The sequence below is a fragment of the Paenibacillus physcomitrellae genome, from assembly GCF_002240225.1.
Lineage (GTDB): Bacteria > Bacillota > Bacilli > Paenibacillales > Paenibacillaceae > Fontibacillus > Fontibacillus physcomitrellae.
This window is the reverse complement of the sequence record NZ_CP022584.1, coordinates 692,057-807,399: the sequence shown is the minus strand read 5'-3', so window position 1 is coordinate 807,399 and position 115,343 is coordinate 692,057. Positions and strand designations below refer to the sequence as shown.

101 protein-coding genes, 2 pseudogenes and 1 other annotated feature (2 of these 104 running past the window's edge) are annotated in these 115,343 nt (G+C 48.1%); of the genes and pseudogenes, 20 read left to right on the top strand and 83 right to left on the bottom strand.

All coding sequences use genetic code 11. The features are described 5' to 3' along the window. Positions 1-437, top strand: the 3' portion of a protein-coding gene (locus tag CBE73_RS03645; RefSeq protein ID WP_094093041.1) for a metal ABC transporter substrate-binding protein. The gene continues 580 nt to the left of window position 1, outside the view; only the last 437 of its 1,017 coding nucleotides appear in the window; its start codon lies off the left edge, out of view; its stop codon occupies positions 435-437. A gap of 107 nt (positions 438-544) precedes the next feature. On the opposite strand, the gene CBE73_RS03640 is transcribed toward CBE73_RS03645, so the two are convergent. Both CBE73_RS03640 and CBE73_RS03635 read right to left on the bottom strand, forming a co-directional pair. Beyond that, positions 545-1,393 carry a manganese catalase gene (locus CBE73_RS03640; RefSeq protein ID WP_094093040.1) on the bottom strand — a complete coding sequence of 283 codons (849 nt, stop codon included), beginning with the start codon at positions 1,391-1,393 and terminating at the stop codon, positions 545-547. A 144-nt stretch (positions 1,394-1,537) separates the two neighbouring features. Beyond that, positions 1,538-2,206, bottom strand: coding sequence for a GntR family transcriptional regulator (locus CBE73_RS03635; protein ID WP_174704655.1), 669 nt, complete (start codon positions 2,204-2,206; stop codon positions 1,538-1,540). Between the two features lie 235 nt (positions 2,207-2,441). Between CBE73_RS03635 and uxuA the strand changes: the two genes are divergently transcribed. The 4 genes from uxuA to CBE73_RS03615 all read left to right on the top strand — a co-directional run bounded on the left by uxuA (position 2,442) and on the right by CBE73_RS03615 (position 7,269). Next, positions 2,442-3,518 (top strand): mannonate dehydratase, encoded by a 1,077-nt coding sequence (uxuA, locus tag CBE73_RS03630; RefSeq protein ID WP_094093039.1) that lies wholly within the window; start codon positions 2,442-2,444, stop codon positions 3,516-3,518. Beyond that, positions 3,519-5,147 (top strand): mannitol dehydrogenase family protein, encoded by a 1,629-nt coding sequence (locus tag CBE73_RS03625; RefSeq protein ID WP_094093038.1) that lies wholly within the window; start codon positions 3,519-3,521, stop codon positions 5,145-5,147. Then, positions 5,144-6,604 carry a glucuronate isomerase gene (uxaC, locus tag CBE73_RS03620; protein ID WP_094093037.1) on the top strand — a complete coding sequence of 487 codons (1,461 nt, stop codon included), beginning with the start codon at positions 5,144-5,146 and terminating at the stop codon, positions 6,602-6,604. The genes CBE73_RS03625 and uxaC overlap by 4 nt, the downstream gene beginning before the upstream one ends. Before the next feature lie 185 nt (positions 6,605-6,789). Further along, on the top strand, positions 6,790-7,269 hold the full coding sequence (locus CBE73_RS03615) for a DinB family protein (protein ID WP_094093036.1): 480 nt from the start codon (positions 6,790-6,792) through the stop codon (positions 7,267-7,269). 38 nt (positions 7,270-7,307) lie between these two features. Here the strand turns inward: CBE73_RS03615 and CBE73_RS03610 are convergent, their stop codons facing one another. Continuing rightward, on the bottom strand, positions 7,308-8,303 hold the full coding sequence (locus tag CBE73_RS03610; protein WP_094093035.1) for an SDR family NAD(P)-dependent oxidoreductase: 996 nt from the start codon (positions 8,301-8,303) through the stop codon (positions 7,308-7,310). Between the two features lie 326 nt (positions 8,304-8,629). Here CBE73_RS03610 and CBE73_RS03605 point away from each other — a divergent pair, with 326 nt between their 5' ends. Beyond that, a complete protein-coding gene (locus CBE73_RS03605) occupies positions 8,630-9,523 on the top strand; it encodes an AraC family transcriptional regulator (RefSeq protein WP_244905523.1) in 894 nt (297 codons plus the stop codon). Positions 9,524-9,528: 5 nt separating this feature from the next. On the opposite strand, the gene CBE73_RS03600 is transcribed toward CBE73_RS03605, so the two are convergent. Continuing rightward, positions 9,529-10,032, bottom strand: a complete 504-nt coding sequence (locus CBE73_RS03600; RefSeq protein ID WP_094093033.1) for a hypothetical protein — start codon at positions 10,030-10,032, stop codon at positions 9,529-9,531. 216 nt (positions 10,033-10,248) lie between these two features. On the opposite strand from CBE73_RS03600, the gene CBE73_RS03595 reads away from it, so the two are divergent. The 3 genes and pseudogenes from CBE73_RS03595 to CBE73_RS03585 all read left to right on the top strand — a co-directional run. After that, positions 10,249-10,614 (top strand): ArsR/SmtB family transcription factor, encoded by a 366-nt coding sequence (locus tag CBE73_RS03595; protein WP_229752523.1) that lies wholly within the window; start codon positions 10,249-10,251, stop codon positions 10,612-10,614. 35 nt (positions 10,615-10,649) lie between these two features. Continuing rightward, positions 10,650-11,885, top strand: a complete 1,236-nt coding sequence (locus CBE73_RS03590) for an NADH:flavin oxidoreductase/NADH oxidase family protein (RefSeq protein ID WP_229752505.1) — start codon at positions 10,650-10,652, stop codon at positions 11,883-11,885. Positions 11,886-11,925: 40 nt separating this feature from the next. Beyond that, positions 11,926-12,444: pseudogene (locus CBE73_RS03585) on the top strand (FecCD family ABC transporter permease); the annotation flags it as partial. Between the two features lie 939 nt (positions 12,445-13,383). Here CBE73_RS03585 and CBE73_RS03580 read toward each other — a convergent pair. The 9 genes from CBE73_RS03580 to CBE73_RS03540 all read right to left on the bottom strand — a co-directional run bounded on the left by CBE73_RS03580 (position 13,384) and on the right by CBE73_RS03540 (position 21,417). Further along, a complete protein-coding gene (locus CBE73_RS03580) occupies positions 13,384-13,713 on the bottom strand; it encodes an antibiotic biosynthesis monooxygenase family protein (RefSeq protein ID WP_217349725.1) in 330 nt (109 codons plus the stop codon). 130 nt (positions 13,714-13,843) lie between these two features. Next, a complete protein-coding gene (locus CBE73_RS03575; RefSeq protein WP_094093030.1) occupies positions 13,844-14,407 on the bottom strand; it encodes a TetR/AcrR family transcriptional regulator in 564 nt (187 codons plus the stop codon). 218 nt (positions 14,408-14,625) lie between these two features. Further along, positions 14,626-15,351, bottom strand: coding sequence for a cation:proton antiporter domain-containing protein (locus CBE73_RS03570; protein ID WP_094093029.1), 726 nt, complete (start codon positions 15,349-15,351; stop codon positions 14,626-14,628). Beyond that, on the bottom strand, positions 15,251-15,706 hold the full coding sequence (locus CBE73_RS22635; protein ID WP_425320416.1) for a cation:proton antiporter domain-containing protein: 456 nt from the start codon (positions 15,704-15,706) through the stop codon (positions 15,251-15,253). Before CBE73_RS22635 ends, CBE73_RS03570 begins: the two co-directional genes overlap by 101 nt. A 294-nt stretch (positions 15,707-16,000) precedes the next feature. Continuing rightward, positions 16,001-17,431, bottom strand: a complete 1,431-nt coding sequence (locus tag CBE73_RS03560) for an aldehyde dehydrogenase family protein (RefSeq protein ID WP_094093027.1) — start codon at positions 17,429-17,431, stop codon at positions 16,001-16,003. A gap of 22 nt (positions 17,432-17,453) precedes the next feature. After that, entirely contained in the window at positions 17,454-18,557 is a 1,104-nt protein-coding gene (locus tag CBE73_RS03555; protein ID WP_229752524.1) for an MFS transporter, read from the bottom strand. A 165-nt stretch (positions 18,558-18,722) separates the two neighbouring features. Next, the gene (locus CBE73_RS22080; RefSeq protein ID WP_174704654.1) at positions 18,723-18,893 is read right to left on the bottom strand and encodes a hypothetical protein; all 171 of its coding nucleotides are present in this window, start codon (positions 18,891-18,893) and stop codon (positions 18,723-18,725) included. Positions 18,894-18,938: 45 nt separating this feature from the next. Further along, positions 18,939-19,394, bottom strand: coding sequence for an SDR family NAD(P)-dependent oxidoreductase (locus CBE73_RS03550; RefSeq protein WP_157739388.1), 456 nt, complete (start codon positions 19,392-19,394; stop codon positions 18,939-18,941). A 595-nt stretch (positions 19,395-19,989) separates the two neighbouring features. Continuing rightward, positions 19,990-21,417 carry an aldehyde dehydrogenase gene (locus tag CBE73_RS03540; protein WP_094093024.1) on the bottom strand — a complete coding sequence of 476 codons (1,428 nt, stop codon included), beginning with the start codon at positions 21,415-21,417 and terminating at the stop codon, positions 19,990-19,992. A 487-nt stretch (positions 21,418-21,904) separates the two neighbouring features. Here CBE73_RS03540 and CBE73_RS03535 point away from each other — a divergent pair. After that, a pseudogene (locus CBE73_RS03535) lies at positions 21,905-22,317 on the top strand (DUF1348 family protein). Positions 22,318-23,123: 806 nt separating this feature from the next. On the opposite strand, the gene CBE73_RS03530 reads toward CBE73_RS03535, so the two are convergent. The 3 genes from CBE73_RS03530 to CBE73_RS03515 all read right to left on the bottom strand — a co-directional run bounded on the left by CBE73_RS03530 (position 23,124) and on the right by CBE73_RS03515 (position 32,982). Continuing rightward, positions 23,124-23,552 carry a DinB family protein gene (locus tag CBE73_RS03530; RefSeq protein ID WP_229752506.1) on the bottom strand — a complete coding sequence of 143 codons (429 nt, stop codon included), beginning with the start codon at positions 23,550-23,552 and terminating at the stop codon, positions 23,124-23,126. A gap of 2,191 nt (positions 23,553-25,743) precedes the next feature. Next, positions 25,744-31,344: a sugar-binding protein gene (locus tag CBE73_RS21845; RefSeq protein ID WP_157739386.1), complete on the bottom strand. Its 5,601-nt coding sequence runs from the start codon at positions 31,342-31,344 to the stop codon at positions 25,744-25,746. A 783-nt stretch (positions 31,345-32,127) separates the two neighbouring features. Next, positions 32,128-32,982: a patatin-like phospholipase family protein gene (locus CBE73_RS03515; RefSeq protein ID WP_094093023.1), complete on the bottom strand. Its 855-nt coding sequence runs from the start codon at positions 32,980-32,982 to the stop codon at positions 32,128-32,130. A 117-nt stretch (positions 32,983-33,099) separates the two neighbouring features. Between CBE73_RS03515 and CBE73_RS03510 the strand changes: the two genes are divergently transcribed. Beyond that, complete coding sequence (locus tag CBE73_RS03510) at positions 33,100-33,492, top strand: MerR family transcriptional regulator (RefSeq protein ID WP_094093022.1); 393 nt, start codon at positions 33,100-33,102, stop codon at positions 33,490-33,492. A 367-nt stretch (positions 33,493-33,859) separates the two neighbouring features. Here CBE73_RS03510 and CBE73_RS03505 read toward each other — a convergent pair whose 3' ends face one another. Then, positions 33,860-34,612: an SDR family oxidoreductase gene (locus CBE73_RS03505; protein ID WP_094093021.1), complete on the bottom strand. Its 753-nt coding sequence runs from the start codon at positions 34,610-34,612 to the stop codon at positions 33,860-33,862. 195 nt (positions 34,613-34,807) lie between these two features. Here CBE73_RS03505 and CBE73_RS03500 point away from each other — a divergent pair, with 195 nt between their 5' ends. Then, positions 34,808-35,656, top strand: a complete 849-nt coding sequence (locus tag CBE73_RS03500; protein ID WP_244905522.1) for an AraC family transcriptional regulator — start codon at positions 34,808-34,810, stop codon at positions 35,654-35,656. A gap of 458 nt (positions 35,657-36,114) precedes the next feature. On the opposite strand, the gene CBE73_RS22345 is transcribed toward CBE73_RS03500, so the two are convergent. Next, positions 36,115-36,756, bottom strand: a complete 642-nt coding sequence (locus CBE73_RS22345) for a hypothetical protein (protein WP_244905521.1) — start codon at positions 36,754-36,756, stop codon at positions 36,115-36,117. Between the two features lie 95 nt (positions 36,757-36,851). After that, entirely contained in the window at positions 36,852-37,697 is an 846-nt protein-coding gene (locus CBE73_RS03490) for an SDR family oxidoreductase (protein WP_094096115.1), read from the bottom strand. A 94-nt stretch (positions 37,698-37,791) separates the two neighbouring features. On the opposite strand from CBE73_RS03490, the gene CBE73_RS03485 reads away from it, so the two are divergent. Together CBE73_RS03485 and CBE73_RS03480 are read left to right on the top strand one after the other, a co-directional pair. Continuing rightward, the gene (locus CBE73_RS03485) at positions 37,792-38,211 is read left to right on the top strand and encodes a MerR family transcriptional regulator (RefSeq protein ID WP_094093019.1); all 420 of its coding nucleotides are present in this window, start codon (positions 37,792-37,794) and stop codon (positions 38,209-38,211) included. Positions 38,212-38,369: 158 nt separating this feature from the next. Beyond that, positions 38,370-38,777 carry a DUF998 domain-containing protein gene (locus tag CBE73_RS03480; protein WP_174704653.1) on the top strand — a complete coding sequence of 136 codons (408 nt, stop codon included), beginning with the start codon at positions 38,370-38,372 and terminating at the stop codon, positions 38,775-38,777. 158 nt (positions 38,778-38,935) lie between these two features. Here CBE73_RS03480 and CBE73_RS03475 read toward each other — a convergent pair whose 3' ends face one another. The 7 genes from CBE73_RS03475 to CBE73_RS03445 form a co-directional block, all read right to left on the bottom strand. After that, on the bottom strand, positions 38,936-39,676 hold the full coding sequence (locus tag CBE73_RS03475) for a phosphotransferase family protein (protein WP_094093017.1): 741 nt from the start codon (positions 39,674-39,676) through the stop codon (positions 38,936-38,938). A 147-nt stretch (positions 39,677-39,823) separates the two neighbouring features. Then, positions 39,824-40,947 (bottom strand): IS3 family transposase gene (locus tag CBE73_RS03470; RefSeq protein ID WP_094093016.1). Its coding sequence is split into 2 segments (ribosomal slippage): positions 39,824-40,701 and positions 40,701-40,947, totalling 1,125 coding nucleotides; the frame shifts between segments, so codons are not numbered across the junction. Between the two features lie 326 nt (positions 40,948-41,273). Continuing rightward, a complete protein-coding gene (locus CBE73_RS03465; protein ID WP_244905520.1) occupies positions 41,274-41,474 on the bottom strand; it encodes an aldo/keto reductase in 201 nt (66 codons plus the stop codon). Between the two features lie 245 nt (positions 41,475-41,719). Further along, positions 41,720-43,147: a protoporphyrinogen oxidase gene (gene hemG / locus CBE73_RS03460; RefSeq protein WP_094093015.1), complete on the bottom strand. Its 1,428-nt coding sequence runs from the start codon at positions 43,145-43,147 to the stop codon at positions 41,720-41,722. A 186-nt stretch (positions 43,148-43,333) separates the two neighbouring features. Further along, positions 43,334-43,465, bottom strand: a complete 132-nt coding sequence (locus CBE73_RS22630) for a stalk domain-containing protein (protein WP_094096114.1) — start codon at positions 43,463-43,465, stop codon at positions 43,334-43,336. A gap of 1,360 nt (positions 43,466-44,825) precedes the next feature. Next, entirely contained in the window at positions 44,826-46,394 is a 1,569-nt protein-coding gene (locus CBE73_RS03450; protein WP_094096113.1) for an amidase, read from the bottom strand. Between the two features lie 384 nt (positions 46,395-46,778). Further along, entirely contained in the window at positions 46,779-47,558 is a 780-nt protein-coding gene (locus tag CBE73_RS03445) for a nuclear transport factor 2 family protein (protein WP_094093014.1), read from the bottom strand. A gap of 190 nt (positions 47,559-47,748) precedes the next feature. Here CBE73_RS03445 and CBE73_RS03440 point away from each other — a divergent pair, with 190 nt between their 5' ends. Further along, the gene (locus tag CBE73_RS03440) at positions 47,749-48,354 is read left to right on the top strand and encodes a TetR/AcrR family transcriptional regulator (RefSeq protein WP_094093013.1); all 606 of its coding nucleotides are present in this window, start codon (positions 47,749-47,751) and stop codon (positions 48,352-48,354) included. A gap of 51 nt (positions 48,355-48,405) precedes the next feature. Here the strand turns inward: CBE73_RS03440 and CBE73_RS03435 are convergent, their stop codons facing one another. Next, positions 48,406-49,638 carry a MalY/PatB family protein gene (locus CBE73_RS03435; protein ID WP_094093012.1) on the bottom strand — a complete coding sequence of 411 codons (1,233 nt, stop codon included), beginning with the start codon at positions 49,636-49,638 and terminating at the stop codon, positions 48,406-48,408. Positions 49,639-49,874: 236 nt separating this feature from the next. Between CBE73_RS03435 and CBE73_RS03430 the strand changes: the two genes are divergently transcribed. Then, positions 49,875-50,585, top strand: a complete 711-nt coding sequence (locus CBE73_RS03430) for a helix-turn-helix domain-containing protein (protein WP_094093011.1) — start codon at positions 49,875-49,877, stop codon at positions 50,583-50,585. A 773-nt stretch (positions 50,586-51,358) separates the two neighbouring features. Here the strand turns inward: CBE73_RS03430 and CBE73_RS03425 are convergent. From CBE73_RS03425 to CBE73_RS03400, 6 genes are all read right to left on the bottom strand, one after another. After that, positions 51,359-51,637, bottom strand: coding sequence for a hypothetical protein (locus tag CBE73_RS03425; protein ID WP_094093010.1), 279 nt, complete (start codon positions 51,635-51,637; stop codon positions 51,359-51,361). 112 nt (positions 51,638-51,749) lie between these two features. Next, positions 51,750-52,769, bottom strand: a complete 1,020-nt coding sequence (locus CBE73_RS03420; protein WP_094093009.1) for a zinc-binding alcohol dehydrogenase family protein — start codon at positions 52,767-52,769, stop codon at positions 51,750-51,752. Beyond that, positions 52,766-53,734, bottom strand: coding sequence for an aldo/keto reductase (locus CBE73_RS03415; RefSeq protein ID WP_094093008.1), 969 nt, complete (start codon positions 53,732-53,734; stop codon positions 52,766-52,768). The genes CBE73_RS03420 and CBE73_RS03415 overlap by 4 nt, the downstream gene beginning before the upstream one ends. Continuing rightward, positions 53,734-55,227, bottom strand: a complete 1,494-nt coding sequence (locus tag CBE73_RS03410) for a UxaA family hydrolase (RefSeq protein ID WP_094093007.1) — start codon at positions 55,225-55,227, stop codon at positions 53,734-53,736. The genes CBE73_RS03415 and CBE73_RS03410 overlap by 1 nt, the downstream gene beginning before the upstream one ends. Next, positions 55,224-56,717 (bottom strand): tagaturonate reductase, encoded by a 1,494-nt coding sequence (locus CBE73_RS03405; RefSeq protein WP_229752549.1) that lies wholly within the window; start codon positions 56,715-56,717, stop codon positions 55,224-55,226. The genes CBE73_RS03410 and CBE73_RS03405 overlap by 4 nt, the downstream gene beginning before the upstream one ends. Next, positions 56,714-57,544, bottom strand: coding sequence for an amidohydrolase family protein (locus CBE73_RS03400; protein WP_094093006.1), 831 nt, complete (start codon positions 57,542-57,544; stop codon positions 56,714-56,716). Before CBE73_RS03400 ends, CBE73_RS03405 begins: the two co-directional genes overlap by 4 nt. A 281-nt stretch (positions 57,545-57,825) precedes the next feature. Here CBE73_RS03400 and CBE73_RS03395 point away from each other — a divergent pair, with 281 nt between their 5' ends. Further along, complete coding sequence (locus CBE73_RS03395) at positions 57,826-58,716, top strand: AraC family transcriptional regulator (RefSeq protein WP_094093005.1); 891 nt, start codon at positions 57,826-57,828, stop codon at positions 58,714-58,716. A gap of 57 nt (positions 58,717-58,773) precedes the next feature. Here the strand turns inward: CBE73_RS03395 and CBE73_RS03390 are convergent, their stop codons facing one another. The 15 genes from CBE73_RS03390 to CBE73_RS03320 all read right to left on the bottom strand — a co-directional run bounded on the left by CBE73_RS03390 (position 58,774) and on the right by CBE73_RS03320 (position 79,162). Next, the gene (locus CBE73_RS03390) at positions 58,774-61,041 is read right to left on the bottom strand and encodes a glycoside hydrolase family 95 protein (protein WP_094093004.1); all 2,268 of its coding nucleotides are present in this window, start codon (positions 61,039-61,041) and stop codon (positions 58,774-58,776) included. Positions 61,042-61,056: 15 nt separating this feature from the next. Continuing rightward, on the bottom strand, positions 61,057-63,156 hold the full coding sequence (locus tag CBE73_RS03385) for a glycoside hydrolase family 36 protein (protein ID WP_094093003.1): 2,100 nt from the start codon (positions 63,154-63,156) through the stop codon (positions 61,057-61,059). Positions 63,157-63,181: 25 nt separating this feature from the next. Continuing rightward, positions 63,182-63,889: a response regulator transcription factor gene (locus tag CBE73_RS03380; protein WP_094093002.1), complete on the bottom strand. Its 708-nt coding sequence runs from the start codon at positions 63,887-63,889 to the stop codon at positions 63,182-63,184. A 106-nt stretch (positions 63,890-63,995) separates the two neighbouring features. Further along, positions 63,996-65,576 carry an extracellular solute-binding protein gene (locus tag CBE73_RS03375; protein ID WP_094093001.1) on the bottom strand — a complete coding sequence of 527 codons (1,581 nt, stop codon included), beginning with the start codon at positions 65,574-65,576 and terminating at the stop codon, positions 63,996-63,998. 222 nt (positions 65,577-65,798) lie between these two features. Then, positions 65,799-67,559 (bottom strand): sensor histidine kinase, encoded by a 1,761-nt coding sequence (locus tag CBE73_RS03370; protein WP_094093000.1) that lies wholly within the window; start codon positions 67,557-67,559, stop codon positions 65,799-65,801. Between the two features lie 75 nt (positions 67,560-67,634). Beyond that, a complete protein-coding gene (locus CBE73_RS03365; protein ID WP_068695253.1) occupies positions 67,635-68,516 on the bottom strand; it encodes a carbohydrate ABC transporter permease in 882 nt (293 codons plus the stop codon). Between the two features lie 15 nt (positions 68,517-68,531). Continuing rightward, positions 68,532-69,518 (bottom strand): ABC transporter permease, encoded by a 987-nt coding sequence (locus CBE73_RS03360; RefSeq protein ID WP_094092999.1) that lies wholly within the window; start codon positions 69,516-69,518, stop codon positions 68,532-68,534. A 188-nt stretch (positions 69,519-69,706) separates the two neighbouring features. Continuing rightward, complete coding sequence (locus CBE73_RS03355) at positions 69,707-71,131, bottom strand: family 43 glycosylhydrolase (RefSeq protein ID WP_094092998.1); 1,425 nt, start codon at positions 71,129-71,131, stop codon at positions 69,707-69,709. A gap of 70 nt (positions 71,132-71,201) precedes the next feature. Continuing rightward, positions 71,202-73,643 (bottom strand): glycoside hydrolase family 31 protein, encoded by a 2,442-nt coding sequence (locus CBE73_RS03350; protein ID WP_094092997.1) that lies wholly within the window; start codon positions 73,641-73,643, stop codon positions 71,202-71,204. A 376-nt stretch (positions 73,644-74,019) separates the two neighbouring features. After that, a complete protein-coding gene (locus CBE73_RS03345; protein WP_157739382.1) occupies positions 74,020-74,244 on the bottom strand; it encodes a helix-turn-helix domain-containing protein in 225 nt (74 codons plus the stop codon). Beyond that, complete coding sequence (locus tag CBE73_RS21835; RefSeq protein ID WP_157739379.1) at positions 74,241-74,528, bottom strand: hypothetical protein; 288 nt, start codon at positions 74,526-74,528, stop codon at positions 74,241-74,243. Before CBE73_RS21835 ends, CBE73_RS03345 begins: the two co-directional genes overlap by 4 nt. Positions 74,529-74,682: 154 nt before the next feature. Then, a complete protein-coding gene (locus tag CBE73_RS03335) occupies positions 74,683-75,108 on the bottom strand; it encodes a hypothetical protein (RefSeq protein WP_229752550.1) in 426 nt (141 codons plus the stop codon). A 197-nt stretch (positions 75,109-75,305) separates the two neighbouring features. After that, positions 75,306-75,608 carry a putative quinol monooxygenase gene (locus tag CBE73_RS03330; protein WP_068695241.1) on the bottom strand — a complete coding sequence of 101 codons (303 nt, stop codon included), beginning with the start codon at positions 75,606-75,608 and terminating at the stop codon, positions 75,306-75,308. A gap of 231 nt (positions 75,609-75,839) precedes the next feature. Beyond that, positions 75,840-78,143 carry a thiamine pyrophosphate-dependent enzyme gene (locus tag CBE73_RS03325; RefSeq protein ID WP_094092994.1) on the bottom strand — a complete coding sequence of 768 codons (2,304 nt, stop codon included), beginning with the start codon at positions 78,141-78,143 and terminating at the stop codon, positions 75,840-75,842. Continuing rightward, complete coding sequence (locus tag CBE73_RS03320; protein ID WP_094092993.1) at positions 78,140-79,162, bottom strand: 2-oxoacid:acceptor oxidoreductase family protein; 1,023 nt, start codon at positions 79,160-79,162, stop codon at positions 78,140-78,142. The genes CBE73_RS03325 and CBE73_RS03320 overlap by 4 nt, the downstream gene beginning before the upstream one ends. A gap of 178 nt (positions 79,163-79,340) precedes the next feature. Between CBE73_RS03320 and hcp the strand changes: the two genes are divergently transcribed. Continuing rightward, a complete protein-coding gene (gene hcp / locus CBE73_RS03315) occupies positions 79,341-81,029 on the top strand; it encodes a hydroxylamine reductase (RefSeq protein ID WP_229752569.1) in 1,689 nt (562 codons plus the stop codon). A 129-nt stretch (positions 81,030-81,158) separates the two neighbouring features. On the opposite strand, the gene CBE73_RS03310 is transcribed toward hcp, so the two are convergent. Both CBE73_RS03310 and CBE73_RS03305 read right to left on the bottom strand, forming a co-directional pair. Then, positions 81,159-81,944: a glucose-1-dehydrogenase gene (locus CBE73_RS03310; protein ID WP_094092992.1), complete on the bottom strand. Its 786-nt coding sequence runs from the start codon at positions 81,942-81,944 to the stop codon at positions 81,159-81,161. A 200-nt stretch (positions 81,945-82,144) separates the two neighbouring features. Next, positions 82,145-82,906, bottom strand: coding sequence for an SDR family NAD(P)-dependent oxidoreductase (locus CBE73_RS03305; protein ID WP_094092991.1), 762 nt, complete (start codon positions 82,904-82,906; stop codon positions 82,145-82,147). 465 nt (positions 82,907-83,371) lie between these two features. Here CBE73_RS03305 and CBE73_RS22340 point away from each other — a divergent pair, with 465 nt between their 5' ends. Together CBE73_RS22340 and CBE73_RS22335 are read left to right on the top strand one after the other, a co-directional pair. Then, positions 83,372-83,764 carry a MarR family winged helix-turn-helix transcriptional regulator gene (locus tag CBE73_RS22340; RefSeq protein ID WP_280523006.1) on the top strand — a complete coding sequence of 131 codons (393 nt, stop codon included), beginning with the start codon at positions 83,372-83,374 and terminating at the stop codon, positions 83,762-83,764. A gap of 113 nt (positions 83,765-83,877) precedes the next feature. Further along, the gene (locus CBE73_RS22335) at positions 83,878-84,069 is read left to right on the top strand and encodes a hypothetical protein (RefSeq protein ID WP_229752551.1); all 192 of its coding nucleotides are present in this window, start codon (positions 83,878-83,880) and stop codon (positions 84,067-84,069) included. A 2-nt stretch (positions 84,070-84,071) separates the two neighbouring features. Here the strand turns inward: CBE73_RS22335 and gltX are convergent, their stop codons facing one another. The 33 genes from gltX to CBE73_RS03135 all read right to left on the bottom strand — a co-directional run. Continuing rightward, positions 84,072-85,730 (bottom strand): glutamate--tRNA ligase, encoded by a 1,659-nt coding sequence (gene gltX, locus CBE73_RS03295; RefSeq protein WP_094092990.1) that lies wholly within the window; start codon positions 85,728-85,730, stop codon positions 84,072-84,074. Positions 85,731-85,773: 43 nt separating this feature from the next. Beyond that, positions 85,774-86,020: a binding site (T-box leader), on the bottom strand. A gap of 75 nt (positions 86,021-86,095) precedes the next feature. Beyond that, positions 86,096-87,184 carry a glycoside hydrolase family 88 protein gene (locus tag CBE73_RS03290; RefSeq protein ID WP_229752570.1) on the bottom strand — a complete coding sequence of 363 codons (1,089 nt, stop codon included), beginning with the start codon at positions 87,182-87,184 and terminating at the stop codon, positions 86,096-86,098. Between the two features lie 85 nt (positions 87,185-87,269). Next, complete coding sequence (locus CBE73_RS03285; protein ID WP_244905518.1) at positions 87,270-88,811, bottom strand: extracellular solute-binding protein; 1,542 nt, start codon at positions 88,809-88,811, stop codon at positions 87,270-87,272. 145 nt (positions 88,812-88,956) lie between these two features. Beyond that, entirely contained in the window at positions 88,957-89,826 is an 870-nt protein-coding gene (locus CBE73_RS03280; RefSeq protein WP_094092989.1) for a carbohydrate ABC transporter permease, read from the bottom strand. Positions 89,827-89,839: 13 nt separating this feature from the next. After that, the gene (locus tag CBE73_RS03275) at positions 89,840-90,802 is read right to left on the bottom strand and encodes an ABC transporter permease (protein WP_094092988.1); all 963 of its coding nucleotides are present in this window, start codon (positions 90,800-90,802) and stop codon (positions 89,840-89,842) included. 52 nt (positions 90,803-90,854) lie between these two features. Next, positions 90,855-92,705 (bottom strand): sensor histidine kinase, encoded by a 1,851-nt coding sequence (locus CBE73_RS03270; RefSeq protein WP_229752553.1) that lies wholly within the window; start codon positions 92,703-92,705, stop codon positions 90,855-90,857. Continuing rightward, entirely contained in the window at positions 92,706-93,722 is a 1,017-nt protein-coding gene (locus tag CBE73_RS03265; RefSeq protein ID WP_174704651.1) for a response regulator transcription factor, read from the bottom strand. A gap of 108 nt (positions 93,723-93,830) precedes the next feature. Continuing rightward, on the bottom strand, positions 93,831-94,847 hold the full coding sequence (locus CBE73_RS03260; protein ID WP_094092986.1) for an SDR family oxidoreductase: 1,017 nt from the start codon (positions 94,845-94,847) through the stop codon (positions 93,831-93,833). A gap of 92 nt (positions 94,848-94,939) precedes the next feature. Beyond that, on the bottom strand, positions 94,940-96,037 hold the full coding sequence (locus CBE73_RS03255; RefSeq protein ID WP_094092985.1) for a mandelate racemase/muconate lactonizing enzyme family protein: 1,098 nt from the start codon (positions 96,035-96,037) through the stop codon (positions 94,940-94,942). A gap of 139 nt (positions 96,038-96,176) precedes the next feature. Next, positions 96,177-96,947, bottom strand: a complete 771-nt coding sequence (locus CBE73_RS03250) for an SDR family NAD(P)-dependent oxidoreductase (RefSeq protein ID WP_094092984.1) — start codon at positions 96,945-96,947, stop codon at positions 96,177-96,179. A 3-nt stretch (positions 96,948-96,950) separates the two neighbouring features. Next, positions 96,951-97,628, bottom strand: coding sequence for a GntR family transcriptional regulator (locus CBE73_RS03245; RefSeq protein ID WP_174704650.1), 678 nt, complete (start codon positions 97,626-97,628; stop codon positions 96,951-96,953). Between the two features lie 33 nt (positions 97,629-97,661). Next, positions 97,662-98,510 (bottom strand): amidohydrolase family protein, encoded by an 849-nt coding sequence (locus tag CBE73_RS03240; RefSeq protein WP_094092982.1) that lies wholly within the window; start codon positions 98,508-98,510, stop codon positions 97,662-97,664. After that, on the bottom strand, positions 98,500-98,949 hold the full coding sequence (gene fucU, locus CBE73_RS03235; protein WP_094092981.1) for an L-fucose mutarotase: 450 nt from the start codon (positions 98,947-98,949) through the stop codon (positions 98,500-98,502). The genes CBE73_RS03240 and fucU overlap by 11 nt, the downstream gene beginning before the upstream one ends. A 50-nt stretch (positions 98,950-98,999) precedes the next feature. Next, the gene (locus CBE73_RS03230; RefSeq protein ID WP_094096107.1) at positions 99,000-99,782 is read right to left on the bottom strand and encodes a LutC/YkgG family protein; all 783 of its coding nucleotides are present in this window, start codon (positions 99,780-99,782) and stop codon (positions 99,000-99,002) included. Positions 99,783-99,882: 100 nt separating this feature from the next. After that, positions 99,883-101,406, bottom strand: coding sequence for a LutB/LldF family L-lactate oxidation iron-sulfur protein (locus tag CBE73_RS03225; RefSeq protein ID WP_094092980.1), 1,524 nt, complete (start codon positions 101,404-101,406; stop codon positions 99,883-99,885). Further along, positions 101,403-102,131 carry a (Fe-S)-binding protein gene (locus CBE73_RS03220; RefSeq protein ID WP_094092979.1) on the bottom strand — a complete coding sequence of 243 codons (729 nt, stop codon included), beginning with the start codon at positions 102,129-102,131 and terminating at the stop codon, positions 101,403-101,405. The genes CBE73_RS03225 and CBE73_RS03220 overlap by 4 nt, the downstream gene beginning before the upstream one ends. A 25-nt stretch (positions 102,132-102,156) precedes the next feature. After that, the gene (locus CBE73_RS03215; protein WP_094092978.1) at positions 102,157-102,951 is read right to left on the bottom strand and encodes an SDR family NAD(P)-dependent oxidoreductase; all 795 of its coding nucleotides are present in this window, start codon (positions 102,949-102,951) and stop codon (positions 102,157-102,159) included. Between the two features lie 50 nt (positions 102,952-103,001). After that, complete coding sequence (locus tag CBE73_RS03210; RefSeq protein WP_094092977.1) at positions 103,002-104,162, bottom strand: UxaA family hydrolase; 1,161 nt, start codon at positions 104,160-104,162, stop codon at positions 103,002-103,004. Beyond that, positions 104,162-104,494 (bottom strand): UxaA family hydrolase, encoded by a 333-nt coding sequence (locus CBE73_RS03205; RefSeq protein WP_094092976.1) that lies wholly within the window; start codon positions 104,492-104,494, stop codon positions 104,162-104,164. Before CBE73_RS03205 ends, CBE73_RS03210 begins: the two co-directional genes overlap by 1 nt. A gap of 27 nt (positions 104,495-104,521) precedes the next feature. Then, positions 104,522-105,430 (bottom strand): fumarylacetoacetate hydrolase family protein, encoded by a 909-nt coding sequence (locus CBE73_RS03200; protein WP_094092975.1) that lies wholly within the window; start codon positions 105,428-105,430, stop codon positions 104,522-104,524. Between the two features lie 34 nt (positions 105,431-105,464). After that, positions 105,465-106,238 (bottom strand): SDR family NAD(P)-dependent oxidoreductase, encoded by a 774-nt coding sequence (locus CBE73_RS03195; protein ID WP_094092974.1) that lies wholly within the window; start codon positions 106,236-106,238, stop codon positions 105,465-105,467. Between the two features lie 50 nt (positions 106,239-106,288). Then, entirely contained in the window at positions 106,289-107,038 is a 750-nt protein-coding gene (locus CBE73_RS03190) for an IclR family transcriptional regulator (protein ID WP_094092973.1), read from the bottom strand. Positions 107,039-107,461: 423 nt separating this feature from the next. Then, on the bottom strand, positions 107,462-107,653 hold the full coding sequence (locus tag CBE73_RS22070; RefSeq protein WP_174704649.1) for a hypothetical protein: 192 nt from the start codon (positions 107,651-107,653) through the stop codon (positions 107,462-107,464). Positions 107,654-108,110: 457 nt separating this feature from the next. After that, a complete protein-coding gene (locus CBE73_RS03180; protein ID WP_094092971.1) occupies positions 108,111-109,190 on the bottom strand; it encodes a GerAB/ArcD/ProY family transporter in 1,080 nt (359 codons plus the stop codon). A gap of 30 nt (positions 109,191-109,220) precedes the next feature. Beyond that, positions 109,221-110,384, bottom strand: coding sequence for a Ger(x)C family spore germination protein (locus CBE73_RS03175; RefSeq protein ID WP_094092970.1), 1,164 nt, complete (start codon positions 110,382-110,384; stop codon positions 109,221-109,223). A 1-nt stretch (position 110,385) separates the two neighbouring features. Continuing rightward, on the bottom strand, positions 110,386-111,807 hold the full coding sequence (locus CBE73_RS03170) for a spore germination protein (protein WP_094092969.1): 1,422 nt from the start codon (positions 111,805-111,807) through the stop codon (positions 110,386-110,388). Positions 111,808-111,953: 146 nt separating this feature from the next. After that, positions 111,954-112,247 carry a spore coat protein gene (locus CBE73_RS03165; RefSeq protein ID WP_094092968.1) on the bottom strand — a complete coding sequence of 98 codons (294 nt, stop codon included), beginning with the start codon at positions 112,245-112,247 and terminating at the stop codon, positions 111,954-111,956. A gap of 18 nt (positions 112,248-112,265) precedes the next feature. Next, on the bottom strand, positions 112,266-112,466 hold the full coding sequence (locus CBE73_RS03160; RefSeq protein ID WP_094092967.1) for a hypothetical protein: 201 nt from the start codon (positions 112,464-112,466) through the stop codon (positions 112,266-112,268). Between the two features lie 23 nt (positions 112,467-112,489). Then, positions 112,490-113,629 carry a zinc-dependent alcohol dehydrogenase gene (locus tag CBE73_RS03155; RefSeq protein ID WP_094092966.1) on the bottom strand — a complete coding sequence of 380 codons (1,140 nt, stop codon included), beginning with the start codon at positions 113,627-113,629 and terminating at the stop codon, positions 112,490-112,492. Then, entirely contained in the window at positions 113,626-114,012 is a 387-nt protein-coding gene (locus CBE73_RS03150) for a spore coat protein (RefSeq protein WP_094092965.1), read from the bottom strand. Before CBE73_RS03150 ends, CBE73_RS03155 begins: the two co-directional genes overlap by 4 nt. Before the next feature lie 12 nt (positions 114,013-114,024). Further along, complete coding sequence (locus CBE73_RS03145; RefSeq protein WP_094092964.1) at positions 114,025-114,270, bottom strand: spore gernimation protein GerQ; 246 nt, start codon at positions 114,268-114,270, stop codon at positions 114,025-114,027. 181 nt (positions 114,271-114,451) lie between these two features. Then, complete coding sequence (locus CBE73_RS03140; protein WP_094092963.1) at positions 114,452-115,003, bottom strand: NAD(P)H-dependent oxidoreductase; 552 nt, start codon at positions 115,001-115,003, stop codon at positions 114,452-114,454. A 73-nt stretch (positions 115,004-115,076) separates the two neighbouring features. Beyond that, a protein-coding gene (locus tag CBE73_RS03135) for a MarR family winged helix-turn-helix transcriptional regulator (RefSeq protein WP_094092962.1) crosses the window boundary here: on the bottom strand, positions 115,077-115,343 show its 3' portion. 168 nt of this gene lie beyond the right edge of the window; 267 of the gene's 435 nt are visible here — the last part of the coding sequence; the start codon falls outside the window, past its right edge; it ends in the stop codon at positions 115,077-115,079.

Here is a 115,343-nt window from a genome sequence, read left to right as displayed (position 1 = left end):
ATCATGCCGATACTTACAAAGCGAACGCAGACGCTTATGTGGCTCAATTGCAGCAGCTCGATCAGGACTTTAAAGACGGTCTGAAAGACGTCAAACGGAAAGATTTCATTACCCAGCATGCTGCCTTTGGATACCTCGCCAAGGAATATGGCCTGACTCAAGTGCCGATTGCCGGATTGTCTCCGGAACAGGAGCCGTCCGCTGCCAAAATGGCGGAAATTGTAGACTTCGCCAAAGAACATAATGTGAAGACGATTTTCTTTGAGACTTTGGTGTCTTCCAGTGTTGCGGATACGATCTCCAAGGAGATCGGAGCGAAATCGGCTGTTCTGAATCCGATTGAAGGTTTGACCGCCGAAGATCAAGCTAACGGTTTGGACTATATCGGCATTATGCGTCAGAATCTGGAAGCTTTGAAGACGGCGCTTAACGAATAGATTGCTTTACATTAAGTTTTCTTTCAGAAAGACTAAGAAGAGAGACGCCGAAAGCAGCGTCTCTCTTTATTTTAATGCGGTTAATTATTTAAGTTTATTGTGCGGATTCATGATTTCCCTGGATTGGCTACATAGGGTTTGACACCAGGGGCGCTGTGCTGATGGTCCGGAGCAGGACCGAGAATCGGAATCTGACCTTCTGGCTGAGGTTTGACCACATATTCGAAGTTCCCTGTGCCATCCGGCAAAGGTCCGCTGGCCCAGCGTCCCTGACGGCTTTCTTCGCCTTCCGAGAAGTTCAGGAACTGCCGCGTAGCTTCTTCCACCGCACGTTCTCTAGGGAAGGAAGCCGGAACGATAGGTCCGTCCATCTGTTCGATTTCTTCAATCGCGGCCAGCCACTGATTCTGGTGCATGATGTCACGGGCAATCATAAAGGACAACATGTCGCGGATCCCGGGGTCTGTCGTCTGCTCGTACAAACGAACTACCTGTAGAAGCCCTTGAGATTCGGCATTCAGATTGGCGCGGAAATCGGCCAGCAGGTTGCCGCACGAAACGATATATTTACTGTTCCAAGGGTAACCGTTGCTGTCGGTAGGCGCCGCGCCTAATCCGGTTACGATCGCATGCTGCGGATTCATCCCGCCGAGCGCTGCGGCAATGATCGGATCTTTGGCCGCTTCCTCCGCCTGATCAGCGGGAGCGCCGTCCAGCAGCTGGGCAATCATGGTGCTCAGCATTTCGACGTGGCCGATTTCTTCGGTTCCGATATCCAGAAGCATATCGCGGTATTTTTGCTCGGCACGGCAGTTAAAACCCTGGAACAGATACTGCATCATTACGGACATTTCACCGTATTGCCCGCCCAGCACTTCCTGCAGCTTTCTGGCATAGACCGGATCGGGTTTCTCCGGCTTCGCCCGAAATTGGAGTTCTTTGATGTGATAAAACATTCGAGTTCCTCCTTATGGTGTGTGGATTGCAGCTACGTTAATGTTTATAACCGGGAATATTGGAGGCCAAACAGGCTGCAATAACAACGGCGGAGGAACAGGAAACCAAAGAATAAGAAGAGCAAGCGGGAAGCAGGTTTTCATTCACATCTTAATATAGTCCGAGAAATTCTCCTGCAGATATCGGGAGTTAATATCCTCTCTCAAATGATGCTGGATTAATTCGTCGAGCAGGTCCGTTTCCTGATGGATCAGATAATCAAGCATCTGCCGATGCTCGGCGTGTATGTCCTCCAGCTTCTCTTTCTTAAGCATATGCAGCCTGCGGTACCTGGCATAATGCACGTTAAACTGCTGGATGAGATTCCACAGAAACTCACGGCCGGCCAGCCGGAACAGGGCGTGGTGGAAAGCGTCATCCAGGTGAAGGAATTTTTCCGCAGCATCATCTTGTTGAATAGCCCCCTGCTGCCGGTTCAGAATCTCTTTCAATTCGTGTACACCTGCAAGCGGGAGGTGAGCGGTACATAGATGGTTCATAATCTCTTTCTCCAGGACGCTTCGCAAATAGATCATCTGCTCAACCGACTCCAGATCAATAAAAGAAACCATATTCCCTTTCTTGGGATAAACGTCTATGTAGGATTCCAGGCTGAGCTGCTTCAGGACATCGCGAAGCGGCGTTCTGGAGATTTGATAACGTTCGGACAATGCGGTTTCGCTCAGAATACTTCCGGGTTTCAGCTTTAAAGTGATAATTTCTTGTTTGAGCGCGTTCATGATTTCGTTTTTGATTTCATTTTTGGTGGACATATGAACTCCTAAGGGGATCGGATTTTAAACTAGTATACAACGAATATACAATAAATCTGCTAGGAATAAAAGAAATCTTTAGCAGCATCAATCGTATAAGATTGAGCAGTATTCATGGATTTTTGAGCTTTATTAAGGTGTTTGCAAAGTTCTATTGACAGCGGTTTCTTTGTATTTTATGATTCAGGTGAAATCTTGTATACAAGACTTTGATCGATGGGGGAGGATTTGGCCAATGAAGATGACGTGGAGATGGTACGGCGAAGGGAACGATAATATTACTCTGGACCACATCAGGCAAATACCGGGTGTAAGGGGCATCGTCTGGTCCCTGCACGATAAAGTGGCCGGAGAGGTTTGGGAGATGGAGCGGATTCAAGCAGCCGCCGATCAGATTACAAGTAAAGGCTTCAGCACGGCTGTGGTGGAGAGCGTAAACGTGCATGACGATATCAAAATCGGACGGCCGAGCCGGGATCATTATATCGACATTTATATCGATACGATCCGCAAGCTGGCCCAAGTAGGCGTGAAGGTGATCTGTTACAACTTTATGCCGGTGTTCGACTGGACACGGACCGAGCTGTATAAGCAGCTGCCGGACGGATCAAACGCGCTGTTCTATGAAAAGGCTGCCATTACTGACAACCCGCGTGAAATGGTTGACCGGATCCTGCAGGGCGCAGGCAAGTTCACCATGCCGGGCTGGGAGCCGGAACGGCTGGAAAAGCTCGATGAATTGTTTGCGTCTTATGTGGATGTGACCGAGGAGCGTCTCTTCGAGAATCTGCAATATTTCCTGGAGCGGATCATCCCGGTCTGCGAAGAAGTCGATATTAAAATGGCGATTCATCCGGATGATCCCGCCTGGCCGATCTTTGGACTTCCGCGCATCATTCGCAGCCGGGATTCGATCCGCCGATTGCTGGACGCCGTGGATAGTCCTTATAATGGCCTTACGTTCTGTACGGGTTCACTGGGAACCAATCCGGTGAATGATCTGCCGGCGATGATTCGTGAATTTGCGGACCGAATTCATTTTGCGCATATCCGGAATGTGAAAGTGTTCGAGAACGGTGATTTCATTGAGGTGTCTCACCGCGGCCGCGATGGCAGCGTCGATGTGCCCGAGGTTGTTAAGGCTCTTTATGAAAACGGATACACCGGTTATGTCCGGCCGGACCACGGCCGTCATTTGTGGGGGGAAGAGGCCAACTGCCGCCCGGGTTATGGTCTGTATGACCGAGCGCTGGGCGTCATGTACCTGCTTGGCGTCTGGGACAGTCTGGAAAACGCAGGGAAGGTGAATTAAATGCTTCACTTATCTTTGAGCGGCCTTGCTGATGAATCAGGCTGGCAGTCCGCGGGCGTGGAGCTTCCCCAGTTTGACATCGGGCAGATGGTGAGGAACACGGAAGAGAATCCGCAGTGGATTCATTTTGGCTTGGGTCAGATTTTTCGGGCTTTTGTGGCGAACTGCCAGCAGAAGCTGCTGGACACTGGCAAAGCGGATACGGGCATCGTGGCCGTTGTCCCCCATGATATGGAGAGCATTGATAAAATCTACAAACCGCATGATCAGCTGACCCTGCTGGTGCAGATGAATGCTAACGGCGATTTCCAGAAGAAAGTGGTTGCCAGCATTGCCGAAGTGCTCGGGGCTGATCCGCAGCGGGAGCAGGACGACCGGCGGCTGGCGGAAATTTTTGAACATCCGGGTCTGCAAATGGTCAGCTTCACGATTACGGAGAAAGGTTATTCTCTGACGGGCGCGGACGGCGAATATTTGGACAGCGTTCGCAAAGATATGGCTAACGGGCCGGAGCGGCCGGAACATTTGATGAGCAAAATCGCTTCGCTAGCCTACCGCCGTTATCTGGCAGGAGCGTATCCGCTGACGTTCGTCAGCATGGATAACTGCTCCCATAACGGGGATAAGCTGATGAGCAGCATTGTGACGATTGCCAAGGAATGGGCTGAAAAAGGGTGGGTCGAGCCGAATTTTCTCACCTATCTGGAGGATGAAAGCCGGGTAGCGTTCCCGCTGACGATGATCGATAAAATCACGCCGCGCCCTTCGGAGAAGATTAAGCATCAGCTGGAGCAGCTGGGGATCGCGGGTATGGATATGATCGGAGGCGGCGGTCGTTCGTTTAACGCCCCTTTCGTGAACGCCGAGAGCAGCGGATATCTGGTGATAGAAGACAAGTTTGCGGGCGGGCGCCCTCCGCTTGAAGAAGCCGGCGTCATCTTCACAGACCGGGATACGGTGATCAAGGTCGAGACGATGAAGGTGACCACCTGCCTCAATCCGCTGCATACCGCGCTGGCCGTCACTGGCTGTCTGCTGGGCTACAGCTTGATAGCGGACGAAATGAAGGATGATACGCTGCGCCGCTTGGTCGAAAAGATCGGTTATGACGAAGGGCTGCCGGTCGTCGTAGACCCGGGCATCCTGAATCCAAGAGCGTTTCTGGATACGGTGCTGCAGGAACGCTTCCCTAACCCGTTTATTCCGGATACGCCGCAGCGGATCGCTGCCGACACCTCGCAGAAGGTTGGCATCCGGTTCGGGGAGACGATTAAATCTTACAGGGACCGCAAAGACCTGGATCCGGCTGAGCTGACGGGCATTCCGCTGGCGATTGCCGCCTGGTGCCGGTATTTGCTGGGGGTGGACGATGAAGGCAAGCCAATGCGGATCAGTCCGGACCCGCTGCTGGAGATGCTGCAGAAGCACTTAAGCGGGACGACGCTGGGCGCCAAGACATCTTCGGTGCGCGGTATTTTGGAGGAGGAACGCCTCTTTGGCGTGCGGCTGTATGAAGTCGGACTGGGCGAGAAGATCGAGGGCCTGTTCCACGAAATGCTGGAAGGCCCGGGCGCCGTACGGAGAACCTTGGAGAAGTATTTGAAAAAAGGAGTGAATCCGGTACAATGAAACCTTTTATTCATGAGGATTTTCTGCTGCAATCGGAGGAAGCGCGTATTCTCTATCACGAATATGCCAAAGCTCTGCCGATTATCGACTATCATTGTCATTTGGATCCTAAGCTGATCGCGGATAACAAACCGTTTAGCAGCATCACGGATGTTTGGCTGGGCGGAGACCATTACAAATGGCGGGCCTTAAGAACATTTGGCGTAGAGGAACGATATATTACCGGCAGCGCTTCGGATGAAGAGAAATTTGCCAAATGGAGCGAAGTACTTCCCTACACGATCGGTAATCCGCTTTACCATTGGTCGGCGCTGGAGCTCAAAACGTATTTTGGCGTGGAAGAGCAGCTTCAGCCGGGCAATTGGCGGGACATTTACGATCACTGCAACCGGCTGCTGGCTCAAGATGAATTCAAGCCGCAGGGGCTGATCACACGCTCCAAGGTCAAATGGGTCTGCACCACCGATGATCCGGCGGATGATCTGGCCCATCATGCCCGGATTGCCGAAAGCCAAAAGCAGGCTGGTCAGGGTCAGGAACAGGGCGGCCAAGGGGATGCGGTTTTTGCCACCCGGGTGACGCCAACGTTCCGGCCGGATAAAGCGCTGCAGATCGGGGCGGACTCTTTTCCGGATTATGTTAAGCAACTGGAGCAGGCTGCCGGGTTTACAATCACGTCTTACGCCCTTATGGAACGTGCTTTGCTCGAGCGGGCCGACTTTTTCAATCAGCAGGGCTGCCTGATCTCCGACCACGGCTTCTCACATCTGCCTTATGCGGAGGCTGCGCCGACCGAACTGGAGGATATTTTTAACAGACGGATGAACGGACAAACGTTAACTAGCCTGGAATGCGATCAATATACGACGGCATTATTCCTTGCGCTCGGACGCAAATATGCAGAGCTTGGCTGGACCATGCAGCTGCATATCGGAGCGATTCGCAATCCGAATTCGCGCAAGTTTCACGAGCTGGGTCCGGATACGGGTTATGATACGATCGGAGATAACACTTATGCAGACCGTTTATACAAGCTGCTAGATGGTTTGGAACGTACGAATGAGCTGCCGAAGACGATCCTGTACAACCTGAACAGTTCGCAAAACGATGTGCTGGCCGCGATGGTCGGCTCCTTCCAGGGAGAGGGCATCAAAGGGAAGGTGCAATTCGGCTCTGGCTGGTGGTATAACGACCAGAAGGACGGCATGCTCAAGCAGCTCACGTCACTGTCTAATCTCGGCCTGCTGAGCTGTTTTGTGGGCATGCTGACGGATTCCAGATCGTTCCTGTCGTACACGCGCCACGAGTATTTCCGCCGGGTGCTGTGCAATTTGATCGGGGGCTGGGCAGCGAACGGCGAAGCGCCGAGAGATCTTCCTTTCCTTGGACAGATGGTCCAGGATATTTGTTATTATAATGCGGACCGGTATTTTCAAATGAATTTGGCCTCGTCATAAGAGTAAAAAGCATAGAAGTAACGGAGCTTTAGCATGAAAAAAGACAACAGACCTCTTAGTCACGAAGAGGTCTGTTTGGGTTGTTTTCTCGGCCAATTTGTAGCGTACTTGACGAACATCATTTAAAAACAGAACATAAGTTCTTGTTTGTGGAATACCTATTTTTAAATCCGGAGGCGGCCCGTATGATTCTTTTAGGGGAAGAAACACTAATTCAATATAAAACATTTGTAAAGTGGACGGATACGTTACGTGATTTGGATGATCACCTGTGGTCCAGTCCTATTGCGGAAGGAAAAGCATCCCCGGCGGATATCATTTCGCATCTTCAGAATTGGGATCATTATCTCATCCACAAGGTTATTCCGGCTGTGCGGAAGGGAGAAGGCATGGTGTTCCCAGATTTCGACTCATTTAATAAACAAGCATATGAATATGCTCGTTCCGGAGTTTCTAAGACCCGTCTGCTGGACGAATTTAAGCAAACCCGCCTTCAATTGGTTGACTTGCTGCTTGCCGAGCCAGATGTCGCGGCTAAACCTGTGCCGGCCAATGGCTTAGCATATTGCCCTCACACAAACACACCCTATTCCTTGCTCTATATCATCCACGAATTTAGGGAACACGACATCCACCACAAGCATCAAATTTTATCAGTTATTTAACGACCTCAGGTCAACTGGATTAAGACCCTGATGCCTAATCAACGGCCGAACACAAGCCGCTGGCTCAGCTCCCATAAACGATCTGCTTCCTCTGGATCTACCGCATAGGGCATTACCCCTGGAAGCCGAGTCGATTGGATGTCTTCGGTGTCGTTATCGCCGTCAAGTGAAATCAAAGGCGCTACCTCAACGTTTTCACAATAGACCCCGCCCAAATCGACCAGCTCGGGATTGGTTGCGCACCATACTTGAGTCGCGGCTCCTTGTTCAACGGTTTTGTATTGCTTCTCCGGATCAATAACCGGATGACCTTGTTCATCGAGGACACCAAAGGATTGCATTTGTTCCCGTGTGAAATTTCGTCCCAGATTGGTGATAATGCTGCCTGGATGCAGGGAGAAGGCGCGTATTCCGTTATGTTTCTCACGGGCGTCGAGTCCTGCGGCAAACAGAATGTTGGCCGTCTTGGACTGGGCATATCCCAGCATCGGACGGTATTCCCGCTGCTTGAAATGAATATCATCAAACACCACTCGGGACAATTGATGCGCCCGCGCCGAGACGGAAACGACACGCGCTCCGTTTGCCTGACGCAAAGCAGGAAGCAGCCCTGAGGTCAGCTGAAAGTGCCCCAAATGATTGGTGGCAAAATGAGCTTCGAAGCCGCGATCATCCAGTGTAAGCTCGGGAACGGCCATAATGCCTGCGCTGTTCACCAGGATGTGGAGCGCGCGGCCGGAAGACATGAATTTATCGGCAAAGGCGTCAATCGAAGCGGGATCAAGCAGATCCATGTATTCTATTTCGATGTTATCAAGTGCGTTAAGTGCACGTGCTGCCGACTCTTTGTTCCTGGTGGGCACAATCACATTAGCACCGCCAGCCTGAAATGCCCGCACTGTTTCCAGTCCCAAACCGGAGTAACCTCCCGTGACAATAGCTGTTTTGCCAGTAAGATCTATACCGGACATCACATCAGATGTAGTTGAGGCTGCGCCGAACCCTGATCCAATCGGTTTCTGATTCGTTAACATGATAAATTCCTCCTGTTTGCTCTTCGTATTTCCATAACTTATTATCAAGCACTATCCAGCCAAGAACTAGATCTTATCCTGCATAATAATTGCATAATCCTGCAACAATACGATCAGATGACCTGTTGAGTTTCTTGGGGGTTACAGCTAGAATAAAGGAACAAGAGAGGGACGAACGCGAGTTAGAGTTTACTAAGGTAGGGGGAGAAGTGGAAATGCATAGGCAGCAATCCGAAGGAAATCAATGTGATGCGACAGGGAAGGCTATAAATATGAGGGAAAGAGGAAAAGAAGACATACCGCCGGAATTAGTGTCTTTAAGACTTATGGCTGGTAAGCTGGCCAAAGCAGAGGGAGAGAATAAAGTGCATATTCCTTTCCTCTCGATTTATAAACACAGCCTCCCCAGTGCCTTGGCGTCTGGGGTTATCACCCCTTCATATTGCCTGATCCTGCAAGGCGCTAAGACAGTTCATTTAGGCAAGGAGATTCTGTCCTATCAGGCCGGTGATTTCCTTGCCTCTGTTATTGATGTCCCGGCAACAGGGCAAATTACAGGAGCGGTTCCGGAGGCCCCTTATTTAGGGTTGAAGGTAGATTTTACGATAGAAGAAATAACGGCGGTGATGCTTGAGTCCGGATTCAACAAGCATTTCGGAAACAGGCAAGCTCAGCCAGGTCCAGCAGCTTTTGTCGGCAAGTCAAATGCAGATATCATCGAGATCATGACCCGGCTTCTGAAGCTGCTGGACAAGCCTGATTCGTTAGTAGCTTATCTGGCGAATCTTCTGAAGAAGGAACTGATCTTTACTTTACTGGCAGGAGAACACGGACATCTCTTCTTCCAGCGGACTCTTATGGATCAGGAAGGGACGGGAATCGGCAAAGCGATCGGATGGATCAAGGACAATTTGTCCACCGCGTTTGCCATAGAAGATTTAGCTGACATGTGCAGCATGAGTGTATCCAGTTTTCATCACAAATTTAAAGCGGCGACAACAATGGGGCCGCTGCAGTATCAGAAGCATTTGCGGCTTCAGGAGGCGAGACGCCTGCTTCTTAACGGAGTGATGAACGCCGGAGCGGCCGCCTTGCATGTAGGTTATGAAAGCCCCTCGCAATTCAACCGCGAATATCGGCGGCTGTTTGGCCGGCCTCCTGCCCAGGATGCCAAAGTGATGCGTAGCCAACTGGATGCGGCAGGGAGCTTGTCCATCTAGTTTCCCTAGATTGAAGTACTCTCATTGAAGTTTGACTTGAATTTCCTTGTAATGTCGCGGGCGAAACCAAGCGTCTCTTCATCCGTATGGGACTGAACAAAATGGGACATAGCCGCAAACGTGCCTATTACACGTAACCATAGGGGAAGCAGGAGTTCAACGTTACAGGTAAAACGGGAGCTCCCGTCCGTTTCGGAGGTAACGTTCATGGTCCAGCGGACTCCTATTTTCAGGGGAAGGATATGAGTGAGATACAGGCACGTTTCCGGTGAGAACATCACAACCTCCGAAGCGCTGCTTCGTTCCTCCATATAGTGTTGAATAAGAAAATGACCTCCAATGGACTCCACATTAATCATGCCTCGTCTTCCCTTCTGGCTAAAGGTTCCCATTGCACGGTGCCCTTTGGCCGATTCCTGATAATCTTTGTCAGACATCTGGAATAACCACTCGTCGAGATTGATTTGCTGGGCCGGGATCGGGAGGATTGTGGACTGTTTAAACTTCATAGAAATCAACCCCTTGTTTGGATTTACCGATTCATTTTGGCGCATTTTTCATTTGTTTATTTATTGATTAATAAAGTAATCCGTTTCTCATTCTTTCGTCAATACAACACGGCTATTTCAATCGTCTCGAATTTCTTTCCCAATCTTATTTCGTGGAATCTTTATGCTATGATCTAGTCGTTCGAAAGATTAAACCAAAGAACAGGAGGGAGCCTTATCGATAGTCACGAAAGTTCCCGGCAGTTAGCGCTGAAATTCAAACAGTGTCAAAACGTATTAACCGCTATCGGTGATGAAACCAGACAATCCATCATGATTGCATTAATGAATGCCGGTTGTGAAGGGATGCGGGTTAATGAAATCACTTTGCAAACGAATCTATCCCGTCCAGCGGTCTCCCATCATCTGAAAATTTTGAAAAATGCCCAAATCGTCAGTATGAATCGCCGGGGAACGATGAACTTTTATTATCTGGATCCTGCTACAAGCACAATCGGACTGCTAAAGACACTTACAGAACATATTGAAGGACATATGATGGAATATGGTTTTCTTCTTCCGGATCCAGCAGAACAAGATTAAGCAGTTCTCATAAATGAATGAAGGAGAGATCAAATGTGGCACATTCTATCTTATTTAATCCATTAGAACTTCCAAACGGAGTCATCATCAAAAATCGTTTGTTTAAGTCAGCTATCAGTGAAACTTTGGCGACGGCAAGCGGTAGTCCTAACCCTCGGTTTATGACGTTATATGAAACATGGGCTAAAGGAGGTGCGGGGATTGTCATGACAGGGAACGTTATGATTGACAGGCGGGCGCTTGGAGAACCTGGTAATGTGGCCATTGAAGACGAACGCGATATGAACCTGCTGATGAGGTGGGCAAAAGCAGGAACACAAAATGGAACTCACCTCTGGATGCAGTTAAATCATCCCGGCAAGCAGTCTCCTAAAAATTTGAGCCGAGAGCCTGTAGCTCCGAGTGAAATCCCGCTCTCCGGCGGGGTTGGCAATTATTTTAATCCTCCTCGAGCCCTAACGGCAGTAGAAATTCGAGATCTGATTAATCGTTTCGGGAATGCGGCAAGGATCGCTAAAAAAGCCGGTTTTACAGGCGTTCAAATCCATGGTGCACATGGTTATCTGATCAATCAATTTTTATCCCCTCATCATAATCAGCGGACCGATGAATGGGGCGGGAGCCTAGCTAACCGGATGAAATTTCTGCTGGAAGTATATTACGAAATCCGAAAGCAGGTAGGCGGTCATTATCCTGTTGGACTCAAACTAAACTCAGCAGATTTCCAAAGAGGCGGTTTTACGGAAGAGGAATCTATGGTCGTTCTCAAGCAAATGGCCGAGGCGGGAGTAGATTTAATCGAAATATCCGGCGGAAACTATGAAAACCCCAAGATGATGGGAAACAATGTGAAAAGAAGCACAAAAGAACGAGAGGCTTATTTTTTGGAATATGCTCAAAAAGCAAGAAAGCTAGTCTCTACTCCTTTAGTCGTTACGGGCGGTTTTCGCTCTGAAGCAGGAATGACCGAAGCAATCTCCGGCGGAGACGTCGATATGGTTGGCATGGCCAAGCCGTTTGCTCTCGTTCCCGACCTACCGAATCGTATATATGAAGGACGGTATGAAACGGTTAAAATCTCACCCATTCAGACAGGCGTGGGTTGGGTAGACAAACAGTTGTCTTCGCTGCTCGAATTGGGCTGGTACGAATATCAATTAGCACGGATAAGCAGGGCAAAGCCGCCTGTCCCAGGTTATAACGTCTGGTTATCTATCCTTCGAAGCTTTTATAAGAATGGTAGAGGAGCCTTCGGAAAGCGGCGAGCTTAATGGAGGCTTTTACAGGTAAATAACGGAATCATCTCCCCCGATTACTCCAGTAATGATCGTCATCACGCTGCGGATCAGTCCAGAACAATATCAATTTGTCGCCACCTGGATGGCAGGCAGCATCTGGGGCACCAATTGGAAATTCGTGCTGGCCTTGCTGCCGTTTATTATAATCCTGCTTCCGTTTGTCTTCTATAAAGCGAGAACGATGAACGTGCTTAACCTGGGCGAAATGACGGCGACCGGCCTTGGAGCCAAGGTCTCCAGAGAGCAAGTCGTACTGCTGGCGGCCGCAGTCGGCCTGGCCGGGTCCTGTGTAGCGGTCAGCGGAGGCATCGGATTCGTTGGGCTGATCGGGCCCCATGCAGCAAGAAGGCTGGTTGGCGTCAAACATCAAATGCTGCTTCCGGCTTCCGCGTTTATGGGCTCACTGATGGTCATTGTTGCCGACATGCTGGGCCGATTGATTCTTCAGCCTTCAGAGATTCCGGCGGGGATCATCGTCGCCATCATCGGTGCGCCGTATTTTCTGTATTTGCTGGCCCGTTCCAGGGCTTAAATAGGAGGAGGCGTCTCTCAATACAAGGTGTTATTGCCATTGTCAATACAAGTGCTGGTGCTGATCAAAAGCGCAGGGAGACAGGAAAGGAGGCGGATTTTTATTCTGTTACAGAGCAGGGGATCACGAGCAGCAGAAACACCAGGATCTGGTGGTAGGCTTCCGTTGTTCCGTTGTAGGGAGCAAGCTTCATCAGGTCAATTCGGCAATTCGGTTCTGAGGGATCATGGATTGAATGTGATTGGAATGGGCCAGGCTGGATTTGATAGGAACAGTTTTAGTAAACGTTTTCATTAAATGTGGGAGCAGATTACAACAATGCAAGAATGCAAGAAATCAAAATGCAAAAAATAAATTCAAGGATGAAGAACGCTTTAAAGTTCACGGAACAGTTCTAAATTGAAAGTCGCTGTGAATCGAACCAAACAACCTGATTCCAAAGCAATAATCAAGGGGTTTGTTAATAAGATCAACAAAGCCAATTGGATTCAAAACAATTATTCGATTATTAATAATGTAATGATGTGTGGATTGCGTGATTATTATGAACGATAATTGCACAGATTTAAAAAGAATTGCACAGATTTAAAAAGTTCAAAACAGTGGTTATAACCAGGAATAAATGCTTGAAGTTATCTGAGTTATTTGGAGTTATAAGAATAAGGTGCAAAAGTACGAATTTGGCCAGTTTGAAGCTTTGGCCTTTCTTATCCGGTACTACTTTTTCACAAAACTCGTATTTTGTACATATGTTAGTTGTCTAGATTTGGATGAGCGACAATAACGAGCGATTTCCTCATAAGAAGTTAATCTACCTCCTTTCTATATAATTTCTAAACCTTTAACTAATTTTAACGTGTTTTACAGATAAAAAATAAAAGATAGTGCTGTTGATGGTGGAGCATTAACGGAATACGTTACTACTCAGACAGGTTACTATTATGCTTCTGTATATTCGAACGTTTTCACAACCTCATACATGCCTGAATCGAATGTTGCTATTGTCAAAGCTTCTTTGAAGAATGGCAATGGCCTTGGATCGTCACGCATCGCTTGGTAATGATCCAAATCTTTCCATTGTGCGTACATCGTTACTTTAGTTCCATCAGTGCTTTTGTGTAAAGCACAAGAAATAAATCCAGGAGCGTATTTAACAGAACTATCTGTTGCCTCAGTCAGCAATTCGACGACACGCTGTTGGTTTTCTGGTTCTACTTTAAATACATTAATAAATGTCAGAATCGATTCATTTGCATTAATTTTTGTCACGATTTTCACTCCTCAATTGAAAAAGATAATATAGGTTGATCCCAAATAACTCAAAACATTCATGGAAAAGTTTATAACTACCACTGAAGTCGAAAAAGAATGTGCACGAATACGCACAACAGTCTCCTCATTAAACCAATATTGCTTTCCATGATGCTTCGATTATTTGTTGAATTTGCAATTCGTTTAAAGGGTATTTATTTACAAAGTAACCTTTCAAAATCGAAGAAATGATACCGTGAAGCAACTGGTGGCAAAGATGTGAATCCATCTCTTTGATTATCCCATTCCTTTGGCCATCAATGATCAAATCCTGAACAATTTTACTGGAATTATATTCATCATCCAGATTACGCAGCTCAGGAGATATATATGGCGAAAAAGAATAACTGTCGATAAATAAAAATTTTTTCGGAAAATGCATGCCGAATTCCAACCGATTCATCTGAAGGCACTTAAATCGTTCGTACAAGCTTGCATTCGCGTCGTAACCTTGTATAAGGTACTCCCCCATTTTTGAGCGCGAATCTCTGTATACCTCATTCACTAAATCCTCTTTGTTTGAGAAGTAGTTATAGATCGTGCCTGATCCGACATTCGCACGCTTGAATAATTTGGAAAATGTAACAGACTGCAGGCCCTCTTCGTGAATTAAGTCAAGTGTGGCCGTCATAATGTCTTGTTTTTTACTCATATATCCCCCACCTCTTAAACTTTATTGTAAACTTAACTCCTCGATTTCGTACAGTGTCGATTCACGATTACGGATCATTCTTCGTAAAAAAAGACGATATTCGCGGTTAATTTCCCCTTTTTCATATAACGTTTGAACGGCTTCACGTTCGGCTTGCACAGCAATCCAGTGAGGCTCCCTTCTATGTTGGACAAAGTTCTCGTCTTTTCGTTGTATACCTAGTGCAAAAACATTTTGAATTGCTGAAGCAACTGCTTACATATCAATACTAGCCATTTAACAAATGACGTTTGAGTGGTTAACGTGCGTTCCAAATTGTCGAGCATTCTATAATAAATATTAGCTTGTTCTTTCGTGATCGCTCCGACTTCCATTCGGGCGAGAATATGATTGCGCTCAATGTTTAGAGCTTGAATTCGAACTTTGATTTCTTCTCCTTGTGTAGAAAATGCTCCAGCGAGAGTAACGGCACTGTCCGCCCCTGATATCGTTGACAAAGCGAGCGTGCGAAAGCTAGGCAACCCTTTAGCCAGCCATTTCCTTACTAGGGAATATGCTAACGACCATACAAATCTCAGTAAAAGAAGAACACCGTAAATAATTATAGCGCTTGCGATGGTAAAAAAACTTTGAAATGAAGAGTAGTAAAACATAAGGACGGACCACGTGGGGTCAGAAGCTCTTTTCAAGCCTGGCATCGATATGGCAATTCGTTCTTTCTCTATTGCATGAACAAGTCCACCTGCAACTGCCGCGAGAATGCCTGATACGCCTAGATGCTCGGCAATCAGATAAATAATAAAAGGTGTTAAGATTTGCAGCAACATATGCAGTGTCTCATCCTCAAGCCCGCTCTGGCGAAGCATCTGCCGAACACCTGTAATTAATAATGCGATAGCCGCGCCAACTAAAAATCCACCAATAGAAATGACAAAAAAGCTCACACTTGCTTTGCGCCAAAGAGAAATAGCCAGTTACCATCGCTACCATGGAATATTTAAAAGCGACGAGACTGGAAGCATCATTCATCAACGCCTCCCCTTCAAGTACGTTTTTTAGGCTGTTTGGTAAATTAATACGTCTAGATAATGAGGTCACCGCTAATGTATCAGTTGGCGACAAGATAGCGGCCAACCCGAATGCTACGGCGAGTGGAATTGATGGAATAAGCCAATTAACGGTATAACCTACGATAAAGACAGTGAAGAATACGAGGCCGATTGCGATTTGTATTAATGGCACAGGTAGAACCGGAACGAACCGATGTACGACGTTTGAAACGCCAATTAAGATTAACAACAGCAAGATTAAGATGGCAATGTCTAAAGCGGCTTCCCAACTTTCGATTTTGTATGTTGTATAAAATCATTTTATTATGAGTCAGGTTCTTCTTCTTTATGATAAAAACTCAAATCTTATCCTGTTCTTAACTTACGAATTGACATCTCATCTCGCCTCGACCTTTCTTTTTAAGCCATTAGCCATAAAAACATCCCCTCCAAGACTCACTCGAACCCCATCGTAACAGGATAGTTTGGTTGAGTTTATTCTTGAAGGGGATCATCATAGCAAGTGCCAATTAGCTAATTGATATTACATCGGTAAGTCAAATCCAGTTATTGTCTTTGTCTCTAGGCAATCTTTCATGCCGTGTACGCCATATTCACGACCGATACCTGAATGCTTGAAGCCGCCGAATGGAGCTTTCATTTCGAAGCCCGCGCCGTTAATGAGCACCGAACCAGCTTGAATCAAGGATGCAAGCTCGTTCGCTTTCTCAAGGTTACCAGAGCTAATATAAGCACCCAAGCCATAATCCGTGTTGTTGGCCATTTCAACGGCTTCTTCCACAGTTTTGAACGTCAGAATTGAAAGAACAGGTCCGAAAATTTCTTCATTTGCGATCGTCATGTCTTCCGTAACGCTAGCGAATACCGTCGGTTTTACGAAGTTTCCTTGCTCAAGTCCCTCTGGATGGCCGACACCACCAATAACGAGTTCTGCTCCTTCTTGGATGCCGACATTAATATAGTGTTGAACTTGATTATATTGCTTCTCCGATACAATCGGTCCAAGCACAGTATCCGCTTCAGTCGGCAAGCCAACTTTCATCGATTCGACCGTTGCGCGTGCCAGCTGTTTCACTTCTTCCAAGCGATGTTCGGGAACGAACAATCTTGTGCCGGCTACGCAAGCCTGACCGTTATTCGAATAGCATGATTTTACCGCCGCGGGAATCGCTTTGGAGAAATCTGCGTCGTCGAGCACGATATACGGCGATTTGCCGCCAAGTTCCAACGTCACTCTTTTCATCGAATCTACCGTAGCTCTGCGGATTTCTTTGCCGACTCGTGTTGAGCCTGTGAAGTTGATCATCGCAATATCCTTATTGCTAGTCAGCTCCGCTCCAACTGTTGCACCAAGTCCATTAACGACGTTAATGACTCCGGCTGGAATGCCAGCTGCATCGAAGCATTCAGTCAGCAATTGTGTTTGCAAGCCGCTCATCTCGCTCGGTTTAATAACGACGGTGCATCCTGCAGCAATGGCGGCTCCCAGCTTAGCCGTAATTTGCGAATAGGTTGCGTTCCAAGGCGTGATGATCCCCATAACGCCAACTGGCTCGGAAACGACTTTGGCTTTCCCGATATAATGAACGAATTCGAATTCTTTGAGTGCCTCTTTACTGATCATCAAATTCATCGCAGCCAATTGCACGCGCGGAACGGAAAGCATTCTAGGGGCACCATATTCGAGGATGTTAGCTTCAGCAAGTTCGTCAATTCTAGCCAAAATCGCATCGTTCAAACGTTGTAGCATATCTGCTCTTTCTTGTACCGACGTCTTCGAGAAAGCCGGAAACGCCGCTTTCGCCGCCGCGATCGCAATCTTAGCATCTTCCTCGTTACCAAGCGCCAAAGATCCGAAAACCTCTCTAGTCGTTGGGTTCACCAATTCCTGACGTTCCGTTCCGCGAGGGGTTACAAATTCACCGTTAATATAAATTTTGTCAATGTTTCTCATAATTAGCACCGCCTAATAGTTTTTATGATACGTATGAGGTTGTTGCTCTTTTCTTGTTTCGGGAAAAAAGCAGGAACCCGACGGCTACCACGGCCAATCCAACGACTACAGCCGTGAATACGTCGCGGGTGGAATCCGAATGAAGCAGCGCTTCGACTCCTTGTACGAACAGCGGGCTTAGAAACTGGCAAATGTAGACACAGGCAAGTAACAAGGAGATCCCTGTTGTCAAAATCATTTTCGGCACAACTTCCGACGTTTTAATGAAAGAAAGCGGGAATAGCGCACCTTCGGACAAGCCAATCATGAATACCGCCAAGGCGACTGTCCATACCGCATGCGCCGAAGAGATAATCAGGAAACCACCAGCCATTAATCCCAGTTCAAGCGGAACGAGACTTTTCTTCAATACTTTTGTTAACCGCGTTATAGATAATCCACCAATAAATACTCCGACTAATGAGAATGCTATCAAGTAGCCGGATGACGAGACACTACCGATACCGTTATCAGCAATAAATAACGAAAGGTTCGTTGGAAGCAGTGCAAACATCATCGTATGCAATCCGCCTGCTATCGCTACAGCGTAGAAAAATTTCGGTAGCTTAGTGGAAGACTTAACGGATTGCTCCACCTGAAGTGGCGGGAATTTAGGAAGGAATGCAATGACCAAGATTAATAGGATGACCGCATAGAAATATGTCATGAAGACGTCTCTCCATCCAAGAGCCGCAATGAATCCGCCTATAGACAGGAAGATAGCCCCACCTATCCCATTGATGGACGTTTGAATGCCGTTCATGCGAGAACGCGCTTCTCCTTGAAAATTCTCCGCGATCAAAGAATTGAATGTCGGCGATATCAAACCTATACTAAGGCCCAAGAGCGCCCTACACGCCAATATAAATGAGAATGAGTTCATGAATGCTGGTCCGACGCCGCCGATTAAGTACAAGATAAGACCCACAATCAAGATTGATTTTCGATTAAACTTTCTGTTAAGCGAACCTGACAAAAGTAATGTCGGTAAAATGAATAAGGAAGATATCGTAACGACCCACTGTATTAATAGCGCGTCTATATTAGGAAATGCCACGGCAAGTGGTTTTAAAGCCGGTGCGGCCATCATTGTTCCGAAGGTAGTCGTTACAACCATTGATAATAATGCGATTCTAGCACTTGCTTTCAATTTAACCCCTACTTTCTTAATATGCACGACTGTTCGGAGAGCGGCATGGATAGCCACCTCCGAGAGCCGATACAATCCATCAATTTTTAGACGTAATTCAAATTAGAAATCTGTCGAGCGACTAAGTTTTTCCCAACGCTTCGATTCTTCTAATTTACCGTTGTCCATCGCGTTTGCGAGCAAAACTGCATCGCTTCCGAGCAGCAAGCGAAGCGGCGGAGTTTGTTCATTGGCGATGGTGAGGATTGCTTGTGCAGCCTGAAACCAGAACAATAAAGTGCCGGTTTGAAAACAATGGATGTTGGATTTTAGTTTGAGTTAAATCAAAAAACCTCCATCGACAACTACATGCGCTCCTGTCATGTAAGAAGCATCGTCGGAAAGCAACATAGCTATTACTTTAGCCACTTCCTCTGGCTTACCCATTCTTCCAAGGGGGATAGACCTCGCGATGTGTACAGCTTCCTCACCGCCAGCATCAACCATTGGTGTTTCAATAACACCTGGTGCTAGTACATTTATGCGTATATTTTGATCTGCATAATCATGAGCCGCTGTTTTTGAAAGTCCGATTACTCCGTGCTTGCTTGCCGTATAGGCGGCACGCTGAGGAAGCGCCTTAGACGAGAAGACCGAAGCCACGTTGACAATCGCGCCTCCACCGGCGCGTAAAATAGCCTGAATTTCGTATTTCATACTAAAGAATACAGAATTTAAATTTATATTCATCACATTGTTCACATTGTTCATTAATTCCTGCTTCAGCTTGTTCAAGTTTATTCACATCTAATGTTACGAGGCGAACTTGGTCTCCATAACGGTCCGCCAAATTAGCAAGCTGTTCTGTATTACGAGCCGTTGCAATGAGACGATCTCCATTAGCAAGTACCGCTTACGCAAGACTTCGGCCAAACCCTCGGGAACTACCTGTAATCAGCTAGGCTTTATACATATTAAATGTCTCCTTCACGATGCAGGTTTGTGTTCGTTTGGAATATTTATTCCATAAATAGTGTAGCTCTTTGCTCTAGATTGGTCAAGGAGTTTCGGAATGAATATTCCGAGAATCCAACCTATAAGTAGCAAAACCCACCCTGATAGACACCATGAAATGAAAAATACTTCTATATCATTAATTCTATTTAAAAATAGCATACAATCAGATGGAATATATATTCTAAATAATTAGAATGTATTTCTTAAAAACACCTTGTCTTTTATCCTTCGACAATCAATGACAGTACAATATGACCTTATGTCTTCTCTCTTCCCATACTCACCACATCTCTATATACAATGTTACTGCCCTTCATCACCTAATAGTAAAATGATTAAGGACAGTAAAAGGGTTCAATTGATCAGGAAAATATTAGATATTGATTGATTTATGCTCAACATAAGCACCAAGACCGACAACGCCAAATTCACGACCGACGCCGCTCGCTTTATACCCGCCAAACGGTCCTTCGTAGGATGCCGCTGCACCGTTTACAACGAAGACGCCCGTACGGATTTGACGTGCGATTTCGAGACCGTGTTCTTGTGTACCAGACCAAACCCCTCCACCTAAACCGAAAGGCGAGTCGTTTGCAATGCGTACGGCATCAGCTTCGTCTTCATATGGAATAACAACGAGTACCGGTCCAAATATCTCTTCCTGAGCAATACGCATGCTGTTGTCGACATCAGCGAAAATTGTAGGTTTTACATAAAAGCCGCTTTCTAATCCTTCAGGAACATCCGTTCCGCCTGTAACGAGACGTGCGCCTTCTTGGATACCCAATTCGATATAGGATTTTACGCGTTTTTGTTGGTCTTCTCTTACCATAGGACCGATGAAAGTTGCCGGATCTGCAGGGTTACCTACCACGAGACTTTCAGTCATGGTTTTAATTAACGAAATCGCTTCTTCATAACGTTTATTGGAAACAAGGACTCGAGTATGTGCAATACAGCTTTCCCCATTGTTTACGAAGGACGTATATTTCAAGCCTTGTACCGCAGCTTCTAGATTCGCATCATCTAAAATGATTGTTGCGGATTTGCCTCCGAGCTCCAAGCTTACGCGCTTAAGTTGTTCCCCTGCAATCGAAGCGATGCGGCGACCTGCACCAGTCGAACCGGTAAATGCGATTTTGTCAACACCAGGATGCGAAACGAGATATTCGCTTGTTTCGCGTCCAGCTGGCACGATGCTAACGACACCTTCAGGAAATCCTACTTCAGCGAAAATTTCCCCCATTAGCAAGGCGTTAAGAGACGTTTCAGGCGATGCTTTCAGGATAACCGGATTACCTGCAAGCAATGCAGGAATCATTTTTGCAAGAGCGGATTGGTGCGGTGCGTTCCAAGGAATAATTGCAGCGACAACGCCAACTGCTTCTCGGCGAATAATAGGTCCTTTGCCATTGTTCAATGTTTCTTCCCAGCCATACGATTTTGCTGCACGAAGGTAAGCATTCGTTTGCTCAGCTAAAGAATGTTGCAAACCGTTCGTGAACCAATAAGGTGTGCCATTTTCAGAAGAAATTAGGGCAGCAATCTCATCTGCACGCGCGGCATGTAATTCATTGAAGTGAGCGACATAATCTTGACGTTCGCTTGGTGTCATTTTAGGCCAAGGACCGTTATCGAATGCGTTTCGAGCTGCGGCAACAGCCAAATCGATATCTGCCGGTGAAGCTTGTGCTGCTTTACCAACTAAGGATTGGTCGTGTGGGGAACGAATTTCAATTACTTCTTGGTTAACTGGAGCTTTCCATTGTCCACCGATAAAGAGCTTGTCATATATTTTCATTTTAGTTTCTCCTTTTTGATTGTAATTAATTTATATTTGGGTCTATTCCACAATGATATTCATTCATATACTTGGTTTTAGACGATTAGCCTCCTTTTTATAAATTGGAATAATTGTTCCACGCAACATATAATACTCCTCGAGATAGAGAGAAGTCAACATTTTTCGGAATTATTATTCCAAACAAATTTTGTTAAATGACAAAAAAGGGTATTAAAAATAAAGAAATTCCCGATCATTTTGATCATGTCTCATGTTTTTACACACAGGGATTGGAATGAAAATTCCTATCCATAGGCATTTGCATCAGCAATAAACCACGATGTTACAAGGTGAATGATTATGTGATCTCCGACAAAGTTGTATTAGTCTAGACAATTACTACACTTGGGTAAATCTCATACAATAATGTACTAATCCAAACACAGAATAACGATTGTTATGAATAGTCTAAGAATCGTGTGTCTGAGATACGAAGGAGATTTGTATGCGAATAATATTGAGAGCTTTTACTTTACAAACAGCTAGAGCAAAAGTAAGGAAAGCCGAGGATGATTGGAATACGCGCGATCCTAAATTAATGGCAATGGACTACTCTGAAGATTGCTCCTGGCGTAACGTGTTGAATTCCCAGTGGGCAGAGTAGAAGTTATAGCGTTTCTAACAAGAAAGTGGAGAAAAGAACTGGATTACAGACTAATAAAAGAACTGTGGTCTTTTAACGACAACCGCATCGCTGTACGTTTCGCTTATGAATGGCATGATGATAGCGGACAATGGTTTCGCTCATATGGGAATGAAAACTGGGAATTTAACGAGAAGGGATTGAATAAGCGCCGATACGCATCCATTAATGATATGTCGATCCCCGAATCTGATCGAAAGTTTTCTGGACCTTAGGCCGGCGTCCCGATGAGCATCCGAGTCTCTCTGAGCTCGGTTTATGAGGATGATTTATCTCAACGTAACAATGCACGGATTGAAGGTTCTCTGGGAGAAAGCAGATTTTATTAAGATTGCTTAAGTTTTGTGAAATCTTGAACATTCTGCACCACTCGCTTGTAGGCGAGCCTGAGGTTATCTCCAAGAAGCCCTTAAAAAAGTTGTCTGATTTTCTGTTGACAATCCAATAGTGTAAATCTCCAATTAAAAGGGTACATTTGTGTCAATATGTCAATTTACATATATGATGTGCCCATTATATAGGTTTGTTATGAGTTGTTCTCCTCGCTTGAAATACTAAGTTGTTTTTCTTATGAAGTTTATCCCGGTCTTTGTTGCATTCAAGGATTCTTCTTTCTTTCCCTAGACGTATAACAATGAGCAAGATCTCCGTGGATCTTGCTCATCGATTGTTATGTTTGGACGAAGCATCTTCATCGTATGGTTCATCAAACCACCGATCTGAGCGTCATGCATCTTCGCACCTGCCCAAGTAACCTTGAACGGATCGAACAAATTTTCCTTCTGAAAATGCCGAATAATAGAGTGGCAGTGGGCTGAATGAGGTTAATGTTTACAAATTGCACGAAACTGTTGAAGACTGATTCCACATCTACTCGCTTGCCAAAGATATTGGTATCCGTTACACCGTGCTGGAAGTTTATTTTCGTTAATGTCAACTCGAAACGCGGCTGCTCTAACGATAACAAAGGCTAAGAAACCTTCCTCTCATCTAAAAGGCATCTTGGCTTTTGTCATTACTGTTATGCGTTACGCCATACCCCTAGCTGCTTCCGAATCAGAACGATCTGGCCTGCATGATACGCATCGTGCATGATCCAATTGAGCAGTTCTTGCCCGAGCGTAAGTCCGGTTCTGACATATGGCGCATCCAGTTGCTCTTCCGTCAAACGGCCGAGCGCATCGCGCAGCTTCGACGCCACGTGCTTCGCTCGATTCACTAGCGCCTGCCATTCAGCCTCATCTTCTGGATCCACGTTGCCTTGGAACGTCTCCTCATCGGAGATGGTTGGCGGCCCGAGCTCAACCCCATTCAGCCGAAGCAACCTGCGTTCATTATGAAAATTCATATGTAAAAGCGTCCTCCAGATCGAGTTGCCTCCCCCTTGGGGTTCCATGCTGCCGCTGTTGCTGGTATCCCCTCCAACACGGTAGACACTGGAACGATCCATTCTTCCTTCTCCCAAATATGATCCCATTGCCAGACCAAACTCTCTACCCGGTTTTGACTCATACACAATCATCCTCCATGCAAAATATGTAATTTGAATCATTGAACTATCGTTCTCCGTAAGCTCAATTATCTTTTTCTTTTTTAGCCCCTTGGGATTCTCTAAATGAACCGAAAATGCCTGTATTAGGCCCAATTAACCCAAAAGAAAATCCATATCCAGAGGAACCTTCAAAAGCCAACAAAACAGTGACTCCGAACAATATAAAAAACTACGCATCATGATCTCCTCTAGATCCAAACATATGCTTTCGACCACACCATCTCCTAAGGAATCATCTTAAAGTATATTCACCTAAATTAACTTTTTTCCTACATATTACCTCTACCACGCAAACCAGCCTGTTAGCTTAACGCCGCCGCGCCAGTATAGAACTTTAATTTCATAAGACACGTGATGCGTACAGTTTACTGGTGCTTTTCAAGTGCGATGTATTGCTCTGATTGGATTATATTGCTCTGATTGGATTAACAACTCCACAATTTCTGACTTTGAAAGCTTCATATACCTCCTTCTAACACAATTGTTGGAGAATCGGATTCCTGGTTCATCCGTGCAATAAGAACCGTAAAATCACATTTACTGAAAACTCGTTTATGTGCTGATTCTGATACTGAAAGATGTACTTCTTATTCTGCGACATCAGGTGCTTTCGATTATTCACTCTAAATTCAACATCAGGCAGCATATCTGACTTATAGAAATCCTTCTAGGTCTTCGATATACTACCTTTGTTCATTGCAGCTAATTCATGGATATCGCTTCTCTTCCTACAATCGCCTACAGTTAAGTCCATAATTTCAGATATCCTAGCTCCTGTCTCAAATAAAAATCGGGCCGCAGCTAAGAACAGGTTCACCGTCTTAGAACTTTTGCTTGTCAGGCAGATTCCTTCATAACCGTCTCGCCCTCGAACTTTACATTCCATCTTCAAAGTTAAGTAATCTCTAACGGCTATTTGGACTGCAGCAGCTTCATCCTTCCATTGAACTAATCTTCCCTGATATTGACTCTTATGCTTTAGCCAGGAGAAAAAAGGCTCCAAAGCATTTAAATACGTAATAACAGAACACTCACCAATCCTAGTAATTTGATGATGATAATATTCGGTGAGAGGTATAAATGGTTTCTTCTCATCATCGAATACGATGAGTCTGTACCTACTAACTGTCCCCTCCGGACAGTATTGATGAAATTAGCTCCCCATATTTCCCCCTTAACAACTGTTCACAGGCAATGAAAAAGGCCACTCCCGATAACAAAAACGGGATGCGCCAATATCATGTGACACATTATATGAGAATACAGTTCTAGCATAGCTTCGTCTATCAATCTTATAACTATAGAATATATAGTATTTTGTACATATGTATGTCAATCTGAAAAAACTTGCATACAGCCGCCCCCTTATGTCGGTTGTTGTAAAATGACACAATCCCCCCCATAAATAAATGAAACCTTATAAAATAAGGATTTCTTAAAAGGGTGCTTTTGTTTCAATCTACAAATGATCATAAATTCGTGCATAAACCATTGGCATCTCAGATGTGACATTAGTAATCAATTGATGGATTTGACCCATATTCAAGCCAGCTTTCATCAACTTCATACCATATCGATGTTTAAACCCATTGGTTGTGAAAGGGAATTTTTCCCGGATTAGACTTTTATATTTGCTTTTTTGACAAATCTATCTAGATTCCTAAAAAAACAATTGTAAAATTTGCCGACCGAAACCTTCCTTTCCTTCATATCTTATAAAAAATAATTTGTCAGGATTTTTTTCTCCAGGAAATACTCTTCGACTTTACTAATATAAGTATTTATCAAATCAGAAGTTCTTTTGATGACCTATATTACTGATACTTCGTTGATCCTTATTTGAGTATTCCAGTTGTTCCAAAATTCATCTGAAATCAACTAATTTGAATCCGAGGAATTAATGAAGGTATCAGACTGTCATTGATAGCACATGCATCGACAGCGGCACCCCGCAGTCATAGACTAAGGTCCTTTTCTACTGTCGTGTGTTTAGCACATCCTACTGGGGATTTTCTTAGTAAAATAAAAGGAGACCCTTGCAGCTGGATATTGCCCAGCCGCAAGGGTCCGTATTTTTCTGTTTATGCTTTTACTTAGCCAGATATTCGATGAACTTTATAAAGATCGTAGCAACTTCAGCGCGTGTGGCGGTGGCTTGGGGGTCAAAGAAGTTGTTCGGCTTGCCTGATACAATGCCGATGCCCCGCTGTGCCTGAACAGCCTCCAACGCCCATGAACTGATCTCACTCTCGTCCGCGAAGGGCTTAGATTGGCTTTCAGGTAGCTCATAGCCCTTGTACTTCATGTAGTTGTACAGCATCACCAGCATCTGCTCGCGCGTTATCGGTGAATTGGGATCAAACAGGTCTGCGTTTTTACCGTTGACTATGCCGCTTTCGGCCGCCCACTCGACTGCCGCCGTATACCACTGCCCCTCCGTCACGTCGCTAAAACGGGAACTCGTATAGCCGGAGCGGTTTACGTTCTCAAGATTGGCCAGTACCTGCACGTACATCGCACGCGTCATTGGGTTGCCCGGTGAGAACGTCGTGGACGTCGTGCCGTTGAAAAGAACGTATGTGTAGGCGGAGTTTACGTAGCTGTAGAACCAGTCGTCCATGTTGACATCCCTGAAAGGATTGCCCGACATCACGAGGAAGCCAAACGGGGTGTCGTCATCGAACACAAACTCCGTACCCCCATGGATGTTCAGCGACAAGCCGTAGTCTAAGCCGACACTCGCGCCGCCGTGTAGTGTCACTTCGGCGCTCTTGCCCGCCGGAATGGTCACCTTACCGTTTGAGTCTATAGTCGTGCCTTCGGGTACCTCAATCTTCGTCCCGCCCTTGGTCGCAATCTCGCCGCCGCCGGGCAGGATGGTGTTGCCGTTCTTGTCCGTAACCGCCGGCTTATCCTTCGGTGTATTCACTGTGTAGGTCGGCTTCGACGATCCAGTGTCTGTCCCGGTGCCCGTATTGCCGGTATTGCCCGTATTGCCGGTGTTGCCCGAATTTCCGTCAGAAGGATTGGGCACATCGGAAGTCGTCGGCGTCGCCGTCGCACTTATCTCCGCACTGTCGCCCTTCGCGCTCACCGCAACGATCTTGAAGGTGTAGCTTTGGTCATTTTTCAGGCTCTTGAAGGTATATTGGGTGGCCTTCGCATCTAGTGTGACCGGCGTCACGCTGCCATACCAGACCTTGTAACCCAATATCGCGCTGCCCCCATCATCAGCCGGAGCAGTCCAACTCAATGTGACCTGTCCGTCGCCGGCCGCCGCCTTGAAGCTGCCCGGAGCACCGGGTACGTCCGCTTTTCTCTGCGCAAACATCCATTCAAAGACGTCAGTGTAGTCATTGTTCCAAGCCGGCAAGTTAGAGGACTGCGCCGTAGGTTTAAGGCTCCACTCCTTGTCGGAACCTACATTGGACAACGTATCCGTGTAGCCTGAAATATTGTTCCAAAGAACTGAAGCTTCCATTTCATGGCCAGTAGGAATCCAATTGGTTCCATTAATAGGCGCTTCTGCCTTTGTCCATTGGTCATAAGGCCAAACGAATATTTCATTTCTGTCGATGAACGTGTGCCTAGCGTTTTCCAATAAGGGCATTATATTCGTTATAAAAGTTTCCGCCCCTGTTTTTATAGATGGAGAATCAGTTGTGTTAACGAATGACCAGTATGCAAAGTTTTTAAGAGTATCGGCTTGTTTCGCGTTGATTGAAGGTGGGTAAGACATAGGCGCCGCGGCTGCGAGCACGTCGGGATATGTCGTCAAGAAAGTATTAGTATAAGCGGCTCCCATAGAGAAGCCTGCCATGTAAATACGATTGGGGTCAACAAGTCCCTTGCTTACCAGATCATCGATATAAGCCTTTAAGGTAGCGGCCGTTGCCTGAACGTTGTTTTGAGCGCGCAAAGCGATTATATGACTAGCATATTTGGAGTTCGTCTCCATTTTTTTCATAAGCGCGATGGCTCCGTTGGCGGATCTGATGGGCGCGAAGGTATCCCCGTCCTGTGTACCGCCGCGGGTAGAACCGTGAGCGTAGATGTAAAGGGGAAGCCCTTTTACCGGGACACCGTTGCTGTCTTTATGAATATAGAGTCCATACTGCATCGCTTCTGCGTTGTCAATTTTGGGACCAACTTCAAATTTATCTATGATTTCATTGACAACTCCAGACTGTGCGAAAGTCGACTTGCCAATGGCAGCCTTTCCATCAAGCTTGATATCGCCACTATATACAATGTTGTAATTCTGGACGGTGGAGTTGGATGCCTCCAAAGTGGACTGTCCGCCGGTTAATGTCCAAAATTCCAATTCTACAACGATGTAGCGACCTTTAGTAAGTCCAGCTTGATAATCAGGGGAGTCCTTGTTCACACCCTTATACCCTCTCGGTCTAGGTTCGTCATTGACGTATACTCTATTGACGGTGCGTGTGCCTTGATAGGCCAGGTTGCCGTTCAGCAGAGTATTCCTCGCCGATACTGTAAACAGGTTTGAATTAAGGTCGGCACCCACAGCTTCATTTCCTGCGCCCAGATCGATGATAACGGCTGTGGTAAATTCTCCGGTGGCAAAGTTATCGTTGTATACGATAAAGTTAAACAACGTTGCAGCCGGATCGGGTTTGAATGTAACATGGATTACCTTGTCATCGGTGTTCACGTTTTCCAAGGTATAGGTATTGTTTGCAATCTCTACAGACGCACCATTTACAGTTACGGTATCCACGACATAACCGCCGATAGGAGTGAATGTAAAGGTTTGGCTTCCGCCGTCAGCTACCCGGATCAAGCCGGATGGCGAGATTGTGCCGTTTAACCCTGCCGTGGCGGTAACGGGGTGTCTGGACACCGTGGAGCCCCCAAACAGCAGCAAGCTATTCTTGAAGCTGTCAGAACTGCCATAACCCGCGTCGGGTTGGCCTAAACCGGATACAACCTCATAACGATCATTGCCGGCACTAGTTGAGTTATTGATGTACACATCAAACGTAATCGGGGAATTGTTCGTGAATTCAATGGTTCTTCTAGGTATCTTCACTTCCACAATATACCCGGTGTCAGTTCGTACAACCGAACCGTCGCGGCCCGGAGCGGCTTGACCTGAAAAAATACCGCTTGCGCCAATACGCCACTGGTTTGAGCCTCTGCTTCCTTCACCGACATAAAATTCCACACTGTCGGTCATGTGCTCAGTGCCAGGCGTGTTACCAACGCACACATTCGGGTCGGTAACCACAACGCGTGCATAAAGGAAGTCTTCGTCCCAAAACACTTTGGCTTTGCCGGTGGCCTTGGGGCCTATCTTCTGGTCGGGTGCGCTACTGTTGTTTATGTCAAACTCCGCAGCTTGCTCCCACAGTTTGTCGTTTGTGCCGAGTACAGGTGAACCATATCCGGCAACAGGCCGATTGTTCGCTTTGGTCTGCGCGAACATCCAATCAAAGACGTCGGTGTAGTCATTGTTCCAAGCCGGCAAGTTAGAGGATTGCGCTGTTGGCGCGATGCTCCAAGTCCCCATCGTTATCTCGTTGTAAAGAACCGCCGCTTCAACTTCGTGCGCCACTGCATCACTCAGGACAGGTGAGTTGTTCGGATTCGGTCTCTGATTCGGCTGATCAAATTGATTGTAAGGCCATACAAGAGCCTCATTGCTCTCAAAGCGCGAAGCTCTCGCGTTGATCATTTTCGGCATATTGGTGCTTATAAAGTTATCGAGGTTAGTCTGGTAACCTCCAACGTTATACTGATTGATAAACATCCAATAGGCCAGGTTGGTGTGAACGTAGTTGGCATTCGCGTTCGGTGAGCCGCTTACCGGAGACATTGGTGCGGCGGACGCGAAGAAGCCGGGATAAGCGTTAACTAAGCTGTTCGTATACTGACCGCCCCATGAGAAGCCCGCCGCGTATATACGGTTAGGATCTACTGCGCCGCTGGCAACCAGGTCGTCTATAACCTTCTTTACATTGGCTGTGGAGGGAGTACTCGTGCCATTATAGGAAATATTCAGGATATGGCTGGCGTATTTTTCGGGATCTTGTTCCATTTTCTTCATCAGAGCGACCGCGCCGTTAGCGGATTTCATGGCCGCTTTCTGGTCAGTCGCAGCGTTTGTGCCGCCGCGTCCCCTGCCGTGAGTATAGACATACAGCGGCAATCCTTGCGACACCTCACCGTTTTCATCCTTGTGAAGGTAGAGCGCGCGATTGACCGAATTGCCCGTAGGTGTTGTAAACTGGTCAAGGATCGGATTCACAACTTTTTCCTGTTCAAAAACCACGTAGTTAAGCGGATCCCCTTCTGTCAGTACGAGATCGCCGTTTTGGACGATGCTGTAAACTTGTTTTGTTGAGTTCATGCTGCCATCCAGTGTTATATTGCCGCCGCTCTCTGAATAAAACTCAAACTCAACTACGATGTAACGGCCGCGTTCCAGTCCGTCCTGATAATCTGGTGAACGGCTTACCGTCCCCAGATAGCCGCGTACCTTCGGTTCGTCATTGGCGTATACCCTTGTGATCTTGCGCGTCCCTTCAAAGGTTACCGAGTCGCCGTTCAGGGTCGTGTTCCTAGCCGAGACGGTAAACAAGTCCGGATTAAGCTTGGAGCCTTCCGCCGCCCTCCCCTCGCCTAAGTCAATGATGACAGCCGTCGTGTACTCGCCACGGGCGAAGTTGTCATTCCAAACGATAAAGGGGAGTGACACCGCGGTCGAATCATTTTTGAATGTCACTTGAATGCTATGGTTAGCGACAACATTTGAAAAGGTATAAGTACCTTCATCGGATAGAGTTGCGTCCTCTCCGTCTACCTTTACGGTATCTACGATTTTGCCGTGATCGGGGGTAACCGTAAAGGTTTCGTCTGAGCCGCTAGCTATTCTCAGAACATCGCCGGGTACGTTCGGCGTTATTCGGCCGCCCGATCCCGCCGTGGCGGTGATTGAGAATCTGTCGTCCGCTCCACTAGCGGCAATGAGATTCAGGCTGTTTGTATAAGAAGCAGCGCTGTTATAAGCCGCGTCCGGAGTTCCGAAACAGGAAACGACTTCATAGCGGTCACCGCCCTTTTCCGTCGAGTTATTGATATAAACTTCAAAGGTAAACGGGCCTGCCTGCAAGTTCAAGGTTCTTTTAGGTATTCTCATCTCCACGATATATCCTGTGTCCGTGATCTCAGTCCACGCAGCTCTGCCTGGAGCGCTCTGCCCTGAAAACACGCCCGTCGCGCTGATACGCCACTGATTTGCGCCTTGGGTTCCAGCGCCGACATAAAACTCCAGGCTGTCGTACTGGTAATCATTGCCGGGTCCCTGATATAGATTGCTGTCCTCCACAACTACGCGGGCATACATATAGTCGTTGTCCCAAAGGATCCTGGCTGTGCCCGTGGCATGGGGTCTGGGGTCGCCGGGAACAGTGCTTTTGTTGATAAGATGCTCCATTGTCTGAGCCCATAACGGGTCGTCTGATCCGAGTTCGGGAGTTCCAAAAATGGCGGTCGGCGTTTCATTTGCCTGCAAGCTTGTAAGAGTTGTAGAACTGCTGTCGCCATTAAGTGCTTCTGTATACTCGTTGTTGTCAGTGGCGGCGGCAAAGCTGGTAGGCATTAGTGACGTCACCATTACCAAGCAACAGAGGAACGCGAGCATTCTGCCAAATCGTTTTGACCTCATTGAAAATCCTCCTTTTTTTCGATCCGGTGGCCCACGGCTTACCCAGATCGTAATCGGACACATTGTCAATTTGATAAACGCCCAACGTTATGATGTGGCATATTTACCTGGTTTTTAACCTGTCAAAGTATAGAATCTGTGGAACTGCAGATATACCCGACTGCATACCGGGACCATTCGTAAACACCAAGGCTCAAACAGCTTACATCATCGTAGCGGGCCGTAACAGCGCTTTCATAATTTTCCTCCTCCGTAAATTTGTTTTTATTGCACTCCCAATTTTAGGGAAAAACCTGCTTTACTCCATTCAAAATTCGTGCATCCGCTTTCAAAATTCGAACATAAGACAGAATCGGGAAACATCCAGGCCGGTATTTCCAAGTTTCACATACTTCATTAATTTAACTCCTTGCATTTTCTCTAGTTATTGTCTATTCTCTCAATACCTCCTTCTTATTCTAAATATAGTATAATGACGAAGAGGCGACAGCATGTTGTCACCATTTAAAATAATAGATATAAAGAAGGAGCTATCCTACCCGTTAGTTGAACAAAAGCAGCCGATTACATTGATCAGCTGCTTTCTTAGTTAGTTTTTATAACGCCTATCGTTTCCCGTTAGTTTAATGAAACGTTCGTATGACCTCAGCCAATCGCTCCTGAGTATCCACGTATTTTCCCCTTGTCTTCTGTTCTTCTTGCGGCTTCACATCACTGTCCAAAACGAAGACGCCTTCCAATGCTTGGCCCCAATGCCGTTGTTAGGAAAGAAACGGCTTCTTCTTACCATATAGTCAGAACAGCTTCAGCGATAGAGCATCCCTGCTCCCGCCCGGTGATCGCTGTTATGCTGCGGCGGGCCGCGTCGTATGGATTTGGGCCGATGGCCACAACGCTGCGCTCATCGGGAGTTATGAGATAAACGTCCGCGCTTGTACGCAGTCTTACCGCATCTTCCGCTGCTCCCGGGATGGAGCCATAACCATTGGGCATCGGGGAGAGAATCACGATCCGTTCGTAGCCTTCAGCCAGCCTTGAATTGGTCGTGGACACCATCCCTCCGTCGGTCCAGAAGCGGTCACCGATCGAAACAAGCGGCCAAATTCCCGGAACGGCTCCGCTGGCCGACACGGCATCGAGCAAAGAAACTCCCGATTGATGATCGAAAGTATGAAGTTGCCCGGTATCGGCATCGATGGCGGTCACTTTAAGATTCGCCGGCCATATTCTGGTCACAAGGCGACTCTCGACCACGGCGCGCCGCTGTTCAGGCGATACGGGGGAGGTATTATTTTTGGCGATAAGGCCAAATTCTGCACCGACTTTTCGCGGATCGCTTCCTCCCGTGGCAAATGCGCGATACCACGCTTGCATCAATTCTTTAGACGCTGCGACCGGTATCTCGGCCGAGTTCGTCTCCGACTGGGCGGTAAATAGTTTATTCATGTCGTACCCACTGGCCAGGGCTGCTCCGACAAATGCACCGGCGGACGTGCCGATGATCACGTCAGCTCGATGGAGGTCTACTCCGGATTCGAGCAGTCCCGCTAAGACGCCAACCTCCCATGCGATCCCTGTCACGCCACCGCCCCCCAAAACTACAGCTCTGGTCGGTGAATTCCTTTTCTGAGCGTTCATTCACAGCTCCTCCTTCTGATCGACTATTATGCCAATAGGTTTGACAAGGTTCCATTAGACCTCTAAAGTATAAACTGTAAAGTATACTTGAAGGTCAAGCCTTACGCGGGAGGAAGTATGAAAATTCATGTGCTGGCACAGAAGACCGGGTTAAATCCGCCGACCATTCGTTATTACGAGAAGGAAGGATTGCTGGATAGACGCCACGTTGAGCGCAGGGACAATAATTATCGTGAATATACCGAGGAAGCGGTCGAACACCTTTTACTAATCAAAAGGTTTCAGGCTGCGGGTTTTACGATAAGGGAAATCAAAGTTATTTTGAAGGAAGAAGACGGGAACAAACTTGAGCTCTCCCGGGCCGTTGAATTTTTGCAGAAGAAGATGAAGGAAATGGACCGTAGAAAAAGAGAACTAGAACAATCGCAGTCTCTTCTTGCCCGGATGCTAAACAACAAATTGGCGCTGCTGGCGAAGAAGGGAACCGAAGATGGGAACAGCAGTAAATAAACCGTTGCCGTAACTCGTTTTGACGCTAAAAACTACATATGTGAGGAGAATTGTGTCACAAAATTATGATCATTCTCCCCTTCTTAAAGCTACAACAAGAACTTGACCCTTTTGCCGAGAAGTTCTATAAATAAAACAAAATCCCACCGTTTATTATTGATGGGATTTAATAATTATAGTATTAGTCTGGCATACATCATTAACATTAGCTTACCTCTACTCGCTTACTGGCGTCAGAGTCGTCGCTTCGCTTTCAAGAATATCGGTAAGTGTCAGGGGCATTTATCGATTTACTTCAATACAAGACAAGCGTGAACGGATCAAAGTCTCACTACATAAGATCCCTTGTGGAGTCCTGCAATTCTCGTTATCCTTGCGCTGTGGGGCGAACCACTATTTCACTGACATCCACGTCATTGGGCTGCTCAATTGCGAACGCAATGGCTTTAGCGATAGAGCTGGGAGATAACCCAATGTTCTGATAAGCTTCGAGTTTGGCTTTCATCTCTAGGTCCTTTATGGCTTCCAGGGCATCCGAATGTGTGGATCCAAGCGTGTTTGTGAACCCGGGTGAAACAATCGTTACGCGAAGTTTATGGCCGGCTTCTTGACGCAGACCCTCTGAAATCGCACGAACGGCAAGCTTTGTCCCTGCATAAACCGACATATTAGGCAGAATACGATAGGCTGCTGTGGAAGCAATGTTAATAAAATGTCCTGAGCCCTGATTCCGAAAGGTGGGTAGTGCCGCTGCTATCCCATATAGAACTCCTTTAATGTTGATGTCGATCATCTCTTCCCAGTCCTTAACCCGCAGATCGTCAAAGGGAGACATGGGCATAAATCCTGCATTGTTGATAAGAACATCAAGCTTACCAAATTTCTCGTGTGCCAATTGGACAAGGTTCGAAAGGTCTTCGGAACGCTTCACGTCTGTAACTAGATAAGCTGCCTTACCGCCAGACTTCTCAATGCGGTTAGCAATAGCTTCAAGCTGATCCAATCGGCGCGCGCCAAGGACAACTTGAGCCCCTTTCTCGGCAAGCAGCATTGCAGTTGCTTCACCGATCCCGCCACTTGCCCCTGTAATTACGATTACTTTATCTTTTATTCCGGGCATAATCACCACTTCTTTCTTCTACAATATATTTTTCTTACACCTTTCATTTTAAGAAAAGCAGGGGTTCAACCGGTAGACAATTCATGCCCTTGCCTTGCCTAATCCCGCCAGATAAGTATAATGGGTTTAACTGATTTGAATAAAAGAGGTTGGTGCACAAACTTGAAAGAGCTTATTTCTGAGTTAGCCCGGTACATGGATCGTCATACACCGATGGATGGCGTACACAGCATGGCAATTCCTGAACTTTATTTCAGGCGTCAATCTCATCAGTCAGGGCCAGTGTACAGCAACAGCCATCCTTCCGTATACATCATTGTCCAAGGAGCAAAAACAGTTGAATTAGCCGAGGAAAGATATCATGTTGATCCAGGGAGCTATTTGGTCTCTCCGGTTCATCTGCCTGTTATCGGACAAATTACCAAAGCATCGCAAAGCCATCCGTACTTAAGTTTGCAGTTGACCTTGCATCCGGAAATCCTTCTCGATGTATCCAAAACATCCAGTCCTCCGAAGAAGGTAACGAGTGAACGAGGAATCCTGCTAAATCCGTCTACCCCTGAATTGCTCAAAGCAGTTTTGCGCCTTGTAGAACTTCTGGAGACTCCCTCTGATATTGAGGTGCTGGCTCCCTTGATTATTAAGGAGATATTTTATAGGGTCCTTCAAGGCGAAAATGGAGAACTGCTGAGGCAATTTGCCATAATCGGAAGCTATTCCCACTGTATTTCGAAAGCTATTGAATGGATCAACCATCATTATGCCGAGCCTTTGATCATTGAAGATTTGGCTAAGACGGTTAAGATGAGTCCGCGGACCTTGCATAGACATTTCAAGAAAGTGACGGCCATGAGTCCGATTCAATATCAAAAGACGATTCGCTTGCAAACAGCAAGACGACTGCTGCTCACGGAAAATCTGGATGCGGCTAACGCCGGATTTCATGTTGGGTATGAAAGTCCTTCGCAATTTAATCGTGAATACGCCCGCTTATTTGGACGTCCCCCGATAAGAGACATTAATGATCTGCGTAATTTTTCCTAAAAAAATCCTTCTTCCTCTAGTTCCCATCGAATATTGAAAAAGCCCACTAACCTTAACATAGGTTGGTGGGCGTTAGGAAAGGAAGCTAATTTCTGTTTTACTACCCTTTATAATTCTTCAGCGTGAGCCTGAATAAGTCTAACCAAACAGATGGAATTAAAAGAGCTATCACCTCCCTCCTTTATAGTTACTTCTCGATCGCGCCTTAACAAAGAAGTAATTTAACACACCCAGCTAGTAGAAAACCGCCTTCCTATGAAGGCGGTTCTTTTCGTTAGCTTATCCTTAGTTATTCTTGGCCTGTTTCATCCCAAAACTTTCTTTCAACCGGTACGGCCAACACAGCCTATCCAGGAGCGAAGCTGCTTTTTCATATAAGCGCTCTGCTTATTTTGACCCTGCTATCTTAGCTTTCTTATACTTTTGAGTCCTTTCATCCTCAATCGGTCCGTCCCAATTCATCCCATAAGGGAAGTCGTAGGCATGGCCTGCTGTATCCTTATAACACTGTATATCGTGTGCCACATCTTCGAATTGCTGCTCCACCGTCCGCATATTGGCCGGCATTTGGAAAGGGAGTAATCCGGCAGGTTCTGCTTTCCCGCTAATGATATCCAGCAGGGCTTGATCCTGTATACCCCAAGGTTTACAAGAAGACCCTCCATCTGGCTTTCAAACTCTGCAACAACGACAGGGTTAGACAAGAGCAGGGACACGATAACTGGTTTATCTTTCATGAGTTCCTTTGTATCCAAAATCAAATCCAAGTCGCATTCGTTAGTTGTCCTAACTGTCTTTCCCTTATAAGAGCGATCGCCTGCTATACTTTGTTCTCTTGCAAACTCAGCTTGATAAGGACGATATTGCAGGCTAATTGGGACAAAGCCATTTTCTCCGCTCGCCGCATCCTCATGACTGTATCCAATGCCAGAGTCCGGCCCGGATACAAAAATAAGAACACAATCGGATTCTTCCGGATTTTCAGTAACATGGTAATATTTCTTGACAAGATCCATATTTACTGGATAGTCCAGACGCGCAGGGATTACGCTGCCAAACCAATCTTTTTTTTCCGGATAAAGCCGTTTAGGGACATACACCGTTGTTTGCGGTTTTATAGGCAGTACTTGAGAATGTAATTATATGGAGGTATCCCAACCCGCCATTTAAGGACGTGGGTACACCCTCCATTTTTTTATGCAAAATAATGCCCTTCTTCGAGATCGGCGATCAGCCCGGACTGCATCGGTTTCCAGCCCAGAAGCTCCCGTGTTTCCAGACTCGCTTGCTTAGCGTTGTACAAACTTGTGATATCAAATGCCGCTATGGTGCCAAGAAAGCCGAAATGGGCGGCCGCTTCTTCAGGCGTGATGCCGACCGTTGGTACTTTCAATTGACGCCCAATGACCGCAGCGATCTCATGGAACGGAATGCCTTCATCGCCGGCGCCTAGCAGCCTCGAGCCCGCCGGGGCGGATTCCAGCGCCAAACGGTACAGAACCGCCGCATCCAGACGGTGAACTGCCGGCCAGCGATTCATTCCGTCGCCGATGTAGGCTGCGAAGCCCTTCGCCCGGGCGATGCTGATCATCATAGGCACAAAGCCCTTATCGCCTTCGCCGTGCACGGACGGCGCAAGCGAGACGATTGATGCCCTAACGCCCTGCTCTGCCTTTGCAAGCACTGCTTGATCCACGGTATGTCCATTTGCGTGAGCCGTCGTAATAAACGGCTTCCCGGAGCCTTCCAGCGCTGCTCCCATGACTTCAACAGCCCGCAAATCTAGATCCAGCGCACCTTCAAAGTTGGAAAAATCGTTGGTGAACGCCAAATGAATCACGCCATCCGCAGCCGCGGCGGCTCTACCCAGCGTATCGAGATCGTCCAGCGTACCGTACACGGCTTCGGCTCCCGCAGCCTTTAGTCCCGCGGCTTTCTCTTCTGAACGGCAGAGACCCGATACGGTATGTCCCGCGCCGATCAATTCCCGGACGACAGCAGACCCGACGTACCCTGTTGCTCCTGTTACAAAAACCTTCATCATGATTATCCTCCTTCATGTGTTGACTGCTTGAACATGCTAAGCATAAACTATGAAGTGAACTCTATAGCAAGCTGTCCAAGGAGAAATGAGTATGAAAATTCAGGAATTGGCGGACAAGATGGGATTAACGATCCATACGATCCGTTATTACGAAAAGGAAGGTTTGCTGGATGATCGGCATGTCCGGCGGGAAAGCAACAATTATCGTAACTATTCGGAAGAGGCTCTCGAGCGGTTAAAGCTCATTAAGAAGTTCCAGTCTATCGGCTGTTCGCTTGCTGAACTGAAGGAAGTTTTAAGGGATCACGATGCCAACACCCAAACGAACCGTCAGATTATCGATTGGATTCGCAACAAGAAGAAGGAGATCGAGAGCAAAAAGGAAGAGTACGACCAAATGCTGGGCACCCTTAACAAGATGCTGGAATATCGGACTTTGCTTATGGACGATCCCAATCAAGCACAAGAGATGCTAAAGTCTTGGCATGCCGACTCATCCAAAACACCTTGACTCTGCCCTATAGTTCAGGCTTTAAGATAACCTGGTACTACAGAAACACATTAATGTATCGGGGGGAATGACAATGAACCAATTGAATCAGATAAAGCTGAATACAGGGGCCTTCCTCTTCATGATACCGCACAATTCATTCACCACTATCCCCTACCATGAATTTCGCATTTATTTCCCACGGGGTTTTGTTCGTTTTGGCGTATAGTATGATCAGGTCTTTACTGTCGGCGAACAAACACCGAATAGGGATGACTTTAGCAGTTGTTCATGGTTTGGGAATTTTGTTAGTGGGTCTTTTCCATGGATATGAATACTCAGGGGCAGCCTATCATGCACTAGGTGCTGTAATGGCAATAATCGGCTGTAATCTGGTCTTGATTGTGACAGGGGCATTAGCCCGAAAGAACTTTTCGCCGGATTGGCTTACTGCCTACAGCATGCTCTTTGGAAATATCGGGATAATAAGCGCCTTCTTAACGCTGTTTTACAATTTTGATTATCCGGCAGTAGTTGAACGAATCCCGATTACTCAGCAGGCTGCGCAAATAAATTTTTTCCGGTAATAATCAGGATTAAATCCTCGACATCAACAGGACCGGTTAACATGTGCAACAACTGGCAATCACACCAACCAAGCAGGCACTGCCGTACCGAATCTTTAACTTGGAAAACTCAGAATCAGAATGCCGGGCAGCCCCTGCTGATCAAATTACCTATAAATTCAATTGAACTCATTAGGACATTCCCCTTTTCTAGCGGCAGCAATTACAGTAATGTAATCTTGTATCATCTCTCGGGTAACGCTCATTTCGATAAGATATAAGTCGGCCAGTGTTTTTTTAAGTTGCAGCAGCGTTTCTTTATCATCTGCATCTGCTGGAACCGGTGTGTATTGCACTAAATAAACAGTTCTTGCAACATCATATAAAAAATCTCCACGGCACACATTCATAAAGTCTATTACAGTGGTTTGCCCATTTAATAGTAATATATTGCCGGGATAAAAATCACCATGGCAAAGTGTATCTCCTTCTTTTAATCTACTCAAAATATCTAATACTCTTTCCTGTTCCTCTTTGTTAAGCGATGACGCGTTTAATATATTAGATTTCAAAAATTCCTTACTATCCGGTACATGGTTAACTTTGTTCAGAACGATTGACTTATGTAGACTAGCCATGTATACTGCACATCCCTGGAGGTCACCGGTTTTCAATACCCAATCCAGCAGGGTTTCACCCTCCACTCTGTCATATATAATGCCGGTTTGCTCTTCATAATAAATCATTTCGTATGCCTTTGGTTTTGCAAAATTCATAAGATTGATTGCCTTCGCATTAAGAAACTCTCTCTCTACAGCCATAGTAGGATAGCCTTTAACGAAAAGCTTAAGCACTTTACCTTCTTCCCACTCATATACAGTTGCTGTATTTCCTTTACCTATTATTTTCTCATCTTGCATTTCTCCCCCACCTTTTTAAAAGATAGCTTAATGAAGCGCCGCCAGTCTAATACTTTATTCTCTTTGAACACTCTACATAACACATGACTTTTGGACTCATCTAACTACTCACCTTTTACATCGGCTGATTGGACTGTCAACAGTAAATCAGACAACTTTTTTAAGGGCTGTAGTTTTGTACTGAACGGGTGTCATGTAACCTAGTGAGCCATGAACTCTATGTCTGTTGAACCAATTCACATAGTCATATAATTCTACGTTTAGATGGTGAAGACTTTGGAAATGCATCTGGTTAATGAATTCGGTTTTCATTACTTTGTAGGTCGCTTCAGCAACGGCGTTGTCGTAAGGACAGCCCTTCATGCTTAACGAGCGACCAATGTTAAAAGTCCTTAACAGCGCATCAATATTCTGGTTTTTAAACTCACTTCCACGGTCCGTGTGGAACCACTGAATGTCGCTTAAGTCGCCTTCTACTGTGGCAAAGGCACGGGAAATTAGAGCAGCGTCCTTACGTGGACCTGCACTGTGGCCAATGATTTCTCTGTTAAATAAGTCGATCAATACGCAAATATAATGCCACTTGTGCTGGACTTTCACATACGTCAGATCGCTGACGACAAAGCGTTTCGCTTCCTTTTGGTCAAACTCACGCTTCAATACATTAGCTGTTTCTGCATCGTTACAAGCCGTTTTATGCGGCTTATACTGGGCGATTGTGTATGTGGACACAAGGCCTTGCTCTTTCATAATCCGTCCAATTCGGCGCCTGGAAACGATGTATCCTTGCTCCTGAAGTTTCGTTTTAATCTTCCGTGTTCCGTAGGCTTTGCGGTTGCTCTGGAAAATCTCGACGATAGTCTCCGTAAGGATACTTTCATCTTCGTTTTCTTTATCAATCGCTTCATAGTAAAAAGTGCTTTTCGCGATTTGTAGGACTTTGCACATTGCTGATACCGAGTATTTATCACGATTTTGCTTTATGATCTTTACTTTCGTCCCATGATCAGCGCGGCTTGCTTTAAAATGTCATTCTCCATTCGAAGCTGCTTAAGTTCTTTGCGAAGAGCAATAAGTTCGTTTTCTTCTGCCGTTCGGTTATCCTTTTCAGCGAAGGAACCCGAGGTGTTCGCTTGTTTAATCCAGCGATCTAGAGCAGATGGGCTTAGCTCATACTCTTTCACAATAGCCGCTCTTGATTTCCCGTTTTCATATAACTGAACCATTTGTCTCTTAAATTCTGCTGTAAATGTACGTCTTTCTTTTGGCATAGTAGATCCGCTCCTAATTGTGATTGTTTCATTCTACTAGCCCCTAATTTTTCTGTCCAACTAAGTGTAGCCGATCCAGATTCTACTCCAGAGCATCAAATATAGCACCATAGAAACAAATCGAAGATGATTTTTGTCCCTAGCTCAGGACAAATGCCATACATTATATTCTTCGTTTTTGCAGATGCAAAACGCGGTTTCAGATTTTGAAAAACTTCAGGTGTTGAGAAATGAGTTTTAGACTGCATGGCTGCAAATCTCCTGAGACAATATCCAATCGCAAAGGGTCCACGGAACCCGTGGCCCCTGCTTCTTCTGATTATAGTCTAGCCGCCCAGCAGCGTCATCTGTTCTTTCATATAACGCGTGCCGTGTACGACATTCTTGGGGCTGACCTGATCGATTCGTTCGAGGTCCTCCTTCGTGAGAAGGATATCAGCCGCGGCTGCATTTTCCTCCAGGTACTTGATACGCTTCGTACCCGGGATAGGCAGCGCTCCGTTGGCAATCGTCCAGGCAATGGCCAATTGTGAGGGGGGGATAGTTCTTCTCCATCTCCAAGGAGACAACTTCCGAAAGAACACAGAGGTTGTCGACAAGATTAAGGAGATCGCACCGCGGCATCCATCTGTGAAGATCGTAGGAGCCCGCTTAGTAAACTTTGTTCATTTGATTGTTTTTCATCATATTTCCAGATCCGAAACGAAATTTCGCCTATTTTTGATAAGGTCTCTCCTAATTAATCTTCAACTAAATTTGCCCTTTAGCCTGATCAACTATTATCTGATGCCCCTTGCTTACTAGTTGGAGAATAGCCATCCTTCAATAAATCAATGATTTTTCTAGCCGAATCAGCGCCGTTCTTCATGCAGTCCGAGATCCCTACGCCATAATAAGAGCATCCAGCAAGGATCATGCCTGGGAATACATCTGCCATTATGCTTTCAAGTGCATAGACAATTTTCGGATGGGTAATCGAATAAATTGGCATTTGCCCGGACCAGTCGGTGATCTCGTTAACGACAGGTTCGGCGGTAATTCCAAGCCCCTTCTCAATATCGCTAAGCGCCACCTTTAGCAGGTCATCGTGATCCAGATTCTTTATTGAAGCATACGAAGGATGGCTGCTTTTATAAAATAGCCGGACGAGCAAATTTCCGGATTTGGACGTATGCTCCCATTTGCGACTTGTCCATGTGCAGGCGCTGCAGAACAATTCATCGGTTGTCGCGGTAATAAATCCCGTTCCATCGGCGGGGAGCACTGAATCGGGCACGTCAAAGCCGACATATACGCTGATGAGCGAGTTGCTCTTTAATCCCGAGAATTGCTCCGTAAGTCTCGGATCGTCAAGAATCGGTTCTGCTGCCGTATGCGGGATGCTTAGTACAACATAATCCGCTTCGATCATGTCCTGATTGTCTAAGTGCACGCGATACCGGCCATTGTTCTTATTAATCCTGCGGACTTTAGTGTTTAACAACAATTCTTTGGTCAGACTGGCTTGAAAGGCGTCAATAAGCGAGCCCAGACCGTTTTTTAGCGAGAAAAATTTCTTCTCACCAATCCTAAACTTCTGCTTGTTGGCTTCGAGCCCTTTAATAATGCTTCCGTATTGCTCCTTGTAGTCGATCAAGAATGGTAGTGTTGAGGCAATTGTCAACTCGTTCAAATTCCCTGAATAGACCCCGGAAAGGACGGGGGCGATTTGCTTCTCGACTAGTTCACTCCCGAGAAAATACTCCAGAAACGCGCCGACAGAATCGTCCTTCGTAAACGTCTCATTTTTCGTATATAAATCTTTTAGCGCTGCAACTTTGCCTTCTGCCGAGACGAGCGTACTCTTGGCGAGCGACTCCATACTTGCCGGAATGCCGAACACGGCGTCGTCCGGAATCGGCTTCAAATGTCCAGCCGCATATATGAAGGAGCGTCCAGTTGTGTTATAGACCACGTCATCTTCCAAGCCCAGTTCTGCAATCACGTCCATGTCATTCATTTTTCGCGCTACAATAGAATCCGCCCCGGTCTCCATCACGAATTGTTGATGCCTGACGGTTTGAATTTTACCGCCTATCTGTACTGACGCTTCAATTAATAAAAGCCTGACTGCGGCTCCGGTTGCCTCCCTCCATTTGCGAAATTCATGCATAGCCGACAGCCCCGTAATGCCGCCACCGATAACAACAATTGTTTTCAAATGCAACACCTCATCGATTAGTTCCCATTAGTCTAACATATCCATGCAGGTTTCTGGTATTATTGCGGTCACTGTAACCCGAGTTTAAATCGTATGAATTATTCATTCTTACCATCTCTTTTAGAGATTTACCCCATGTGAAGATCTACACCGATTGTCTCGCGTAAGGCGTGTTATTGAGCATTCTTAATGGTGTACTGTCCTGCTGGTCTTGTCCCAGTCGACCTTGATGCCAAACGACTCGCTGATGAGGCGGACGGGAACGAGTTTGGAGAAGCTGGCCGGGCTTTTTGGTGAGGGGCGGGGAAATCCTACAATTTACTGCCATGAGCGGTAAACGTATACCAAGACCCAAATAATTGTTGATCAAAATTTTTTAATTCCTGCTTCCATTCTCAATAGTTAAATCGTGACTGATATAAAGGATTCGTTCTAATCCAATCACGTAATAACCCTAAGCCCAAGTATGGAGGCAAAGACACACTTTCATTAATATTCCTGTATGGTGGACTGGAGTCGTGTTACAGCATGGCTCCTTACTTATTTTTACCTAGTATTGAGGATGTTCACGCCACTAGAAAACTAGGGGAACAATGAACAATTGGAAAAGCTGCTAAAGTAAGTTCATGATCCCAAAACAACATTTCTTGGTTAACGCAATTTTCAGCATGAAGACCCTATCTTATCGTGAAAAGAAGAAGGGTCGAACAAAATGCAAAAACCGCCTGAATCCTAACTACGCTAAGCGGTTTGAACTTGGGCGGTTTTCATTTTGGTCGGCTACATCCCCCACTACACCCTCAACAATATTTTTCGCCGTCTTGTTCCGTTCCTCCAGACAGCCGTATCGCACGCTGCTTTATCTTAGGGTTGCGAATTTGAAAATAAAAATTCAAATATAGAGGGTCCGGAAGGCCGGTTTATCGAAATTCCCGTCACCCAATTGGCATAGAAACTGACTGATGTATAAAGAAAAAATAGTATTAGATGGACGATACTTCGTTAACTTAGCTCATCCTCTAAATCTTACTGAAGACAGATCAAAAATTCCTTTAGAACGAAGCCAGATCATTAAAAAAACAACCGGCATGAAGCAGCCGATTATTCTGCTCGGTATCCCTTGCAAATTTTAATAGTTCATGTGCGGATCTCCCTTAATACAACTCCGAATCGCATGACGGGAATTCAGAGTTGTATTTTTTTAAAACAATGTGAAAAACTGTCATGCATCAGGGTGTTGTTGAGGTTTTAACTACATATGCTTATTATTTAGATGATCATCAATCGGTATTCGGAATAGGTTCTTGTCCCTCTACAGTCCGTCAATGTCGGAGGACAAAAACTTGACCCTATTGCCGAGTAATCCTATAAATAAAAAAATCCCACCGTTTATTAAAGATGGGATTTTATTGAACAAACACTCAATTAAGTCCCGTCTTTTGTCCCCCGTACCTCCGTCCCCTCCTCCATATCATAACTACGTGTGTCTTTGCTTCTAAGCAACGAATCACACCGGGAAAAACGATCATTGCTGTAGATAATTATAAAAATTAACATTTAGCGGTTACAGTCAACACAAAACGGCCTTAGCCCGTGGAATTCAGGACTAAGGCCGCTTAAAGCACATTAATATATGACGTGGAATATGTTCACTATGCTCGTGCTTCGGGTATTTCTGCTACTTCGCCGTCAGAATTGGTGCCTTCCGGTACTTTGTAGCTTGTTCGTAATCATAGGCCATGCCGAGCAGATCGGCTTCGCTCCACATTTTGCCTGTGAAGGCCAGCTCGAACGGTGAGCCGCTCTTATAATAACCTGCAGGAACAGTGACAAGCGGAACACCGGCCAGATTAATCTCTGACACCGTTGTCGCGCCGATGTTGTCTTCACTCGAGAGAAGTGGCGTTTCTTTGTACATTTGTGGAAAAACCAGGGCGTCAAGATCGTATTTATCCATGACATCGTTAATGATCTTTAGTAGTTTTGTGCGGGTATCAATGAAGGCGGAGAGATCTGGGTGTGAATCAGGATTGGGTAGATTGCCGTTGTAACGGTCGAAAATGGATGGAGTTTGACCAGTCTTGGTGATCAGTTCCTGGACATTATGAATAGCAGCACTCGGTCCAAGGTTCTTCAAGTAGTTTTGCATATCGTAAATAACTGAATCGATCCCGTTCGCACCGGTCTTCACTGTCTGGGCAAAGGTCGTACCGGCGAACGGATCGGTTACCACTGTTGCGCCCTGCGCTATTAATTCCTTAACGGCACGATCGTAAAGAAGCTGAGTTTCAGGTGTTAGTTCCTGATCCCTCCATCCTTTGCCGTACAAGCCGATTCGCTTACCCGCCAATTCCTGCGTGTTCAGCTTAGAAGTATAACCGTTGACCGGAATATTGCCGATCGAAGCAACCGTCTTTGCGTCATCGTGCGTGTAGCCTGCGATAACGTCCAGCATGGCTGCCGCATCCTGAACCGTACGGGCATGAGTACCGATGACGTCCCGTGTGCTTCCTCCCAGAGGTACTACTCCCGAGTTTGGAACTAATCCGAAACTTGGTTTGATCCCTACGATATTCTGCGCAGCTGCAGGATTCTGAATGGAACCGCCCGTCTCCTCAGCGATGCCCAGTACGGCAAAGTTCCCCGACACGGACGTTGCCGTCCCACTGCTGCTGCCTCCGGGAACGAGCCTTCTGTCAACGGCGTTGTAGGTATCCCCGTCCCAGCTGGTCGTTGCGCGAGTGCCGGAGGAGCTGAACGCCGGGATGTTCGTTCTGCCCAGAATAATGGCTCCGGCTTCTTTTAGCCGGGTAACAACAGGAGCATCTCTCTCGGGGATGAGCTCGATTCCTCCCTTTTCTTTACTAAGCGGTGCCCAGCCCATCGTCGATGGAAAGCCGGCCATATCCACCGCTTCTTTAATGACAATCGGCACACCAGCCAAGGGACCGAGCTTCTCCCCGCTCGCACGCCGTCGGTCTATCTCACGAGCTTCATCCAACGCCTTCGGGTTCATCACCGTGAATGCATTGTAATTGGGCTCGTATATTTTGATTCGGTCCAGATAGGCTTGCACAACCTCAACCGTCGTATATTTTCCATTCGTATAGCCGTCTTCAAGCTGTTTAAGCGTAATTTCTTCGAACGGGAATGCCTCTGCCGCCGTAGCGGTAGAAGCTGGTATATAAGGGACTAACAAAATGAGGACAAGCAGCATAGCAGCTATGGAGGATAAGTGCCTTTTCATAAATAAGATTGAACGTTGCATCTTAGTATCCAACTCCTCTTTTGAAATTTTTAACACACACAACAATTATGTCATGTATGTTAACGCATTTTTTTTCTGATTTATTCGAGCATCCTCCCTTCTTTACAACAAACATAAAATATGTAAGTTATAATAACGTGATTATACTTAGTTTCTACAATGTCGTAAATGAATTTGTGAGGTTATATAACATGAAAAGATAAGTATAATTGTCTCTATTTTATTTGGGCTACGCGAACAACGCAATAAACAACAAAGAGACGCTCGGGTATCCCGGCGTCTGGAGTCGGCAGAAGTAATTCTCTCTTTAAAAACGATAAGTCTGCTTAGGTCAATCTCTTGTCCTCTGACCTATCAAGCAATTCAGAATCTGCTGTTCGAATTTTTTCGTTTCTCTACCGGTAATATGGCCTCGATGACGTCCCAATGCTCAGCGATCTTTTCGTTCTCTACACGAAACAGATCGTAGAAAGCCGTTTCTTGGCCATCCAATAGACCTTCACTCACCGCAAGCACGAAATCACCTTGCCCAATCACTTTATGGAGATGAGTATATTCGAAGGTTATGTTTTTCTCCTTTAGGGCCTGCAATGCAGCGTGGAGACCGGACAGGCCGTCTGCAATATGCGGACTGTGCTGAATGTAATGATCCCCATCAAAATAAGAGGCCAGCAGGCTTGGGTTCTTCCCAAGAAGGATGTTTTCAACATAACTTTTGACAAATTGTTTGTTAGTATCCGTTTTGTCGATATCCTTTATCGTAACGGGCCCATCAATCATCGTGTGATTGCTGGGTGTCTTTCCTTCCATCACTTGCATGTTGTCCCAGTGCTCCACAATCAAGCCATCCTCAAATCGGAAAATATCAATAATGATTTTGGGGCCAAAAAACTCATATACGGAATGAAGAACTACATAATCTCCATCAACAAAAGCACGTTTAATGCTTACCTTCGTACCCATTTGCTTTAAATGATCAAGTGCACCAAGCATGGCTGCTCGACCATCGGATAAGCTTTGGTTATGCTGAATATATTGATTTGGATTTACGTAAGCCGTAATCGCTTCGGGGTTTCCGCTCTCGAAACTTTCCAGCACATCGACCGCCTTAAGAACTAGCTCATTTTGATTTTCTGCTATCATTTGGTTATCCTCCCTGATTTTTTAATCACCTGATAAATAATGAATATCTGTTGTTTATTTATCTACCGCTCATTATAATAAAGGCTATTATTCCACTCAATATTCAATAATTTTTGTTTTGAAGGATAACAGACAATTTATCGAATTTTGTCGTATAACGACTTAAAATAAACTTAGGAGGATCAAAAAAATGCACAAAAAGACCGACCTGAGAATACTGCGCACGAAACAATCCATTCGAAGGGCATTTTATGAGCTTATCCAGGAAAAGGGATATGAAGCGATAACCATCCAGGATATTGCCGATCGGGCCATAATCAACCGAAACACTTTTTATCTTCATTATCAAAATAAGCCTGATTTATTGGAAACATGTATAAATGAATTATTAAGCGAACTAAAGGAGGCCGTCGTTCTTTGTCCCGTCAGCACGAATCCCTTCAGTATTTCTATCCTTGAAACGGTCATGACAACTGTGCTGGAACATATCTCAAGCCACAAGACCTTTTACTACGCCATGTTAATTGAAGAGAACAGAATCTATCAGTTTCGAACAAAAATGGAGAACATCATAAAAGATAAATTAAACGAGGGATGGAATACGGACAAGGTAAATGCTCCTTTAGAGATATCCAAGGAATTGCTGCTCGAATATCTCGTATCGGCTTTTATGGGGATAGTCATTTGGTGGATTAGAAACGATCAGCCTCTTTCTGTGGAAGAAGCTTCATCACAGTTTAGTAGAATTATTACCTATGGGCATTTGAAAGCTGCGGGGGGCCGTGTCGAGGATTAAATGAGTAAGGCATGTAAAAAGCCGAACACCACGCAATTCCGATTTAACGGTTTAAGTCGCAGCTGCCGTCCCCGCTAAGGACGGATCCCGATAGCTGTTCAGGAATGCAGCAATTCGCTGCAGCCCCTCCTTCAAAACCGCTCGCGGGCATGCCAGATTGAGACGGATATACCCCTGGCCGTTATCCACGAACATGCTTCCATCCTCCAGAAGCACACCTGCGTGGGCAGCGAACAGACCTGTCAGGTCTTCCTCTCCCGGAATGTAGCTGCTAATATTGATCCATGCCAGATAAGTCGCTTCGGGAATCTTAAATTGGGCTTCAGGCAGGTATTGACTTAAAAACGCATCCGTAAACTTGAAGTTTCCGTCCAGATACTGCAATAATTCCTGATGCCATTGCTGCCCGTGCTCATAGGCTGCCTGAGTGGCCGCAATGCTCAATGGATTTTTGAAGGAATAGTGACGACGGAGCCATAATTCCCGAAGCTCCTGGTTAGGAATAATAACATTGGAGAACATCAGCCCCGCCATGTTAAACGTTTTGCTGGGGGCCATACAGGTGACGATTCGATCTGATTGCGGGAACAATTTGGCAAATGGGGTATGAGAAAGACCACTCCGGAGCAAGTCGCAATGGATTTCGTCTGAGATGATCCACACATGGTTTCTTAGACAAATTTCGCCAACCCTCCGCAGCTCCTCTTCTTTCCAGAGCCGGCCCGTTGGATTATGTGGATTACAGAAGATACATAAGACGACCTTCGGATCCTTTGCTTTGGCTTCAAGATCGTCATAGTTTATCGTATAATGCCCGTTTTCATTTTTGAGCTTTGAACAGACCAGTTCCAAATGATTGAATTCCACAGCGGATTTAAAAAAGGCATAAGAAGGCGTTACAATCAGCACTTTTTCATCCGGTTTGCAAATATACTCACATAACTCATACAGGGCCGGGATAATGCCAGGAGAGGTTACCAAATATTCTTTGGGGAAAGTCCAATCATACATACGTTCCGTCCAATTCGATAGGGCCACATAATAATTAGGATCAAATACTTGGCTATAGCCGAAGATGCGCTGATCAAGCCTCGTCCTAATCGCCTCAATAATTTCAGGTGGAGTCGCAAAATCCATATCCGCAATCCACATGCGTATCCATTCGTCATCCTTGTAAGCAAAACTCAAGTTCTCTCTCCCTTTGAACATGAATTCACGAAAGCCGTCCGTATTCATAGAGTTCGTATTTTTGCGATCAATGATTTCGTCAAAATTATACTTCATCACGTCGATCCTCTCTTTCTCGCACGATATTCAAGTGTTTCTTGTTTGTATTATTTCACATGATAAGCACCCCGCTCAAAACGGCCGTATTCTCGTCATATGAAACATTTCTATCCCTTTGTTTCGTAATAAGAAATTTTTAAAGGGATTTGTGCTATATTCATTACAAACACAGTCGAATTCACCTGTTATCACCGCTTTGTTTATTCCTAAGAAACATCCGAAGGAGAGATCACGTGACATCTTTAATCAGCCGGGAAGTAGGTAAAAAAATCAGAAGCATACGCAAATATAAGGGGATATCCGTGGAAGAACTGGGGAAGATCATTTATAAAAGCAAAGCCACAGTTTCCAAATATGAAACCGGAGATATCGCCATGGATATCGATACGCTATATGCCATAGCGCTTGCATTAAACGTACAGGTAGAGCAATTATTGTATTCCGAGCCTATCAAACCGTCGCCATTATTGGAGAACATGCCCAACACCTTTTTCAAAAATTCCAACCGCTTCTACTCCTATTTTTACGATGGCAGAATCAACAAACTGATCCGATGCGTCGTTGATATTTTTCCTCAAACCCAGGATGCCGGCTATAAGACCATGTTATATATGAACGTTCGCGATTTTGATCAATACTGGCAATGTGAAAATTCATATGCAGGCCATACCGAGCATTATGACACGCTAACAACCCTGATTTTAACGAACCAAGCTACACCCTTGGAGAAATTGACGATCAACATTCTGGCCTCTTTTCTTGAATCGGAACAAAAATGGGGATTGATGTCTGGAGTTTCTTTCCGTCCCTTTATGCCAATCGCTCTCAAAATGTTGTTCTCCAGATGTCCGTTAACCGAAAATCAGGAACTCATCAATGAACTCAAAATATCCAGGGACGACATACGGAGAATGAAAATGTACAACATGTTTGCGATAACTTGAGGAATTCAAATTAAAAAAGGCCGGGTTCGAATTAGCTCGACCCTATCCAATAAATGGAATCTTGAAGTTCTGAATCTCCGACTCCAAGTAAGGGCTCCATCCCTCTTGGCGGGAAATTTCTTTGTTTTGATGAATATTTGGATAAAGTACCGCATCCATATAAATATCCATCAGGTTTTGGAGATCTTTTTCATTCTGGCAGGCGCCAGGGGAGATCGTTTTCAGTACATATATGATCCAATCTGATGCACTTCCCCAAGTTCCGGATAGTGATAAAAAATCTCCCTTCCCCTACATCATAGTTCATCTGTTTATCTATATACGCTTCGTAACGCTAATGCTTGTAGGTCACGGAAACGCCGCCTAGCAGCTCATACCCTTCCGCGCCAGGATGCAGACCGTCCGTCAGAAAGGCTAACATTTGTCGGCAACAAACCCTGTTTGGTGGGGACCCGCCCTCCTTTCATTAAAAGAGATCACTGTCGAGATAAATTATAATCCCCGACCAACAAGAAAGGAGTGGGGCGGGCCCACTCTCTAGGGATAAATTTCAACTGTTCTCCATGAATGGCCGACGGTAGAGGATTTGGCGTTGACCATTCATCCCCACCCAACCCTCGGCGAAGTGATTATGGAGGCCACAGAACAAGCCAGCCGGAAACTGGAAAAGACATTTTAACCTGTCTTTCTGCTTAGGCGCAGACACACCTAATCACTTCAGACCATTTGTTCAATACTAGAACGGGGCTGGTCAATCCGTACCTCATTGATTTTCATGTTCTATCTTCCGATTTCAATTTATCAATGTAGGCTTTGGCTTCTAATAAGGAAAGACCTAAAAATTCTCTTGTCTTTTTAATTGCTTTTACGTCTTCTCCCTCATTTATTAACTTACGGAGGTCTTCGTTTATTGGTAATTCAGGTAGCTCCGATTGTTGGGTTAACTGGTTTATAATATATTGCATGCCTTTTATGCGGCCTTCCAGCTGACCTACCTTGGTAAATAAATGGATAATGATAAGCAAAAATATAAGTATAAGAATGTATGTCACTTACTCATAACCTCCAAAATCTATAATTTATTTCTTTAACATCTAAAATAAATATACATAAAGAAGGCTGTCCGTAAAGGAATAGCCTTCTTTAGATTGCTGGTAGGTTAAATCAGTCGATTTCAACTAATGCTTTTATGACTTGGGAATCGGGCTTAAGCCAGCTGTCGAAATGAGTTATCATATCTTCAAAAGATGAACGATGTGAAATATAACGTTCGATTTCGATGGCGCCCTCCGAGATAGCTTTTCTCACAAAATTGAAGTCCTCTAATGTAGCATTTCGGCTGCCCATCAAGGTCATCTCGCGGCTATGAAAATGGGGATCGTTAAAGGTAATGTCCCCTTTTACAAGACCAACATAAATCAGGGAGCCGCCGTGTCCGACATATTCAAAAGCGCCTTCCATGGAAGCCGGATTGCCGGTCGCATCCATAACCAGATTAAAGAGCTGGCCATTATTAATGGCGTTAAGCTTCTCCTTCGGCTCCTGGAGCGCATTAACTGTATGTTCAACTTTTGCCCAGGAGCGGCAGAAGGCCAGTCGTCCATCGTTGACATCCATCGCTACCACCTTGGCCCCGGCATACCGGGCAAGCGCCATAAGGCCAAGGCCGATTGGCCCCGCCCCAATGACCAAAACCGTTTCTCCCGAAATCACTCCGGCACGCCGAATCGCATGGGCGCCGATGGCTAACGGCTCCAGCATGGCCGACTGATCCAGCGTCAGGTCATTAGTCTTGATCAGATGGCTTAGAGGGATGGATACACGCTCACGCATCCCTCCATCAATATGGACGCCAAACACCTTCATGTTCTGGCAGCAGTTCGTTTTTCCCCTAAGGCAAGCCGGGCACTCACCACAATGGAAATAAGGCACTATACTGACCTGATCCCCTGCTTGAAAGCCGACCTCGTTCTCTCCAACCGCTTCGATAACACCGGCGAGCTCATGGCCCAGAATACGGGGATAATGGAAATAAGGCTGATTTCCTTGAAAGGCATGCAAATCTGTACCGCAGATGCCGATTCGCCGAATCCGGACGATCGCTTTCCCTTCCTCTTCTATAGGCGCTTGTAAGTCCTCCCTCCAGCTAAACCTGCCGACCTCTTCACAAACGATTCCTTTCATAAGTTGATATCGCTCCTTTCCAGCTGGGACGCATGGCGATTGTATTGCGTGAGTCCGCTTAACCATGTTTCATTATGGATCGGCTTCAATATTTCCAAGACCTCGTGAAGCAGCTCCGTATCCATCGGCTCGTCAACCCAGGCTGCATTTTGCACAATGTTCCGAGGGTTGGCCGTGCTTACGAGAGTGGTAGGAATCTGCTCATGGCTCGTAGAATACTGCACAGCCAGCTTGGCGATATCCGCACCTTTTGACGCACAATACTCGGCAGCTTGTTTGCATATGGCCTTTAAGCGGGCGCCAGCCGGATGCCAATCTGCCGTATCTCGGGTAGTTAAGAGGCCCATGGATAACGGCGAGGCGTTAACGAGCCCAATTCCTTTTTCATGAAGCAGCGGTAATAAAGAAAGCAAAGAGGTGTCATTAAGCGAATAATGGCAGTAAGAAAGAATCACATCGACATCAATTTGGGGGAGCAGTTGTTCAAACAGCTGCAAAGGCAGACCGCTGATGCCGCAGTAACGGATTTTTCCTTGTTTCTTCAATTCATGCATGGCCGGAACCGCTTCTTCGAGAATGATTTGGGGAGACACAAATTCGACATCGTGGAGAAACAGTATATCAAGATAGTCGGTTTGAAGCCGGCTTAAGCTTTCCTCCAAACTGCTGAAAATCCGCGAAGAAGTAAAGTCAAAAGTTGACTCTCCATACCGTCCGGCCTTGGAAGACAGCAGGAACTTGTCGCGCGGAAGCTGATGGATGGCTTTTCCCAGTACGGCCTCCGCTTTAGTTAAGCCATAATAGGGGGATACATCAATATAATTCATGCCGGAATCAATGGCCGCATGCACCGTACGGATGCTCTCCTCCTCCTTTGTCTGACGGAACACGGAGCCCAGTGAAGAGGCGCCGAAGCTTAGCACCGAAACGTCCAGGCCGGTTTTCCCTAATTTACGGAATTTCATTATAAAATCACCCCGTCTTTAAATATGGCTATTTCCTTAAATCCGATGATTTCGCTTAAGGTTCTGGACTCGCCGGAGGCTATAGCAAGTAGTTTCTCCCAAAGCTCATCGGTCAGCTCAGCCATGGATTTCCCTTCAACCAGCTGACCTGCATTAAAATCAATCCAGTTTCGCTTTCGTTCCGCAAGCTCGCTATTGGACGCGATCTTGACCGTTGGCACGGGTCCGCCAAACGGCGTGCCCCGGCCAGTTGTGAACAGAACCATATGGGCACCCGAAGCCGATAGGGCTGTCACCGATACGAGATCATTTCCCGGAGCCTGAACAAGGTTAAGGCCTGGTTTGTTCACGCGATCGCCGTATAACAACACGTCGGTTACGGTGGCATGACCGCCTTTTTGCGTACAGCCGAGCGACTTTTCTTCCAGTGTGCTGATCCCTCCCGCTTTATTGCCAGGAGAAGGGTTCTCATAGATTTCTTGGCCGTGACGGACAAAATAAGCTTTAAAATCGTTAACCAGCGTGACGATTTGGTGGAAGACTGCTTCATCAGCAGCACGGTTCATTAAAAGGGTCTCCGCACCGAACATTTCCGGAACCTCGGTCAATAGGGCGGTTCCCCTGCAAGCGGTAATGCGGTCTGCAATCGTTCCGACCAAAGGATTGGCCGTAATTCCCGATAAACCGTCTGAACCGCCGCACTTCAAGCCGATTTTAAGCTTGCTGACAGGTACGGGTTCACGTTTAAAGGTTGAAGCATAATCGGCCAGCTCATCGATCAGTTGGAGTCCTGTATCCAGCTCGTCGGCTTCATCCTGGGTCTGCATAAACCGGACCTTCTCGGGATCAACCTCTCCAATGATCTTGCTGAACGTATCCAATTGATTATTTTCGCATCCGAGTCCTACAATTAATACGCCGGCCGCATTCGGATGATGGACCAGCGCAGCCAGCAGCTTTGCCGTATGCTCAAGGTCATCTCCCAGCTGGGAACAGCCGTAGGGATGGGCAAAATGGTACACTCCTTCCGCCCTTCCCTTAACCCGCTCTGTCCCTTGCCTTGCCAAAATCTCACAGGTTTTATTGATGCAGCCCACCGTGTTAATGATCCAAATTTCATTGCGGATGCCGACTTCCCCGTTCGGACGCACATATCCTTGAAAGGTTTTGGGGACGGGGGGGTCTGCCAAAACCTGTTGAGGCTGCGGATCATAACGGTAATCCAATATTGCGCCAAGACCCGTTCGAAGGTTGTGGGTATGCACCCAGGTTCCGGGTACCAGGTCCTCCTTGGCTTTGCCAATCGAATAGCCGAATTTCCGGACATCCTCCCCTGCGGCAACAGGTTTGGTTAATATTTTATGGCTTTTAGGAACATCCTCCCTTATAAGGAGAGAGGCTCCATCCTCCAGCAAAATCGTTTCGCCTAACGAGAAAGAGCGTAAGGCAATAACCACATGATCGCTGTCCGACAACCTCACCCAATCTTTCATCTTTGTTCCTCCTCTTCCCAGCGGTTTAACCAGAACGATATCCCGGCAGCAAGCCCCTTAAGGTCAGCTAGTGATTGGCCCCAAATTTTCTCTTCCCCCAACAGCCGGTATACGGTTTGTTCCGTCGATTCTCCAGCCGTTTGTCCATGGAGCCAAATCTCTGAAATCAAAACTAACAAATCCGGATTATCCCTGACGATGTAAGTTTCGCCGGAGAGCTTTCTCCCCGCAAACGAACCGTCTGCTCTTTGCTCTACACGGTAATAACGCAAGAGTCCGGCAAATCCGAGTACAAGCTGCTCTGGAGCAGGTTCTCCCCGTCCGCCATAATGAGTCAGCGCAGGCAGCAGCCGGACACGAAACTTGCTCAAGGCGTTCATTGCAATATCCTCAAGCCGGTGGCGGATGTAAGGGTTCGCGAATCTTTCAAATACAGTGCGGGCATAAGACTCTAATTCTTCCCTGGCATAAGGAAGCGTCGGCAAAATTTCGTTTAAGACGGCCTGCTTAACCCGCTGTCCGAGCTCCCTATGCTCAAGCAGCTCACGGACATGGACCAATCCGTAGATAAGTCCAAGGGGAGCCATCCAGGTATGGGCCCCATTTAAAATGCTGACTTTGCGCTGTTGGAATGGCTTCAGGTCTTTGGTGAAATACACATTCAGACCGGCTTTGCGAAAGGGCAGCAGCTTCTCCAGCTCCGGCTCCGCTTCAATTGCCCATAAATGATACGGTTCAGCCGTACAAAGGAGTGGATCTCGGACTCCCCATTCCTTAAACCAGGTTTCGGCTTCCTGAAGATCCGGGTAACCTGTTACAATCCGGTCCACCAGCGAATTCAAGAAACGGTTGTGGTTTTGAACCCACTCCCTGAAGTCCTCAGGCAGGTTCCAATCTTTCGCATACTGCAGCACGAGGTTGCGCAGGGTGTCCCCGTTTTGTTCCAGAAGCTCGCAGGGCAGAAACACCAGCCCCGAGTCCTTGGCTCCCTTGAAGGCTTGATAACGCTGAAAGAGCAAGTAAGTGATTTTTCCTGGAAAAGAGAGGATGGGTCCGCTTCCAAGCGACTCCGGTCGAAATACCAAACCGGCTTCGGTTGTATTGGAGACTACTATTCTTAGATGCGGGCTGGCCGCGAGTTCCGCAAACCTCCCCCACTCTTCGTAAGGATCAAATACATCACTGAACACCGGAATGACTTCACGCCTGCTGACGGGCACTCCCTCTTCCATTCCCCGGATTACGAGCGTATACAACCCGTCTTGTTCAGCGAGTTGTCTGATCTTCTCCCTCCCGGCCGGCCGGGGCTGCACAACCGCGACGCCTCCTTCCATCAAGCCCTGCTTGAGGCATTCATTAAACATCCAGTCAAAGAAGCCGCGCAGGAAGTTCCCTTCGCCGATTTGAAGCACCGTTATAGGCATTCCTTGTAAAGCTTCATACCTGCTTTTGGTTTCCCCTGATAAGGCTGTCTTCGTCATCAGCTTCATAGCTTGTAAAACTCCTTTGCATTGGCGCCGAATAAACGCTCGATTTGAGATTCGCCCCATTCTTCGGGAATTGAACTTTGCAGGAGGTCAACAACCTCCGAATAATCTGCTGCAAGCAGGCATACCGGCCAGTCGCTGCCGAACATAACCCGTTCAGGTCCAAATTGTTCTATAGCTGTCCGGATATAGGGGGTGAAATCCTCTCGGGTCCAGCCTGCATGTTCCCCTTCCGTGACCAATCCGGACAGCTTGCAATAGATTCCGGGATACCGGGCAAATTCGCTCATATATGATTTCCAGGGTTCAAATGACTTCTGTTTAATCTGTGGTTTAGCAAGATGATCAATGACGCCCCGCAAATGGGGGATTTTCCTGAGCAGCTCCGCCACAAACGCCGTTTGTTCCGATACGAGCAGCAAATCAACAGGGACCTCCTCATCGGCATAACCACGAAGCGCTTCGACAAAAGCCGGATCCAGTATGCGGGAGGCATCCGGCATGTCTTGGATCATAAGGCGGAACCCTTTAAATTTGGGACTGCGCCGGAATTCATCGTAATGCTTCCTATGATCAGGATCGAAGAGATCCAGCCAGCCTACCACACCGGCAACCGACGGCGTCTGGTCGGCAATAGCAAGAAGGAAATGGGTCTCCTCGATTGTGGGAGCCGCCTGGACAAGGATGCTTGCATCCAGTTCATGTTTGAACAATTCGGGTTCCAAATCGTTCGGCATGAAATCGCGATACAGCTTAGGCAGCTCGGGAGTAATCCAGCCGTAATCCTTCCGTTCGATTTTCCAGTAATGCTGATGAGCGTCAATACGCATTCAGCTGCACCTCTTTTGCATCGTAATTTCTAGCTTCCTCTTCCAGTGCCGTGAACATTGTGCACAATGCGATTCTGATCATTAATCGTTTATACTTGCCTTTTTATGACCTTTTTTGATATTTTGAAAGAAGAACCTCTCCTCTTCCTAAGGGGGAGAAAGTTGTCCCTGAAGCCCATATGCAAGCCTTTTTTCAATGATCATCCCTGTATGAGAAGAGGCATGGCGACCTTGTTGTCATACCGAGAAACACCATCCATCACTCACTGCCGGAGGCCGACATGTACGAACATCGTTACCGTGAAAATAAGCAGCATGGAGTGAGAGATTTCCCGTTTGATATCTACAAAGTCAAACATCAAAGCGACACATCGATCATCCTCCCGCTCCACTGGCATAATGAAATGGAAATCATCTATTTGGCCAAAGGGACGGCGGTCTTTAAGGTGGAAGGCCGCGAGTTCTCCGCCCAAGCAGGAGATGCGGTTATCGTTCATCCGGGAGAACACCATTCGGGCATTAAGGATCATAGCCGGGAAACGTGCTATTACTCTATCGTTTTTAAGCTGTCCTGGCTGTCTTCGCTCCAGCACGACCGAATTCAGGAGCAGTTCCTGGGGCCGATTCAGCAGGGAGATATTCGGCTTCCCGCTTATTTGTCCGCAACCGGCCCCAACGCTCATATCCTGGACTATTTCAGGCAGCTGGTGAATGGTTACGAAAGCCGCCTTCCGGCCTATGAATTAAGCGTAAAAGGGCTTATGCTCCAGCTGTTCGCTGAGTTTTTTCAACAAGGACTTGTAGTCAAAAGCGCCGAAGGAAAAACAAACCAGGGCCGGGAAATGCATCAGCAGATCAAGCTGGTTTTGAATTATATGGAAGAGCACTGTCATGAAAAGCTGGACTTGGATGCTCTGGCCTCGGTTGTCTCACTAAGCCGCTCTCATTTCTGTAAATTCTTCAAAACTCAAACCGGGATGCGTCCCATGGAATATCTGAATTACATCCGAGTGAACAAAGCTGCCCATCTGCTGCTCACAGGGTCTTATAACGTACTCGAGGCAGCTCTGGAATGCGGTTTCCAGAATGTGAGTTATTTTGCAAAATGGTTCAAAGTTTATATGAATATGAGTCCTTCGGCATACAAAGCTCAGCATACGTCCTATACCTGAAAGTATGATTCAGCTAAAACCAACAGGAACGGGCTCATGACCGGTTAGGCTGCAGGGTCAGGACTGCTGTTGCTCTGCTTGACGTGTAAAGGTATAGGATTGCCCTGCGGTTCCTTCAAAGGTGACGGGTTGTAAACCGGGGGCTTCCAGTCGGCAAGGTCCGGAAACCGTACACTTCACGACAGCTGTAGATATTTGACCGGAATCCCACGCAAAATCAAGCGTAAAACCTCCCCGGGCTCTAAGTCCTTTAACGGAGCCTTGACTCCACGCCTCAGGCAATGCCGGCAGTAGCCGGAGGATGCCGCCATGGCTTTGCAATAACATTTCGGTTATGCCCGCCGTTCCGCCAAAATTGCCGTCAATTTGGAAGGGCGGATGATTATCAAACAGATTAGGCAGTGTTGAATGGGCCAAGAGCGCTTTGACATTCTCGTAAGCTTGTGTCCCGTCCTGAAGCCTTGCCCAGAAATTGATAATCCAGGCCCGGCTCCATCCGGTATGCCCGCCGCCGTTCGACAATCTGCGCTCCAACGTGATCCGGGCCGCTTTAGCCAGCTCAGGCGTGTGTTCCACGCTGAAGCTTCCTCCAGGGTAAAGGCCAAACAAATGCGAGATGTGGCGGTGCCCCGGCTCCAACTCCTCGTAATCGTTCATCCATTCCTGAATTTGGCCGTAACGCCCGATTTTAGGCTGGGGAAGGCGTTCTAAGGCTGCTTCCAGCTCCCTCCGGAATGCCGCATCCATCCCGATGATTTCCGAGCTCCGGATGCAGGCCTTAAACAAGGCCTCGATAATCTGAAAATCCATGGAGGCTCCCGCGCATAATACGCCGGTCTCACCATCAGCGAGCCTGTAGCTGTTCTCAGGAGAAACAGACGGACAGGTAATAAGGCGGCCCTCTTCGTCTTCAATTAAATAATCCAGCAGAAATAAGGCCGCCTCTTTCATCGTCTCATAAGTCCGGACAAGGAAATGCCGGTCCTGTGTATACTGGTAATGCTCCCACAAATGCAGGCAAAGCCACGCAGCGCCCAGCGGCCAGAAAGAAGCCGGAAGATAGGAATCCTGAGGTGCTGTATCCCCCCAGATATCGGTATTATGATGGGCGGTGAATCCCCTGCAGCCATACATCACCTTTGCCGTTGTCCGTCCGGGCTCGCGCATGCGTTCTATTAGATCAAACAAAGGCTCATGGCATTCGGACAAATTCCCATTTTCCGCAAGCCAGTAATTCATTTGAGCATTAATGTTAATGGTATATTTACTATCCCATGCCGGAAGGAAGCTGTCATTCCAAATCCCCTGCAAATTTGCCGGCAAGGAACCCGGCCTGCTGGAGGAGATGAGCAGGTATCGTCCATATTGAAAATAAGTTGCGATTAACCCGTGGTCTTCCTCCCCTTCACGTATCCTGGCAAGCCGCTCATCGGTCGGAAGCAAATCTAAGTCGGCCCTCTCCGGAAGGGTCAGCTCTACCCTTGCATACAAAGTCCGGTAATCGGATGTATGCCGTTCCAGCAAATCGGAATAGGAGATTTGGCTGAGCGTGTCCAGCCTCCGTTTGGCCTCCAGCTCCGGATCGGGGTGCCGGAAAGTCGTCCCGGCGGCAAGCATCAGCGTAACCGAGTCGGCATCATCCACCAGCAGATATTCACCCACGGTCCGGCAATGTCCAGCTTCCGCTACGGCTTTTAGTACAGCACTAAACGTGCTTCCACCTTTGCCGCCGCATTCTCCGCGCATAACGAGCCCGCTTTGCTCCCATTTCTCGTTTTTTTCCAGGTAACGCCAGTTATTTCTGTTGAACCGGGCTTTCAAGGAAATCGCATTTTTGTGATCTGCAGTGATTCGCATCACGATTGCCTGATCCGGGCAGCTTGCAAATATCTCTCTGGTATACCGGATATCCCCGATCCTATACCGGATGCGGCATATCCCTTCTTCGAGGTCAAGCTCCCTCATATAGTCCTCCGCCGGCAAATCATGATTAGCGAACGACAGCAGCAGGTCGCCTAAAGGCAGATAATGCCGCTGGGATTCGGGGAGTCCAGCCATCGCCATTGCCGCAAGCTCTTCCGCTTCACGCAGTTTTCCTTCCAGAATCAGCTTGCGTATCTGGGGCAAGTGGACCCGCGCATCCTCATTATTGCGGTCACGCGGGCCTCCATACCATACCGAGTCTTCGTTCAGCGACAGCTTCTCCTCCGCTGTTCTTCCAAAGATCATGGCTCCCAACCTTCCGTTACCAATCGGGAGCGCCTCGTTCCAAACGGCTGCCGGATCACGATACCATAATCGCCGGCCTGAATTTAAGTTCACCATGATTTCACCCCTTTTTTATAAAGTCAGTAAGATAGAAATTGCTGCAAAGGACCGGTCTAGGCTGATGCTGATTTGATCCCGATCGAGCACCATTTCGATCTCCTGGTCCGTAAAGAGATCTGCCGTTTTGTATGTGCCTGAAACGGGTGGAAGAGGCAGAATTACGCGCTCTTTACCCTCGAGCTCAAAGGTATGAACCACTATCAAAATTTCAGACTCGTCGGCTGAGGAACGCATAATTCCCTGCCAGCCTTTGGGATGCCGGTAGCTGCTGATTGCAGGCCCGAACCTGCTGCTTTTTCCTTCTTTAATGACGGGAACCGCCTTTTTGTAGAACGCTATTGCTTTGTCCAAAAGGCTCCACTGTTCCTGATCGAGTTCATGAATATCGCCGGATAAACACATCCTCCCGAGCATTGTGCCGGACAGCGAATAAGCCAGCCGCTGCAAGGAGTCGGTTTGCCGCAGCACCGCCCAGATCTGGTTTTGTCTCGGCAGGATGACACGATGCATGTTCGCGGCAATAATCGGAATTTCCTCGCATTCATGGGCGTCCGAGAAGGAGGACATACTGGTAAGCCCGAGCATGGACGGCTCCAGCCGATGCCCGCCTGACGCGCAATTTTCAATCACGATTCCGGGAACCTCCTTTCGGATTAACCGGAAGAAGTCCTGTACCGCCTCCATCTGCTCACGCAGACCTTCGCCGAGTGATTCTGCCCCGTCACAGCCGATGCCCAGAGAATCGTTATAATCGACTTTTAAATAACCAAAACCATGGTCCTTCAGGAAGTCAATGACCTTCTCCTTTAAATAGCTGACGACATAAGGATCGCGGAAATCCCAGAAACGCCGGCCTCCGACCGTAATCGGAATGCCGTCCCGCTTTAACAGATGATCCGTTAACCGGAACGCGGCGGATTCTGTTCCGCAGACCTCCATTTCAAACCATATCCCGGGAATCATGCCGCATTGCCGGATATGTTCGAGCGTCGGTCCCAAACCTTCTGGAAAATCCCGCTTGCTGACCTCCCAATCCCCCATGCCGTTAAACCAGTTGGTACCTTCGCTTTTGTACCAGCCGCTGTCGATGACCAGGTAACGAATGCCTTTACCTCTAAGCCGTTCAGCGATAGCATATAAATTTTCAGATGAGGGAGAACCCCATGTGGTACAAAATTCGTTAAATATAATCGGTAAATTTTCTTCAGTCTCCGGTCCCCCTAATAGAGAACGTTTGTGAATTTCCGTCAGGCGGGCTGCTGTGTTATCGAGATTATCTGCCGCTACTGTCAGGTAAGCGCTGGGCGTCTGAAAGAATTCTCCAGGGCGAATCGTTTTTGTCCAATGTCCAAATTCCCGGTCTGCAAGCCCCCCTGAAAGAAAAAGGGCGTTATCCCGTCTGCCAAGCTCTATTTGCCAGGAAGCGGGATGGGCCAGCTGAACCCCCCAGATAACCCCGGCCCGGGTATCTTCCACAAACGCTGCAGGAAAATAATCTCTTACCGGCATCGATCCGATTTGTCCAAACCTTAATCCTCTGACTGCGTGAGGTGCCCATGCCGGCTCCAGATTCAAATCTTCAATACGGCTGGAAAGCAGCCGTCCTTCGGCGGACCAGGAACTGAGAATCCGGTGAAGGATTAATGTCTCCGGCGCTTCGTCTTCGGCGTAAGGGGTCAAGCCGGTCAGGGAGAACGAGGAGATCATTTCGGCAGTAAGGGTAGATTGGCCGTCATTACGTACGGTTGTAAACGATTCCAACACGTTGTATCCCGGGTCCCATGCCAGGTGATGAGCGATCCTTCCGCCCTCTCCGCTTTGAAAAACAGTGACAACGGTAAGCTGGCCATCCTGTTCAATTTGATATTGATCTTCAAACTGCAAGGCGTTCACTGTGCCGCTGCCTCGCATGGAGTGGCCGTGCGCGAAACCTCCCGGGTAAGTATCCCCGATCCATTTCAGCTGTACCAAGGAATCCACTTTGAATTTTTTCTCGCAGGCCGAAGAGACCCGAGACAAAGGGAGCAGGATTAACCCCATTTGTCCGGTTTGGTTATCCATCACATAGCGGGCGATCATATCGCCAAGAGGGTATTCTTTCCAGATATCCACTTCAGGCTCTCATCCTTTCACTTTATCATTGATTATTCCGATAGGCCCCTGGAGTAGTGCCCGTGTATTTCTTGAATACCTTGGAGAAATAATGCTTGCTGTCATATCCGACCTGCCGGCCAATAGCGCAGACAGAAAGCTCGCTATTGGATATTAGCAGCTCTTGTGCAGCCTGAATCCGTAACATATTGAGATAATTGATGAAGGTATGTCCGGTTTCTTTCTTAAATAAACTGCTGATATAGTTGGGATGGAGATTCATTTGTTCGGCAAGGTCGTCGAGTGAAAGATCTTTTCTGAAATGAATTTGGATATAAGTCAAGAGCCGCTTGGCATGACAGGAATAATCCGTATCCGATTCGTTTGGCAGTTCTTCTCTTATCCGCCCAAGCAGAGCGGCAATTTCGCCTTTGTCTATCGGCTTTAGCAGATAATCCACCACGCCTGCTCGAAGCGCTCTGCGCACATATTCAAATTCATCATAACCTGTAAGGATAATGAAACGGTCGCACCAACCGCCGAGTTTGATTTCTTCAATCAGCTCAAAGCCACTTTTTTCCGGCATATTCAGATCTGTAATGGTTACATCGGGCAGATAGTCCTTCATTAGGTCAAGAGCATCATAAGCATTTGTTGCTTTACGAACCTCGGTCCCCAAGGGAGCGACTTCCTGCACAATTTTAACCAACCCGCTCAGGATTAGCGGCTCATCATCAACTGTCAATACCTTCATCCCGGCTCCCCTGCCTTTCGTTATGCTGAACTACGGCTTCAACTCCATAGCCTGTATATGAATAAAGTTCGATAGGGACGCCGCTGCCCCTACCGAACTTGTTCGTTTATTTAACAAACAGCTCTTTCTTCTTCTGATAAACCCCGTTTGCCCAATCTACAAGACGCTGGAGTCCCATTTTCTCCGCATTTTTAATCATGGTTTCATAATTGGCTACAGCCTCTTCTTCTGATTTCGCCAAGTATATTTTTACTTTTTCATTTTTAATCATTTCGTCAATCTTAGTTTTAATTGTTTTCTCCTCGGAATCAGGCTGCGTTTGGATCAGACCTATTTCCGGTTTGTAGACGGTTATAGCTTTTCTTTCCATTAAAGCCTCTGTCTTCTGGGTTCCCGGCACATAATTCTGCAGTCCTTCCATGACTCCGTCATTATACAAATACCACCACTTGATCCCGTTGTTGTTGATGAAATCGGCATCGGATGGGGAGTATTTCAAGTCCGGATATCCCTTGTCATTCCATGTCCAATGCTCGCCTTCAACACCAAACATGGTTAGTTTTTTGCCTTCATCGCTGGCCAGGTATTGGAGGAATTTGATCGATGCTTCAGGATCCTTATTTTTCTTAGTAATAAACGTACCCGCAAAGCCTACACCCGAGCTGACGATCTTGGCATCTTTCGACAAGACGCTCGGCAGCATTTTGAACGTGTAAGGTTTTCCGTCGTTTTTGGCTTTAATGTTATCCATATCCGCCACAATGACAGTATGGCTGTGAGCAAACGCTTTTCCGCTTAATGCATATTGATCGTCGATCTGATCGTTGGTGTACGCAAAGTTTTCGCCCAGAATGTACCCGTTGCGGTAAAGGCTGTTCATAAACTTGAAGAAATCCAGCATCTCAGGCTGTCTAATGGCGTAATCGATTTTTCCGTCGCGTTCATACCAGCCGTCGATGAGCGCTTCTACACCGAACTGCTGCATAAAATATTGCTCGATCCAATCCTTATCCATGATCAGAGGAATCATATCCGGGTATTTCTCTTTAACCATGCCTAATACCTTTACGAAATCTTCGACCGATTGAATCGGCGGATTGCCTAATTCTTTCAGGATATCTTCCCTTACGGCTATACCGGGATTCCCGTCGCTGCCGATCGCGTATTTATTTTTGTCCATTTCTTCCTGCGTCGCAAACGAGTTCCGGATGGTATAGAAATTGCCGTCATCCATCGTGTGAATCGCTTTTCTTGTATCGTCTATTTTAAAATCAGGCGCATATTTCTCAATCAGTTCGTTCCAGGGATAAGACAGCTTGGAATCGGACATGCGGTCAATATTCGAATAGGTGAACACCAGGTCCGGCAAGTCGCCGGAAGAAATCATTAAAGGAAGCTGTTTATCATCTGTAGCCACGGTTACTTTAAGCTTCACGCCCGTTTTTTCCGTAATCTTCTCGGCAACCGGCCCTTTCCATTCCTTGACCGGGTACCAGGAGGCATCGATGAATAATGAAAGTTCCTTGACTCCCCCGTTATCAGCTGGAGACTTACTTTCAGCCCCCGCTCCTGGACTCTGGTCAGCGTTGTTATTGCTGCTGCTGCCGCAGGCAGACAATAAAGCGGTTAGCATAACTAGGCTAAGCGACAGAAGCAGTGTTTTCTTCTTCCCCTTATTCTTTTTCATATAGCCCCTCCTGTATGTTTTTTATATTAAAGCAGCGCTTTAATATTAGGTTAGTGATGAGCAGCCCCATCGTTAAACCGCTTACAAGATAACAAAGCTTCGATTCTACCGGTTGCTGGATCTGTATGCGGCCGGTTCGGTTATGTCTTAAGTTTAATCTGCGGCGAAGGAGTAAGGTAAGCCAACATCCTTAAGAAAGCGTTGTCATTTTTTAAGGAGTTTTTAACTGCCGCTGCGATTCTCCAGCTTTTTAGGGATAACGAGGGTAAGACAAGTCCCGCTGCCCTGAATGCTATCCAGGATCAAGTCGGAGCCCTCTCCATAAAAAGATTTGATTCTTTCGCTGACGTTGTACAGGCCTACGCCCCCTTCCATCTCATCTATCGGAAGAACAGATTCGTTCGCGCCGGATAACCTTGATCGAAGAGCATGCAGTTTGTCTTCAGGGATTCCCATTCCACTGTCTGAAATATGGATGAGGATCTCATCCGCCTTCTCGGTTGCCTGCAGTTTGATCTGAACCGGCCGCAGGGTCGAGGATGCCCCGTGGACGATACTGTTTTCGACCAAAGGCTGGAGGATGAAACGCGGGCATGAAACCTGCTCTGCATCCACCTGAATGTCAATTTCAATGGAAAGCCTGTCCTGCAGCCGCATCTTGTGAATATTGAGGTATAAAATTACGGTTTCAATTTCGCGGGCAAGAACGGTTTGATCCTCTTTGGAAGACAAACTGTAGCGCATCAGCTTCCCGAACCAATAAGAAATATCGGCCACTTCTTTATCATTGTTTGATTCGGCAAGCATTCGGATGGTCTCTAATGTGTTATAGAGAAAATGTGGTTTAATTTGTGCCTGCAGCACTTTATATGCAGCTTCTTTATTCCTCAGCTCGGCACGGTGTACGTTGTTGATCAATTCGTCCATGCGTTGAATCATGGAATTATAAGTGCTGGTTAAAAAGCTGATTTCATCCTGCCGGCCCACTTTATCATGTTTGCTGATGTACTGCTTCATGTTGTTATCATTCAAGTTGCGCATATGCCGGGCCAGCCGGAGAAGCCGTTTAGCCAATGTTGAGGCAAAAGCATAATAAGCATAGGACATCGAGAGCAGCAGGATCACGATCATGGTAATCATAATGATTCCTTTTCGTTTAACCGAATGGAATACTTCATCCACGCTGCCGATAACGACGATCCGTGCGCCAAGCTCCTCGACATTCAGCTGGTTTACAATGGTGTTTCGGTTAATGAAATAGGATTTCCCCTCTTCATCGCTCAGCTGTTTCCTGGTAAGTTCATCCACTTGGAGACCGGACTCTTGAATAGCTCTCTCCACGCCTTGCTTCTTCGGCAGCAGAAGGGCGTTCCAGTTATCCCCGCTCCCTGTAGCCTTGTAAAATCTGCTTATCAGATCACTGTTGATCCGGAGTTCAAGAAGACCAATTATTTCGGTAAAGTCCGGGTTATAAAGATTCTGGTAGAACACAAGCGGCGGCGGAGACGTCCCATAATCGGTCATCATCCAGATACCCTGGCCGGGCTTCAGCCCATTCGCGATCTTTTTTATATTCGGAGAAAGTGTTGAAATATCCAGAAAGCGGTCGGTGATCGGCAAAGTCTGCTGTTTCGTTTTATAGATTTTAAACGACTCAACCTCAGTGTTGTTAAACAGCGAATGAGAGATAATCGGACTAATATAACGGTTGTAAGCATAGATGCTTTCCGAATCCGAAGTATAAAGCCCTCCCAAATAATCCGTTACATAAGGGTTATATTGCAAATAACGCTGAATCGAACTGATCCGGACAAGATCCGCTTTCATGTTGGAATAGGCTTGCTCCAGGATTTTTTGCCGGCTTTCAACCAGCTGTTGGGTAAGATTTCCGTAGATTTGCACGTAGTAATAATAGCCGAACGTAACGACCGGTATAAAAATTAAAATTACATACCCCAAAATGATCTTCCTGACGATGCTCATGGTTTGAGACCCCCTGCGCCGCATAGTTCTCTTTAAAATACCATAAGCCGGCAAGGTTCAGTAGTATCTTTGGGCTTAGCCTTTAACGGAGCCGAGCATGATGCCGTGCACAAAATACTTCTGCAGGAAAGGGTACACGCAAATAATCGGCACAATGGAAACCACCATCGAGGTAACCTGCAGCGAAAAGCTTGTGACTCCCGAAGTAGGCCGATTGGCAACAGCTAGGGAATCCATGGGCGCATTGCTCTGGTTGATCACTTCCATCATGCGGAAAGTAAGGGTGCGAAGGCTGTCGGACTGTACGAAATAAGCGGAATCCAGCCAGGAGTTCCATTGTCCTACGCCCATAAACAGGGCCATCGTGGCCAGCACCGGCGTTGAAACCGGCAGTATAATTTTGAAAAAGATGACAAGTTCACCAGCCCCGTCCATGTGGGCGGATTCTTTAAGTTCACCCGGTATTTCTCTGAAAAAGGAAATGGCAATCAGCAGAAAAAAGGTGTTGAGCATACTCGGAACAATATAAACGGCAAACGAATTCAGCAGACCGATCGAACGTAGAACTACGTAATAAGGAATCAGGCCGCCGGAAAAATACATAGCAAAAATGATGATTGTAAAATACGTTTTGCTGAACAAAAGGTCCCGGTGCGAAAGTGCGTAAGCGACCAGACTGGTTAACAGAAGACCTAACAGGGTTCCCAATACGGTTCGTGCAACTGTTACGATAAAAGCGCTTAGCCACTTCGTATCTGCGAGGAAAATTTTATAGTTCTCTAAGGTTACATTTCTCGGCCAAAGGTAAACGCCTCCCAGCAGAGTGTCAGTTCCTTTGTTGAAAGAGGCGATCAGAACATAATAGAACGGGTACAACATAGTTAGCATGATGATAAACAAGGCCACATAAATGAAACTGTCGAAAAGAATGTCTTTTTGTTTCTGAGTTTTTAGCATGTCTGCGCCTCCCTTCTAGAATAAGCTTGAACCGGACACCCGTTTGGCGATGTAATTGCTGGAAAATATCAGTATTACGGAAATCACGGACTGAATTAAATCGATAGCCGCCGCATAAGAGAAACGTCCGTCGCTTAAACCGACTTTAAAAGCATAGGTTTGAACAATCTCTGATGTGGGGTTGTTGATGCTGTTGCCAAACAAATAAGCCTGCTCAAAATTGGAACCGACCAGTCCTCCGCCAAGGATACTGCCGATCGTCAGAACGAGGACAACCACTATTGTCCCTTTCATTCCGGGAAAAGTGATATGGCGGATCCTTGCCAGTCTCCCCGCACCATCCATCTCGGCAGCCTCATAAAGCGACGGGTTGATCCCCGTAATCGCCGCCAGGAAAATGATGGTCCACCAGCCCATCTCCTTCCAGATGGCGCTGCCCACAGCAAACCCCCAGAAGTAGTTGGGGCTCGTTAATACATTTAGCGGCTTGTCGATTAGGCCCAATTCCATCAAAGCTCTGTTGATCATGCCTACATCCGCTGACAGGAAAGCATATGAGACGCCCACCACAACCACCCATGAAATAAAATGAGGCAGGTAGCTGATTGTCTGGACGAAACGTTTGAACCCCCTATTTTTCACTTCGTTCAGCATGATGGCAAGAAGGATTGGGGCCGGAAAAGCAAAAATCACCTTTAAGAAGCTTAAAACCAGCGTATTTCGGACAATATTTCCGAACTGATAATCATGAATAAATTCATCGAAATATTTGAGTCCGACCCATTCGCTTGTGAAAATTCCCTTAATTCCATCCGAAATGGTGTAATCTTTAAAAGCCATCAGGATACCGAACATCGGCGTGTAGGAGAAAATCAGCAGAAAAATCATGCCGAGCCCGACAAATAGATGCAGTACCTTTTGTTTTTTGAAACGCTTCCATAAAGAAGTACGTTTTCCCGCTTTGGAAGCGGGGAGGGTTGAATATTGTGTATTTATCTCCATAAGCGCTCCTCCTTTTAATTCTAGTCTATCCCGGAGGAGGCAGACGAAGTAAGGCCACATTCTTAAGAAAGCGTTATCAAAATTTAAGATAGGCTTGTCCTGCTCCAAAGGGCTTCTACATAAAAAAGCAGCTCCAGAGTGCTCCGGAGCTGCTTCATCTTCATGCAGAATGTCACACCAGCTTTTTTTTATTCCAATGTAAAAGAGGCCAAGCTTGCGCTTCCCGCACCCTTATAAGTGAAATACAAAGCCTGTGTGCCGTCCGGCACGGAAATGTCTGCCGCATATTCCTTCCAAACATTGGTGAAATGAACCGGAATCGTTCCCAAGGCAGCCCCGTCCCACTTCGTTTTGACCTCGAAGGCTCCGCTGCAATACCCCCGTACCTTGATCCTGACCTTACTTATTCCCTGGCAGTTGAAATATTTAAAGCCGGCCGTAGCCGAATCCGTCATATTCGCAATGTAGCCTGTTTCCTCGTCTCCATCCCTGCCATCCTGGGTAATCTTCGGAAAGCGGCTGTCCAGCCAGGCCCCGATTTCACCGAATCCGCCGGTATACAGCTGTTCGTCTTTAGTGAAGAGGTTGCAGGCAAGGTAGGCGGGGTACTCCCCGCGTCCCTCAAGAGCTCCCCCATTCGGTCCGCAGGAGGTCATTTCAACCTGAGGGATCGTCCCGTCGTCTTCAAAGCTAATTCGTTCTATGCACCCCTGCCGGTTGAAAGCATCTCCGTTGGTATGCCTATGGTAAAAGATATACCAGGCTCCATTAATTTCAACGATGCTGCCATGATTATTGCCGCCGTAATACATCGGCTTGTCAGCCGGTTTATAGGCGTCGATATGAAGATCACAGTTGCTTACGATAACGCCCTGATATTCAAAACCTTGGGTGGGAGACTTGCTGGTGGCATAACATAATTCATGCATGACGATAGAGGAATAAACCAAATAGTAGGTATCTCCCCTTTTCCGGATAGAAGGGGCTTCAAAAAATTCATGTCCCTCAAATCCGCTTCCTGCGCTATAGGGCTGACTCGGTGCAACGAATACAGGCTCTTCTACAATCGTCAGCATGTCGGGTCCGAGCACCGTCGCCATCGCGCCATGTCTCGATTGATCTCCAGCCGCACAGAAGCCGGTATAAAGATAAGTGTACTGCCCTTCAGTCAGCACGCCCGGATCGAATTGGGGCTCATCGCCTTCTCTTTCTCCAAGACGGGTGCCGTCGGCGTATTTAACGTAACCGTAGAATTCATATTTTCCGGCAGGGGTATCGCAGACAGCGACAGACACAACGGGCACCTTATCCAGCACATAAAAAAGATAATACCGTCCGTCAGGGCCTGCTGTAACGTCCGGAGCATAAAGACACATACTGCCGTCAGGATTAAGCGGGTCATCCGTTTTCCGATAGATTACCCCTTCATATCTCCAGTCTCCGAGATCGTCCGCCGGCGCCGACCAGCAGACGTAGTCGTTTAGACAGAAGACATGTCCGTTAAAGCGGTCATGCGAGCCGTACACATAAACTCGGCCATTAAACACGTAAGGTTCGCCGTCCGGGACGTATTCCCAGGATGGCAGGTACGGATTGAATCCTTGTTTTTTCATGCAGGACACTCCCTCGTCTACAAAAATAGGCATTTATTCAGATTACATTCCTTCTTGTTTATTGCTTCTTCTACAGAATAACGTTTTCATTCAGATCGCCTTCTCGGACAAGGAGCGAGCTGCCTTGGTACGAGACAAGACAAGCTCCGGGCTGGCCGGCGATCTCTACAGCAAACTGCAAGGTTTCCGGCATCCCGTCATAGCGGCCAAGCCGGTCCCCTATCGTCAGCGTTCGATCCTTTTCAGACCAACTCAGTTCAATTTGCATAAAAGCTCCGTTTTCGTAATCGTAATTATCTCCCTCATCGTCATATAGCGTAAAAACGGCATCTGTGCCCGGGTACACTTTCAGCCGCGTGACGGCATTAGAGGCCGGCCGTTCATCCGCATACTGAATGTCCGGTCCAAGCGGAACAATCGAGCCTGCTCGGACAAATAAAGGAAGAGTCTGCAAATCCGCTTTGGCTTCCACCCTTCGTCCTCCCTCCAGACATTCGTCGGTCCAGTAATCGAACCAGCTGCCGCCAGGAAGATAGACGCTGCGTGATTTCCGGGTGCCTTCAAGAACCTTGGAGTCAGGACCGTAATACATAGCTTGGGTAACGGGCGCAACAAGGAAGGCCGGCCCAAACATAAACTCGTCGTCGATATTGTGTGCGCTTACATCTTCGCGGAAATCAAAGGCAAGCGCCCGGAGCATGGTGTAATTCTGCTGGACCACCGCTCCTGCAAGCGAATAAATATAAGGCATCAGTCTATACCGGAGTTTTAAATATTTTACCAGGGTGTCGTACATGGGCTCGCCAGGCTCCCCGAATTGCCAAATCTCCCTTGGGGTATCCGTTCCATGGGAACGGAACATCGGAAGAAAAACGCCGTATTGGAACCAGCGGATATAAAGCTCACGGTACCCCAGATCGGCTGCTCCGCCGTTATAATCCCCCTTCCAGAACCATAGCTCCGGTTTGTTGTGCACAAAGAAGGCTCCAATATCCAGGGTCCAATAGGGCGAACCGGTTGCACAAAAGGACAATCCCTCCGCTATCTGCTTTCTGAACGTCTCCCAATTCGCGGAAATATCTCCTGACCATGTTATCGTGCCGTAACGGTGCTGTCCGGCATAAGCCGACCGGGTCAAGTTCACAACCCGTTTCCGGGAGGTTACGGACCGTTGTCCTTCATAGATGCCTTTGGAATGCAGCAGGGAGTAAGCGTTGATATATTCGGGGTCCAGGTAGAGTTTGGCTTCTTCCGAGTTGATCAGCATCCGCTGCTCCGGTTCCGGTTTGACGGCTCCCTTCCAGTCCGCCTCAAAAGGCTCGGAACAATCACACCACCATGCATCTATCCCATGAATAAACAGGCCGTCATGGGTTTGCTGCCAATACAGCCGGCGCGCCTCTTCCTGAAAAGCGTCATAGGTGGCCTGGTTGCCGAGCAGGTATCCCCTTTCCTTCATTTCCCGGTGGTTATCACCGCCATCCTTCATGATCGGCCAAATGGATACCATTAGTTTGGCATCAAGCTCATGGAGCTTTTGCATCATTTCCGCCGGAGAGGGAAACCGCTGGGGATCCAGCGACTTTTGGCCCCACAGATCGCCCGTCCAGGACTGCCAATCCAGCACAATACAGTCAAGAGGAAGCGCACGCGCGCGGTACTCCTGTACGGTTGCTATCAGCTCTTCCTGGGAAACGTAACGCTCTTTCGATTGCACGTAGCCGTATGACCATCTCGGCAGCATAGGTGCCCCGCCAGTTAAATAACGAACCCCTTCTACAATCTGATCGAACTCCGGTCCGTAAATGAAATAATAGTCCATCTCATCGTCCACATCGGTCCATAAGTAGGAGCCGAAGGCATCATCATGAAAACTCATCAAGGAGTAAGAATCCATCAAAATGCCATAACCCTTCGTAGAGAGAAAGACCGGAACAACCGCTTTCATATTTTGCTGATATAAAAATTGGTGTTTGCCCCGGAGATTCAGCATGCCCTCTTCATGGGAACCAAGCCCGTACAGCGCTTCATCCGGCTGCCACTCAAATTCCAGCTTGGTGTGGTAGGCCTGCCTGTCTAAATAGCGGTTTATCCCCTCCGCCCGGACCTTCAGACCATCCGCGCCGCGATCACTCTCCAAGCCGCCCGAAGTATCAAAAGCCGTCCGGTAAACGTCGATGCGCTCCAGCATCTTGCCCCCTCTTTCCGGCTCTTTCGTCAGCAGCCTACCCTGTTTATCCAGGTAACTGAAGGCACAAGTAGCTTTGTTTATTCGGATTACGAATAAATCGGTGGAAAGCTCCAAATGCTCCGTCTGATCCAAAAGTGTCCACTGAACCTTGTTTATTGGCCGACTCTGCTCGATCATAAGACTTTCCTTGTCGCTAAAATGCGAATCCAGGGTGTAACGAATTCTCGCAATTCCAGGGGCGGATAATGCAATATGCATGAGCCCAGCATCACCAACCAGCGTCACACCGGTCTCATCCTTGTAAAAATGACTCAGCTTCAAAGCATCGCTACCTTTCTGTTATTTAGTCAAATGTATGGTAGTTCCAGATACAATGATATTACTGTATTTTCAGGTTATCTACGTCATTTTTACGGTCTATGGACATAATATTACGGTTGATTAAGCCGTGCATTAATCAGATCGATTATTTAAAAAGATCAGGTAAAATATCAGCCTTTAAGAAATATCAACATTTTTCTGATATTCATAAACAAAACCTTCATAACCACCCAATAAACGAACAGTACCATTATTAATGTGATATCGCTTCAGTAAGGATCTCTTCAGTGGAGGGCTCTGAGGGAGTTGATCGTTGAGTTGATCCGCCAAATATCCTAAATAAGCTTGACATTGCGAAGACAAGCTGATGTCACCGTCACGAGTTGATACCTTCAGGTTGAATGTCATTCTGTTTCACACTGATTTGCTGAATGTACTTCTGGGGAGTAAGGGATTCAGACTTTTGAAAGGTGCGCTTGAATGTGATTTCATTTTCATAACCAACCTTTTTGGCGACTTCCGCCACATCGATTTCATTTGCATCAAAATATTCTTTAGCTCGATGTACTCTTAATAACTGAAGATAATCACTAAAATTCACTTTGACAGGACTTTGAATATTTTGGATATCGCGGATACTGAGAGACCGTGTAAATCAGCAATTTGTTGTAATGAAAGATTAGAATCGCAATAGTTTTGCTCGACATATTCCAGAATTTCGATACCCGTCCCCTTTGTAGACTCCAGGTTGAAATACTCGAGACGGCTGCATATCAATTGTGAAAAAGCCATGAGATAGTTCCACGCCCATGCTGCATCAGTCGATTGCTGAATCATTTCAAACTCTTGTCTAGATTGTTGAACATCCAGATCAGTTTCTTCCATAATCTGACGGACCACCTTAAAGTTTCCCACCTTCAACTGATTAATAAGCTGAATCTCCCAGTCGATCGGGTAGTAATACCTATTCTCTATACCGTTCACTTTAACGATCGAATTGACCGGACTTGAAATAAGTTCCTTCGCGTTCTGGTAGGACTTACTCACTCCAATCAGTCCATACTCCAGCGTCCCTTAATAAACGAACCAATTCTTCTCGCTTGATCATTTCAAATGAAAAACCATTCGGCGGTGTCACGGGCTGTATTCTTTTTACATCAGGTAGAAAATGCAAGTAAAAACCTCTGATAAAAGGCAAGGAGAATACGTTATCCCTGTCTTTGCCCTGCATCTGAGCTTTAGCGATCGCCAACCGTTCGGGTGTGGCAGACACTACAATGGATTTCCCCATTGACACTATTTCAAAAAAACGTTCCTTCCTCGGAAATGGCCTTCGTCCAGGATTTTCTTTAGCTTCAACAAAAATAATGCTGTTCTTCTCAGCGTTCAGGTCATCGATCGAGCAATTCAGGTCAATTGTAAGTTGTGATTGCACAAGGAACAGTATTTCTTTTTGTGCCATCATCTTTATCGTTATCCTTCCTTTCGCTTGCGGGACGCAACAAATGTGGTTGTCCTATTGATACAATTAATAGATTTATATGAGAAGTCGAGGTTATCCGAGTCGAAAATAGTAAAGCAAAAAAATCAAAACCCCACTGTTAAGTGGGGTTCAACATTTCTTTTATATTTCCTGCCTTTTATAAAATAACCACCCCGGTTTTAGACACCTTTTCCGCCCTGCGGCCGGAGTTTTATTTGTTCGATTCCGGAAATTAGAGGCCTAGCTTTCCTAATTAGCTCTTTAGCAGATTCTAAAGTTAATGAAGCTTCGTGAGCGGATGGATCATTCCAAATTTCGGTTACCCAAATGCTATTAGGATCATTTTCAGGAAGATTGACCACATACAAATCACACCCCTCAATGGACTGCATGGCGTGAGCCGCTTCAAGCAACATTTCCAGGAGAGTTTCCCTTTGCGCTTCAACCGCCGTAAATTTCGTATACAAACCTAACTTATCCATTCTTGTCCTCCTTAAATAGGCTGGCTTAATGTGTTTGCACATATGAAATTTTTATCCTGAAAGTTACAGGCATAGTCCTATTCCGTATTATCGCTTCCAGTTATACCTCTTGTTAATTTCCTCTATTATAAGCCAATTCCGCCAATGCTTCTATATCCTCTTATCATTAAAGGATCAAGAATGTCGTACTCCCGTTAGAAACGTTAGAAATGCCATATCCCCCGCCTCAACCTAAAGCAGCGGATTCTCGTGTTTCGCTTTCAGGATCGACCAGCGCCGCTCGACTTCACGTTCAAATTCACCAAGCATCGCTTTGTTCTCTTCCTTGAGCAGGTGTCTGGATTTCCCCATATATTTTAACCAGTCGCTGAGCGGTACCCGTTTGTTTTTTTCCTCCGGATTATACGTGATGTTCGTTTGGCCCTGCTCGACTTCATACAGCGGGAAGAAGCAGGAATTCACGGCTGCGCGGACGATATTTTCCCCTTCTTTGTCGTCAGACTTCCAGTTCAGCGGGCACGTGATCAGCAGCTTGCCGTAGACAGTGCCTACATGTTGGGCGTACCACTGCGCTTTGGCCGCCTTCTTCACCAGATCCTGCGGGAAGGCTTCTGTGCCTGTAAATACGTACGGAATATGCGCCGCCGCCATCATCTGCACCGTATCTTTGTGATGGAACGGTTTGCCCTGCTGCTGTTTGCCGACGCCGGACGTGCTGGTCATGTGGCCTAAAGGCGTGGAATACGAAAGCTGAGCGCCGGTGTTCATGTAGCCTTCATTGTCATATTCCAGGATGATCAGATTATGGCCCCGCAGCGCCGTTCCGATGGCCGAACCCATTCCGATGTCCATGCCGCCGTCGCCGGTCACCATCACAAAAGTGAAGTCCTCGGGTACTTCGATTTCCCCGCGCCGTTTCTTCTCGAGGAACGCCTCTACCGTGCCGGACAAAGTAGCCGGACCGTTTTGAAATAAATTATGAATGAAGCTCTGCTTATGTGAGTTGTACGGATAACCCGTTGTGGTGATATAAGCGCAGCCGGTATGGAATAAAGTGACGACATTGCCTTCAATCCCTTTGAAAAAGAGCTCCAGTCCCGGGAAAATCCCGCAGCCCGGACAGGCTCCATGGCCGGAAGCGAATCGTTTCGGTTTGGCGGCAAGCGCCCGCATCGGCGGCACTTTCACGGACAGCTTGTTTGTCGCCTCATCCGCCTTGACGGTGATCAGGCCCGATTTAAAGCTGTCCCCGTTCATTGGCGCAAGGACCGGCTGCAGCTTCTGAGCTTCAAGGCCTGGCGTTTGGCCGTAATAGTCAAACGGCACCTTAGCATAACCCAGCTCCATCGCCTCCAGCGTCAGGGCGAAAAAGGCTTCCGCGTCATCCGCGTAATAATCTTTCCCGCCAAGGCCGAAGATGCGGGAAAGTACAATCGGTTGAGGCTGCGGTCCGCGGATTTCCTGCAGGGCCGCTTTGACCTCATGCGTCAAATTGGCCCCGTTAGCGCCGTAAGAATCGGCACGTTCACCCACCAGCACCGCTTTGACGCCTGTAAGCGCCTCGCGGATTTCCTTCGCGGGGAACGGCCGGATGATATTCGGGCTGATCACGCCCGCTTTGATCCCTTTCGCCCGCAGCCGGTCTACGACGTCTTTGGAGGATTCAGCCGCCGAATTGAGCAGGAACAAAGCCACCTCCGCATCCTCCATACGGTACAGATCCAGCGGCGAATAGGATCTGCCGGATAGAGCCGCGTATTCCTCCGCCACTTCCTTGAAGACCTCGCCCGCACGATAGATCGCACCTGACTGCTGATAGTGGTTGTTCATCAAGTCTTCGCCGTTCATATAAGCGCCGACGACGATCGGTTTGTTCTCGTCCAGCACATGCGGGAATTCCGGTGGCTGTTCCCCTACGAACTGCCGGACCGTGTCCCGGTCAGTAAAGATTTGCACCCTGCGTTTCTGGTGCGAGGTGAAGAAGCCGTCATAAGCGACGATGACCGGCAGGCGTACATCTTCATGCTCGGCAATGCGCAGCGCCATAATGTTCAGGTCATACACGGCCTGCGGCGAACGAGCCGTTAGAATTACCCAGCCGGTGTTCAGGCCGTAATAGAGATCGGAATGGTCGCCGCGGATGTCCAGCGGTCCGCTGACGGCCCGGGTCACCAGGTTCATGACCATAGGGAATCGGGTGCCCGCCTGCACGGGAAGCTGCTCGATCATATAAAGGAAGCCGTTTGCGCTGGTGGCGTTGAAGACCCGCGCTCCGGCTGCTGCTGCGCCGTAGCAGATTCCCGCCGAGCCATGTTCCCCGTCAGCCGGAATCAGCTTGATGTCGTGCTCGCCGCGCGTACGCATCATGTCGAGATATTGGGCAATTTCCGTGGACGGCGTAATCGGAAAATACCCCATAATGTGATAGTTGATCTGGGCGGCGGCCATGGCCGCCATTTCGTTGCCCGATTCAAAGACGGCCGTTTGGTCGGCCGGAACCTTTTGCTCCGTCATTTCTTTAGTTTGTACGTTCATGACCGGACTCCTTCCGCTGTGAAATAAGGAAATGGTTGCGGCACGCGGTGCTGCTCGGCATAATGCGGCTCTTCCAGCATCTCGGCTAAAGCCGTTGTCGGGCACGCCTGCACACATTTCAGGCAGCCTTTGCAGTACTGGTAATCGATGCCTTTCATGAACATCTGCAGGTTGCCGCGTTTATCCGGCTTCTGTTCCCAGACGATGCAGAAATCCGGGCATACCGTATCGCAGGCGGCGCAGTGAATGCAGTCCTCCTGCTTGTATTCCGGCAAATACCCCTGCCGGGAGCCGCTAAGATCCTTCAGCACGCTGTTTGCCGTAACTTTAAGGATTCCGCCCGGCTCCTGTGTTTCAAAGCCGAGGACCGGCTGCGGTCTGGAGAATGCCGCTGCGTCCGTAAGCTCCGTGTTATTTCCTAACGCGAGGAACTGGACTTCGTTATATCCCCGGTCAAAGGTCCGCAAATTCGGCTCGACGAGATGGGGCAGCTTTTTCTCAAATGTTTTGCGGATGACCTGCCGCATATCGTCCGGATTCAGGAAACTGCAAATCCGGAACAAGGCGCCAAGCATTGCCGTATTGACTTTGGTTTTCTCCTCGACGGCGATTTTCAGCGCATCGATCGCGGCCAGCGTACCCTGCGTCATCTTCAAATCCACAGCCACCTCGGAAAGATTCCGTGCCGTATTCACCAGCACCGTTCCATCAGGCCGTAATCCGCTTACGACCTCAACTGTCTTATATAACGCTTCATGAAATACGCCGACTACATGCGGCTGCTCAATAGGGCTGTGATCGCGGATCTCTACCTGAGGGTCACAGAACCTTACGAAGCTTTTGACCGGCGAACCTTTTTTCTCCGAACCGTAGCTGGAGAAATTGGAACCGTTCAGACCTGAGCCGGTCACTCCGGCTTCGGCCAGCATTTTTCCGGCCAGATTGGCACCTAGTCCTCCGATGGATTCGAGACGGATCTCGTAGAATCCCAGTTCATTTTTTTGAGGCAAAATCGACACGTTCACTCCTCATTTCTTCATTGTTCTTGTAGGGGAATGACTCCAGTTTAAGAGAAGAAACGAACGGGGTTAGTGATCTTTCTCACAGCTGAATAAATTGTGATTGAAATCACAAGTCCGACTTTGACGGCGGGCTATACTGCCTAAATGAACGAGTGAAACCGGGAGGAGAAAAATGATGAATAACAATGCGACAGAACAAACCTTAAACCATCAGCCGTCCATGTTCTGCTTTCAATGCCAGGAAGCATCCAAAGGAACGGGCTGCACCATTGCCGGGGTATGCGGCAAACCACATGACGTAGCGAATCTGCAGGATCTGCTCATTTATCTGCTGAAAGGGATCTCTTTTCTCAGTCTGGATGTCCGGCTGCCGGAAGAACTGGAACAACGCGTATCGCTGTTTATTATGGATTCCTTGTTTGCGACCATTACGAATGCGAACTTTGACCGCGAGGTGTTTGTGGGGAAAATCCGTGAAGCCATCACGCTCCGCGGCGAGGTGCGGGCTTATTTTAACGAACAATATTCGGAAGGAACGACCCATCTCCCCGATGCGGCCGTTTGGGAAGCGGATCACGAAGCCGCTTTTGATGAAAAAGCACGCACCGTCGGTGTCCTCTCCACCCGCGACGAAGACATCCGCTCCCTGCGCGAGCTGATTACTTACGGCTTGAAGGGGATGGCAGCTTATACGTACCATGCGCTTCACCTGGAGAAGGACGACAACGAACTGAACCGGTTTATGCGCCGCGCGCTTGCGGCTACGCTTGACGACAGCCTTGAGGTGCAGGATTTGGTAGCTTTGACGATGGAAACCGGCAAATACGGCGTAAACGCCATGGCCATGCTGGACTCGGCGAACACCACTGCTTACGGAAATCCGGAGATTACGAAGGTGAATATCGGAGTCCGAAATCGTCCCGGCATTCTGATCAGCGGCCACGACCTGAAGGATTTGGAGGAGCTGCTGAAGCAGACGGAAGGAACCGGCGTGGACGTGTATACGCACAGCGAAATGCTGCCTGCCCACTATTATCCGGCCTTTAAGAAATATGAACACTTTGTAGGCAATTACGGGAATGCCTGGTGGAAGCAGAGCAGCGAATTTGAAGCCTTTAACGGACCGATTCTGATGACGACCAACTGCATTGTTCCGCCGAAGGACAGCTATAAGCACCGCATTTATACGACGGGCAACACCGGTTTTCCGGGCGTCCGCCATATTCCGGAAGGAATAAGCGGCGCTGCCAAGGACTTCTCCGCGCTGATTGAGCAAGCAAAAGAATGCCCGGCCCCAACGGAGCTTGAAACCGGCGAGATCATCGGCGGCTTCGCCCATGCTGCCGTGATGAACGTGGCCGATCAAGTCGTGGATGCCGTAAAATCGGGCGCCATCCGCCGATTCTTCGTCATGGCCGGCTGCGACGGGCGGATGAAATCCCGCAATTATTACACCGATTTTGCAGCTCAGCTTCCTAAGGATACGGTCATCCTGACTGCCGGGTGCGCCAAATACAAATACAATAAGCTGGATTTGGGCGAAATCGGCGGTATTCCGCGGGTGCTGGACGCCGGGCAGTGCAATGATTCCTACTCCCTGGCCGTCATTGCTTTGAAGCTGAAGGAAGTGTTCGGCCTTGAGGACATCAACGAGCTGCCGATTTCCTATAACATTGCCTGGTATGAGCAAAAAGCGGTGATCGTGCTGCTGGCCCTGCTGTATCTTGGCGTCAAAAATATTCACCTGGGCCCTACGCTCCCCGCCTTCCTGTCGCCTAACGTAGCCAAGGTGCTTGTAGAGAACTTCGGCATAGGCGGCATTACGAATGTAGAGGACGATATGAAAATGTTCCTCGGCGCCTGAGATGCCTGAGTGCCTGAGTGCCTGATCAAAAAATGCCCCTAGCCGGGGCATTTTTTTCTTTTGAATTTTAAAGGGTATGTTCAGCCCGCTTGTCCGGTCATTGGAATTCACATAGAGTTCTGTGGTCCGTTACCCGCGGCCTCCTTGGAAGGAAGGATATTTGGTCATGCCTCCGTCTGCAAACAAGGTTATGCCTGTAACATAGCTGGATTCCGAAGACGCAAGCCATACAGCAGCCGCTGCAATTTCTTCAGGTCTTCCGATGTAACCCAGCGGCACAAGCTCCTCAACCGAAGCACGCAGCTTAGGGTTTGCGAATTTAAGTGCATTAATAGGCGTGTTAATCGCTCCAGGGGCAATGCTGTTCACGCGAATTCCCTTAGGTGCAAATTCAAGAGCAAGCGTCTCGGTCATCATCTTGATTCCGCCCTTGCTCGCAGCGTAATGCAGAAAATGCGGCCACGGAATCGTTTCATGAACACTGGAAATATTGATGATCCGGCCTTTGATCCCGTGCTCCAGCATATAGTCAACAGCCTCCCTGCAGCCGAGAAACGCGCCGGTTAAATTTACATCAATGACCTGCTGCCAGTCTGTCAAACTCAGGTCCTGCGAAGGAACCTCGTTTTCGATACCGGCGTTGTTGATCATAATATCCAAGGAACCGAAATGCTGATGCGCCGCCTGCACCAGCTTCTTCACGTCCGCTTCTTTGGAAACATCTCCTTGCACGCCAATAGCCTGTCCACCATGCGAATGGATTTCATCAATAAGAGGCTGGACATCCTGATTACTACTGTAGTAATTGATCACAACATTTGCTTTCTCCTGACCAAAACGCCGTGCCATCGCCTCTCCGAGTCCGGTTGCGGCACCCGTAATAATAACCGTCTGTCCTTGAAGATCCTGATACATCCCGGAAACCTCCTGTCCGAATGACTGATATTCTGATAGGTTCAAATTTACATTAACCAATCCGTTCTTCACTGAATATGGCTTAACCGAATGGGGAGCAGGATCAGTTCAAGCGGCCGGCCCTTTGGATGGCTCTTTAAAAGATCGTAAAATAAAAAAAAGCTGCAATTTATGCAGCTTTCAAAGTATAACCCCAATACTCAAATCGCCGGCATGACATTGCCGCCGCTGACCGGGATATAAGCTCCGGTGATGAAGCTGGCTAAGTCCGAAGCCAGAAAAACAACTGCATTCGCGATCTCCTGGTCAGTCCCGCGTCTCTTGAGCGGCACGTTTTGGATATAATCGTCGCTTTCGGCAATGCCATTCGTGCGCTCGCGTTCACTGATCGTCCAGCCCGGTGCCACCTGATTGACCGTAATCTGATGTGCGCCGACTTCCTTCGCCAGCACCCGATAAACGCCGTCCATGCCTCTTTTGCCCGCCACATAAGCCGATTGTCCCGGGAAGTTCTGCATGGAGCATTCTGTATTGATGCCGATGAACCGTCCGCCCTTCTTCTCGATCATGGCCGGTATAAAGGCTTTCGCCAGATAAACGCTCTGCAGAACGCAGGACTCGAATTGGCTTGTGTAGTCCTCCGCTGGCTGCTCCAGCACGGAAGTCCACTGGTACTGCACAACCGCATTGGCTACGACAATGTCTACATGACCCAAGCTTGCTTCAACAGTTTGCTTCAGCGCCTGGATCGACTCCTGCTTCGTTATGTCGGCTTTGACAGCAACGGCACGTCTTCCGAGCGCTTCGATTGTACCCTTCAATTCAAGCGCTTTCGCTTCGTTGCTATGGTAATGCAAGGCGATATCCGCGCCGCACTCCGCAAGTGTATGAGCGATGACACGGCCGAGTTCTCCCGTCGCTCCCGTTACCAAGGCCGTTTTTCCTGAAAGATCTATCTTCATGTGTCTGTTCTCCTTCTATTAAATAGCATTATTGTCCAATATATTAACATAAACAGGATAAGCCGTCTAAACGTTTTAACCTGTTGCTAGATTTGTCCTTCGTCGTTATCATGAAATGCCATTCTCGATCCTATGATCGTCTTCGATCCGTGATACGAGACACGCCTTCATTTTTGGAACTCTGCGGAGAATATCGAACATGACTTTGTCCAGTAACGGTTGTTATCTTGCTTCATCGCGAGTGTTGAGATTGACACTTGAGAATCATTTAGGATGCATTAATTTAGGTAGGCTAAATATATGAATCATCCGTTCAGTGATAATGTCGCGTATTTAGTGAAGCAGATATTTAAGGATTTCAATCATGAATACGAACGAAGACTTGCTGATTATTCTCTTACCGCCACTCAAGCCAACGTGTTGGAGCTCATCTGGATTAATGGGGACGGGCTAACTCAATAGGAACTGCACGAAAGACTCAAAATTCGTCCTGCTTCTCTTACGAACCTGCTGAATACTCTTGTTATGGGCGGATGGATATTGCGCAAGCCGGATCAGCAGGACGCCCGCACGAACCGAGTGTTCTTGACGGAACAAGGCAAGGCTCAATGCAAAGTTTGTACGGAAATCATTACGGAGCTTGAACAAACGGTCAGACAAGGCTTGTCACCGGAGGAGGTGGCGTTGCTGCTCGTCTGGATGAAAAAAAATTCAGCGAAATTTATCGCCCCAATAAGCAAATGTAGAAGATTTCACTTCGAGTTTTTATTTAGAAAAGCTAAATATATATATTCCAAACCAATTCATCGGAGGAAAAACCAATGGTGTAATATTATTTATGCGCAGTTGTCACTTTGATCAGTGCGACCGTCAGCTTCGGGTTTTCGCTTGATGCTTATTCCAAGGCAAAGAAGCAAGGTGAAAGCACATTAACGAATGCAATGTACGCGATGTCCCGGAGCTTCTCTCTGTTGTTGGCATGTCTTATTCCGCTCTTTTATGAGACGTATGCCTATCTGCTGGCCGTATCGGTTGCCATGATTAGCGTACAATTTTTTGACGGGTTCGTAGGCGTTAAAGTGAAAAATACGTTTAAGACAATCGGTCCTTTCGCGACTGCCGCAGGCAATGGAATTTTATTGATCTTATTGTTATTGGATTAGCCCTACCCCGCTACAAATCTTTGCATCCGTTCCAGCACCCGGTATTTGCCCATAACCTGCATCATATCAAATAAATCAGGTGTATGAGTTCTGTTCGTCAGCGCTATTCTGAGTACCATAGCTACATCTCCTACATGCCCTTTGTAACGGTCAGGATCGGCTTTATAGCTTTTCATATCCTCGGCAAAGCCGAGTTTCCCGGCAAGCTCTTTCAGTCTCTGGAACCAAACATCTTGTTCGTCATCAAATCTATAAGTCTCGCTGAACCCTCGTACGACCTCCTTCGCCGTATGAACACTTATATTTGCAGGTAACTTATATCCACAGCTTATCTCTTTAACAAACCATTCATCATCATACAAAGATATCATCGTCTTCACGTCAGACCACTTGGAAATATCTTTTCTAGGTTTCTCCGCAGCTCGGCCTATATTGAGAATGTTAATCGTGTAATCTTTGTTCTTATCCATCAAAGAATAAAGCTCCGGATCAAATTCCTTCGACCAAGCATATACCTCGTCAAATACTTGCTTAGCCGTGAACCTTGCGATCACCTCTTTGCTGAGGTCATTTAGTTTATTCATGTCAAATAAAGCGCCGCTGGCATGCATTTTATCGGTCCGGATGACAAAGTCCCTAAATGACCGATGAGGATTCGCCATCCTCCATTCTTCAAAGTCAGAATTGATGAGATTCATGAAGTATTCGCTTATGGCTGCTCCCGGATATCCTTGTTCCCGGTAATACGCTGCGGTACCGTCCAAATCCTTCCGTTTGCTGAATTTACGTTTGGAAGCCCCTACTTGCTTCATAATGGGGGCGATATGACCGTATTCAGGTCTTCTGAAACCAAAGGTTTCAAACAGCTGGATATGGATCGGCACAGATGAAAGCCATTCATCCCCTCTAATCACATGGGTTGTACCCATCAGATGATCGTCTATGACATGGGCAAAATGGTAGGTAGGCAGCCCATTCGTTTTCATGATCACGATATCCTGGTCATTTTTCGGCAGCGTGGTCGCGCCTTTCACCAGGTCGTTGTACTCGATCCTTTTGTCTGTTGATCCTGAAGATCGAAGTCTAACCACAAAGGGCTTTCCCTTATCCATCTCTTCTTTGGCTTGCTCCCATGAAATATCCCGGTGTTTAGCCCATTTTCCATAATATCCGGTCGTAACTTTTAAGCGCTGCTGGTTTCTTCGGATCTGCTCTAAATCGTCCGGGTCGCAGAAACATGGATAGGCTAATCCGTTTCGGACGAGATGCTTAATAAATACCTTATAAATTTGTATTCGAGAGCTTTGCTTGTAGGGGCCATAGTCCCCTTGATCCTCACCGGATAGGCCTGGCCCCTCATCCACATAAATTCCGAAGTAGGACAAGGAATGGATAATATTGTCCAGACTGCCTTGAATTTCGCGTTTTTGATCTGTGTCTTCCAGCCGCAGGAAGAATACCCCATTGCTTTGATGGGCTAATCTTTCCGAGATCAAAGTGGCGTACAGTCCGCCAATATTAAGCGGGCCCGTAGGACTAGGTGCAAAACGCGTCACTACAGCATCAGAAGGTAAGTTTCTTGGCGGAAAAAAGGCATAAATATCCGCCGGCAGCTGCTGAATATCCGGAAATAAAAGTTCAGCCATCATCTCATTTGACATCGGAATCTCCTCCTATTGCTCAAAATAAAAAGCCTTCCATCCTGTTAAGGACGAAAGGCTTAGCTTCCGCGTTACCACCTAAATTGGTTAAAAACCCGCTCATGGTGCGACCATTAGATCCTGACGCACATTTCTTTAACGGGAAATTCCCGGTAGACCTACTCCCTCTTGCCTTATTCTTTCGGTCTACTGCTCCAAGGCTTCCTTCATTAAGCTCGAATACCCAATTTCACCGGCATGGGCTCTCTTTGATTCGAGGGATAATTACTCTTCCTCTTCACGGCATTTTACAATATGTGGATATGTTTAAAGATACGATAATTCAACAGCGGCAAGTTGTCAAGAATCATTTTGCCGGTTGTCCCTCAAAAAATCCGCCGCTCCCAGCCATTCAGCTTGGCCAGAGCCTCAAGAAAGAAGTAATCGCCGTAAATCAGGGAGACGTCCACATTTTGGCCGGCGGGCTTGTGCCCGGTGGCATGCAGCAGAATCGCCTCATGCTCTGGCAGATGCCAGGTCGCATAGCTCTGATCCAGCGATCTTATCATCCGCTTCGCAGCCAGACGGTACACCCTGCCCTCCTGCTCGGGAAGCAGCGAAGCCAGCTCCAGCAGTCCGGAAGCGGCGCAGGCCCCCGCCGAGCTGTCCCTCGGCTCATGCTGCAAATTCTCCGAGGCCCGGAAGTCCCAATGCGGCACCGCATCTGCCGGCAGATGGGCAAGGAAGAAATCGGCTACTTGTCGGGAGGCCCGCAGGTATTTCTTGTCGCCCGTATATGTGCAGGCATTCGCCATGCCGTACAGCGCCCATGCGGCGCCCCGGCTCCAGGCCGAATCGGGACTGGCCCCCTGCCCGCCGATAGCTCCCAGACATTCTCCCGTAACAGGATCAAAGTTTACGATATGGCATACCGAGCCATCCTTCCGAATAAATCGCTCCACCACCGTATCGGCATGCGCACGGGCAATATGCATGAAACGCGGATCGCCCGAGGCTTCGGCGGCCCAGAATAGCAGCGAAAGATTCATCGACGAGTCGATAATGGACCAGCCTAGCTTATCCTGGTTCCAGGCCCGCAGGAAACGGCCTGCCAAATTGTACCGGCCTGCCAGCAAATTCGCGGCGAACAAGCCGCGGCGCAGGGCATCGGGATCTCCGGTCAGCTTATATTTGATGACAGCGGTGGGCAGAAATTGAAAGCCGACATCATGGTGGAAGTTGTTCTCCTGCAGCATCATACGCTCAAGCCGTTCATCCCAGCTCCAGGCAGCTTGCTTGTAGGCTTCTTTCCCTGTTAGATCATACAGAATCCACAGCATGCCCGGCCAAAATCCCGTGGTCCACCAATCGAGCCGCATATCATCATATCTTCCGTCTGCCTTGGCAGCATGCGGAGATTTGTCGCCGATTTGCTCTAGCATGAACTCAGCTTTCTTTATGGTTCTGCCCAGCATTTCCGCAAATTCAAATGCCGGTTTATTCATGGTTGCTTCCCTTACCCTTTCCGGCTCTGTCCCTGTCCCTTTGTCTCTCTGCTCATTATTCCACATGGGCGTCCGGACCGATTTGAACGCCTTCTTTATTGTTGTAACGCTCTGTCGCTTCTTTGATGATTTCATTGCCGCCGCTGGCTCTCCATTCCTCAATGACCTTCGGCCAGTCGGAAATGTTCTCGGTGCCGTAGATCATTTTAATCATGTGCCCCAAAATAAACTTGGACGGCTCATCAAAGTTCGGCGCCAAATCGGGATACTGCAGGTAGCTGTCCAGCTCCGGCGTGAAGAAGAATCCCGCCCGTCCTTCCGACGGCAAAATCGTTTCAAAACCCTTCAGCATTTCTACGCCCTTAGGCTCAAACGGAAGCTTCTCTTTGTTGTAAGCATTGTCTTTAATCAGCCATAACCAGTCACGGCGCTGCTCGGACAAACGTCCCTCTTCATCGGTAGGCGCGTTATATTTGATTTCTCCGTTCTCGACCGTGTAATCCTCGCCTTCAATGCCGAAGGTGAAAAATTTCGCGCCTTCTTCCGTTGCCATATAATCGAAGAATTTGACGATGCCTTCCGCTTTGGTCTTATCAAGCTTGGCGTTCAGATAAGCCTGCTCCAGCGTGTTGCTGTACAGCATCATCCCGCCTTTGCCGTCCGGACCGGTTGGGGAAGCGATCATCTCCAGCTTGCCTTCAGGAACGGCCAGGCTCAGCTCGCTTTGATAGGTGCCCAGCTGATTGGCGTTGGCATTATAAATCCCCACTTTACCGGCATCGCGGTTTTTCGTCCACATAGCCCCGGTAATGGTAGCAAAGTCTTGAGCCATCAACCCTTCGTCGTACATGGCTTTGTAGATTTCCAAAGCCTTCATCATATTTTCGCTATCAAAAAACTTCGGAACAATCTCATCTCCCTGCTTCTCGTACATCGTGCTGTAAGGAAGCACATCGTAGGCGCCGAGGATGAAGTCGGCATATTTAAAGTTTTCGCGGAAGCCAAACGGCTGCTCAACCCCAATCTTCTTGAATGCACGCAGCACAGGAAGGAGATCGTCGATCGTTTTAGGCGCTTCTACCCCCGCTTTCTCCAGAAGGTCGGAGCGGATAAAGGTTGCGCGGCGTGATTGCACGCTCAAGTATTGCGGAATCGAATAAATATGTCCGTTATAAGTTACGGAATCCCAAACTTCCTTCGGGATCGTCTTCAGCAGATTCTGTCCGTGCGTCTCCAGCAGATCTTCCAGGGGCATGAACAAACCGGCTTCTACCGCACCCTTCATGGAGTTTGCCGTTGGCGTTGTATTTCCGACCAGCACATCGGGCAGCTCGCCGCCGGCGAACAGTAAGGAGATCTTTTCGCCGAAATCCTTATGCGGAATCAACTGAATCTGGATGTCGGTATTGGTGCGTTTCTCCATTTCCAGGACCCATTTGTCCTTATTCATGTCATCCACCGATTCGACGGCCTTCATGGCCAGCGTGCCTTTAGCCATCGTAAATTTGGTTACCGCAGGGCCGTCGCCGGATGCTGTATCTTCTTGGTTCCCTGAACTGTCTGCACAGCTTGCGAGCAAACCCGTCAACAGCATCATGCAAACAAAACTTATCATCCGCTTTCTCATCATTGGTCTGTCCCCCTTCAGATATTGTAGCGCTTTCATAAGCAACCCTAATTTATCATGGGAGAAGCGTTGTTCCCATGTGCTTAAATAAGGTCCAATGGTTTTTTTTATGCTGTTAGGATTTGATCGAGCCGACCATAACCCCTTTCGTAAAATGCTTCTGCAGGAAGGGATACACAAGCATAATCGGGATTGTAGCCACGACAACAACCGCCATCTTAATGCCTTCCGGTGAGGTCAGAACAGCATCTTGGGCCGGAGCATTAATGGTGGAGCTGTCGGTAATGATGAACTCCCGCAGCCGCACCTGGAGCGGATACAATTGCCGGTTATTAATGTAGTACAGGGCGCTGGCGTAGCTGTTCCAATGTCCAACGGCGTAGAATATGCCGAGCGTAGCCATTACAGGCTTGGAGAGCGGCATAATCACATTCCACAAGATCCGCATCTCGCCGCAGCCGTCGATCCGCGCCGAATCGATAAGCTCTCCCGGCAGGGCCATAAAGAAGGAACGCATCACAAACAGATTAAACGCGCTTATGGCTCCCGGCAGCATCAAGGACCAAAGCGAGTCGATCATGCCGAGCTCTTTAACGAGCAGATAGTTGGGAATCAGCGGCGCGGTGAAGATCATCGTCAGCAGGACGAAGATCAAAACCGGCTTTCGGTACAAATACTCCGATCTCGACAGCGGATAGGCCAGCAAAGCCGTCATGGCTAGATTCAGCAGTGTGCCAAATAACGTAACAAACACGCTCACGCCAAATGATCGCCAGATCAGCTTCTCCCCGACTACGGCCCGAAAGTTCGACAAGGTGAAATCAACCGGAAGGAAAAACACTTTTCCAGTGTTAATCGCCGCATTGCTGCTTAAAGACTGGGCAATGACGTGCAGAATCGGGAGAATCATGCTCAAACCCAGCACAGACAGAAACAGATAATTGAATAGGCTAAAAGCTTTTTGTCCTCTGGACATTCTTGCCATGGTCATCCCCTCCTCAATATAATCCTTCGCCGGTCATTTTTTTGCTGAGCCAGTTCCCTGACACAATCAGGACAAGACCCACTACGGATTTGAAGAGGCCGATGGCAGTCGTGTAGCTGTACTGCCGGTCAAGAAGGCCGGCCGAATAAATGTACGTATCGATAATTTCGCCGTTTTGCGAATTAAGGGTATTCAGGAAGACCAGGACTCTTTCAAAGCCAAAATCCATAAAGTGGCCGATCTGCAGCAAGAACAAAATGGTTACGGTAGGCAGGATGGCCGGAATGGTTATCGATAAGGTTTGTCTCCAGCGGCTGGCCCCGTCCATTTCAGCGGCTTCGTACAAATCGGGATTAATACCTGTCAGTGCAGCGAGATAAATAATGGTTCCCCAGCCCGCATCTTTCCAGATCCCCGAGGACACGAGAATGGTACGGATATAGGAGTTCTCACCCATGAAATAAATCGAATCAAACCCGAGCGAAGTAAGGATATTATTGACGATCCCTGTTCGCGGCGACAGAATCTCAATGGCGATCCCGCCAATCACCACCCAGGAGAGGAAATGCGGCAGGTATAGAACGGTCTGCAGGGTTCGTTTGAAGAACATCCGGCGTATTTCATTTAGCAGCAGCGCCAGAATAATCGGGACGGGAAAACCGATGCCCAAGCTGTAAAAGGCCAGCAGCAGCGTGTTTTTCAAAATCCGCAGAAAATCCGGGTATTGGAACATCCGCTCGAAATGGGCAAGTCCTACCCAAGGACTTCCTAAATAGCCTTTAAAAATGCTGTAATCCTGGAAGGCCATCACGGAGCCCAGCAGAGGAACGTACTTAAACAGCAGGAAATAAAGAATGCCCGGAATCGACAGCAGGTATAAAGCTTTATATTTTCTGAAATTTGACCATCGATCCCTCGGCGTCTTACGGACTGGAATCGGGCTGGAGGCTGTCTGGGGAACGGTGCTTTGTGCCATCGGAGTCATCTCCTATTTAAAAGTTTGGTACGATCATCGTACCTTATGGAGATCACACGGACGATGGCGCCATCTTTGTTGATATGGCTTTATTTACGATTTCGGCATGATCCGATTTCGGCATCACCATACGAACCACCGTTCCTTGGCCGGGCAGGCTCTCCACTTGCAGGCCGTACGCTTCGCCGAATACCAGCTGAATCCGCCGGTGAACATTCAGGAGGCCGATGCCTCCCTTGCCGTTCTGCGCTTCAGTCAACCGTTTGGTATTCAGGCTGGCGCGCAGCTCCAGCAGTCTGGCCTCATCCATCCCGGCCCCATTGTCCGAGACGGAAACGATGAAACTGTCTTCCTCCTCTTGTGCCTTGATGCAAATCCGATGATCGTCCTGAATGCCCTCAAAGAAGGCATGCTGGAATACATTTTCCACTAATGGCTGCAGCGTGAGTCTGACCATCTTGTTCAGCAAATAAGCCGGAGGAATTTCCACATCGAACTCAAATTCTTTTCCGTAGCGGTGCTTCAGGATGGACATGTAGTTCAGCACATGCTTCAGCTCATTGGCAACCGTGATTTCCTCGAGGCTTGTTTGAACGGAGTATCTCAGCATATAAGCCATGCTCTTGACGATTTCCGATACCTCGGCGGAATCCTGAACCGCCGGAAAACACACGATCGTTTCCAGCGTGTTGTACAAGAAATGCGGATTGATCTGCATTTGCAGCGCCTGCAGCTCCGCCTGCTGCCGTTCCAGCTCCGCTTCCCGTTTGAAGTGTTCTGCCTCATAGACTTGATCGATCAGATCGGAGAGCCGGTACACCATGGAGTTATAGCTCACAATGAGCTCGTCTACCTCGTCTTTTTTGCCGCTGAGCGGAATTCTTGTCCAGTCGCCTTTCTCGGCCTTCTTCATGCCGCGCCGCAGGTTCTGAATCGGGTTCGTAATGGAATAGCTGAGCCGATAGGCCATGACCAGGGCCACTATAAGCGTAATGGCGCCAATCCACAGCATATTGGTCCGCACCCGGATGATTGGCTGGCGCAGATCGTTCATGGGAATGGATATCTGCAGGTCCCAGTCTGTATATGACGAATGTAAGCCGACGATGAACTGCTCGGTGCCGTCTTCTTTATTGACGAAGGACTCCACACGGTCATCCGACAGCTTGATGCTTGAAGCCCAAGGCTGCTGTTGGCCGATTTTGGCCGGGTCGGTATGGTAGATGATTTTCCCTTGATCATCCGAGATGCTGAAATGGCTTTGCGGTCCCAGTTCGATTCCTTTCCACAGCGAAGATAAATCGGTGCTTCTAAGCTCTATCGCCAAAATTCCTTTATAGTCCATGGAGCGCAGGCCCCTAATCTTGCGGGCTAAAGTAATGTAATGGCCATCCTGTGAGGTCACGCCGTTGTTCAGAATCATCAGTTTGCCGTTGTCCGGAATCTGCTGAAACAATTGGCTGAAATAGGCTTGAGAGAAGGAACTGGTAGGGTCAACAGCCCCTCCTTGGTTTTCAAGCACTGTACGCCCGTCCTGGCGAACAATATACAGAGAAGAGATAACGTCCGGATAGCGAATCAGGAGCGGTTCGAAAGCATAATCTTTAATCCTGGAAATATAAAAGTAATTCTCGTAGTTGGAGCCCGGGTTCAGATCGAGGTATTCCTTGATGTCTATGTTGCTGAGCAAAGACAAGGTTGAATATTCATAGCTGCGAATATATTGTTCAAGGTGGTGCGAGGTAATATTGACGACCTGGGCCATGTTGGCCTCCGCCTGATCCCGCAGTTTGGCAGAAGCCCCATAATAAGTCGACAGCCCCAGGATAAATAAAGGCACCAGAATCATGATGACAAAGTAGGTATACAACCGAAACAGCAGGCCCTTTCTCCGCTTCATCATCTATTTGATCCCCAGCCTGCTGCGGAATTCAGTGGGCGTAAGTCCCTTTATTTTCCGGAAGGTCTTGGCGAAATGTGAATAATCCTCATAGCCGATCTCATGCGCCACGTCTACAATCCGGTAATGGGGCAGCGCCAGCAGCTGTTCGGCCAGCTCGATCCGTTTCTTCATCCGATAGTTGATAAACGTGGTGCCTGTCGTTTTTTTGAAATAGAGACTGAAATAATTGGGGGTCAGTCCTACAAGATTGGCGACCTCCTCGAGCGTGATCTCTTTGGCAATATTTTGCTCAATGTAGGACTTGGCTTCGGCCATCAGATCTTTAAATCCGCCCCGCCGCATGGCCAGCTCATCGGTTAGCTCGCGAATTTTCTCGCGGAATCTTCCGTCAACATCATTCAAGGGACTCTCTTGTATATAAGGAGCGGGTTCGGTATAACCGTGGCCTTTGGCTTTCAAGCGATCTAACACCGCCTGGAAGGAGTCCTCCAGCAGCTCTTTTAATTGACTGGGATGATCCGTGCATCCGCGGCAATAGCAAAGCCACTGCTCAAGCACCCCGTCCAGCTCCTGAAGCCGCAGCTGCCAAATATGCTCGGTCATCTCGTCCAGGTATTTCTCCGACTGCGTGGGGGTGAGCACGCCCTTCTTGTTTGCCTCCAGCAGCTTATCGAGCAATTCATGGATATCCGCTTTAACAACAGGCTTAAGCAAATACTCCTTCACCCCGTAGGTCATGCATTGTTTCGCATATTCGAATTCGGCAAATCCGGAGAGGACAACGACCGTAATAAAATTATAAGATTTGTGAATGCGCTTACAAAGTTCAAGACCATCCATCTTCGGCATTCGGATATCCGTAATGACCAGATTTGGCGGGTCCTGCCGGATCAGCTCCATTGCCTGCTCTCCGTTCTCGGCCAGCCGGATGCTGGCAAAGGGGGTGTGATAGGAGAGCAGCATATTTTTCAGCCCATTTCGTATAATCCTTTCATCATCGACAATCAAGATGTGCATGCCCATAACCTCCCTTGGTCAAAAGTGCGGCAAAAAGCCTGAAGGACTTGAAGAACTCGAGCAACAAAAAAGGGACAGGCACGCCTGTCCCCTTGCCCCTCTTTCTCTTCAGCCTTTGATTGCGTCTGCAGCAGCCTCCAAAGCTTGAATGACTTTATCACACCACGCATCAAATTCCGGATCCTCTGTTTGGTATTCGGGATGGGTCAGGATATGGTCCACCGTTTCTTTAATTCCCTGATCAAGGCGGATTGTGGCTGTAAATTCCGGAACCAGCCTTTTGATCTTGGAGTTATCAAACACCACGGTATTGGCCTTATCGCCCAGCAAACCGCCCCGGTAATCCTCGGTGCTGCAGGCCGCCAGAAACTCGGATGACACATGTACGGCTTGCAGCTTGACGCCCAGGTTGCTTGCGATGATTTCATAAATTTGATTCCAGGTCACGGATTCATCCGAGGTAATGTGCACCGATTCGCCGATGGCGTGAATATTGCCCATGAGACCGATAAACCCTTTTGCAAAATCCCGGTTATGCGTCATGGTCCATAAGGAAGTCCCGTCTCCATGAATGATAACCGGCTTGTTCTCCAGCATCCGTTTGGCAACCTGCCACGTTCCTTTGCTGCCATGGACGCCCAGCGGAATGGAACGCTCATCATAAGTATGGCTTGGCCTAACAATCGTAATGGGAAAACCCTGTTCGCGATATTGCTTCATCAAATATTCTTCACAGGCAATCTTGTTTCTGGAATACTCCCACAGCGGGTTGGACAAAGGCGTGCCCTCGGTGATCCGGTAATCGGACAGCGGAGTCTGGTAAGCGGATGCCGAGCTGATGAAGATGAATTGCTTTGTTTTTCCATTAAACAACCGGTAGTCCCGTTCCAACTGCTCTGGAACAAAAGCGATAAAATCTGCCACCACATCAAACTCCAAATCCTGAATCAGCTTGGCCACCTTGTCTTCATCTTGAATATCGGCAATAAGAGTCTTCACACCGGCAGGCAGTTCATCATTCCTGGAACCGCGGTTTAAGAGATACAACTCACATCCTTGGTTGATAAGCTGCTGGGTAATAGCCGAGCTGATCGTTCCGGTTCCTCCAATAAAAAGCGCTTTCATAAATCCACCTCCAAAGTCGCTTGCTGAATTTTCTTTCTCAGTATAAGGTAACATATCCCGCAGCATGAAGGCACTGTATTTTTTAAGCGGTCTTATTTCACCCGGTATTTCTCAAAATACTGCGGAATTATCTCGGTCGATGCGCCCGGCATTTCCGGCAGGACATAATAGCCGTTTTTGACCGTTGCAGGTTCAACAAAAATATCCCGGATCCAGGGAATGTATTCCAGCATAATGGCATTTTGCGTAGCTCCGACGAGATGCTGGTGGATTTGGCCCATATCTCCCACGTGGGGAACAACGGGCAGATCGTAAGCGGCCGCAAGACCGGCTACTTGAAGCCATTCCGTAATGCCACCGACACGCGTGCAGTCGACCTGCACGTATTCTACCGCTCCGTTATGGATGTAATCCCGGAAGGCATATTTATGATAGACATGTTCGCCAAGCGCAATCGGAACGTTTAATTCGTCGGCTAACTTTTTATGTCCCAGGATATCGTCGGGGTTAAGCGGCTCCTCCAGCCAGAACAGGTCGAACTCCTCCAGCTTCTTCCCCCAGGTCATGGCCGTATTGATATTCCATTGCTGATTCACGTCAATCATAAGGATAATCTCATTGCCGATCAGCTCGCGGACGGCTTTAACCCGGTCGTAATCCTCCAGGGTGTTCGGTTTTCCGACCTTCATTTTGACGCCTGTAAACCCTTCTTCCACATAGGAACTAATATCCTGCAGCAATCTTTCTTTTGTCCAGTTCAGCCAGCCGCCGTTTGTGTTATAAGCTTTGATTCCTTTGGATTTATGGCCGCCGAGATACTGCCACAGCGGTTTGTTGGCCGCTTTGGACATGATATCCCACAAGGCAATATCGACGGCGGCAAGGGCCATATGGGTAACCCCTGCGCGACCGATCCAATGCATCTGGCCAAAACGCAGTTCGTCCCAGATTTCCTTGACTTGAAAAGGATCTTTGCCCATCAGAACCGGCGCGTAATAGTCATCGATTGTATCCGTAATGAGCTTGTCTCCATAAGCACATGTGCCTGTATAGCCGTAGCCGACGATGCCTTCATCCGTAAAAATCCGAACCCCCGGCAGCCCCCAGTGGGTCGGTGAATTGATGGCATCTGTAATCGGCGGATTCAAAGGTACATGTAAAATAAAGCTTTCAACATTAATAATTTTCATCCGTTCTAACCTCCAAATGATTATTATCATATATCGTGTATGATTTTGATTGGAGAATAATATTGGATTGCATGATTTCCCGGCTCTCCGTGAGTCTCCGTGAATCTCGTTTAATAGCCTAAAATTTAACAGCCTAAATTTAGTATCCTAAAGATGCGCCCCCATCAACGGGAAGGGCAACCCCCGTAATAAAAGCTGACGCATCACTTGCCAGGTACAACACGGCTTTGGCAACCTCTTCTGGGGTTGCGCTTCTGCCCAGCGGGTGCATGTCTTTCAGCGCCTGAACCGTTTCAGCCGGGTCCGGCTGCCGGCTGATCCATTCTTCCAACAACGGCGTCGACACACCGGCTGGACAAAGGCAGTTTACGCGTACACCATCCTGTGCGTAGTCTAGCGCGAGCGCTTTAGTCATCGCTATGACCGCGCCTTTTGTTGCCGAATAAACGGGATTTTGGCGTTGTCCCATCAATCCGTTGAGCGACGCCAAGTTCACGATGGTTCCTCTATGTTTTCTAAGCTCAGGTATGCAATGTTTAATCATCAGAAAAACGCTCTTCAAATTAACGTCTACAGTCCGGTTCCATTCGTCTTCGGAAATGTCCTCAAGCTCCTTGGGAAGGACGACGGCCGCATTGTTAACCAAAATATCAATAGAACCGAAGGCGGTAATGGTTTGCTGGACGAGCCGTTTCACCTGCTGCTCCGAAGAAACATCCGTCTTCACCGCTAAGGCCCGGCCGTTTGGCGGCTGCTTTCGATTGATCTCGTCAGCGACGCGGACAGCCTGGGTTTCATTCCAATCAACTATGACAACATGGGCGCCTTGATCGGCGAATAACTTGGCCGCCGTTTCTCCGATTCCGGAGCCGGCCCCTGTAAGGATCGCCACTTTCCCCTGCAGCTGCATGTTTTAGCCTCCTGTATTCCTGAAATGGACGTTTGCCCTGCGTCTGGCCTTGCTGATATGATCGAACATTGCGGCTGAAGCCCCGTTGACGTTCCGCTGGATTAGCTGCTGCAAAATAGCATGATGTTCGGCCCATTCCACTTCCCGGTCGTCTACATCCAGAGTTAATTCTATAAACGTGAGGTATCTTTGAGTCTGCTCAAGATAACCGTTCACCAACGTTCGCAGGCTGTGATTATCGCAGTACTTAAGTATCGTGCCATGAATGGAATCGTTCATTTCCGTGATCATCTGCAGACCGTCATTTGTACGGGCAGTTTCATTGGCGCGAATCGAATCCAAGGCCGAGCTCAATTGGGCGAGCTTTCCATCAGGAATAATTAATGCTGCTTTTCCGGCGGCAAAGGGCTCCAGCTGTAATCGGATTTCAAATATTTCGTCTAATTGCTGGAGGCTCATTAGATTAACAAACATCCCTTTGAAGGGGACCATATGCAAATAACCTTCAGACTGCAGCCGGGATAACGCTTCGCGAATGGGGATATTGCTGACTTCCAGCGTTCGCGCGAGTTGATCGATGTTGACTTTCTCACCGGCAGGCAGCTTATGCGTTAAAATATCTTCTTTGACGATTCTGTAGATTTCTTCCGTAACGTTCATCCGGCTGATCCTGCTTCCCATCCGGTCCATTCCTCCTCCTTTCCATCCTTAATATTAGATATGCGGCAGCGCTTTCAATTTGTAGAACCGGCTTGCATTATGGCCAAAAATATTCTCTTTCTGCTCGGCGGTTAAGGTTTGTGGCAGCTGATCGTTCAAAAGCTCAAACACTTGCGAATAACTCGCCGCGAGCAGGCAAACCGGCCAGTCGCTTCCGAACATCACACGATCAGGGCCAAATATCTCTAAAATAGAATGAATATACGACGTGAAATCAGACGGCTGCCATTGCAGGTGGTCGGCTTCGGTCACCATTCCCGATAACTTGCAGTACACATTCGGATGCCTGGCGATCTGCTTCATTTGACTTTTCCACGGTTCCAGCCTTTGATTGGCAATGTCCGGTTTGGCTAGATGATCAACTACGCCATGCAAATCCGGCACTAGATCCATCAGCTGAACGAGAGAGTCCAGTTGGCCCGAGGTGACCAGCAGGTCAACGGGCGTCTCCTGTTCACTCAAATAAGTAAAAGCCTCGATAAAGGGCTCATGGAGAATCACCGCGGCATCGGGCATCTCCTGAATCATGACGCGGATACCCACAAATTTGGGATGACGCCGAAACCGTTCAAGGTTTTCCTTGTAGGACGAATCTTGTAAATCAAGCCAGCCTACTACCCCAAGAATAGATTCCTCTTCACCGGCTAACGACAGCAAATAATCCGTTTCTTCCATCGCTTGGGCAGCTTGAACGACAATTGAGCCGTCCATCCTGTGCTGCTTGAGATGAGGCGCCAGATCGGAGGGAAGATAATCACGGTTCAATACGGGCATATCGGGCGTGATCCAATCATAATCCCCTCGGGCCAGCTTCCAATAATGCTGATGCGCATCAATCCGCATGAGCCGTAATCACTCCTTTTCGCAAAATGATATTCGCATACTGGGCGGATTCCCCCGTGGCTACGATGGCATAGGCCTTTTTAGCCCGTTCATAAAACGCAAATCGCTCCACTACTTCGAAACCGACGAACGGCTGGTTTTGACCATAATGCCTATGAATAATATCTTCGTACACGGTCCAAATCGGTGTCTCCACCGGATCGCCGGGGACGACTTCCATTAGCGCCGCTTGTTTTGAAGAGTAAGAATCAAGAGGGAAAAGGCGAAGAATGGCCTTAAGCAGCTCCGGAATCGAATGGCCGTCAGCCCGGACCAGCCTTTGCGCCACGCTTGCTGCAGGGAAATTAGCGTCGGCGAGGACGATTTCGTCGCCATGGCCCATTTCCATGAGTATTTTAATCAGGTCAGGCGAAATCAGTTTGGATATACCGATTAACAAGGGACTCCCTCCTGGATTCGTACTGTTTTTGTTTTAGTCATCCATTTTCCCTACCCTACCAGGATGGCATAAACGATCCCGGGGCCGTGAACCCCGATGGTAAGGTCATTTTCAATATCGGCCGAACGGCTGGGACCCGAAATAAAATGAATCCCAGCAGGCAGATTATCTCTTCCGGCCCGGTCAAAATGAACCAGCGTTTCTCCGAGCCTTGTGCGAAGCCGCTCCACAGGAAGAATAGCCATCAAAATCGTAGGAAGAAGACTGACGGACCTGCCCTTGGCCTTAGAGGACAGCACGGTCATCGAGCCTGTGTAAGCGGTAGCATAATCAACGAGCACAATCCCCATATCCGCTTCCGCAGCCCGTGCTTTCCAGTCCTCCTCTTGTGCATGTTCAGCAGGTTCCTGCCCATGATTCCATACCGTAAGCTTTGCTTCAGGGAGCTCGTTTTCCAGTCCAAGGGCGTCAAGCTCCGGCTGATCCTGACGGATAATATATTTGGCGCTAGTTTCTCTCGCTTTATCGGCAATAAACGTTTTGGCTTCTTCCATCGTAAGGCATCTGGCCACATGGCCGCCAGCACTTTGGAAATTTGCGGTAAACCTTTCGATTCGCTCTTCCATCGGCCATTCAAACGAGTTCCAGAAGTCCGGCGCACCGCGAAAAGGATGCTCCGGCTTCTCGGTCACACGAGGCCTGCCCAGCTTGCCGGCAATGCCGTTCATGAACTTTTCCTGCTTGGCCAGCGATTCTCTCCTCAGCTGATCCAGCCATTCCTGATGGGTGTTTTTCTTATTTTCCGTATTCTCTGTATCCCTTGTATTTCCCATATTCTCCGTAATCTCAGTCTGCGACATGGAGGGCCCTCCTTTCCCTGCATTTCCTGCTTTCCTTCCTTAGGCACTTTCTAAGTGGGCAATTTCTAAGTTGCTAATTTCTAGTGGCCTTCTTCCCTTCGCCGTTTTCCCTTTCCTTCACGAGGTTTTCCATCCTTGCCCGAACGGCGGGATCCAGCTCTTGCAGGCCATGACGGATTTCCCGCTCCAGCGTTCCCCAGCGGTCCCGGAAGGACTCCTTCGGCAAACTCGGCGCAACCCGGTAGTTGTTCCAGCCTTTCAAGGGACCCAGCTTCGACCGGATTTCCCCGTTTCTTGCGACCAGCTTCTGTCCCATTTTGCCAAGCCCGAGCACAAGCTTGAACCGTCTGGAATTGGCCATCACGGCGCCAAAACCTTTCATGCCCGCGGATTCCATAGATTGGCCGTGTCCGCTTTCCACCTTGCGGCGGCGTAAAGAGACCAGCATATCGTGCAGCGGAATTTTAACCGGGCAAGCTTCGTAACAAGCGCCGCACAAGCTGGAAGCGCTCGCGATGTCATCCCATTCGGCAACATTCTTCTGTAAAGCCGGCGTCAGCACGGCACCGATCGGACCGCTGTAGGTTCCGCCGTAGGCATGGCCTCCGATATGCCGGTAAACGGGGCAGGCATTCAAACAGGCGCCGCAGCGGATGCAGTTCAGCAGTTCCTGGAATTCCGGATCGCCAAGCTGGAGCGAGCGGCCGTTATCCACGATAATAAGATGCATTTCTTCCGGTCCGTCAGCGTCCTGTTCTCTTCTTGGTCCGGTTATACCCGACATATAAACGGTCAGCTTCTGACCGGTTGCCGAACGGGGCAATAACGTGGCCATAACCTCGAGGTCGGACCAGGACGGGATGATGCGTTCCATGCCCATTAACGTGATCTGCGTCTTCGGAACCGTCGTGACCATGCGGGCGTTGCCTTCATTCTCAAACAGAACCATCGAGCCGGTCTCCGCAATCGCAAAGTTGCAGCCCGTCATGCCGATGTCGGCCTCAAGGAATTTCTCCCTCAGCTTCTTACGCACGAAACCTGCGAGAACCGACGTATCCGGCGGAAGCGTTTCCCCAGCGACTTCGGAGAGCATTTCCGCTATTTGATACCTGTTCTTATGAATAGCCGGGATAATAATATGGGAGGGCGTTTCGCCTGCAAGCTGAATGATGTATTCGCCAAGATCCGTCTCAATGGCTTCTACGCCGATCGACTCCAGCTCATGATTCAGATGCAGCTCTTCGGTTACCATCGACTTGGATTTCACCACTGACTTTGCAGACTTCCGTTCGGCAATAGCCAAAGCGATTGTCACCGCTTCCGCCGACGTTTCGGCAAAATGGACATGAACCCCGTTAGCGCGGGCGTTATCGGCGAACAAATTTAAGTAATAGTCCAAATGGGCGATCGTGTGCAGCCGGATTTGTCTGCCGCGCTCCCGCCATTCGTCCCAGCGGCCGTGTTCCTCGGAGGCGGTTTTTTTGCCGCTGCGCAGCCTTTCGGTCGTGAACCGGACCGCTTTGCGCAGAAACTCGTCGTTCAGCGCCAGGTCCGCTCTTTCCTTTACCGTTGTGAGCGGTGGATTCGCCTTGTTCATGCCCGGGTCACTCCTTCGTATAACAATTCGGCCAGATGCATGACCTTAACAGGCTCCCCCCGGTACCGCAGATTGCCGGCGATGTTCATTAAACATCCCATATCCAGACCCACCAGCACTTCCGCTTCCGTTTCCTTCACGTGATCGGCTTTCTCCGTGACCATAGCGCCTGAAATATCCGACATTTTGACCGCAAAAGTACCGCCGAATCCGCAGCAATCCTCCGCAAAAGGAAGCGGAACGAACTGAAGTCCGCTGACCCCGTTTAACAGCTGCATCGGCTCATCCTTGATGCCAAGCAGCCTGCTGCCGTGGCAGGACGGATGATAAGTGACTTTATGCGGAAACACGGCGCCGACATCCGTAATCCCAAGAACGTGAACCAGGAACTGGGTGAATTCGTACGTTTTTTCCTGCAGCTTTACAGCCTTATCCAGGTAGACGGGATCATCTTGAAACAGATGCGCATAATGATGAACCATATAAGTACAGGAACCGGACGGGGAAACGACAAAATCGCTGTCCTCAAAAGCTTCCAGGACCGTTTTCGCCGATTTCCTGGCTTCGTCCCAATACCCGCTGTTGTAGGCCGGCTGGCCGCAGCAGGTTTGTACGTCCGGAAAATCCAATTGCACGCCATATTTGGCCAACAGCCGGACCATCGCTTCCCCCACTCTGGGGTATATGGCGTCGCTTAGGCAGGTTATGAATAAAGATACTTTCATGATGCACCTCTCATGAAGATTCTTTTTAGTGCTCCATATGGTCGTCAGGCTGAGCGGCTTTGACAGTAAGTCCGCCGTCGACCATCAGCAGATGACCGTTGATCTGCATGGCCTCTTCGGAGGCGAGGAACACTACGGCGTCGCCGATCTGCCGGGAAGTACCTAGCCGTTTCATCGGGTTGGCTTCGATTTCCTTGGCGCGAATCTCCGGATCAGCCAGAAAATCGGTACACATGTCAGTATCTACGGTGCTTGGACCTACGGCGTTGACATTGATATTGTATTTGCCAAGTTCAATCGCCATCCCTTTGGTCAGCATATGGGCAGCAGCCTTGGACGATTGGTAATGCGGAATGACCGGGCTTGTGACCATCAAGCTGGCCGTCGAAAGTACATTGATGATTTTGCCGTAACGTTTCTCGATCATCGATTTCGCCGCCAGCTGCGAGGCTACGAATATTGATTTGACATTGGTGTTATAGGTGCGGTCCCACGTTTCCTCCGAGACCTGCATAAACGGCTCAAACGGAGCGATGCCGGCATTGTTGACGAGAATTTCCACCTCGCCCAGCTGCCCGCGCACTTGCTCGAACATGGCCTCGACCTGCTGTTTATTGCCTACGTCCGCCTGGACAACCATCGCTTTCACGCCATGAGCTTCAACCTGCTCTTTCACTTTCTCCGCAAGCGGGCGCGAACGATCCGACGTATAATTGATCGCCACATGCGCGCCTTCTTCCGCGAGCCGGATGGCGATAGCTTCTCCGATTCCCCGGCTTGCTCCAGTGACTAAAGCCACTCTGTCAGCTAATCTTCCCATTCCCAAAAGCCTCCTATGGTTTCATTTGTTGTACCGGTAAGGCGGATGAATTATAAACTTGGTCCAATCCGGTTAATGCTGAACTCGGTATGGCCCAATATTTCGGCTTTGGTCAGCTTGCCGTTTGCAACCGCCACAATTTCTTCCCAAATCCGGCTGCCCGCGGACTCCAGGCTGAGCGTGCCGTCCAGCATTTCGCCGACATTCACGTCCATGTTGTCGGACATGCGTTCAAACATCCGTGTGTTCCCTGTAATTTTAATGACCGGGATTACGGCCGAGCCCGTCGGCGTTCCCCGTCCGGTAGTGAAGCAAACCAGATGCGCACCGCCGGCAGCCATGCCGGATACGCATTCGATATCGTTCCCCGGGGAATCCATGAAGTACAGGCCATGCTTCGGAATATCCTCCGCATATTCGATCACGCCTTGGATCGGAGCCGTGCCGCATTTGCTGATGCAGCCGAGCGATTTCTCCTCGATCGTCGTCAAACCGCCCGCAATGTTGCCCGGACTTGGATTGCCGCCGCGCATATCGGCGCCCATCCGTTCTACTTCTTTTTCGAACCGGTCTACGATATGGTAGAGCTTATCCGACGTTTCCGGTGTCGAGCAGCGGGAAGCCAGAATGTGTTCGGCTCCAATGATTTCGGTCGTTTCCCCGATAACTACGCCCCCGCCATGCTGGATAAGCGTATCGGCAGCTGCCCCAAGCGCCGGATTCGACGCGAGTCCTGAGGTAGCATCCGAACCTCCGCATTTGACGCCGATGATCAGCTCGCTCAGCGCCACCGGCTCCGGCTGCATCTGATCAAGCTTAGCCCGCATTTCCTTGGCCAGCTCGATGCCATGCTGGATCGCTTTGACGGAACCGCCCACCGCTTGAATGTCGATGACTTCAACGAACTTGCCCGTAGGGCGGATAGCTTCGGCAAGCTCCTGAGGATCGACAACCTCGCAGCCAAGACTGACGATAATAACGCCCCCGACATTCGGATTGCGGCCCGTACCGGCCAGCACATCAAAGGTCCGGTCCTTATCGGCGCCGATTTGGCTGCAGCCGTGCTGATGCGGGATGGCCACTGTATCCGGCACCATCTGCATAATCCGGCTGCTTACTTGATTGGAACAAATGACCGTAGGAATAATTAAGAGATGATTGCGGATGCCAATCTCGCCATTGGGTCTTCTGTATCCCATGATGTGAGTCATCACTGTGTTCCTCCTTGTTTGGCATTTGCCTGGTCGCCGCGGCCGCGGATACCCTCGACGTTATGCACATGGACATGCTGACCGACAAGAATGTCCGCTGTCGTCCGGCCAATGACTTCTCCATATTTGCGGATTTCCGTACCGGCAGGCACATCTTCGATCGCCACCTTATGCCCGAAAGGAATAGAGTCAAGCAGCACAAGCTCTGTGGCTTGATCCTTTTTCATAAAAGTGATGTGATCTCCCGCCTGTAAATCTTTAATCGCGGTTGCCACATGATCCCGGGCATCCATCACAATCGCGCTGGCGCCGGCTTCAATAGCTTTAGACATTCAAGGCACCCCCTATTTATTTAGAAGTTAGGCTTGCTCATTCACCATGCGGTTCGTCAAAGAACCAAGCTTCTCGATCTCAATCGTCACGACGTCTCCGTCTTTCAGATAAACCTGCTGCTCTTCCGGATAGCCGAGCACGACCCCTTCCGGAGTTCCTGTAAGGATAATATCGCCTGGCGTAAGCGTCATGTGCTGGGAGATATAGCTGATGATTTCATCACAATGGAAAATCATATCCGAAGTGTTCGAGTCCTGACGGACCTCTCCGTTCACGATACAGCGGATCGACAAATCATTCGGGTTGCCTACTTCGTCAGCCGTTACCAGGTAGGGACCCAAGGGGCTGAATCCGTCGCAGGATTTGCCCAGCAGCCATTGATGGGTGCGCATTTGCAGATCGCGGGCCGACAAATCATTGACGTTGCAGTATCCGAATACGTAATCGAGCGCGTTTTCTTTGGACACGTATTTCGCTTCCTTGCCAATCACGATAACCAGCTCCGCTTCATAGTCCACCTTGCCCGTCACTTTAATCGGCAGTGGAACATCATGACCGTTCCCGGTCAGCGTATTGTTGAATTTGTTGAACAAAATCGGGTACTCCGGAATCGGCGCATTCGTTTCTTCCGCATGCTTTCGGTAGTTGAGACCAACGCAGATGATTTTGTTCGGATTCGGGACGCATGGCTCGTAAGTCAAATCGGTTTCATCCAAGATGCAGCTGCTTTCGCCTGCTGCCAGCACCTCGTTCACATACGCCTGCAAAGCGGATAACGCCGTTTCTCCGCCTTCGATGACTTGGTGGACGGTTGCTGGGACAGCGTCGCCCTTGGCCGGCACCTTTTGCAGCGCTTTCATAATATGTACAACACCGCTGTCCGTTTTAACGCCTAACTGCTGTAATCCATTTTCGTTAAAAGTAAGTAGTTTCATATGATTTCATTAACCTCCGATTGTTGGATAGACGTTATACGTTTTTGCCAAAGACGACACCGCCGTCAATATAAAGAGGGGAACCCATCATGAATTTCGAATCGTCCGATGCGAGGAATAACGCGGCTTTGGCCACATCCTCGGGACGGAGCAGATCGCCGCTGAGTTGGCGCTTTTTGAGCGATTCGTAGCCTGCTTCCATATCGTCGTAGGAAGTGCGCAAATAATCTTCAACGAACGGCGTTAACACCGTACCCGGCAATAAGGCGTTTACGCGGATTCCGTAAGGGGCGTAATCGACCTGCATCGATTTGGTTAAAGCGAGTACGGCTCCTTTGGTTGCCGAGTAGGAAGCACGGCTGGCCAAACCGATCTCGGCGATACAGGAGGACATATTGATAATCGAGCCGCCCTGCTGCTCCATCATGTGAGGAATCACGTATTTGTTCGGCAAAAAGACGCCGCGGATATTGATATTGATCACGCGGTCCCACGCTTCCGGCTCTACTTCGTGAATAGCACCGACACCACTGACCCCGGCATTGTTGAACAGGACGTCGATCCTGCCGAAATTGGCGATCGCTTCGTCCACCATCGACTTTACCGATTCAGGGTCGGTCACATCGGCTTGAATGAAGACGGCCGAGCCGCCTTCCGACGTAATCTCCTCTACCGTCTCCTGGCCTTTATCCGCCGCCAAATCGTTGACAATGATCGTTGCGCCTTCCTCGGCGAACAGTAGCGCCGTCGCTTTGCCGATTCCTGAACCGGAACCGGTGATGAGTATGATTTTGTTCTGCAATCTCATGGCCTTCAACTCCTCATTCATAATTAGTAGAGGTTTACCACTTTGTAACTTCAGGATTGCGACAACCTTTTTGCCAGAGCGCAAATTTCTTGTTTGGCCAATTCCCGCTTCTGCTCCCACTCATGCTTAAACATGGAGCAGCTAATCGCGGCCACGACCCGCCCGTCACCGTCGCGGATTGGAGCAGCTACGCAGCAGAAGCCCATCACCGCCTCTTCCCTATCAAACGCATAGCCGGTCTCCCTCACGGCTGCGAGGTCCCGGAGCAGCTCTTCCCGGGAGCGCAGCGTATGCTGAGTAAGGCTCGGCGCGAGCTCATCTTCGGCATACAAGGCGGCAAGTTCCGCGTGATCCAGCCACGCAAGCATGGCTTTCCCGAGCGCCGTCGCATGGGCGGGCAGTTTCTTGCCCGGCTCTGAAGCAATCCTGACGGGGGATGGCATTTCCTCTTTGGCAAGGTATAACACCTCTTGCTGCTCCAGTTTGGCAAGCTGGATCGTCTCAAGAAGAGTCTGCTTCGTTATTGCCGCTTCCTTCCGGAACCGATCAATGAGACTGAACTGCTTGAAAAACGCATTGCCCCAAGCGCCCAGCTTGGAACCTAGCGAGTAAGTGCCGTCATTTTCACGGACTACCCATTGAAGCGTTTCCATCGTGTTCAGCAGCGTAAACATGGAGCTTTTGTTGATTTCCAGCTGTTTGGACAAATCGATCAATTTAAGCTCCGCGGGATGCTCGCTGATCAGCAGCAAAATATCGTTTGCTTTCTCCAAAGCCGGAACCCAGTATTTTCTTTCCATTCTTGCCTCCAGCCAAATGGTTTATTATAATAAACCAGTGTTTATTATTTTAATAACCTGATCATATCATCGGTTGTTTTGCGGCGTCAATCGTCTTTATTTAATAAAATGGTTAGAACGGCAAACGTTTTCAGCCATATAAATCACAGAATAATCTAAATAAGGGAGCCCCCATTTTCAGGGTCTCCCTTTGCTTATAAAGCAACATTCAGTTTAAACTATTTTTCTGTTGAAAGGATTAGAAACATCGGTCTTTAATCTGTGAAGCAACTTCTAACTTTCTAATCAATCGTTATAATCTGCCATTCGCCGCTTTCATCTTTCTCGAAATAAAAGGTATATCCCATGACCGGGGATCCTCCATCCTGCTGCAGATTTTCTCCATTCACAGCAACAAGAATTCGCCCGTTTTCTTCATGCGCTTTATCTACGGTCGTGAAATTTACGGCATTGTTTAATAGATAAATCATGTTCAGTACCGATACCCGGACCTAATGTCCTATGGAATGCCTCTACATCCTTAGCGGCGATTGCATCAACCGATGCTTTTAGTTTTTCTTCCATAGACTCATCCATCAATGGATCTATTATTTCATCCCACTTGACGTTATCCATGCTGGAACGTCAGGGTTTAACCGTTTCAGCGGCCGATCCTATATTCGTATTGGCGGATTCTACCGTATATCGGACGCTCTTCATCCAATTTACATGAGTCCGGATGTCCTAGTCATGATTGCAGAATCCTGACCCATAAGGCGTTAACCCGCCAACATTCATCGCATCCCCCTCTACCGCAATACGAAACGTTCAAAACGTTTGACTCAGCTTGATGTCCAAGACCGTTCATCCGACATTCGTTCTCAATCCCTAAACGTCCCTGATGTGTCTATAAGAATCGCCTTCAATAACCCGTATGGGTCACGTTGCGTTGCCACCACTCCGTTGTGCATTTGCCGCGCGTCGCTCTTCCGAAATCGGCCGGACGGGGGATATTTCAGATTGGTCAGGAAGTAAATAGATAGTTGGGCGTTTTGTACATCAGCGCTGGGAATACACTGGGTAGATATGAGGTTTACTGCAAAGCACCCTTCTTCATCTTCCCCATGATCCAAAGCAGCAAAGGAATGCCGAGCATATTCACTGGCAGCACCCAGCGGACCCAAATAATGTCGCGGTACAAATTAGTAATGTGGCCGACATCGGACGTCAGTACGACCGCCAGAAAGGACAACCCGACAACACAGACGACCATCAGCTTCCACAGCTTCTTATGGATCAATTGAGCTAATCCATAACTGGTAACGAATGTGCTTGCCGAAAGGGCGATAAAATGGGAGAACGAATAAACAAAAACGGCTATCGCATCGATATTTTGAATGAAATTGAGGATCGAGACTGACCTTATAGACACTACCCAAGGCAGTGTAAGCTGCGGGGCAAGGTGAGAGCCGAGCACCAGTACAGAGATCAGGGCGGCAATAAGCACCCATAATGAGGATAAACCCATCGCCCGTACAGCATATTTGGTTGCTTGTTGTGGCTGCTGCATAAAGGCTGTCAGCATCAGAGGCATCATGGCCCCGCCCATCGTATTGCCCAGTGTTGGAACGGCTCCTTTGACGATCTGGTGAACGCCTGTATCCGCATAGATCGGCAGCAGATTGGTCCAGTCCATAATGCCGAACATCAGCAGCACGGGGGCAAAGCCAATCAGAAAATACAGCGGCCCAATGATCTGACTGCAACGGCCGATCGCGAAGATCCCTCCTTTTAAGTTTACATAAATAAGAAGTAGGGACATGGGCAGAACCACAATAGGGATTGGCGTATGGGGCAGCAATTTTAGATAGACATAATCGACCCATTCCCGCAGCGTTACGGCCGTCAGAAAAAACCAGACGACGATGTAGAGCAGCAGGATGAGCTTCCCCGCCCATTTTCCCAGCAGCTTCCGGCAAAGATCGGCAATGTTGTCTCCCGGTGACAGCTGGCTTACTTTGGCCATCAGATAAGTGATCGCAATCACTCCTGCTCCGCTTAACAGACAAATCAGCCAAGCATCCTGTTTGCCATATTGAAGAGCCGGCATTAAGGCATAATGTACTTGAAAACAAAACATGATCCAGAACAGCTGGTTGCCTGAAAGTTTCACAACTTCATCCCTTTCAATGGGCCAGAGGGGTTACTTGGGCCCTCTTTCACCGATATGCCTTATGACTATATTGGATATCACGGTGACCTTCACCTTCGGAAAACGTTCGTCCCAGTTGCCTTTCATCTGGCTCCACTGTTTCGGATGCCTTCTATGAATATCTTCCCCGAATCCGAAAATATCCGTTTTATATTTTTGCTGGACCATCTTTATCATGGTGTTCATTTGCTGTTCAATTTTTTGGTTGAAGGCTTGTTCCACCTTCTTCATATCTGAATAGATGAATAGATTAAGGTCCGTGTCGTTCTCATCAACAATGCCTTGTGCGCGTAAAATGAGCTTTAACTCGACGTTTTCGCCTTCGATCTTTGATTTTAGGGTCCTCTTCATATGGTGGAGATCAATAGTCACTTCCTGTCCGTAGACGGTCTCAGTTACCATTTGATCCTCGAGGTATCCTGCTGCCCATAACGCAGCAATGGCTTCTTCTTCCTGCAAATAACCGACAGCTGCAGCTGAATTGTTGAACAAGGCGATCTCGCGGTGACTGGGCTCAGATCCTTCAGCTTCGGATTTCGGATCCTTCTCGGTGCCTGTTTCGACAACCTGCATAAGAGGTCTCATCCCGTCTCGCTGCAGCACTTCTTTGAAGAAGATCATAGTGGTCATCTTATCGTTGATTCCGTTGAAACGGGTTTGCCGAATGGCCTTCTCCGTGGAAAAATACTCAATGCCCCCACTTTCTGCGAGAAAAGCCTTCGCTGTTGCACCTTTAACTAAAAATAACTTGGCCCGAATATTGCTGCGCGGATTCCGTCCGAACTCGTCCATCAATCGTCTCATGCCCGTCTCGGCCGTCTTCTGTCCAACAAAAACAGCGTGACGGTGGCCCAGAAAAATCTGGCGGGATAATTGCGCCTGCAGCCTTTGGAAGCAGTCCTCCAGGTTTCGGCCGACCGTAGATTTCACTAAATAGGGTTTTTGCTGCCCGCCTCCCTCTCCTAGGGCACGCGGAACGGCAATCTGCACACTCAAATCAATTTTTCGTCCTGCCGCCGAATCGACCCCCGATCCCACCCAGATAGAACGTTCGTTGGGTTCGACCATATCCCAGCAGCCTGTGGTAATCCCCATCAAAACGGCAATCATGATTGCTGCGGACAACTGTGACCTTACACGCTTAAACTTGCTCATGTTAAGGTTTGCCCCATGGCCAATGCGGGGGGCGCAGTATAATTTCTTTGAGGCGCCGCCGGATGAGGGGCGTGATGGGCGGGAAATAAGGCTCGCCGATGGATTGAAGGGTTACCAGATGAATCATAATCGCCATGATGCCGATCGAAACCCCATACATTCCGTAGATTCCAGCCAAAAAAATGATCGCAAAACGAAGAATACGCAGCGGAATCGCAAACGCATATCGAGGGATGACAAAGGAGGCAATCCCGGTCAAGGCGACGACAATGACAATGGGAGCCGAGACGATATTGGCCTCTACGGCCGCCTGGCCGACTACAAGAGCTCCAACGATACTGACGAGCGGTCCGATTTGCGAAGGCATCCGGATGCCCGCCTCCTGTAAACCTTCAAACACAAACTCCATGATCAGCACTTCTATAATGGTCGGGAAAGGAGACTTTTCCCGGGCCTCCCCTATACTGATGAACAGCGTTCCGGGCAGCAAATCCGGGTGGTATGTAGTCAAAGCGATGTAGAATCCCGGAAGTGTCAAAGAGGCAAACATCATGACATATCTGACCAATCTTCGGGCAAAGACGAAGTCCACGCGCTCATAATAATCATCTGCTGACTGAAGCCCCGCCCAGAAATTAATAGGAAGAATAAGAACTGTGGGTGTACAGTCTACAAGGATAGCTACTTTTCCCTCGATGAGACTGGATGCGGTCGTATCGGGACGTTCTGTTTTCTGGATTTGTGGAAACGGAGATTTCGGCCGGTCTTGAATACGCTCCTCAATATATGCGGCATCCAGGATACCTTGGGTCGAAATATTCTTTAAGCGCTTGCGGACCTCCTCGATTAAGCCCGGTTTCGCAATGTCTTCAACATAGGCGAGAACTACGTCCGTGGAGGTGAGTTCGCCAAGCTTGAAGGACTCCATTTTTAATCGAGGGGTAGTAATTCTTCTACGCAAAAGCATCGTGTTCGTACGCAGAGCTTCCGTAAAACAGTCTCTGGGGCCTTGAGAGGCTTTCTCCGTTTTCGGTTCGTCGATAGCACGTTTATCAAAACCGGCGGCATCGGCCAAAAGCGCCAGGCTCTCGCCTTCAGTCAAAATAGCAACGTATCCTTTGAGGACGTTATTAACTACGTCTTTCACTTGATTGGACGTTTTGGTCTGTCCTGTAAAGACAAAGCTGTCTCTAATCATCTTCCCCATTCCGTCCGGTTCGGCGTTTCGATTCAGCATTAAAGGTCTTAATATGGATTGTTCCAGCACGGTCATATCCACAAATCCGTCCAGATAAAGAATAAGAAATTCCGGTGTTCCTTGATTGTATGTATAACGAAAAACAATATCCGAACAGAGATGAAACACATCCCGTAAGTTCTGTTCATTTTCTTTCAGGCTCTGGCTTAACAGCGTTTTCTCCACAGCTTATCTCCCTCCTTCGGCAATTACAGGCAGGTGAGAATAATATCCCGCTTCTGGCGAATATTTATTCAATAAGAGTTAGAAAAATCTAACAGCCTTAGTCCGGCTAAAGCACTCGACTAAGGCTGTATAAGCAAGCGTAGAGTCTACAAAATACCCTGGGCCGTCTTGATATTTTGCAGGTCAAGCTGCCTCTGTTCTTCAACATTGAAGGGACGGTAATACCCTTTGTCTACCAAGAAATGGACGATTTGTTCATGGGTTTGAATGGCTTCTTCAAGCTGCTTGGTCAAGACAGCCTTTACATCGGGGGATGTGCATTCGGTCAAGGCCATGGCGTAATTGCGGACACCGCTTTTGGCGTTGTTCAGGAAGTCCGTGGCAATGATTTGATCCGTCAGATTCTGCATCCCCATCAATCGTTCCAGTAAGGGATTCATTGACTGGTTTACCTCCTTTTATTGGGCATTGGATAGGAGCATGCTGAGTTCATGGAGCTGCTGTTTGGAAAGCTCGACATCCTGCTGCAGGATCGCTTTCAGTTCCGGGTCAGAGACCAGGATTTGCATGCCTTTGGACTTTGTGGCGCAGACGGTCTTGAATGCGGCTATTTCATGTACTTCCAGCATTTCATGCATGGCGTATTTCTTCATGGTCATGGTTACCTCCCGCTTAGCTCTAACTAAGGTTTCAAAATGACTTTAATGCAGTTGTCTGTCTTCGTATCGAAAATCTCATATCCGTGTTTGGCTTCAGACAGCGGAATAACATGGGTAATGATGTCCCCCGGATCCACTTTGCCGGAATGAATCAGGTCATACATATGAGGCATGTAGTGAACGGCCGGTGCCTGGCCGGAGCGGATATTCACGTTGCGCTGCATAATATCTCCCAGAGGAAAGCCGTTATACCGGCCGCCGTAGACGCCGGTGATCTGGATCATGCCGCCTTTGCGAACGGCCTGGGAAGCGATGACCAGAGCACTCATTGTCCCTCCCTGGAGCTTGAGGCCGCTGGCCAGAAACTCAAGATCGTTCATTTTTCCATCCATGCCAACCGCATCAATGACCACATCGGCTCCGCCTTTGGTGATTTCCTTCAGATAGCTGCCTATGTTGTTGGGGCCTTGTTCGAAATTCACCGTCTCCACATGGTTTGTCCGTTTCGCGTGCTCCAGGCGATAATCTACGTAGTCAACCGCAATCACCCTTTTGGCGCCTTTCAGCCAGGCGAACTTTTGGACCATCAGCCCAACCGGGCCACAGCCCAGTACGATAACGGTATCTCCATTCTTAACGCCAGCGTTATCCACGCTCCAAAAGGCCGTTGGCATCACATCTGCGATCAGGCACAGCTTCTCGTCGGGCTGTTCGTTGTCTTCCGGAATTTTGAAATGCGTGAAGTTGGCAAAAGGAACCCTTAAATATTCGGCCTGCCCGCCGGGATACCCGCCCGCATTGCCTGAATAGCCGAAGTAAGCTCCCATGTCGCCATTCTCGTTGGCGTTATCACATTGGCTTTCCAGCTGGTGTTTGCAGTAGAAGCATTCCCCGCAAGCAATCGTGAAAGGAATAATGACTCTGTCGCCTTTCTTCAACCGGGTTACTTCCGGTCCGACTTCTTCCACAATCCCCATCGGTTCATGCCCGATGATATAGTCCTCCTGCAGATTGGGAATCATGCCGTGGATCAAATGCAGGTCCGAACCGCAGATGGCCGTACTGGTTAATTTGATGATCATATCGTCCGGCTTCTGAATTTTAGGAGCAGGAACCTCTTTGACCATAACGTTCTTGATGCCTTGGTACGTAACTGCTTTCATGCCTGGTGTCCTCCTAGTTGTGCGTCCGGCTCCTGGTCAAACATGCCTTTTCGGTTTGTATCCTCCGGAAACAAATCCATTTGGCTGATCATGACTGTATTGTTCGCGGACAGCTGATCAAGCTGGTACTGCTCGGTTAATTCGTAAGGGTGGAACCATTTCTTACGGATCATGAGCTCTGAAATCTCCTGATGAAGCGCAATGGCCTCCCTTAACTGCGTTTTCAGGAGAGCCCGCACATCGGGAGAAATGGCTTCCGTCAAAGCCGTCGCTGTATTTCTGACTCCCTCTTTTGCGCGAAGAAGAAAATCCATGGCAAACGTCATATCTGCCATTTCCGGCATATGCTGTGCGTTAATGGGATCTAAATAATCCTGGTTCATCTGGTTCACCCTCTAATTTAAAATAGGCGTCGGCCGGTTCGGCGGAACAGGAGCCTGAAACGGCGCTTTGGCATAAACGGCTTGAAGACCTGCGATGGCCTGGGTGGATTGCTCCACATCTTTTTGCATCAACGCTTTCAGCTCCTGGTCAAACACCAGCCCCTGCATCAATTTAGACTTGGCCAGGCAGAGCGTTTTAAAGTTCAGCATTTCATGAAGCTCCATAGATTCATGCGGAGCAAGCGATTGATCGTTCACTGACTACACCTCCGTTAGATTCACGTAATTAGCTTGTCACCATTCCGCCGGTTTATGCCTGAATCTCCTGTTTTGCCAGCATTTTTCATGACATATTTCGTGCAAACGGAACAATCGCTCTAATTAATGGGAAAAATAACAAAGCCCCTACGCAGTGTAAGGGCTTCTTCGTTTTCACTTCTTATGGCTCAGTGACAAAAGCTGCATATTCATCAGCCAGCTTCTCCAGCTGCTCATCTGTCACATTTCTAACACCGCTAATAACAAAAGGAGGCATATAACTCATCTTCACCCGGTTGGCTGCTGCCTGGAACGGCTTCAGAAGCTCGCTGTAGCTGTATTGATGGAAACCGCCTGCCTGATAAGCATCACGGACACCGCCTGTAGAAATGGCAAGACGCAGTTCCTTCCCTTCCAGTTTGTTTCCACCCGGGCCGTAAGCCCAGCCTCCTACCCATACGCTGTCCAGCCATTTCTTCAGCAGATAAGGCGCACTGTACCAATAGAACGGGAATTGGAAAACGATGCGATCATATTGTTCCAGCAGCTGCCTTTCTTTCTCCGCATCGATCTGTTCATCGGGGTAAACTTCGTACAGCTGATGAATGGTTGCGTTTTCCCGTTTTAGAAGTTCTTCGGTCAATCTTTTGTTAATTCTCGATTCGAGTAAATTCGGATGGACAACGATAACTAAAGTTTTTTTGGTTTCATTTGTAATCACATTTGTAGTCATATATAAATTCCCTTCTTCATTATTAGTTGTACATACAAAATATATCTCAAAAAAATTTACATAGCGGAGGACTTTAGTTTTCCAGCTTCCGGCTTGTATTCTCAATATTCCGTGATAATTCTCTTGCCATCTCACTCCCTAAAATCTCTTCATAACGTTTCTCTAAATTCTTGGAAGCTTTCCGGATCGTCTCTCCTAACTCCAGTCCTTTAGCTGTAGGGTGAACCTCCACGGTCTTCCCGCTGACTTTCCGTTCTACCAGTCCCTTGCCCTCCAGCTTGTCAATAAATCTGGTTAACGTAGATGCGGTAATATACAGCTTATCGGCCAGTTCCTTCTG

What these genes read in the sequence shown, in the direction of transcription:
- CBE73_RS03600 (WP_094093033.1), bottom strand. Translation starts at nt 10,032, where the DNA reads ATGAAGTTTAAACAGTCCACAATCCTCCCGATCCCGGCCCAGCAAATC.
- CBE73_RS03195 (WP_094092974.1), bottom strand. Translation starts at nt 106,238, where the DNA reads ATGAGATTGCAGAACAAAATCATACTCATCACCGGTTCCGGTTCAGGA.
- CBE73_RS03325 (WP_094092994.1), bottom strand. Translation starts at nt 78,143, where the DNA reads ATGAACGTACAAACTAAAGAAATGACGGAGCAAAAGGTTCCGGCCGAC.
- CBE73_RS03635 (WP_174704655.1), bottom strand. Translation starts at nt 2,206, where the DNA reads ATGTCCACCAAAAATGAAATCAAAAACGAAATCATGAACGCGCTCAAA.
- CBE73_RS03555 (WP_229752524.1), bottom strand. Translation starts at nt 18,557, where the DNA reads ATGGCCGCACCGGCTTTAAAACCACTTGCCGTGGCATTTCCTAATATA.
- CBE73_RS03540 (WP_094093024.1), bottom strand. Translation starts at nt 21,417, where the DNA reads ATGAAAATATATGACAAGCTCTTTATCGGTGGACAATGGAAAGCTCCA.
- CBE73_RS21835 (WP_157739379.1), bottom strand. Translation starts at nt 74,528, where the DNA reads ATGGAAGAAACTGATCTGGATGTTCAACAATCTAGACAAGAGTTTGAA.
- CBE73_RS03390 (WP_094093004.1), bottom strand. Translation starts at nt 61,041, where the DNA reads ATGGTGAACTTAAATTCAGGCCGGCGATTATGGTATCGTGATCCGGCA.
- gltX (WP_094092990.1), bottom strand. Translation starts at nt 85,730, where the DNA reads ATGTCAAATGAGATGATGGCTGAACTTTTATTTCCGGATATTCAGCAG.
- CBE73_RS03215 (WP_094092978.1), bottom strand. Translation starts at nt 102,951, where the DNA reads ATGGGAAGATTAGCTGACAGAGTGGCTTTAGTCACTGGAGCAAGCCGG.
- CBE73_RS03360 (WP_094092999.1), bottom strand. Translation starts at nt 69,518, where the DNA reads ATGGAGATAAATACACAATATTCAACCCTCCCCGCTTCCAAAGCGGGA.
- CBE73_RS03250 (WP_094092984.1), bottom strand. Translation starts at nt 96,947, where the DNA reads ATGCAGCTGCAGGGGAAAGTGGCGATCCTTACAGGGGCCGGCTCCGGA.
- CBE73_RS03395 (WP_094093005.1), top strand. Translation starts at nt 57,826, where the DNA reads ATGTACGAACATCGTTACCGTGAAAATAAGCAGCATGGAGTGAGAGAT.
- CBE73_RS03475 (WP_094093017.1), bottom strand. Translation starts at nt 39,676, where the DNA reads ATGCAAGATGAGAAAATAATAGGTAAAGGAAATACAGCAACTGTATAT.
- CBE73_RS03510 (WP_094093022.1), top strand. Translation starts at nt 33,100, where the DNA reads ATGAAAATTCATGTGCTGGCACAGAAGACCGGGTTAAATCCGCCGACC.
- CBE73_RS03270 (WP_229752553.1), bottom strand. Translation starts at nt 92,705, where the DNA reads ATGATGAAGCGGAGAAAGGGCCTGCTGTTTCGGTTGTATACCTACTTT.
- CBE73_RS22070 (WP_174704649.1), bottom strand. Translation starts at nt 107,653, where the DNA reads ATGGATAACGTCAAGTGGGATGAAATAATAGATCCATTGATGGATGAG.
- CBE73_RS03530 (WP_229752506.1), bottom strand. Translation starts at nt 23,552, where the DNA reads ATGGATCGTTCCAGTGTCTACCGTGTTGGAGGGGATACCAGCAACAGC.
- CBE73_RS03355 (WP_094092998.1), bottom strand. Translation starts at nt 71,131, where the DNA reads ATGAAAAAACAAGGATTCAATCCGTACCTGCCATCCTGGGAATACGTC.
- CBE73_RS03140 (WP_094092963.1), bottom strand. Translation starts at nt 115,003, where the DNA reads ATGACTACAAATGTGATTACAAATGAAACCAAAAAAACTTTAGTTATC.
- CBE73_RS03450 (WP_094096113.1), bottom strand. Translation starts at nt 46,394, where the DNA reads ATGAAAAGGCACTTATCCTCCATAGCTGCTATGCTGCTTGTCCTCATT.
- CBE73_RS03220 (WP_094092979.1), bottom strand. Translation starts at nt 102,131, where the DNA reads ATGAAAGTATCTTTATTCATAACCTGCCTAAGCGACGCCATATACCCC.
- CBE73_RS03330 (WP_068695241.1), bottom strand. Translation starts at nt 75,608, where the DNA reads ATGGATAAGTTAGGTTTGTATACGAAATTTACGGCGGTTGAAGCGCAA.
- CBE73_RS03445 (WP_094093014.1), bottom strand. Translation starts at nt 47,558, where the DNA reads ATGATAGCAGAAAATCAAAATGAGCTAGTTCTTAAGGCGGTCGATGTG.
- CBE73_RS03260 (WP_094092986.1), bottom strand. Translation starts at nt 94,847, where the DNA reads ATGAAAGCGCTTTTTATTGGAGGAACCGGAACGATCAGCTCGGCTATT.
- CBE73_RS03575 (WP_094093030.1), bottom strand. Translation starts at nt 14,407, where the DNA reads ATGAGTAAAAAACAAGACATTATGACGGCCACACTTGACTTAATTCAC.
- uxuA (WP_094093039.1), top strand. Translation starts at nt 2,442, where the DNA reads ATGAAGATGACGTGGAGATGGTACGGCGAAGGGAACGATAATATTACT.
- CBE73_RS03370 (WP_094093000.1), bottom strand. Translation starts at nt 67,559, where the DNA reads ATGAGCATCGTCAGGAAGATCATTTTGGGGTATGTAATTTTAATTTTT.
- CBE73_RS03615 (WP_094093036.1), top strand. Translation starts at nt 6,790, where the DNA reads ATGATTCTTTTAGGGGAAGAAACACTAATTCAATATAAAACATTTGTA.
- CBE73_RS03420 (WP_094093009.1), bottom strand. Translation starts at nt 52,769, where the DNA reads ATGAAAGGAATCGTTTGTGAAGAGGTCGGCAGGTTTAGCTGGAGGGAG.
- CBE73_RS03605 (WP_244905523.1), top strand. Translation starts at nt 8,630, where the DNA reads ATGGCTGGTAAGCTGGCCAAAGCAGAGGGAGAGAATAAAGTGCATATT.
- CBE73_RS03410 (WP_094093007.1), bottom strand. Translation starts at nt 55,227, where the DNA reads ATGAAAGATTGGGTGAGGTTGTCGGACAGCGATCATGTGGTTATTGCC.
- CBE73_RS03380 (WP_094093002.1), bottom strand. Translation starts at nt 63,889, where the DNA reads ATGAAGGTATTGACAGTTGATGATGAGCCGCTAATCCTGAGCGGGTTG.
- CBE73_RS03275 (WP_094092988.1), bottom strand. Translation starts at nt 90,802, where the DNA reads ATGGCACAAAGCACCGTTCCCCAGACAGCCTCCAGCCCGATTCCAGTC.
- CBE73_RS03400 (WP_094093006.1), bottom strand. Translation starts at nt 57,544, where the DNA reads ATGCGTATTGACGCTCATCAGCATTACTGGAAAATCGAACGGAAGGAT.
- CBE73_RS03205 (WP_094092976.1), bottom strand. Translation starts at nt 104,494, where the DNA reads ATGTCTAAAGCTATTGAAGCCGGCGCCAGCGCGATTGTGATGGATGCC.
- CBE73_RS03280 (WP_094092989.1), bottom strand. Translation starts at nt 89,826, where the DNA reads ATGGCAAGAATGTCCAGAGGACAAAAAGCTTTTAGCCTATTCAATTAT.
- CBE73_RS03305 (WP_094092991.1), bottom strand. Translation starts at nt 82,906, where the DNA reads ATGAAGATAGATCTTTCAGGAAAAACGGCCTTGGTAACGGGAGCGACG.
- CBE73_RS03210 (WP_094092977.1), bottom strand. Translation starts at nt 104,162, where the DNA reads ATGACTCACATCATGGGATACAGAAGACCCAATGGCGAGATTGGCATC.
- CBE73_RS03150 (WP_094092965.1), bottom strand. Translation starts at nt 114,012, where the DNA reads ATGAACCAGGATTATTTAGATCCCATTAACGCACAGCATATGCCGGAA.
- CBE73_RS21845 (WP_157739386.1), bottom strand. Translation starts at nt 31,344, where the DNA reads ATGAGGTCAAAACGATTTGGCAGAATGCTCGCGTTCCTCTGTTGCTTG.
- CBE73_RS03190 (WP_094092973.1), bottom strand. Translation starts at nt 107,038, where the DNA reads ATGGAAAGAAAATACTGGGTTCCGGCTTTGGAGAAAGCAAACGATATT.
- CBE73_RS03290 (WP_229752570.1), bottom strand. Translation starts at nt 87,184, where the DNA reads ATGCTGGGCAGAACCATAAAGAAAGCTGAGTTCATGCTAGAGCAAATC.
- CBE73_RS03160 (WP_094092967.1), bottom strand. Translation starts at nt 112,466, where the DNA reads ATGACCATGAAGAAATACGCCATGCATGAAATGCTGGAAGTACATGAA.
- CBE73_RS03285 (WP_244905518.1), bottom strand. Translation starts at nt 88,811, where the DNA reads ATGATGCTGTTGACGGGTTTGCTCGCAAGCTGTGCAGACAGTTCAGGG.
- CBE73_RS03625 (WP_094093038.1), top strand. Translation starts at nt 3,519, where the DNA reads ATGCTTCACTTATCTTTGAGCGGCCTTGCTGATGAATCAGGCTGGCAG.
- CBE73_RS03375 (WP_094093001.1), bottom strand. Translation starts at nt 65,576, where the DNA reads ATGAAAAAGAATAAGGGGAAGAAGAAAACACTGCTTCTGTCGCTTAGC.
- CBE73_RS03640 (WP_094093040.1), bottom strand. Translation starts at nt 1,393, where the DNA reads ATGTTTTATCACATCAAAGAACTCCAATTTCGGGCGAAGCCGGAGAAA.
- CBE73_RS03515 (WP_094093023.1), bottom strand. Translation starts at nt 32,982, where the DNA reads ATGAACGCTCAGAAAAGGAATTCACCGACCAGAGCTGTAGTTTTGGGG.
- uxaC (WP_094093037.1), top strand. Translation starts at nt 5,144, where the DNA reads ATGAAACCTTTTATTCATGAGGATTTTCTGCTGCAATCGGAGGAAGCG.
- CBE73_RS03225 (WP_094092980.1), bottom strand. Translation starts at nt 101,406, where the DNA reads ATGAACAAGGCGAATCCACCGCTCACAACGGTAAAGGAAAGAGCGGAC.
- CBE73_RS03335 (WP_229752550.1), bottom strand. Translation starts at nt 75,108, where the DNA reads ATGATGGCACAAAAAGAAATACTGTTCCTTGTGCAATCACAACTTACA.
- CBE73_RS03310 (WP_094092992.1), bottom strand. Translation starts at nt 81,944, where the DNA reads ATGTATCAGGATCTTCAAGGACAGACGGTTATTATTACGGGTGCCGCA.
- hcp (WP_229752569.1), top strand. Translation starts at nt 79,341, where the DNA reads ATGAATAACAATGCGACAGAACAAACCTTAAACCATCAGCCGTCCATG.
- CBE73_RS03230 (WP_094096107.1), bottom strand. Translation starts at nt 99,782, where the DNA reads ATGGGAAATACAAGGGATACAGAGAATACGGAAAATAAGAAAAACACC.
- CBE73_RS03560 (WP_094093027.1), bottom strand. Translation starts at nt 17,431, where the DNA reads ATGAGAAACATTGACAAAATTTATATTAACGGTGAATTTGTAACCCCT.
- CBE73_RS03485 (WP_094093019.1), top strand. Translation starts at nt 37,792, where the DNA reads ATGAAAATTCAGGAATTGGCGGACAAGATGGGATTAACGATCCATACG.
- CBE73_RS03440 (WP_094093013.1), top strand. Translation starts at nt 47,749, where the DNA reads ATGCACAAAAAGACCGACCTGAGAATACTGCGCACGAAACAATCCATT.
- CBE73_RS03200 (WP_094092975.1), bottom strand. Translation starts at nt 105,430, where the DNA reads ATGAAACTACTTACTTTTAACGAAAATGGATTACAGCAGTTAGGCGTT.
- CBE73_RS03405 (WP_229752549.1), bottom strand. Translation starts at nt 56,717, where the DNA reads ATGAAGCTGATGACGAAGACAGCCTTATCAGGGGAAACCAAAAGCAGG.
- CBE73_RS03255 (WP_094092985.1), bottom strand. Translation starts at nt 96,037, where the DNA reads ATGAAAATTATTAATGTTGAAAGCTTTATTTTACATGTACCTTTGAAT.
- CBE73_RS03365 (WP_068695253.1), bottom strand. Translation starts at nt 68,516, where the DNA reads ATGCTAAAAACTCAGAAACAAAAAGACATTCTTTTCGACAGTTTCATT.
- CBE73_RS03500 (WP_244905522.1), top strand. Translation starts at nt 34,808, where the DNA reads ATGGATCGTCATACACCGATGGATGGCGTACACAGCATGGCAATTCCT.
- CBE73_RS03435 (WP_094093012.1), bottom strand. Translation starts at nt 49,638, where the DNA reads ATGAAGTATAATTTTGACGAAATCATTGATCGCAAAAATACGAACTCT.
- CBE73_RS03155 (WP_094092966.1), bottom strand. Translation starts at nt 113,629, where the DNA reads ATGAAAGCAGTTACGTACCAAGGCATCAAGAACGTTATGGTCAAAGAG.
- CBE73_RS03480 (WP_174704653.1), top strand. Translation starts at nt 38,370, where the DNA reads ATGAATTTCGCATTTATTTCCCACGGGGTTTTGTTCGTTTTGGCGTAT.
- CBE73_RS03240 (WP_094092982.1), bottom strand. Translation starts at nt 98,510, where the DNA reads ATGCGGATTGATGCGCATCAGCATTATTGGAAGCTGGCCCGAGGGGAT.
- CBE73_RS03415 (WP_094093008.1), bottom strand. Translation starts at nt 53,734, where the DNA reads ATGAAATTCCGTAAATTAGGGAAAACCGGCCTGGACGTTTCGGTGCTA.
- CBE73_RS03245 (WP_174704650.1), bottom strand. Translation starts at nt 97,628, where the DNA reads ATGGGAAGCAGGATCAGCCGGATGAACGTTACGGAAGAAATCTACAGA.
- CBE73_RS03165 (WP_094092968.1), bottom strand. Translation starts at nt 112,247, where the DNA reads ATGAATCCCTTACTGGAACGATTGATGGGGATGCAGAATCTGACGGAT.
- CBE73_RS03265 (WP_174704651.1), bottom strand. Translation starts at nt 93,722, where the DNA reads ATGCACATCTTGATTGTCGATGATGAAAGGATTATACGAAATGGGCTG.
- CBE73_RS03490 (WP_094096115.1), bottom strand. Translation starts at nt 37,697, where the DNA reads ATGAAGGTTTTTGTAACAGGAGCAACAGGGTACGTCGGGTCTGCTGTC.
- CBE73_RS03505 (WP_094093021.1), bottom strand. Translation starts at nt 34,612, where the DNA reads ATGCCCGGAATAAAAGATAAAGTAATCGTAATTACAGGGGCAAGTGGC.
- CBE73_RS03175 (WP_094092970.1), bottom strand. Translation starts at nt 110,384, where the DNA reads ATGAGCAAGTTTAAGCGTGTAAGGTCACAGTTGTCCGCAGCAATCATG.
- CBE73_RS03610 (WP_094093035.1), bottom strand. Translation starts at nt 8,303, where the DNA reads ATGTTAACGAATCAGAAACCGATTGGATCAGGGTTCGGCGCAGCCTCA.